Origin of the sequence: Aeromonas sp. sif0611 (assembly GCF_019218845.1) — a bacterium.
In the GTDB taxonomy this organism is placed as follows: domain Bacteria; phylum Pseudomonadota; class Gammaproteobacteria; order Enterobacterales; family Aeromonadaceae; genus Aeromonas; species Aeromonas media.
In genome coordinates this window covers 804451-917647 of sequence record NZ_JAHUWU010000001.1, presented here as the reverse complement: position 1 = coordinate 917647, position 113197 = coordinate 804451, and the positions used below count along the sequence as shown (strand labels likewise).

General features: G+C 62.7%; 107 protein-coding genes, 2 tRNA genes and 1 riboswitch (2 of these 110 running past the window's edge). Of the genes, 53 read left to right on the top strand and 56 right to left on the bottom strand.

All coding sequences use genetic code 11. The features are described 5' to 3' along the window. Nucleotides 1–608, top strand: the final stretch of a protein-coding gene (gene nifJ, locus KW824_RS04030) for a pyruvate:ferredoxin (flavodoxin) oxidoreductase (RefSeq protein ID WP_218409092.1). 2968 nt of this gene lie to the left of the window's left edge; only the last 608 of its 3576 coding nucleotides appear in the window; the start codon falls outside the window, past its left edge; the stop codon is at nt 606–608. A 160-nt stretch (nt 609–768) separates the two neighbouring features. On the opposite strand, the gene KW824_RS04025 is transcribed toward nifJ, so the two are convergent. The 6 genes from KW824_RS04025 to KW824_RS04000 form a co-directional block, all read right to left on the bottom strand. After that, nucleotides 769–984: a YdcH family protein gene (locus KW824_RS04025; RefSeq protein WP_043131615.1), complete on the bottom strand. Its 216-nt coding sequence runs from the start codon at nt 982–984 to the stop codon at nt 769–771. A 286-nt stretch (nt 985–1270) separates the two neighbouring features. Next, nucleotides 1271–1861 carry a hypothetical protein gene (locus KW824_RS04020; protein ID WP_218408969.1) on the bottom strand — a complete coding sequence of 197 codons (591 nt, stop codon included), beginning with the start codon at nt 1859–1861 and terminating at the stop codon, nt 1271–1273. A gap of 11 nt (nt 1862–1872) precedes the next feature. Then, entirely contained in the window at nt 1873–3219 is a 1347-nt protein-coding gene (locus tag KW824_RS04015) for an MATE family efflux transporter (protein ID WP_218408968.1), read from the bottom strand. Nucleotides 3220–3352: 133 nt separating this feature from the next. Beyond that, nucleotides 3353–5176 carry a SulP family inorganic anion transporter gene (locus KW824_RS04010; RefSeq protein WP_218408967.1) on the bottom strand — a complete coding sequence of 608 codons (1824 nt, stop codon included), beginning with the start codon at nt 5174–5176 and terminating at the stop codon, nt 3353–3355. A 70-nt stretch (nt 5177–5246) separates the two neighbouring features. Further along, nucleotides 5247–5831 carry a nucleotidyltransferase family protein gene (locus KW824_RS04005; RefSeq protein ID WP_218409091.1) on the bottom strand — a complete coding sequence of 195 codons (585 nt, stop codon included), beginning with the start codon at nt 5829–5831 and terminating at the stop codon, nt 5247–5249. After that, nucleotides 5821–6078 carry a GNAT family N-acetyltransferase gene (locus KW824_RS04000; RefSeq protein ID WP_005325719.1) on the bottom strand — a complete coding sequence of 86 codons (258 nt, stop codon included), beginning with the start codon at nt 6076–6078 and terminating at the stop codon, nt 5821–5823. Before KW824_RS04000 ends, KW824_RS04005 begins: the two co-directional genes overlap by 11 nt. A gap of 146 nt (nt 6079–6224) precedes the next feature. On the opposite strand from KW824_RS04000, the gene cysM reads away from it, so the two are divergent. Then, the gene (gene cysM / locus KW824_RS03995) at nt 6225–7127 is read left to right on the top strand and encodes a cysteine synthase CysM (protein ID WP_218408966.1); all 903 of its coding nucleotides are present in this window, start codon (nt 6225–6227) and stop codon (nt 7125–7127) included. A 39-nt stretch (nt 7128–7166) separates the two neighbouring features. Here the strand turns inward: cysM and KW824_RS03990 are convergent, their stop codons facing one another. From KW824_RS03990 to KW824_RS03975, 4 genes are read right to left on the bottom strand one after another with little or no spacing between them, the layout of a single operon-like run. Then, entirely contained in the window at nt 7167–8351 is a 1185-nt protein-coding gene (locus KW824_RS03990) for an iron-containing alcohol dehydrogenase (protein ID WP_218408965.1), read from the bottom strand. Nucleotides 8352–8368: 17 nt separating this feature from the next. Then, entirely contained in the window at nt 8369–8878 is a 510-nt protein-coding gene (locus KW824_RS03985; RefSeq protein WP_171274148.1) for an SCP2 sterol-binding domain-containing protein, read from the bottom strand. Beyond that, nucleotides 8868–9458 carry a TetR/AcrR family transcriptional regulator gene (locus tag KW824_RS03980; protein ID WP_218408964.1) on the bottom strand — a complete coding sequence of 197 codons (591 nt, stop codon included), beginning with the start codon at nt 9456–9458 and terminating at the stop codon, nt 8868–8870. The genes KW824_RS03985 and KW824_RS03980 overlap by 11 nt, the downstream gene beginning before the upstream one ends. 8 nt (nt 9459–9466) lie before the next feature. Then, entirely contained in the window at nt 9467–10894 is a 1428-nt protein-coding gene (locus KW824_RS03975) for a coniferyl aldehyde dehydrogenase (RefSeq protein WP_218408963.1), read from the bottom strand. Between the two features lie 212 nt (nt 10895–11106). On the opposite strand from KW824_RS03975, the gene KW824_RS03970 reads away from it, so the two are divergent. Then, complete coding sequence (locus tag KW824_RS03970) at nt 11107–11400, top strand: hypothetical protein (RefSeq protein WP_042650216.1); 294 nt, start codon at nt 11107–11109, stop codon at nt 11398–11400. An 83-nt stretch (nt 11401–11483) separates the two neighbouring features. On the opposite strand, the gene KW824_RS03965 is transcribed toward KW824_RS03970, so the two are convergent. The 8 genes from KW824_RS03965 to KW824_RS03930 form a co-directional block, all read right to left on the bottom strand. Then, nucleotides 11484–11930 carry a C40 family peptidase gene (locus tag KW824_RS03965; protein ID WP_041206155.1) on the bottom strand — a complete coding sequence of 149 codons (447 nt, stop codon included), beginning with the start codon at nt 11928–11930 and terminating at the stop codon, nt 11484–11486. A 117-nt stretch (nt 11931–12047) separates the two neighbouring features. After that, nucleotides 12048–12962: a hydrogen peroxide-inducible genes activator gene (locus KW824_RS03960; protein WP_043131593.1), complete on the bottom strand. Its 915-nt coding sequence runs from the start codon at nt 12960–12962 to the stop codon at nt 12048–12050. A 299-nt stretch (nt 12963–13261) separates the two neighbouring features. Further along, a complete protein-coding gene (locus KW824_RS03955) occupies nt 13262–14227 on the bottom strand; it encodes an alpha-L-glutamate ligase-like protein (protein WP_005325705.1) in 966 nt (321 codons plus the stop codon). 3 nt (nt 14228–14230) lie between these two features. Further along, nucleotides 14231–15769, bottom strand: coding sequence for an inactive transglutaminase family protein (locus KW824_RS03950; RefSeq protein ID WP_005325703.1), 1539 nt, complete (start codon nt 15767–15769; stop codon nt 14231–14233). Nucleotides 15770–15772: 3 nt separating this feature from the next. Then, nucleotides 15773–16531 (bottom strand): ATP-dependent zinc protease, encoded by a 759-nt coding sequence (locus KW824_RS03945; protein WP_171269495.1) that lies wholly within the window; start codon nt 16529–16531, stop codon nt 15773–15775. An 82-nt stretch (nt 16532–16613) separates the two neighbouring features. Then, a complete protein-coding gene (gene cmoB / locus KW824_RS03940) occupies nt 16614–17591 on the bottom strand; it encodes a tRNA 5-methoxyuridine(34)/uridine 5-oxyacetic acid(34) synthase CmoB (protein ID WP_218408962.1) in 978 nt (325 codons plus the stop codon). Next, nucleotides 17588–18328: a carboxy-S-adenosyl-L-methionine synthase CmoA gene (gene cmoA / locus KW824_RS03935; protein WP_043131589.1), complete on the bottom strand. Its 741-nt coding sequence runs from the start codon at nt 18326–18328 to the stop codon at nt 17588–17590. The genes cmoB and cmoA overlap by 4 nt, the downstream gene beginning before the upstream one ends. 383 nt (nt 18329–18711) lie before the next feature. Next, nucleotides 18712–19560: a DUF72 domain-containing protein gene (locus KW824_RS03930; RefSeq protein ID WP_218408961.1), complete on the bottom strand. Its 849-nt coding sequence runs from the start codon at nt 19558–19560 to the stop codon at nt 18712–18714. A 432-nt stretch (nt 19561–19992) separates the two neighbouring features. Between KW824_RS03930 and aspS the strand changes: the two genes are divergently transcribed. From aspS to KW824_RS03915, 3 genes are all read left to right on the top strand, one after another. Continuing rightward, the gene (gene aspS, locus KW824_RS03925) at nt 19993–21771 is read left to right on the top strand and encodes an aspartate--tRNA ligase (protein ID WP_005325692.1); all 1779 of its coding nucleotides are present in this window, start codon (nt 19993–19995) and stop codon (nt 21769–21771) included. 68 nt (nt 21772–21839) lie between these two features. Beyond that, nucleotides 21840–22580: a YebC/PmpR family DNA-binding transcriptional regulator gene (locus tag KW824_RS03920; protein WP_005325689.1), complete on the top strand. Its 741-nt coding sequence runs from the start codon at nt 21840–21842 to the stop codon at nt 22578–22580. Between the two features lie 274 nt (nt 22581–22854). Further along, nucleotides 22855–24480, top strand: coding sequence for a phosphoethanolamine transferase (locus tag KW824_RS03915; RefSeq protein WP_218408960.1), 1626 nt, complete (start codon nt 22855–22857; stop codon nt 24478–24480). Between the two features lie 68 nt (nt 24481–24548). Here the strand turns inward: KW824_RS03915 and KW824_RS03910 are convergent, their stop codons facing one another. Genes KW824_RS03910 through nagB form a run of 3 tightly spaced genes read right to left on the bottom strand, consistent with a single transcriptional unit; the run spans nt 24549 to nt 27723 of the window. Next, the gene (locus KW824_RS03910; RefSeq protein ID WP_041206154.1) at nt 24549–25763 is read right to left on the bottom strand and encodes an ROK family protein; all 1215 of its coding nucleotides are present in this window, start codon (nt 25761–25763) and stop codon (nt 24549–24551) included. A 4-nt stretch (nt 25764–25767) separates the two neighbouring features. Continuing rightward, a complete protein-coding gene (gene nagA / locus KW824_RS03905; protein WP_005325686.1) occupies nt 25768–26913 on the bottom strand; it encodes an N-acetylglucosamine-6-phosphate deacetylase in 1146 nt (381 codons plus the stop codon). A 9-nt stretch (nt 26914–26922) separates the two neighbouring features. Further along, a complete protein-coding gene (gene nagB / locus KW824_RS03900) occupies nt 26923–27723 on the bottom strand; it encodes a glucosamine-6-phosphate deaminase (protein ID WP_043131581.1) in 801 nt (266 codons plus the stop codon). A gap of 271 nt (nt 27724–27994) precedes the next feature. Here nagB and nagE point away from each other — a divergent pair, with 271 nt between their 5' ends. From nagE to glnS, 3 genes are all read left to right on the top strand, one after another. Further along, nucleotides 27995–29449, top strand: coding sequence for an N-acetylglucosamine-specific PTS transporter subunit IIBC (nagE, locus tag KW824_RS03895; protein WP_043131578.1), 1455 nt, complete (start codon nt 27995–27997; stop codon nt 29447–29449). 122 nt (nt 29450–29571) lie between these two features. Continuing rightward, entirely contained in the window at nt 29572–32235 is a 2664-nt protein-coding gene (locus tag KW824_RS03890; protein WP_218408959.1) for a beta-N-acetylhexosaminidase, read from the top strand. 339 nt (nt 32236–32574) lie between these two features. Further along, a complete protein-coding gene (gene glnS / locus KW824_RS03885; protein WP_218408958.1) occupies nt 32575–34236 on the top strand; it encodes a glutamine--tRNA ligase in 1662 nt (553 codons plus the stop codon). 117 nt (nt 34237–34353) lie between these two features. Here glnS and fur read toward each other — a convergent pair whose 3' ends face one another. Next, the gene (gene fur / locus KW824_RS03880; protein ID WP_005325677.1) at nt 34354–34782 is read right to left on the bottom strand and encodes a ferric iron uptake transcriptional regulator; all 429 of its coding nucleotides are present in this window, start codon (nt 34780–34782) and stop codon (nt 34354–34356) included. 244 nt (nt 34783–35026) lie between these two features. Here fur and KW824_RS03875 point away from each other — a divergent pair, with 244 nt between their 5' ends. Beyond that, complete coding sequence (locus KW824_RS03875) at nt 35027–35527, top strand: DUF4442 domain-containing protein (protein ID WP_005325675.1); 501 nt, start codon at nt 35027–35029, stop codon at nt 35525–35527. Nucleotides 35528–35573: 46 nt separating this feature from the next. Here KW824_RS03875 and fldA read toward each other — a convergent pair whose 3' ends face one another. The 4 genes from fldA to KW824_RS03855 are packed head-to-tail and all read right to left on the bottom strand — an operon-like array spanning nt 35574 to nt 37495. Then, on the bottom strand, nt 35574–36098 hold the full coding sequence (fldA, locus tag KW824_RS03870; RefSeq protein ID WP_005325673.1) for a flavodoxin FldA: 525 nt from the start codon (nt 36096–36098) through the stop codon (nt 35574–35576). Between the two features lie 38 nt (nt 36099–36136). Further along, the gene (gene ybfE / locus KW824_RS03865; RefSeq protein WP_005325670.1) at nt 36137–36433 is read right to left on the bottom strand and encodes a LexA regulated protein; all 297 of its coding nucleotides are present in this window, start codon (nt 36431–36433) and stop codon (nt 36137–36139) included. Between the two features lie 20 nt (nt 36434–36453). Continuing rightward, on the bottom strand, nt 36454–36675 hold the full coding sequence (locus tag KW824_RS03860) for a DUF2788 domain-containing protein (RefSeq protein WP_005325663.1): 222 nt from the start codon (nt 36673–36675) through the stop codon (nt 36454–36456). A gap of 55 nt (nt 36676–36730) precedes the next feature. Continuing rightward, nucleotides 36731–37495, bottom strand: coding sequence for an alpha/beta fold hydrolase (locus tag KW824_RS03855; RefSeq protein ID WP_218409090.1), 765 nt, complete (start codon nt 37493–37495; stop codon nt 36731–36733). Between the two features lie 289 nt (nt 37496–37784). Here KW824_RS03855 and seqA point away from each other — a divergent pair, with 289 nt between their 5' ends. Together seqA and pgm are read left to right on the top strand one after the other, a co-directional pair. Beyond that, a complete protein-coding gene (seqA, locus tag KW824_RS03850; protein ID WP_042650230.1) occupies nt 37785–38291 on the top strand; it encodes a replication initiation negative regulator SeqA in 507 nt (168 codons plus the stop codon). A 52-nt stretch (nt 38292–38343) separates the two neighbouring features. Next, nucleotides 38344–39993: a phosphoglucomutase (alpha-D-glucose-1,6-bisphosphate-dependent) gene (pgm, locus tag KW824_RS03845; protein WP_218408957.1), complete on the top strand. Its 1650-nt coding sequence runs from the start codon at nt 38344–38346 to the stop codon at nt 39991–39993. An 84-nt stretch (nt 39994–40077) separates the two neighbouring features. Here the strand turns inward: pgm and KW824_RS03840 are convergent, their stop codons facing one another. Beyond that, nucleotides 40078–40959 (bottom strand): DMT family transporter, encoded by an 882-nt coding sequence (locus KW824_RS03840; RefSeq protein WP_218408956.1) that lies wholly within the window; start codon nt 40957–40959, stop codon nt 40078–40080. A gap of 94 nt (nt 40960–41053) precedes the next feature. On the opposite strand from KW824_RS03840, the gene KW824_RS03835 reads away from it, so the two are divergent. Then, nucleotides 41054–41536, top strand: coding sequence for a MarR family winged helix-turn-helix transcriptional regulator (locus KW824_RS03835; RefSeq protein WP_218408955.1), 483 nt, complete (start codon nt 41054–41056; stop codon nt 41534–41536). A 43-nt stretch (nt 41537–41579) separates the two neighbouring features. On the opposite strand, the gene mltB is transcribed toward KW824_RS03835, so the two are convergent. The 10 genes from mltB to KW824_RS03785 form a co-directional block, all read right to left on the bottom strand. After that, nucleotides 41580–42665 carry a lytic murein transglycosylase B gene (gene mltB / locus KW824_RS03830; protein ID WP_041207037.1) on the bottom strand — a complete coding sequence of 362 codons (1086 nt, stop codon included), beginning with the start codon at nt 42663–42665 and terminating at the stop codon, nt 41580–41582. Between the two features lie 128 nt (nt 42666–42793). Beyond that, entirely contained in the window at nt 42794–43396 is a 603-nt protein-coding gene (locus KW824_RS03825; RefSeq protein WP_218408954.1) for a CDP-alcohol phosphatidyltransferase family protein, read from the bottom strand. Continuing rightward, nucleotides 43389–44048, bottom strand: coding sequence for an ATP-binding cassette domain-containing protein (locus tag KW824_RS03820; RefSeq protein ID WP_218408953.1), 660 nt, complete (start codon nt 44046–44048; stop codon nt 43389–43391). Before KW824_RS03820 ends, KW824_RS03825 begins: the two co-directional genes overlap by 8 nt. A gap of 2 nt (nt 44049–44050) precedes the next feature. Next, complete coding sequence (locus KW824_RS03815) at nt 44051–45706, bottom strand: ABC transporter permease (protein WP_218408952.1); 1656 nt, start codon at nt 45704–45706, stop codon at nt 44051–44053. 3 nt (nt 45707–45709) lie between these two features. After that, a complete protein-coding gene (locus KW824_RS03810) occupies nt 45710–46876 on the bottom strand; it encodes an ABC transporter substrate-binding protein (RefSeq protein WP_218408951.1) in 1167 nt (388 codons plus the stop codon). Between the two features lie 18 nt (nt 46877–46894). Beyond that, on the bottom strand, nt 46895–49048 hold the full coding sequence (locus KW824_RS03805) for an FAD-dependent oxidoreductase (protein WP_218408950.1): 2154 nt from the start codon (nt 49046–49048) through the stop codon (nt 46895–46897). After that, nucleotides 49045–49626, bottom strand: coding sequence for a carboxymuconolactone decarboxylase family protein (locus KW824_RS03800; RefSeq protein ID WP_139436425.1), 582 nt, complete (start codon nt 49624–49626; stop codon nt 49045–49047). The genes KW824_RS03805 and KW824_RS03800 overlap by 4 nt, the downstream gene beginning before the upstream one ends. A 1-nt stretch (nt 49627) precedes the next feature. Beyond that, complete coding sequence (locus KW824_RS03795; RefSeq protein ID WP_139436423.1) at nt 49628–50329, bottom strand: DUF1499 domain-containing protein; 702 nt, start codon at nt 50327–50329, stop codon at nt 49628–49630. A gap of 192 nt (nt 50330–50521) precedes the next feature. Beyond that, nucleotides 50522–50800, bottom strand: coding sequence for a peptidylprolyl isomerase (locus tag KW824_RS03790; RefSeq protein WP_042650241.1), 279 nt, complete (start codon nt 50798–50800; stop codon nt 50522–50524). A 79-nt stretch (nt 50801–50879) separates the two neighbouring features. Further along, nucleotides 50880–51254: a hypothetical protein gene (locus tag KW824_RS03785; protein WP_042650242.1), complete on the bottom strand. Its 375-nt coding sequence runs from the start codon at nt 51252–51254 to the stop codon at nt 50880–50882. A 528-nt stretch (nt 51255–51782) separates the two neighbouring features. Here KW824_RS03785 and KW824_RS03780 point away from each other — a divergent pair. Both KW824_RS03780 and KW824_RS03775 read left to right on the top strand, forming a co-directional pair. Beyond that, nucleotides 51783–53558 carry an autotransporter assembly complex family protein gene (locus tag KW824_RS03780; RefSeq protein ID WP_371316578.1) on the top strand — a complete coding sequence of 592 codons (1776 nt, stop codon included), beginning with the start codon at nt 51783–51785 and terminating at the stop codon, nt 53556–53558. Between the two features lie 76 nt (nt 53559–53634). Beyond that, the gene (locus KW824_RS03775) at nt 53635–57486 is read left to right on the top strand and encodes a translocation/assembly module TamB domain-containing protein (RefSeq protein ID WP_218408949.1); all 3852 of its coding nucleotides are present in this window, start codon (nt 53635–53637) and stop codon (nt 57484–57486) included. Between the two features lie 121 nt (nt 57487–57607). On the opposite strand, the gene KW824_RS03770 is transcribed toward KW824_RS03775, so the two are convergent. Both KW824_RS03770 and KW824_RS03765 read right to left on the bottom strand, forming a co-directional pair. After that, nucleotides 57608–57692: transfer RNA gene (locus KW824_RS03770), tRNA-Tyr, on the bottom strand. Between the two features lie 30 nt (nt 57693–57722). Then, a tRNA-Tyr gene (locus tag KW824_RS03765) sits at nt 57723–57807 on the bottom strand. A 126-nt stretch (nt 57808–57933) separates the two neighbouring features. Here KW824_RS03765 and KW824_RS03760 point away from each other — a divergent pair. After that, complete coding sequence (locus KW824_RS03760; protein WP_218408948.1) at nt 57934–58443, top strand: VC2046/SO_2500 family protein; 510 nt, start codon at nt 57934–57936, stop codon at nt 58441–58443. 78 nt (nt 58444–58521) lie between these two features. Here the strand turns inward: KW824_RS03760 and hpf are convergent, their stop codons facing one another. Then, a complete protein-coding gene (gene hpf, locus KW824_RS03755) occupies nt 58522–58860 on the bottom strand; it encodes a ribosome hibernation-promoting factor, HPF/YfiA family (protein WP_005325604.1) in 339 nt (112 codons plus the stop codon). A 392-nt stretch (nt 58861–59252) separates the two neighbouring features. Here hpf and KW824_RS03750 point away from each other — a divergent pair, with 392 nt between their 5' ends. From KW824_RS03750 to yciA, 5 genes are all read left to right on the top strand, one after another. Then, the gene (locus tag KW824_RS03750) at nt 59253–61772 is read left to right on the top strand and encodes a bifunctional diguanylate cyclase/phosphodiesterase (RefSeq protein ID WP_218408947.1); all 2520 of its coding nucleotides are present in this window, start codon (nt 59253–59255) and stop codon (nt 61770–61772) included. Nucleotides 61773–61857: 85 nt separating this feature from the next. Continuing rightward, entirely contained in the window at nt 61858–63771 is a 1914-nt protein-coding gene (locus KW824_RS03745) for a transglycosylase SLT domain-containing protein (RefSeq protein ID WP_218408946.1), read from the top strand. A gap of 177 nt (nt 63772–63948) precedes the next feature. Beyond that, complete coding sequence (locus tag KW824_RS03740) at nt 63949–64947, top strand: LacI family DNA-binding transcriptional regulator (protein ID WP_041206143.1); 999 nt, start codon at nt 63949–63951, stop codon at nt 64945–64947. Between the two features lie 247 nt (nt 64948–65194). After that, on the top strand, nt 65195–66010 hold the full coding sequence (locus tag KW824_RS03735; RefSeq protein ID WP_218408945.1) for an NAD-dependent epimerase/dehydratase family protein: 816 nt from the start codon (nt 65195–65197) through the stop codon (nt 66008–66010). 143 nt (nt 66011–66153) lie between these two features. Further along, complete coding sequence (gene yciA, locus KW824_RS03730; RefSeq protein WP_218408944.1) at nt 66154–66552, top strand: acyl-CoA thioester hydrolase YciA; 399 nt, start codon at nt 66154–66156, stop codon at nt 66550–66552. A gap of 6 nt (nt 66553–66558) precedes the next feature. Here the strand turns inward: yciA and KW824_RS03725 are convergent, their stop codons facing one another. Continuing rightward, nucleotides 66559–66783 (bottom strand): hypothetical protein, encoded by a 225-nt coding sequence (locus tag KW824_RS03725; protein ID WP_218408943.1) that lies wholly within the window; start codon nt 66781–66783, stop codon nt 66559–66561. Between the two features lie 111 nt (nt 66784–66894). On the opposite strand from KW824_RS03725, the gene KW824_RS03720 reads away from it, so the two are divergent. Beyond that, nucleotides 66895–67740: an endonuclease/exonuclease/phosphatase family protein gene (locus KW824_RS03720; protein ID WP_218408942.1), complete on the top strand. Its 846-nt coding sequence runs from the start codon at nt 66895–66897 to the stop codon at nt 67738–67740. Between the two features lie 69 nt (nt 67741–67809). Here the strand turns inward: KW824_RS03720 and KW824_RS03715 are convergent, their stop codons facing one another. Together KW824_RS03715 and gloB are read right to left on the bottom strand one after the other, a co-directional pair. Then, nucleotides 67810–69351, bottom strand: a complete 1542-nt coding sequence (locus KW824_RS03715; protein WP_218408941.1) for a LysM peptidoglycan-binding domain-containing protein — start codon at nt 69349–69351, stop codon at nt 67810–67812. 69 nt (nt 69352–69420) lie between these two features. Then, nucleotides 69421–70185, bottom strand: coding sequence for a hydroxyacylglutathione hydrolase (gene gloB, locus KW824_RS03710; protein WP_043132851.1), 765 nt, complete (start codon nt 70183–70185; stop codon nt 69421–69423). 81 nt (nt 70186–70266) lie between these two features. Between gloB and KW824_RS03705 the strand changes: the two genes are divergently transcribed. After that, a complete protein-coding gene (locus tag KW824_RS03705; RefSeq protein WP_218408940.1) occupies nt 70267–70989 on the top strand; it encodes a class I SAM-dependent methyltransferase in 723 nt (240 codons plus the stop codon). A gap of 68 nt (nt 70990–71057) precedes the next feature. On the opposite strand, the gene rnhA is transcribed toward KW824_RS03705, so the two are convergent. Beyond that, nucleotides 71058–71522 carry a ribonuclease HI gene (gene rnhA / locus KW824_RS03700; protein ID WP_025326391.1) on the bottom strand — a complete coding sequence of 155 codons (465 nt, stop codon included), beginning with the start codon at nt 71520–71522 and terminating at the stop codon, nt 71058–71060. Nucleotides 71523–71574: 52 nt separating this feature from the next. On the opposite strand from rnhA, the gene dnaQ reads away from it, so the two are divergent. Both dnaQ and KW824_RS03690 read left to right on the top strand, forming a co-directional pair. Continuing rightward, nucleotides 71575–72309, top strand: a complete 735-nt coding sequence (dnaQ, locus tag KW824_RS03695) for a DNA polymerase III subunit epsilon (protein ID WP_042650252.1) — start codon at nt 71575–71577, stop codon at nt 72307–72309. Continuing rightward, nucleotides 72306–73562 (top strand): TIGR03503 family protein, encoded by a 1257-nt coding sequence (locus KW824_RS03690; protein ID WP_218409088.1) that lies wholly within the window; start codon nt 72306–72308, stop codon nt 73560–73562. The genes dnaQ and KW824_RS03690 overlap by 4 nt, the downstream gene beginning before the upstream one ends. Nucleotides 73563–73641: 79 nt before the next feature. Here KW824_RS03690 and KW824_RS03685 read toward each other — a convergent pair whose 3' ends face one another. Together KW824_RS03685 and fadE are read right to left on the bottom strand one after the other, a co-directional pair. Next, entirely contained in the window at nt 73642–75159 is a 1518-nt protein-coding gene (locus KW824_RS03685; RefSeq protein WP_043132857.1) for an HD domain-containing phosphohydrolase, read from the bottom strand. Nucleotides 75160–75332: 173 nt separating this feature from the next. Continuing rightward, complete coding sequence (fadE, locus tag KW824_RS03680) at nt 75333–77789, bottom strand: acyl-CoA dehydrogenase FadE (RefSeq protein ID WP_218408939.1); 2457 nt, start codon at nt 77787–77789, stop codon at nt 75333–75335. Nucleotides 77790–78048: 259 nt separating this feature from the next. On the opposite strand from fadE, the gene lpcA reads away from it, so the two are divergent. The 3 genes from lpcA (at nt 78049) to KW824_RS03665 (ending at nt 80174) form a co-directional block, all read left to right on the top strand. Next, on the top strand, nt 78049–78627 hold the full coding sequence (gene lpcA / locus KW824_RS03675; protein ID WP_005325554.1) for a D-sedoheptulose 7-phosphate isomerase: 579 nt from the start codon (nt 78049–78051) through the stop codon (nt 78625–78627). Nucleotides 78628–78744: 117 nt separating this feature from the next. Beyond that, entirely contained in the window at nt 78745–79542 is a 798-nt protein-coding gene (locus tag KW824_RS03670) for a class II glutamine amidotransferase (RefSeq protein WP_005325551.1), read from the top strand. Nucleotides 79543–79838: 296 nt separating this feature from the next. Continuing rightward, nucleotides 79839–80174, top strand: coding sequence for an Hpt domain-containing protein (locus KW824_RS03665; protein ID WP_218408938.1), 336 nt, complete (start codon nt 79839–79841; stop codon nt 80172–80174). Nucleotides 80175–80188: 14 nt separating this feature from the next. Here KW824_RS03665 and yvcK read toward each other — a convergent pair whose 3' ends face one another. Beyond that, entirely contained in the window at nt 80189–81112 is a 924-nt protein-coding gene (gene yvcK / locus KW824_RS03660) for a uridine diphosphate-N-acetylglucosamine-binding protein YvcK (protein WP_218408937.1), read from the bottom strand. Nucleotides 81113–81223: 111 nt separating this feature from the next. On the opposite strand from yvcK, the gene KW824_RS03655 reads away from it, so the two are divergent. Both KW824_RS03655 and KW824_RS03650 read left to right on the top strand, forming a co-directional pair. Next, nucleotides 81224–82408, top strand: a complete 1185-nt coding sequence (locus tag KW824_RS03655; RefSeq protein WP_218408936.1) for an FIST signal transduction protein — start codon at nt 81224–81226, stop codon at nt 82406–82408. Between the two features lie 18 nt (nt 82409–82426). After that, the gene (locus KW824_RS03650; protein WP_218408935.1) at nt 82427–84508 is read left to right on the top strand and encodes an ATP-binding protein; all 2082 of its coding nucleotides are present in this window, start codon (nt 82427–82429) and stop codon (nt 84506–84508) included. Between the two features lie 268 nt (nt 84509–84776). Here the strand turns inward: KW824_RS03650 and KW824_RS03645 are convergent, their stop codons facing one another. From KW824_RS03645 to narQ, 4 genes are all read right to left on the bottom strand, one after another. Beyond that, nucleotides 84777–85352, bottom strand: coding sequence for an LON peptidase substrate-binding domain-containing protein (locus KW824_RS03645; protein WP_171269541.1), 576 nt, complete (start codon nt 85350–85352; stop codon nt 84777–84779). A 313-nt stretch (nt 85353–85665) separates the two neighbouring features. Then, complete coding sequence (locus tag KW824_RS03640) at nt 85666–86091, bottom strand: globin domain-containing protein (RefSeq protein ID WP_171269159.1); 426 nt, start codon at nt 86089–86091, stop codon at nt 85666–85668. Nucleotides 86092–86260: 169 nt separating this feature from the next. Beyond that, nucleotides 86261–86899 carry a two-component system response regulator NarL gene (narL, locus tag KW824_RS03635; RefSeq protein WP_005325544.1) on the bottom strand — a complete coding sequence of 213 codons (639 nt, stop codon included), beginning with the start codon at nt 86897–86899 and terminating at the stop codon, nt 86261–86263. After that, on the bottom strand, nt 86899–88611 hold the full coding sequence (narQ, locus tag KW824_RS03630) for a nitrate/nitrite two-component system sensor histidine kinase NarQ (RefSeq protein ID WP_043132876.1): 1713 nt from the start codon (nt 88609–88611) through the stop codon (nt 86899–86901). The genes narL and narQ overlap by 1 nt, the downstream gene beginning before the upstream one ends. A gap of 79 nt (nt 88612–88690) precedes the next feature. Beyond that, nucleotides 88691–88830, top strand: a riboswitch (molybdenum cofactor riboswitch). On the opposite strand from narQ, the gene moaA reads away from it, so the two are divergent. From moaA to KW824_RS03550, 16 genes are all read left to right on the top strand, one after another. Beyond that, entirely contained in the window at nt 88818–89813 is a 996-nt protein-coding gene (gene moaA / locus KW824_RS03625; protein ID WP_005325528.1) for a GTP 3',8-cyclase MoaA, read from the top strand. (Overlaps the previous riboswitch by 13 nt.) A gap of 250 nt (nt 89814–90063) precedes the next feature. After that, nucleotides 90064–90573: a ferredoxin-type protein NapF gene (gene napF / locus KW824_RS03620; RefSeq protein ID WP_218408934.1), complete on the top strand. Its 510-nt coding sequence runs from the start codon at nt 90064–90066 to the stop codon at nt 90571–90573. 8 nt (nt 90574–90581) lie between these two features. Next, nucleotides 90582–90872: a chaperone NapD gene (locus KW824_RS03615; RefSeq protein ID WP_256351239.1), complete on the top strand. Its 291-nt coding sequence runs from the start codon at nt 90582–90584 to the stop codon at nt 90870–90872. Nucleotides 90873–90998: 126 nt separating this feature from the next. After that, nucleotides 90999–93488, top strand: coding sequence for a nitrate reductase catalytic subunit NapA (gene napA / locus KW824_RS03610; RefSeq protein ID WP_218408932.1), 2490 nt, complete (start codon nt 90999–91001; stop codon nt 93486–93488). Between the two features lie 13 nt (nt 93489–93501). Then, nucleotides 93502–94236 carry a ferredoxin-type protein NapG gene (napG, locus tag KW824_RS03605; RefSeq protein ID WP_043132884.1) on the top strand — a complete coding sequence of 245 codons (735 nt, stop codon included), beginning with the start codon at nt 93502–93504 and terminating at the stop codon, nt 94234–94236. Further along, nucleotides 94233–95108, top strand: a complete 876-nt coding sequence (gene napH / locus KW824_RS03600; protein ID WP_218408931.1) for a quinol dehydrogenase ferredoxin subunit NapH — start codon at nt 94233–94235, stop codon at nt 95106–95108. Before napG ends, napH begins: the two co-directional genes overlap by 4 nt. Further along, nucleotides 95108–95563, top strand: coding sequence for a nitrate reductase cytochrome c-type subunit (locus KW824_RS03595; RefSeq protein WP_041206124.1), 456 nt, complete (start codon nt 95108–95110; stop codon nt 95561–95563). The genes napH and KW824_RS03595 overlap by 1 nt, the downstream gene beginning before the upstream one ends. 11 nt (nt 95564–95574) lie before the next feature. After that, nucleotides 95575–96165 (top strand): cytochrome c3 family protein, encoded by a 591-nt coding sequence (locus tag KW824_RS03590; RefSeq protein ID WP_171269152.1) that lies wholly within the window; start codon nt 95575–95577, stop codon nt 96163–96165. A gap of 206 nt (nt 96166–96371) precedes the next feature. After that, on the top strand, nt 96372–96914 hold the full coding sequence (gene moaB, locus KW824_RS03585) for a molybdenum cofactor biosynthesis protein B (RefSeq protein WP_371316577.1): 543 nt from the start codon (nt 96372–96374) through the stop codon (nt 96912–96914). 81 nt (nt 96915–96995) lie between these two features. Next, complete coding sequence (gene moaC, locus KW824_RS03580; protein WP_218408930.1) at nt 96996–97490, top strand: cyclic pyranopterin monophosphate synthase MoaC; 495 nt, start codon at nt 96996–96998, stop codon at nt 97488–97490. Continuing rightward, nucleotides 97487–97732, top strand: coding sequence for a molybdopterin synthase sulfur carrier subunit (gene moaD, locus KW824_RS03575; protein WP_005325507.1), 246 nt, complete (start codon nt 97487–97489; stop codon nt 97730–97732). The genes moaC and moaD overlap by 4 nt, the downstream gene beginning before the upstream one ends. Nucleotides 97733–97833: 101 nt before the next feature. Continuing rightward, nucleotides 97834–98319 carry a molybdopterin synthase catalytic subunit MoaE gene (gene moaE, locus KW824_RS03570; protein WP_005325506.1) on the top strand — a complete coding sequence of 162 codons (486 nt, stop codon included), beginning with the start codon at nt 97834–97836 and terminating at the stop codon, nt 98317–98319. A gap of 84 nt (nt 98320–98403) precedes the next feature. Beyond that, nucleotides 98404–99132 carry a molybdate ABC transporter substrate-binding protein gene (modA, locus tag KW824_RS03565; RefSeq protein ID WP_218408929.1) on the top strand — a complete coding sequence of 243 codons (729 nt, stop codon included), beginning with the start codon at nt 98404–98406 and terminating at the stop codon, nt 99130–99132. 109 nt (nt 99133–99241) lie between these two features. Continuing rightward, complete coding sequence (gene modB, locus KW824_RS03560) at nt 99242–99922, top strand: molybdate ABC transporter permease subunit (RefSeq protein ID WP_171269147.1); 681 nt, start codon at nt 99242–99244, stop codon at nt 99920–99922. Next, entirely contained in the window at nt 99919–100974 is a 1056-nt protein-coding gene (gene modC / locus KW824_RS03555) for a molybdenum ABC transporter ATP-binding protein (protein ID WP_218408928.1), read from the top strand. The genes modB and modC overlap by 4 nt, the downstream gene beginning before the upstream one ends. A gap of 70 nt (nt 100975–101044) precedes the next feature. After that, the gene (locus KW824_RS03550) at nt 101045–101824 is read left to right on the top strand and encodes an alpha/beta fold hydrolase (RefSeq protein WP_218408927.1); all 780 of its coding nucleotides are present in this window, start codon (nt 101045–101047) and stop codon (nt 101822–101824) included. Nucleotides 101825–101889: 65 nt separating this feature from the next. Here KW824_RS03550 and moeB read toward each other — a convergent pair whose 3' ends face one another. Together moeB and moeA are read right to left on the bottom strand one after the other, a co-directional pair. Then, nucleotides 101890–102645 carry a molybdopterin-synthase adenylyltransferase MoeB gene (gene moeB / locus KW824_RS03545; protein ID WP_218408926.1) on the bottom strand — a complete coding sequence of 252 codons (756 nt, stop codon included), beginning with the start codon at nt 102643–102645 and terminating at the stop codon, nt 101890–101892. Next, entirely contained in the window at nt 102642–103868 is a 1227-nt protein-coding gene (moeA, locus tag KW824_RS03540; protein WP_305730012.1) for a molybdopterin molybdotransferase MoeA, read from the bottom strand. Before moeA ends, moeB begins: the two co-directional genes overlap by 4 nt. 358 nt (nt 103869–104226) lie before the next feature. On the opposite strand from moeA, the gene folE reads away from it, so the two are divergent. After that, a complete protein-coding gene (folE, locus tag KW824_RS03535) occupies nt 104227–104883 on the top strand; it encodes a GTP cyclohydrolase I FolE (RefSeq protein ID WP_043132898.1) in 657 nt (218 codons plus the stop codon). A gap of 270 nt (nt 104884–105153) precedes the next feature. After that, the gene (locus tag KW824_RS03530) at nt 105154–106803 is read left to right on the top strand and encodes a methyl-accepting chemotaxis protein (RefSeq protein WP_218408924.1); all 1650 of its coding nucleotides are present in this window, start codon (nt 105154–105156) and stop codon (nt 106801–106803) included. 71 nt (nt 106804–106874) lie between these two features. On the opposite strand, the gene KW824_RS03525 is transcribed toward KW824_RS03530, so the two are convergent. Next, nucleotides 106875–108605, bottom strand: a complete 1731-nt coding sequence (locus tag KW824_RS03525) for a formate--tetrahydrofolate ligase (protein WP_218408923.1) — start codon at nt 108603–108605, stop codon at nt 106875–106877. Between the two features lie 66 nt (nt 108606–108671). Here KW824_RS03525 and KW824_RS03520 point away from each other — a divergent pair, with 66 nt between their 5' ends. Further along, entirely contained in the window at nt 108672–109079 is a 408-nt protein-coding gene (locus KW824_RS03520) for a hypothetical protein (RefSeq protein WP_218408922.1), read from the top strand. Nucleotides 109080–109097: 18 nt separating this feature from the next. Here KW824_RS03520 and KW824_RS03515 read toward each other — a convergent pair whose 3' ends face one another. Then, nucleotides 109098–110000, bottom strand: a complete 903-nt coding sequence (locus tag KW824_RS03515; protein ID WP_171269557.1) for a LysR family transcriptional regulator — start codon at nt 109998–110000, stop codon at nt 109098–109100. Between the two features lie 110 nt (nt 110001–110110). Between KW824_RS03515 and KW824_RS03510 the strand changes: the two genes are divergently transcribed. From KW824_RS03510 to KW824_RS03495, 4 genes are all read left to right on the top strand, one after another. After that, on the top strand, nt 110111–110671 hold the full coding sequence (locus KW824_RS03510) for a YceI family protein (protein WP_025326429.1): 561 nt from the start codon (nt 110111–110113) through the stop codon (nt 110669–110671). Continuing rightward, complete coding sequence (locus KW824_RS03505; protein WP_218408921.1) at nt 110671–111408, top strand: hypothetical protein; 738 nt, start codon at nt 110671–110673, stop codon at nt 111406–111408. Before KW824_RS03510 ends, KW824_RS03505 begins: the two co-directional genes overlap by 1 nt. A gap of 185 nt (nt 111409–111593) precedes the next feature. Beyond that, entirely contained in the window at nt 111594–112715 is a 1122-nt protein-coding gene (locus KW824_RS03500; protein ID WP_171269137.1) for an adenosylhomocysteinase, read from the top strand. Then, nucleotides 112712–113023 carry a SelT/SelW/SelH family protein gene (locus tag KW824_RS03495; RefSeq protein ID WP_218408920.1) on the top strand — a complete coding sequence of 104 codons (312 nt, stop codon included), beginning with the start codon at nt 112712–112714 and terminating at the stop codon, nt 113021–113023. Before KW824_RS03500 ends, KW824_RS03495 begins: the two co-directional genes overlap by 4 nt. A 65-nt stretch (nt 113024–113088) precedes the next feature. On the opposite strand, the gene KW824_RS03490 is transcribed toward KW824_RS03495, so the two are convergent. Then, a protein-coding gene (locus tag KW824_RS03490) for a lysophospholipid acyltransferase family protein (protein ID WP_218408919.1) crosses the window boundary here: on the bottom strand, nt 113089–113197 show its 3' end. It continues 1601 nt past the right edge of the window; 109 of the gene's 1710 nt are visible here — the last part of the coding sequence; the start codon falls outside the window, past its right edge; it ends in the stop codon at nt 113089–113091.

Here is a 113197-nt window from a genome sequence, read left to right as displayed (position 1 = left end):
ATCATGTGCTCGCCTCCGGGCGCGATGTGAACGTGCTGGTGATGGATACCGAGGTCTACTCCAACACCGGCGGCCAGATGTCGAAATCGACCCCGCTTGGTGCCGTCGCCAAGTTCGCGGCGGGGGGCAAGACGCTGGCCAAGAAGGATGTGGCGTTGCAGGCCATCTCCTACGGCAACGTCTATGTGGCCCGCATCGCCTTTGGTGCCAACCCGCAGCAGGCGCTGCAAGCCTTGCGTGAGGCCGAGGCCTATCCGGGCCCGTCGCTCATCATCGCCTACAGCCACTGCATCGCTCACGGCATCGATATGGAGTTTGGCCTGACCCAGCAAAAACGCGCCGTGGCCTCCGGTCACTGGCCGCTGATGCGCTACAACCCGGTACTGCGCAGCGCGGGGCAGAACCCCTTCAGCCTCGACAGCCTGCGCCCCTCCATTCCCCTTGCCGAATACCGGCAGGAGGAGACCCGTTATCGGGTGTTGGCACAGAGCCATCCCGAAGAGGCGGAGCGGCTGATGCAGGTGGCGCAGCAGGTGGTATGGCAGAGGTGGACCACCTACGAGGAGATGGCCACCCGCGAGGCCAGCCATTTCCATCCGCTGGTGTGAGGGTGAGGGTTAATCAAAATAACCAAGCGGGCCAGCGGCCCGCTTCTTTTTCCGGTGTCAAAGGAGGGGCTGGGCAGTGCCATCGTGAGCGACCAATAAAAAGCCCGGCTTTGAGCCGGGCTGGGGGATAAGTTGCTTATCCGGGTATTCGTCGAGGCTTCTAATGTGGATGTTGTTTGAGGATGTCGTATATCTCCTCTTTCAGTTTAAGTTTCTGTTTTTTCAGATCCTTCACCTCGGAGCTGTAATCGCTGGCGTGATGTTTTTCCAGCTTCCTGATCTCCGCATCCAGGTCGTTGTGCAAGTCAAACTTCTCTTGGAAATGGACATCACTGCTCTTCAGTTTCGAGATGAGATCTCTGTACTCCGGGAACATGTAATGAAGCCTCCTTGTTGTCGTTTGATTGTGCCTTGACCTTCAAACTACCCCTTACCCCGGGAGATAAATGTGATCCCGATCCAATTTGAGGCAATGGATTTGCTGCATCTGGCAGATGATTTTTAACTGATTGAATCACAAGCAGATAAGCGATTTATGGGGAGGGTAAAGAGGAAGGAACTGGGATCCTGTTCACAGTTGTGACGCTTTGATGACGGCAAGGGGGCGGCAGGCGGGCAGCAAAAAGGGGCGCGGGGCCCCTTCTTGCTAACAGGTGTGGCGTTTACTCTTTTTTCTTTTTCTTCTCGGGCAGGGGCTTGCCGTCACGTGCTATCACCTTGCCCACCTCGAAGCCTATCTGCGCCGCCAGCTCTTCCAGATCAGGCGCCTTGGCTTCGTTGCCGATGGCGTACTGGTAGTTGGCGATGGTGATCTTCTCGGCCACCGGGGTACCGGGGACTATGGGCTCACGCCAGCCCTGGCCCACATGGGCCACCAGGGTGCCGTTCATGATGAGTTCGCCGACTATCTCCTGGGTGGGGATGCCCTTGCCGTAGGTGAGGCCCTGGGGGTGCTTCTTGCCGACCAGGGGTTCGTTGCTGGCGGGCACCAGCTTGGTGCGGATCAGCCACTTGGGATCCTTGTGCTTGCCCACCGCCTTGCCGGTCTGGTACTCGTTGATCTTGATGGTCTTGATCATCTGGGCCATGAAGTCCTTGGTCAGGGCCTTCTGCGCCTCGCTGGTCTGGTCGATGACGATGGGGGCCACGTACCAGGTCTGGGGGGCTTGCGCCTTGGGGGCCGCCGGAGCGGTTTGTGCCATGGCGAGCGGGCTGAGCAGGATGGCCGCCAACAAGAGTCCGATTTTCTTCATTGTGATTCCGCTTATGTTTCGACAAGAATTTTGTTTTGCCAGCGACGACTGCGCCAGCGCCAGAACATGGCCAGACCGCGAACCCACTCGTCGCAGGCCAGCGCCAACCAGATGCCTACCAGGCCATAGCCCTGCATGATACCAAGGAAATAGGCGAGGGGAACGGCAATGCCCCACATGGAGACGAGCGCCATGTAGAGCGGGAAACGGGCATCCCCGGTGGCGCGCAGGGCGTTGATCACCACCAGATTGAAGGTGCGGCCGGGTTCGAGGATGAGGCTGATGAGGAACAGCTGCGCCACCTGGGTGATGATGTCGGCGTCGTCGGTGAACAGGCTGATGATGGCGCGTCCGTTCAGGGCCGCGGCGATGGCAATCAGGCTGGTGACGATAAGGCCAAGTTTCAGGCTCTTCATCAGTTGGCGATAGGCCTGCTCGAAGCGACGGGCCCCCGCCAGATGGCCGATGATGATCTCGTTGCCAAGACCGATGGAGAGGCCGAACAGCAGGATGAACAGGCAGATCTGGAAGAAGTAGGATTGAGTCGCCAGCGCCTTGTCGCCGAGCAGGCCGACGAAGGCGGTCACCACCATGAACTGCAGCATCCAGGAGAGGTTCTCCCCCGCCGCCGGCAGACCTATGTGCAGCACCTTGTCCAGCATGACCTTGCTGGGGCGAAGGATCTCCGGCAGCCGCAGCCGAATACCGGTCTTGCGCGCCACCAGCCACACCAGCAGCACCACACCGACGATGCGCCCGGCAACAGTGCTGATGGCGACCCCGGCGACCCCGAGCTGGGGCAGGCCGAACCAGCCATAGAGCAGCAGCAGGTTGCCGACGAAGGTGATGAGGTTGACGATGAGGGTCACGTACATGGCCTGACGGGTGTGGCCATGGGCGCGCAGGGTGGCGGCCAGACAGAGCGCCGCGGCCTCCGGCAGCAGGCAGAGCCCGATGATCTGCAGATAAAGGGTGGCATCCCCCATCAGGTGAGCGGGCAGGTTCATCAGCGCCAGCATGGTGCTGGCGCCGGCCATGACCCCGACGGCGGCCACCAGCCCCACCAGCAGGTTGAAGCCGATGGCGGTGTGGATGACCACGCGCGCCTTCTCCCTATCCCCCGCCCCCAGATACTGGGTGATCACCACACTGGTGCCTATGCTGACGAAGCTGAACAGGGTGATGGCGAGATCGAACACCTGGTTGCCGACTGCCAGTGCCGCCACTCCTTGATAGGAGACATGGCCCACCATGAAGGTGTTGAGGGCCCCGGTCAGGAAGTGCAGGGCGAGATCGATGAACAGTGGCCAGGTCAGGGCGAAGAGGGTGCCCGGGCCCGCGTGGGATTGAGTCTGCATGGGATGTCCAAATACTGGGGATGGGCTCGTCAGCGCCATCTGGACGGGCATTTAACACCAAGCGGGTGCGGGGTGCAATCCTGCCCTGAGCAAAGAGGGGGCCGGGCCGGCACCCTCTCGCCGGGTGGCACCGTCAGACCGGGGTGGCGCCCGCTTCCTGCTCGCAGGGCCGGGTGAGGTGCGCCGAGTCCGGCAGCTCGTCGTCCTGGGGCCAGCGGGAGAGCAGGGTATCCGTGGTGCTCTCCACCACCTCGTCATCCTTGAACACAGGCTCCCGATAGCAGCGGGTCATGCGCAGGGCCTGATACATGTCGGGACTGAGGATGACCCCCTCGTCGCCTACCCGGATCCCCGCCTGCTTGAGCCACTGGGTCATCTGGCCGTGGCGACCGGCCATCACCATGTGGATGCCACGGCGTCTGAGCTCCTTGTGCAGCTCCCCCACCATGCTCATCACGCTGATGTCCTGATGGGTGAAGCAGGCCACCGCGTCCACCACCAGGCACTTGGGATTGTGGGGATCCTGCACCAGCAGCGCCAGCACCCGCCGCTTGAAGTAGGGGGCGTTGAAGTAGGTCAGCGGCGAGTTGAAGCGATAGACCAGGATGCCGGGAATCGCCTTGGCCTGCTCGTTGTCCCCCAGGGTGCGCACCACCCCTTCGTCGTCCATGCCGAGCAGCTGATCGGTGGGGCGCATCACGTTGCGCAGGAACTGGAACAGGCCCAGCAAGACCGCCAGGGTGATCCCCGGAATGACCCCCATGGTCAGCACGCTGACGAAGGTGATGAGGGCCAGCCAGAAGGCGGCGCGATCCGAGTCGCGCAGGGCCCAGAGGCCGCGAAAATCGGTGAGCGACAGGGAGGCCATCACCAGCACCACCCCGAGGGCGGCGGTGGGGATGAATTTAAGCGGCGCCGTCAAATAGAAGGTGATGAGGGCGATCACAGCGGCGGCTATGATGGAGACCAGCTGGCTCTTGCCGCCGTTGGCGTCGTTGACCGCGGTGCGTGAATCCGCCCCGCTGATGGCAAAACCCTGGGAGACAGCAGAGGCGAGGTTCGCCATGCCCAGCGCCCTGAACTCCTTGTCCGCATCGATCTCGTAGCCGTTCTTGGCGGCGAAACTGCGGGCGGTGAGCATCATGGAGACGAAGCTCACCATGGCGAGGTTGAGCGCCGGCAGTACCAGCTCGCGCATCAGGCCGGGGGGGAATTCCGGCATCTGGAAGGCGGGCAGACCCGAACCCACGGCCCCCAGGGTGGCGATGTCGAACTGGCCGAGATTGAGGGCCCACACCAGGGCCGCCGTCACCACCATGGCCACCATGGAGGAGGGCCAGGATGGCTTGTAACGCTTGGCCAGCAGCAGGGTGAGCAGGGCGGTCAGGCTCATGGCCAGGGTGGGCAGATGGGTTTGGGTAATGTAGTCGGTGCCGTTCAGGATCCGCTCTATCAGGTAGCGCTCGCTGAAGGTGAAGCCGAAGATCTTGGAGAGCTGACCCACCATGATGGTGATGGCCACCCCGTTGAGCAGCCCCATCAGGATCGGGCGGGAGAGAAAGTCCGCCAGCACCCCCAGCTTGAAGCGGCTGGCGATGAGGCACCAGAAGCCGGTCATGGCGGTCATGGTCATCACCAGTTGCCACTGACGGGTGGGGTCCCCGGCGGCGAGCGGCGTCACCACGGCGGCGATGACGGCGCAGGTGGCGGCGTCCGGGCCGACGATGAGCTGGCGGGAGGTGCCAAAGAGGGCGTAGACCACCATGGGCAGTATGCAGGAGTAGAGGCCGACGATGGCGCCCACCCCGGCAAGCTCCGCATAGGCGATGGCCACGGGCAAGGCCACGGCCGCCACCGAGAGGCCAGCGCGAAGATCCGGCATCAGCCAGGCCCGCTGATATTGCAGCAGGGCGGCGAGGCCCGGCAGCCAGCGTTCGAGAGAGAAGAAGTCGCGCATTATTTAACCCATTGAGTTATAAACAGCTTTTCCTTAGTGTGCCCAAGGTTGTCGGCCCATTGCAATCCGGTCATGGCCAGTTCACCACAAGGTCAGGCCAGATGCGCTGCCACTGTTTGTCCCTGATCCTGTCGATGAAGATCCGGCTCTCCTGCCGGCAGCGCGGATTGGGGCTCACCTGCAGGGACCAGTTGGGGGCAAAGCCGTAGGGGGCCAGCCACTCGAACGAATCGTCTGCCAGCAGGCGGACCCCGATGCAGGTGGGCACCTCTACCCAGTGACTGAGCGCCGCCAGCGAGCTGGTAAAGGGGGCCACTTGCTGGCGTACATGCATGCGCGCCTGATTGCGCGCCTCCCAGCGCTGGCCGGGCAGACGCTCCGCCAGCCAGTCTTGGTGCCCCCGCTCGGCCAGCCCTTGTGGATCCCCTGCATCCAGATAGATGAGATCTATGTCGTTGAGGGGAGTGGGCTCGGCCTTGTGGTGCAGGTGATCCCAGATGAGGTTGCGCACAAAGCCCGCCCCCAGCGCCCAGTCCAGCAGGGCCAGCTCCCGTGCCGTTCGCAGGCAGGCCATGCGCAGGGGATCGGCCCGCAGCAGGGCCTCGGTGTGGGCTTGCAACTGCGCTTCCCTAGGTGCTTGTGCCTCAACCGGCATGACGGCGCAGCCAGACATCTATGTAGCTGCAGCTCGGCACTATGGTGAGCCCCTCTGCCCGGGTCCAGTCGTAGAAGTTGCGGGCCAGCTTGTCGGCAATGCCTTGTCCGCGCAGCTCGGCGGGCACCTGGGTGCTGTAGGCGTCTACAGTGGTTGCGTCCAGCCTGCGGTAGGCAAGGCGGGAGAGCTTGCCGTCCACCTCGCAGATGAACTGCTGCTGGTCGGCCTGATGAAGAATGTCGCTCATGGAGGCTCCTCAAAGGGTGGGGAAGGGGTATCAGAGCATGCTGGCCGGACTTTGCCAACCGTGCTCTTTGCGGGCCGAGGATGCTCGCTTACACTGACCGGCCTGCGAGCGGCTCGCTAGGCAAGGTATAGAACAGTTAGCAGAGGATGGATCCCGTTATGGCCTTCGCCACCCTGGAAGATCTGATTGGCAATACCCCGTTGCTGCGCCTGCGCCGCATCAACCCCTGTCCCGACGTGACCCTGCTGGTGAAGCTGGAGGGCAACAACCCCGCCGGCTCCGTCAAGGACAGACCGGCCCTGAACCTCGTTCGGGCGGCTGAGGCGAGTGGTCACTTAGGGCCAGGAGCACGACTCATCGAGGCCACCTCGGGCAATACCGGCATCGCGCTGGCCATGGTGGCGGCGGCCCGGGGGTACCGGATGCGCCTCGTCATGCCGAGCACCATGAGCCAGGAGCGGCGCGACGCCATGCAGGCCTATGGCGCCGAGCTGGTGCTGGTGGAAAACGGCATGGAAGAAGCGCGGGATCTGGCGCTGGCCATGCAGACCCGCGGCGAGGGGCTGGTGCTCGATCAGTTCAACAACCCGGCCAACCCGGATGCCCACTACCTCTCCACCGGCCCCGAGATCTGGCGCCAGAGCGAGGGGGCAATCACTCACTTCGTCTCCGCCATGGGCACCACGGGCACCATCATGGGGGTCTCCCGCTACCTCAAGGAACAGAATCCGGCGGTGCAGGTGATAGGCCTGCAACCGGCCGAGGGGAGCCAGATCCCCGGCATTCGCCGCTGGCCAGAAGCCTATATGCCCGCCATCTTCGAGCCTGAGCGGGTCGATCGGGTGCTGGATGTGACGCTCGATGAGTCGCTGGCCATGATGCGCCGGCTGGCGCGGGAAGAGGGGATCTGCTGCGGGGTCAGCTCGGGGGGCGCCGTGGCCGGCGCCCTGCGGGTAGCGGCCGAGCTCAGACAGGGGGTGGTGGTGGCCATCATCTGCGATCGAGGGGATCGCTATCTCTCCACCGGGGTCTTCACGCCGCCCATCTGATCCTGCGCCAAGCCGGCCCTCTGCGGGTCGGCTTGGAGGTCATTCCCACACCTGTTCCAGCAGCGCCAGCAGCTCTTCCCTGTCCGCATCTTTGCGGTTGTAGAGCAGGGCGCCGTCGTTGATGGCGAGATCACGAATGTCGGTGAGCACCGATCTGTCCGTCACGCCGGCTTCCGCCAGGGTGCGCGGCAACCCTACCGCCTGCCAGAGACTGTCGCGCAGGGCGCAGAGTGCATCCAGGGCTGCCTGGGGACGCAGCGCCTGTGGGGTGGCCGCGAAGCACTCCGGCCCCGCCAGCGGCAGCAGCAGGCGGGCCAGCTCAGGGTCTATCTGCGGCCTGTTGTAGTCGAGCACCGCGGGCAGGAAGAGGTTCATGCACAGGCCGTGGGGCAGGTGGCAGCGGGCCCCCAGGCTGTGGCCGAGGGCGTGCACCAGCCCCACCATGGAGTTGGAAAACGCCATGCCCGCCAGGGTGGATCCCTCCGCCAGTTGTAGCCGCAGGTGCTTGTCTTCGGGGGCCTGCAACACCTTGGGCAGGGCATCGGCTATCTTCTCCACCGCCATCAGGGCCAGGGCGTCGCTGACCGGGTTCTTGGCATTGCCGATGAAGGCCTCGATGGCGTGGGTCATGGCGTCCATGGCGGTGGCGGCCGTGATGGGCAGCGGCAGCCCCCGGGTGAGGCGCGGGTCCAGCACCGCCAGCTGGGGCAGCAGGAAGGGGGAGGTGAAGGGCACCTTGCGCCCGCTTCCCTCGTCTCGGATCACCGCCACCAGGGTCACTTCCGATCCGGTGCCCGCCGTGGTGGGCACCGCCGCCAGCGGTTTGAGGGGGCGGGTCAGGCAACCGGCCCCCGCATGATCCAGCAGCCGCTCCCCGCCCAGGGTGACCAGGATGTTGACCGCCTTGGCGGTATCGATGACGGAGCCGCCCCCCAGGGCCACCAGGCTGTCACAACCGAGTTCCCGCCAGCGGGTGGCGATGCGCTCCACCACGGCGGTGGAGGAGTCGGCTGGGATCTCGTCCCAGATGGCGGCGACCGGCAGGCCCCCCTCCGCCAGCACATTGGCCAGCAGGGTGGCGAGCCCGCTGCCGCCGACCCCCTTGTCGGTCAGCAGCAGCGGACGGCGTGCCCCCAGTGCCATCAGCTCGTCCGGAAGCTGTTCCAGCGCCTGCTCCCCTGCCATCAATCTGACCGGACAGAAGAAATCGTAATAACGGCTCATGGTGTTCATCCTTCTTTTCAACCGGTCAGCAGACCCAGGTAGATGTGGCAGGCTCGCGTCAGCTTGTGGCGCGGGCTCGGGTAGTGGCGCAGCAGGGGCCGTGCGATGAAGGCAGGCAGGATCAGGGCTTGCAGCTGCTCCAGCGCCCGCACCAGCTGCATGGCCGCCCCGAGATCCCCCTCCACCAGCAGCCGGTTCTCGCAGAAGGCCTGATTAATGCCGAGGCGAAAGCTGAGGGCGCGAAAGGCGATGGCGGGGTGCTTGAAGCAGACCCGCAGAACATGGGGACTTGTTGCCCCAAGGGACGCGGGGCCGCATCGCCAGCGCCCGGTCCTCTTGTGCAGGGTCAGTCCATAAGGCAGCCCATGCACCTCCAGCCGGATGCGAAGCTCCTCCGGCAGCGGGGCGAGCTCACGGCGCACCGCCTCGTCGACCCGGGCGGCGCGGCACAGGGTGCGGCCGATGACCCAGAGCAGACTCCCTATCCAGAGGCGCCTGCCGGTGGCAAGCCAAGGATCAAGCGTCATGAAGGCCTCCTGCAATGGCGGACCAGAAGAGGGCGAAGGCGCTGGCCTGCCAGTGGGGATCGTCCCCGAGCTCGGGCTGGTCGACAAAGAGGGAGGCACAGGCCAGAAACAGGCTCTGGCACACTTCCAGCATCAGGACGGGGGGCGCCTGCATCAGCTCGCCGCTGGCTTGACCCCGGGCAAGCAGGCGCGGCAGGAAGCGTAGTGTCTCCCCCAGGATCTGGCTGCGCAGCGGCCGTGCCAGCAGGGGGGAGTGGAAGAAGCCCAGCACGAACTTGAGCTCGTGGGGATGGGCCTGCATCCAGCTCATCGCCTGACACCAGTAGTGGCGCGCCTGCTCCCTGAGGGGCAGGGCCGGATCCGCTTCGCTGATGGCGGCGCCAAGGCGCAGCTTGACGTCCTGGTAGAGCTGCTGGATCAGCAGCTCCTTGCTGGGAAAGTGGTGGAACAGGGTGCCGTTGGCCACCCCTGCCGCCCGGGCGATGCGGGCGGTAGCGGCCCCCTGCAGGCCATCCTCGGCGCACAGGGCAAGGGCGGCATCCAGGATCTGGCGGCGTTTGTCTGTCATGGGATCGCTCATGTTGCCTCCTAGCGCAGGAACAGGGCCATCATCAGCCGCTGGTACCAGCGCCGATAAGGGGGGTGGATCAGGCTCCCCGTGCTGAAACGGCCGCGGCGCAGCACGGTTTTCGCCTTGGAGAAGGTGAGAAAGCCTTCGTGGCCGTGGTAGTGCCCCATGCCGGAGGGGCCTATGCCGCCGAAGGGGGCGTCGTCCGCCGCCACCTGGAACAGGCACTCGTTGATGGCCATGCCACCGGCGTGGGTCTCCCGGGTGAGGCGGTGCTGCAGTGCCGGATCCAGGCTCATTAGATAGAGTGCCAGCGGGCGTGGCCGGGCCGCCACATAGGCAATGGCCTCCTCGATGCTGTCATAGGGCACCAGGGGCAGCAGGGGGCCGAAGATCTCCTGCTGCATCAGCTGGCAGTGGCCGGGCACCTCAGTCAGCAGGTGGGGTACCAGGCGGCGGGCGCCGTCATCCCGGGCCGGCGAGGCGCAAGGGTGCACCTGGGCACCCGCCTGCTTCGCCTCCGCCAGCCAGGCGGTGAGCCTCTCATACTGGGCCGCGTTGATGATGGAGCCGTAATCCGGACTATCCAGCCCCTTGGGATATAGGCGGCGAAAGTGCGTCTGATAGGCTTCGATAAAGCCCTGCTCCTGCCCTCGTGGCAGCAATACATAGTCCGGAGCCACGCAGATCTGACCGGCGTTGAGGCTCTTGGCGAAGATCATCCGCTCCACCGCCAGGGCCAGGGGCATGTCGGGGGCGATGAGGCAGGGACTCTTGCCACCGAGCTCCAGGGTCAGCGGCGTGAGCTGGGGCGCGGCGGCAGCCATTACCTGCCTGCCCACCGCCGTGGAGCCGGTGAACAGCAGATGATCGAAGGGCAGGGTGCTGAAGGCGGCCGCGAGTCCCGCATCTCCCTCGATGAGCACCACCTCGTCGTCGTCAAACACCGCCTCCAGCAGGGTGCGCAGCGCGGCATTGGTATGGGGGGTGAACTCGGAGAGTTTGATCATGGCGCGGTTGCCGGCGGCGATGGCGCCGATGAGGGGGCCCAGACTCAGCATCACAGGGAAGTTCCAGGGCACCATGATGCCGACCACGCCAAGCGGTTGATAGTGCACCTCGACCCTGGCGGGGGCCAGCAGCAGGCCGGGGTGGCGCCGCACTGGCTTCATCCACCCCTTGAGCCGTTTCAGGCTGTAGTTGATCTGCATGACGCAGGGCAGGATGTCGGCGACCAGGGAGTCGTAGTCGCTGCGCTGGCCATAATCCAGAGCCAGGGCGTCGCAGAGCGCCTGCTTGTGGGCGAGCAGGGCGCTCTTGAGCGCGGTCAACCGGCTGCGGCGCTGTGCCAGGCTCGGCATGGGCTGGGCCTGACAGGCCTGCTTGAGGCGGACCAACTGCTCGGGCAGGGAGAACTTGTCTGGGGACTGGGTTTGTATGGCTTCCATGGTTTGCTCCGCACAAAAACTGACCGACTGATTAGTCGGTCTGAATCTACCGGCTTGTTGCCAGCTTGTAAACTGGAACGTGCCAGGCCAGGGATGGATGAAGGGGTTCTCCGATGGAACTGTGCTCGGCACCACAGTTTTGGGCTATCACGATTGGTGAATTATCCAATAAGGGGTAGTTTTTGCCCATCAACTCAGATGGAGTGCTGCACATGACCAGGGAATTGCACAGCCTGCTGGCCAGGCTGGACGATGTGATCGAGCGTATGCCGGACAGTTTCAACACCTATGAATTTACCCAGAAGCTGGCACTGCAACACCAGCGCGAGTATTTCGCCGCAGGCCACTCCCTGGCGGAGCAAGACAAGAACCTGCTGCGCCTGCTCCACGAGAAGATAGCCCTGGCGCTGGCGAGCCATGATGGTGTCATCGAAGGGGCCCTGCTGCCCTGTGTGACCCCCTGGGGGGAACGGGCCACTTCGCCCCGCTGGCACCGCAAGCATTGAGCCTCTGCGCAGCCTATTTTCGGCGCAGCACATAAAGAAGAAGGCCCCTCGGGGCCTTCTTCTTTGCGGTTCGTTGATGGCGGCTACTGGGTCAGGCGGCGTGCCTGCCAGTAGCGGCTGTTCCAGTAGACGTTGTCGAGGCGCGAGCGGATCACCCCCTTGCTGGTGGAGGCGTGGATAAACTCCCCTGACCCGGTGTAGACCCCGACGTGGTACTGCTGCCAGCCAGTCTTGAAGAACACCAGATCCCCGTGCTGCAGCCGGTATCTGTCAACCGGGCGACCCAGGCTGGCCTGGGATTCCGTGGTGCGGGGCAGGGTGAAGCCCAGCACCTGCTGGTAGGCAAGCTGGGTGAAGGCGGAGCAGTCGAGGCCGGCTCGGTTGGTGCCACCCATGCGGTAGGGGACGCCGCGCCACTGCTGATAGAAGCCGTCGAAGGCACTGGCCTGGCGGGCAGGCGGCGGCTCCGGGGTGCTGGAGCAGGCGATGACAAACAGGGCCAGCAGGGGCGGCAGCAAGGTGCGAAACATCTCAACTCCTTGATAGGGCACAGGATTCATCATAGATGATGTTCCTGCCTGGAACCTGAACAGCGATAGCATAAATGCTTGCCGAGGGCAGAAAATGCACTCCCGGCAAGCCAGTCGTCAGTCGGCCGCCTTGGGAGTTATCAGCGGCGTGAGCAGCTCGGCGATCTTGTAGAAGGTCTGCACCCGAGTGGTGCTGGGGCGCCACACCAGGCCGATCTCGCGATAGGGCTTCTCCCCTGGCAGGGGAATGGCCACCAGATCCGAGTTCTCGAGGATGCCGGCATCTATGGCCATCTGGGGCAGGAAGGTGGTGCCAAGGCCGGCGCCCACCATCTGTACCAGGGTGTGCAGGCTGGTGGCGGCGAACGGGTTGATCTTGCTCTTGTCCCGCAGCCGGCAGGCACTCACCGCGTGTTCGGTCAGGCAGTGCTCCCGCTCCAGCAGGAAGATGCTCTGATTGGGCAACTCCTTGTAATCGAACGGCATGTGCAGCCCCGCCGCCATGTGGGAGGGCATCACCATGTGGAAGGGATCCTGACCGACCGTCTTGCAGTGAAAGCCGCCGATCTCCACCGGCAGCGCCAGGATCAGCAGGTCGAGCTGACCCTGCTCCAGCTGCTTGAGCAGATTGGTGGTGGTGTCTTCCCGCAGCAGCAGCTCCAGCTCCGGATAGGCCTTGCCGCACACCTGCAGCAGCTTGCTCAGCAGGAAGGGGGCAATGGTGGGAATGCAGCCCAGGCGGACTGTGCCATGCATGACGCCCCCCTGCTGCTGGCCGAGTTCCATCAGATCCCGGGCATCGGAGAGCAGGTTGCGCGCTCGCGCGACGATTTCCATGCCGACCGGCGTCATGATGAAGCTCTTGTGATCCCGCTCCACCAGTTGCAGGTTCATCATGTCCTCCAGGGTCTGGATCCCGGTACTCAGGGTGGACTGGCTGACATGACAGGCCTTGGCGGCACGGTTGAAATTCTTGTGCTCGTCCAGAGCGACCAGATACTGGAGCTGTTTCAGGCTGGGCCAACGTTGCATAGGGGAAACCCGATCGATGCTATCTATTTGATTAATCTACCATCGAGAGACTGCTTTGTCGCCGAGATTAGGCGCCCTCCTGGCAGGATGTGTGCGTCACGGGGCAGGCGGAAGGGAGAGGCCCGGCATCCTCCCTCCCGTGATGGCAGCTACTGCCTTGGGAGCTTATCCCCTTGTACCAGCCCGTTGAAGGGGGGTTGCTACGGGATGTGATGGGGATCGGCCTTCCCGGGGGGCACCCGACGCCGGCCATAAAAAAACGCGCCGGGTGGCGCGTTTTTGCAGTGATGGAGCGTCACTCATTCGTCGAAGATACCGAAGTGATCCTTGGCGAAGTTGACGCGTTGCTCCACATTCATCTTGACCTGACCCAGCTTCTCGATGGTCTTGAGGTTGGGCACCAGGCCGCGGCCATTGGCGATCTGGATGGCGAGACCGGGACGGGCGTTGAGCTCCAGCAGCATGGGGCCGCGGAACTTGTCCAGCACCATGTCGGTCCCGATGTAGCCAAGCCCCGACATCTCGTAGCAGGAGGCGGCCAGGGTCAGCAGGGTATCCCAGTGGGGCACCTTGAGATCGTAGAGATCCAGGCCGGTGTCCGGGTGGTGGCGCAGGGGGTTGCCAAACTGCACCGCCCGCAGGGCGCGACCGGTACGCAGGCACAGACCCACCCCCACGGCGCCCTGGTGCAGGTTCGCCTTGCCGTCCGAGGCGGCGGTGGAGAGACGCATCATGGCCATCACCGGGAAGCCCTTGAAGATGATCACCCGGGCATCGGGCACCCCTTCGAAGGAGTAGCCGTCGAATACGTCATCGAAGTTGATGAGTCCTTCCACCAGCGCCACGTCGGGCTTGCCGCCCAGCGAATAGAGGCCCGCCAGTATGTTGGAGACATGGCGCTCCAGATCCTGACCGGTGGAGGCGCTGCCGTTGGGCTTGTAGAAGCTGCCCTCTTCCTGACGCAGGATCACCAGGATCCCCTTGCCGCCGGAGCCGCGGGCCGGCTTGATGCAGAAGCCCGGCCAATCCTTCACCAGCTCGGTGATGCGGGTCACATCGTGCTGCTCGCGGATGGTGCCGATGAGTTCAGGCACCGTCACCCCCGCATCCAGCGCGATGCGCTTGGTCTTGAGCTTGTCATCCACCAACGGGTAGAGACGACGCGGGTTGTAGCGGCTGATGTAGGAGTGGTTGCGTTTGTTCATGCCGAGGATGCCTGCCTGAGACAGGCTCCACGGGCTGGTGTATTTCTGCCAGAACCACATCTGTTACTTGTCCTTACCCGGGGTGGCACCGGACTTCATCTCGTCCACCAGCGGCTTGAAGCGCTTGAGCTCGCTCAGCTTGTAGCCGGTGTAGTTACCCATCACCAGCACGGTGGCCATCAGCACCAGTTGCAGGCCGAGGAAGTTGAAGGTGAGGTGACGAATGAGCTCGTTGTCCATGGCCAGGTAGGCGATGACCGCCACCAGCAGGGAGCCGCCACCCTGACGGAACACCTCTTTCGGGCCCTCTTCTTCCCACAGGATGGACATCCGCTCTATGGTCCAGGAGAGGATGATCATCGGGAAGAAGGTGATCTTCATGCCGTCGGTCAGCCCCAGCTTGAAGGCAAAGGCCGAGAAGATGCCGATCATCGAGATCACCATGATGATGATCGCCGATATTCGGGCCACCAGCAGCAGGTTGAGCCGCGACAGGTAGGAGCGGATGACCAGGCCGGTACCGACGATCAGCAGGAAGCCTATCAAGCCCGTAACGAGCGAGGTCTGGATGAAGGCGACCGCGATCAGCACCGGCATGAAGGTGCCGGAGGTCTTGATCCCCACCAGCACCCGCAGGAACACCACCATCAGCACACCGATGGGGATCAGCAGCAGACCCTTGAACAGCGCCTGCTCTTCCAGCGGCAGGCTGTGGATGGAGAAGTTCATCATCTCGGACTTCTCGAACTTCTGCGCCAGGGCCACGTTGACCGGCTGTTCCTGCTCGATCATCGAGAAGGTGACGCGGGAGTTGTGGCCACCGGTGACGTCCAAGAGGGCGCCGGAGTTGTATTCCCACAGCAGCAGGTTCCCCGGTTGTCCCTGTTCACCGGTTTGCGGGTTGAACAGCTTGTAGTCGGTCGGGCTGTTGAACACCTGCAGGTAGTCCACCAGCTCCTGACGACGGCGACCGTCTTCCAGGCTCAGGGCGTGGACCACGCGCGCCGGCACCTCGGCGTTGTTGAGCAGCTCGGCGATCAGGCTGGCACGGCTCTTATGAGACTTCAGCAGCTCGGCGTTCTGTTCCTGCTTCTCGATCTCCTTGATGATCTCGCGGGTCAGTGTGTAGCCGTCTGCGGAACGCTCCTGGGCGCGCTCGAGGATCTGCTTCATCGCGGTGGCGTAGGGCTCACTTTCGATCTGCTTCTCGATGGCGGGCGGCAGCGGGTTGGCGGCGGGCTTGGCATGGGCATCCGCCATCATGTCGACCCGATAGTAGAGCTCCTGGCGGCCAGAGGCGGTGCGAATGGACCACTCGGCACGGGCGTCACCGTCCTTCTCGACGAACGATAGGCCGTAGCCCGGGCTGGCGGCATTCTCGTTCATCAGGGTGAAGCCGGGCTGGGTGCCCGGAATGGCCAGGGAGGCGATGACTGGCTCACCGGTCGCCTCGAACTCGAGCTTGGCTTCGATAGACCAGATCTGACGTTTTTCACCGGGCGTGAGCGGCACGTCCAGGGCGACATGGTGATAAAACGTCATTCCCAGGCCGACAATGAACAGCAGGGCGACCAGCAGATAGAACGGCTTACGGGAAACCATGGATTATTTTACATCCTTGAGCTTGGGTTTTGGTTGGATATACTCGCGGGCCACGTCGACCACGGCGATGTCTTTCAAGAATTCACGGCCCAGCAGCACGGGGAAGGTCATGTCGCTGCGGTCTTTGAGGGTAAACTCGGCCTTCTCGGTCATGTCACCGATGCGCACGGTGAGGCGCACCACGGGACGACGGTCGAGGTCGTCGGCAGAAGCCTGACGCACCCGCACGTGACGCACCAGGGGCGCCTCGATCTGGATCTTGTCGTCCATCTCCTGGTGGCTCAGGAAGAAGCGCACCCAGTTCTTGCCGTTGCGCTCGAAGATGGTGATCTCCTGGGCGCTGATGGAGGAGGTGGTGGCGCCGGTATCGACCCGTGCCTGGAAGGCATCGTTGGCGGCATCGACCCAGATCCACTCCGCCTCACCCACCAGCAGCTTGCCGTCGACCGTGTGGCCCTGGCTCGGGGCCGGGCACTTCTCGGTGGGAATGGCCATGGGTTTGGGGGGCTCGGGTGGCAGGGTAGCCAGCTTGCTGTCGACTTTCTTCACGGACTCTTTCATGTTGGTGACATCGGTGTTGAGCTGAACCAGCAGGTGCTGTTGCTGCACATACTGCTTCTGTTGCTGTTCCATGGATGTTTGCAGGCGTTGCTCGCTCAACGTGATCTCGTTGCGAAGCTCGGCCAGCGTCAGGGTCGGGGCCGGGGGGGCTTTTTCCATACTGACACACCCGCCGAGACTGAGCAGGGAGAGCAGGGTCATTCCTTTTAATTTGCTTTTCATGTCATTCATTTAACTGTGCTTCCTGGAATTAGGTCAGTGTAACTTCCACAGCCGCCATCGGCTAGTCTTTGGCCTTTCTGGCGATCAGTACGGCACGCTTGGGTGCCGGGTATCCTTCGACCGTGAGTGCCGGATCGTCTGGGTCCAGGTAGTCACTCAGGGACTCGTTAATCATCCAGTCGGTACGACGCTGTTCGTCGGTACTGGTCATATTCTCGTCCACGACTCGCACGTCGCTGAACCCGCAGCGTTCGACCCAGAGTTTGAGAGCCGCGCTTGAGGGGATAAACCAGACGTTGCGCATCTTGCCGTAGCGATCGGTGGGCACCAGCACGTCGTTGACGCCGCCGTCGATCACCAGCGTCTCCAGCACCAGCTCCCCGTCGTCTTTGAGCTGGTTGCGCAGCTGTTCGATGTGCTCGATGGGAGACTTGCGATGATAGAGCACCCCCATGGAGAAGACGGTGTCAAAGGCGCGTAGTTCCGGCAGCTCCTGAATGCCCAGCGGCAGCAGGTGAGCGCGCTGATCCCCTCCGGCGAAGTGACGGATGGCCTCGAACTGGCACAGGAACAGCGGGCTCGGATCGATACCGACCGCGAGTTTTGCCCCTTCGCCGACCATGCGCCAGAGGTGGTAGCCGCTGCCGCAACCCACATCCAGCACGTAACGCCCGGCGAGCGGGCTGATGTGGGGCAGCACCCGCTCCCACTTCCAGTCGGAGCGCCACTCGGTGTCGATGTGGATGCCGTGCACATGGAAGGGGCCCTTGCGCCAGGGCATGAACTGGCGCAGCAGGCTCTCGGTCTTCTTGCGCTCCCCCTCGTTCAGGCTGTCCATGCCGCCTACCTCGACCCGGCTTTTCAGCTCGACGTTGCCAGGGGCCACCTGCGGCAGCTTGTTGAGGGCGCGGTTCCAGCGCGGCAGGTCCCCGTGCAGGTTGTCGTGCTGCCAAGCGTGCAGCTGGGCGGGCAGGGTGTGCAGCCAGTGGCTCAGCCGGTTCTTGGCGATCAGTTGATAAAAGTTGGCGAAGTCGATCATGGCTGGGCGTCGCTGGATTTGATGGCAATCATGGAGCCGAAGTTGAAGCACTGGAACCAGAGATCCTGATGGGTGAAACCGGCGTCCCGCAGGCGGGCACGGTGAGTCTCCAGGCTGTCGGTACGCATCACGTTTTCAAGGGCGGTGCGCTTCTGGCTTATCTCCAGCTCGCTGTAGCCGTTGGCCCGCTTGAAATCGAGGTGCAAGTCGATGAGCAGCGCGTTGACCTGTTCGTCCTCGAAACGGAACTTCTCGCTCAGGATCAGGATACCACCGGGGCGCAGGCCGTCATGGATGCGCTGGATCAGGGCGGCCCGTTTCTCGGGCTCGACGAACTGCAGGGTGAAGTTGAGCACCACCACGGAGGCGTTCTCGATGGCGATGTCGCAGATATCAGCCTCCACCAGCTCCACCGGCACCTCGGACTTGAAGCCAGAGAGGTGGGCGCGGGCACGCTCGATCATGGGGTGGGAGAGATCCACCGCCGTGATCTGGCAGCCGGGCTGATTGACATGGCGGCGCATCGCCTGGGTGGCGGCGCCCAGCGAACAGCCGAGATCGTACAGGCGGCTCTGGGGCTGGGCGTAACGGGCGGCCATCATGCCGATGGCGGAGATGATGTTGCTGTAACCCGGCACGGATCGCTGGATCATGTCGGGGAAGACATCGACGACCTGTTCGTCAAAGCAAAAATCCCCCAATTGGGCAATGGGGGCGGCAAAAATCTGATCGTGCATGCTGGCGCAACCTGACAGCCGGTGCGCGAACCGACTGTGTGTTCAATGGAGTCGTTGGGTGACGCCCGTCCGGGTCGTCACCGGTTTACGAACGGGGTGGCTGGCCTTGAGATCCTTCGGGCCCGCCCTGTTCGCAATGGACCATCATCCTGGTCCTTTATGGGGATGAGCCGTCTGCGGCAGGTGTTGCCATGGACAGCGGTCAGAGCCCTTTCCCGGGAGCCGGACGGTCGCCTGCAACACTGTGCCATGGCGGGCGTTCGGGTCCTTGCTTGGGGCGGTAGTGTAGAGGAAAGGCGGGCGTTTGTCTTGACGCCGAGGCCCGTCCAGCCACAAAAAAACGGCTTTTTTTAGCGGTGAAACAGGGGCGGGGAAGGGAGTGGCTAAAAGGGCAGCACGCCCTGGCGCGCGCGATCGTTTTCCCCCGGCCAGGGGGCCATCTCCTGACCGAGCAGCCGACTGGCCTGACGGGCCAGTTCGGGGGCACGGGCGTTGTCGGCGGTATGGATAAAGAGGTAGAGATCCTTCCCCTCTGCCAGCCATTGTTTCCAACGGGGCAACCAGGATGGCAAAAATGGGTAATTGTCCTCGATTTGAGGAAGGCCGATGAGGCGCACCACAGGGCTGTTTGCGGTGGCGAGCAGGTGCACCGGGAGCCTGGGCTTCTTGCCCTGGGCATCGATCATGGCCGCCGTGGTGGCGGGCACCGAGAAGAGCGGCCGGCTGTCGAGCATGATGCGGTTGATGCCCCTGTCCATCAGCAGGCGGTTCAGGGCCCGCTCCGCCTCCCCCTTGGCGAAGAAGTCGGGGTGGCGCACCTCGAGGGCATAGGTGAAATCCGGCGGCAGGCTCTCGAAGAAGGCGGCGAGGCGCGGCAGGCCGGCGGGGCCGAAGCGGGCGGGCAGTTGCAGCTTGAGCAGCCCCAGTTGCCCGTGCAGGGGCGCCAGCAGGGCGATGAAGGCCGCCACCTGCTTGCCGGCGCTCACCAGATCGCTCTGGTGGCTGATCTCTTTCGGAAACTTGAAGCTGAAACGAAACTGGGGCGGCACCGCATCGGCCCAGCGGCGCACCGTGTCCGGGGTGGGGGAGGCGTAGAAGGTGGTGTTGCCCTCCACGGTATTGAACACCCGGGCATAGTGGGCGAGGTGCTCGGCGGGCCTGGCGCCCACCCCCAGCAACTGGCCGGGCCAGGCCGGGTGTGACCACTGGGGCAGACCCAAATAGAGGCTCATGTCGGTTCCTGTCTGCGGATTTATGCTGTTTTGCTCCCCTTTTTGCGCCAGGACAACAAAAAACAGGGCAAAGGGGGCTGCGGGCCATTTTACCCAAATGGGGGTTTTCCTCTATAATGCCAGCCCTTTTGTTTGCCAAATCGTTGTGACTCACGGGGTTGTGCGCCTAAGGTGGCGATGACCTGGGTCACAAGGTTGCCAGACAACGACGCTTGCCGATGTTCTCGCCTCGCGCGTCGACCCCTCGACGGGGCACTCGGCGCGAGCCGGCATTGGCGGCAAGTATCCGGCTCGGGGAGCCGGATGATATGAGACTGATTTCAAACCGGGTAAGAATCCGAATCTGGCCAGCTGTGAGACAGACGGTGCTTGCCAGTCGTGCCCGGCGACCCAAGGTGAACCGTCTCTCTACCATTTCGAAGGAAGAAGTCCATGCGCTCTATCTATTGCGGACAGGTCAATGAGGCCCATGCCGGGCAGACCATAACATTGTGCGGTTGGGTCCATCGTCGTCGCGATCTCGGCGGCCTCATCTTTATCGACATGCGCGACCGGGAAGGGATCGTGCAAGTCTTCTTCGACCCGGACAAGCCGGACGCCTTCGCCCTGGCCTCCGAGCTGCGCGGCGAGTTCTGCATCCAGGTGACCGGCGTGGTGCGTACCCGTCCGGACTCCCAGCGCAACAGCGACATGGCTACCGGCGCCATCGAAGTGTTCGCCCACGAGCTCACCATCATCAACCGTGCCGAGCCGCTGCCGCTGGACTTCAACCAGGTCAACAGCGAAGAGATCAGCCTCAAGTATCGCTACCTGGACCTGCGTCGCCCCGAGATGGCCAAGTACCTGAAGACCCGTGCCAAGGCCAGCGCCTTCGTGCGCCGCTTCATGGACGAGCAGGGCTTCCTCGACATCGAGACCCCCATGCTGACCAAGGCGACTCCGGAAGGGGCCCGTGACTATCTGGTGCCGAGCCGGGTGCACAAGGGCAAGTTCTACGCCCTGCCGCAGTCCCCGCAACTGTTCAAGCAGTTGCTGATGATGTCCGGCTTCGATCGCTACTACCAGATCGTCAAGTGCTTCCGCGACGAAGACCTGCGTGCCGACCGCCAGCCGGAATTCACCCAGATCGACGTGGAGACCTCCTTCATGACGGCGCCGCAGGTGCGCGAAATCATGGAAGAGATGATCCGCAAGCTCTGGCTGCACATCCTGAACGTGGATCTCGGCGACTTCCCCATCATGACCTTCGACGAGGCCATGCGCCGCTTCGGCTCCGACAAGCCGGATCTGCGCCTGCCGATGGAGCTGGTCGATGTGGCCGACCTGCTGACTGCGGTCGAGTTCGCCGTGTTCGCGGGTCCTGCCAACGATCCGAAAGGCCGCGTGGCAGCCCTGAAAGTCCCGGGCGGCGCCGAGCTCTCTCGCAAGCAGATCGACGAGTACACCAAGTTCGTCGGCATCTATGGCGCCAAGGGCCTGGCCTGGATGAAGGTCAACGAAGCCGCTAACGGCATCGAGGGCGTGCAGTCTCCGGTGGCCAAGTTCCTCACCGACGAGATAGTGCGCGAGATCCTGGCCCGCACCGGCGCGGCCGACGGCGACATCCTCTTCTTCGGTGCTGACAGCAAGAAGGTGGTGTGCGACGCCATGGGCGCCCTGCGCCTGAAGGTGGGCCGCGATCTGGGTCTGGTGGAGAACGTCTGGAAGCCGCTCTGGGTCATCGACTTCCCCATGTTCGAGGAAGATGGCGAAGGTGGCCTGGCTGCCATGCACCACCCCTTCACTGCCCCGAGCAACCTGGGTCCGAGCGAGCTCAAGGCCAACCCCCTGGGGGCCTATGCCAACGCCTACGACATGGTGATCAACGGCTACGAAGTGGGTGGCGGCTCTGTGCGTATCCACAACAGCGAGATGCAGTCCACCGTGTTCGACATCCTGGGGATCACCCCGGACGAGCAGCGCCTGAAGTTCGGCTTCCTGCTGGATGCCCTGAAGTACGGCACCCCACCCCATGCCGGTCTGGCCTTCGGTCTGGACCGCCTCAGCATGCTGCTGACCGGTACCGACAACATCCGGGACGTGATCGCCTTCCCGAAAACCACGGCAGCGGCCTGCCTGATGACGGATGCCCCCAGCTTCGCCAACCAGGCCCAGCTGACCGAGCTGGCCATCGCCACCGTTGCCAAGGCCGATGCCAAGGCTGACGCCTGAGAAGATTGAAGAACGGGTCGCCATGCGACCCGTATCCCCTTGATTTCACATTATAACGGAGAGTTTTTATGGCAGGTCACAGCAAATGGGCCAACATCAAACACCGCAAGGCGGCGCAAGACGCCAAGCGTGGCAAGATCTTCACCAAGCTGATCCGCGAAATCACCACCTCGGCTCGCCTCGGTGACGCGGATCCCGCCAACAACCCGCGCCTGCGCGCGGCGGTAGCGGCTGCCCTGACCGGCAACATGACCCGCGATACCATCAACCGTGCCATCCAGCGTGGCGCCGGTGGTGGTGATGGCGAGCAGCTCGAGACCATCGTCTACGAAGGTTACGGCCCGGCGGGCTCCGCCGTCATGGTGGAGTGCCTGACCGACAACCGCAATCGCACCGTGGCCGAAGTGCGTCACGCCTTCAGCAAGTGCGGTGGCAACCTGGGCACCGACGGCTCAGTGGCCTACCTGTTCAGCAAGAAGGGTCTGCTGACCTTCGTGGGCGTGGACGAAGATGCCCTGATGGACGCGGCCCTGGAAGCGGGCGCCGATGACGTGGTTACCGAAGAGGATGGCTCCATCGAGGTCTACACCACCCCGAACGATTTCGGCACAGTGCTGGACGGCCTGGAAGCCGCCGGCTTCAAGCCCCAGAGCGCCGAAGTGACCATGATAGCTTCCACCGAAGCCGAGCTGGACGCCGACACCGCACCCAAGCTGATGCGTCTCATCGACATGCTGGAAGACCTGGACGACGTGCAAGAGGTCTACCACAACGGCTCCATCTCCGACGAAGTGGCCGCGCTGCTCTGATCGCCAGATAGAAGACCAGGGGCAACACCAGGGTGTCACCTCCGACCAAACGGCAGCCTAAGGCTGCCGTTTTTTTATCACCTGCCCCCCTCTTGCCCCATTTCCTTTGCTGCCCTTAATGCCGGCTTAAGTTTGACTTTCTAGTATCACCTGGTATCCGGGCCGCTCTGGCCATGATCCTCCGTCTGCTCGGGAAGAGGGGCGGGGGAGCGGGATGCCCACAACGGAGCCCCCATGCAGGGTCTCCAGATCACTGGTTTGTCGGAGTCTTCTTATGCGCCTCACTCTGGGAGTGATGAAGGTCAACCTGTTGCTGGTGTTGCTGTTTGCACTGGTGTTCAACTGGCCCATTTTCCTGCACTTTTACCGTATTCTCACTGCGCTCGAGCATGTGAAGGCGGGATTTGCCCTCTCCATCCCCCTGGTGCTGATCGCCGCGCTCAATGCGGTCTTCCTGCCGTTTACCTTCCGCTATCTGCTCAAGCCCTTCTTCATCCTGCTGATCATGACGGCCTCTCTGGTCAGCTACGCCATGCTGAAATACGGGATCATCTTCGATGTGGGCATGGTGCAGAACATTCTGGAGACCAACAGCGGGGAGGCGACCTCCTATCTCAATGCTTCAGTGGTGCTCTGGTTCCTGCTGACCGCGGTGTTGCCGGTACTTGGTCTGCTGTGGATCAAGGTGGAGTACCCAACCCCCTGGTACAAGGGGCTGGGTCTGCGGCTCGGTTCCATCGCTCTGTCGCTGCTGTTTCTGGTGGGTGTTGCCGTCCTCTATTACCAGGACTATGCCTCGGTCGGGCGCAACAACCACTCCATCGTCAAGGAGATAGTCCCCTCCAACTATGTGCGCGGCCTCTATCGCTACGCCCGGGATATTCTCTTCGCTACCCCTGTCCCTTATGAGCCGATAGGCACAGATGCCAGGGTGGTCGCCAAGAGCGACAAGCCGACTCTGATGTTTCTGGTGGTGGGGGAGACAGCCCGCAGCCAGAATTACTCCCTCAACGGCTACCAGAAGGAGACCAACGGCTTCACCATGAAGGAGCCGGATCTCGTCTCCTTCAGGGACGTACGCTCCTGTGGTACCGCCACCGCGGTCTCGGTGCCCTGCATGTTCTCCAACCTGACGCGCCGTGAATACGACGAGACCCTGGCCAAGTCCAGAGACGGCCTGCTGGACGTGCTGCAGCACGCCGGAGTCTCCGTGCTGTGGAAGGAGAACGACGGCGGCTGCAAGGGGGTGTGCAATCACGTGCCCACCCTGGAGATCGAGCCCAAGACCTTCCCCGAATACTGTGAAGGGGATTCCTGCTATGACGAGGTCTTGCTGCAGGGACTGGATCGGCAGATCGCCGGGATGAAGGGCAAGCAGGGCAGCAAGCTGGTCGCCTTCCACCTGATGGGCAGCCACGGCCCGACCTACTATCGCCGCTACCCGGCCGCCGACCGCGTCTTCTTGCCGGACTGCCCGCGCAGCGACATCGAGAACTGCAGCAACGAGGAGCTGGTCAACACCTATGACAACACCATAAGGTACACCGACAAGGTGTTGTCCCAACTCATCGACAAGCTCAAGACCCTGGAGAGCCAGTACAACGTGGGGCTGGTTTACCTGTCTGATCACGGGGAATCCCTGGGCGCCATGGGACTCTATCTGCACGGCACTCCCTACAAGTTTGCCCCGGACGATCAGACCCGGGTGCCCTTGCTGACCTGGTTCTCTCCCCAGTTGCAGCGTGACCGCCAGCTGGACCAGGACTGCCTGCGTCAGGAGGCGGGCAGCAAGCGCTTCTCCCACGACAATCTGTTCCACTCGATGCTCGGCATCATGGATGTGCAGACCCAGGCTTATGACGGCAAGCTTGACCTGTTCAAGCCGTGTAGGGCGGGGTAAACCGGCGAAAACAGATCAATAAAAACGGCAGCCACTGGCTGCCGTTTTTATTGATGCAAGGAGCTGGGTTACTTCTGCTCCATGATGATCTGCAGCAGATCTCCCTCCAGCAGGGAGCGCTTCACCAGCGCGAAACCGCCGATGGTGGGCTGGTTCTGGAAGCGGGCCTTCACGATGGGCAGACCACGGTGAAAGCTCGGCAGGGACTGGTGCTCGACGCAGCGGCGGATGGCCGGGATCAGGATCTCCTCGGCGGCGGTGATTTCGCCGGCGATCAGCACCTTCTGGGGATTGAACAGGTTGACCGTGATGGCGATGGCCCGGCCCAGGTGTTCTCCCACGTTCTCGATCACGCTGCGGGCCAGCTCGTCACCGGCCATGGCCGCCTTGCACACCTCCTGGATGGTGATGTGCTTCTCCTGCAGCGAACTCAGGTGGCCGCGGCTGATGAGCTCCTTCACCTTGTCGACGATGGCCTCGTTGGAGGCGATGGTCTCGAGGCAGCCGAAGTTGCCGCAGTGGCAGCGCTTGCCGAGCGGCTCGACCTGGATGTGACCTATCTCGCCGACGTTGCGGTTATGACCGAGGAACACCTGCCCCTTGGTGATGATGCCGGAGCCGGTGCCCTGGTGCACGCTGACCAGGATGGAGTCCATGCAGTCGCGAGATTCGCCGAAGAAGTGCTCCGCGAGCGCCAGGGAACGGGTGTCGTTGCCCACGTAGCAGGGGAGGTTGAAATGGTGCTCCAACAGCTTGGCTAGGCCGAGATTGCGGATCTGGTAGGTGGGGGTATAGATGACCATGCCGGATTCCGGGTTGACCAGACCCGGCATGGTCAGCGCGATGCTGATGAGGTTGCGGCTACGCTCGGTATTGGCATCGATGAAGGCGCCAATTTCCCGCAGCAGCATGTCGACCACGGGTTGCTGCTCGATCTCGGTCACCTGGGTGATGTGCTGATCGAGCTCCTTGCCGTCGAGATCGTACAGGCTAAGTTGCAGGTAGCCGCGACCGAGCTTGGCGGAGACAAACTGAAAGCGATGCTTGATGGTGGTCAGGGAGATGGCGCGTCGTCCGCCGGTTGACGCCTGGGGCGAGGTCTCCCTGATGAGGCCATGCTCGATCAGTTGCCGGGTTATCTTGGTCACGCTGGCCGGTGCCAGCTGACTCAACTCGGCAATTTTGACCCGCGAGATGGGCCCCTGCAGGTCAATGAGTCGATACACGACGGCACTGTTCACCTGCTTGATAAGATCTACGTTTGCTATTTGTCCGCCAGTCATAGTGTCACTGTGTTGTGTAGTGTCCGTTAACCACGGTCCCGCAGACCGTGAAGGCCTGATCAAAGACGGTGAGGTTGGCAATTTTTCCGACCTGGATACTACCGAGACGTGAGTCCCATCCAATGGCGCGAGCGGGGTAAAGGGTGGCCATTCTCAGTGCTTCATCGAGCGGTAATCCGACCTGTTTGACCAGATTCTCCACCCCTTCAATCATGGTGAGGGCGGAGCCGCCGAGTGTACCATTCTCATCGACGCACTGACCATCGCGGAAATAGACGGTTGCGCCACAAAAATCAAACTGTTCAAAGCCTTCCGGTGCCCCGGCCGCAGCGGTGGCATCGGTGACCAGCACCAGTTTCTCGCCGAGGATCCTGTGTGCCAGGCGCACGTTGGCCCAGTGCACGTGGTGGCCGTCGACGATGACGCCCGCATAGACATCCTTGCGATCGTAGATGGCGCCTACCACGCCCGGCTCGCGACCGTTGAGGGTCGGGGTCATGGCGTTGTAGAGGTGGGTGGCAAAGCGCATGCCGTTGTCAAACCCGGCCATGGCCTGGTCATAGCTGGCGGCGGTGTGACCGGCGGAGACCAGGATGCCGGCCTCCACCAGGCGGCGGATGTGCTCCGGCTTGTTGCGCTCCGGCGCCAGGGTGATCTTGGCGATGGCGTCGCTGTTGGCGCAGAAGAAATCGATCATCTCGTCGACGGGCTGACGGATCTGCTCCGCCGGGTGTATGCCCTTGCGCTTGAGGTTGGTGTAGGGCCCTTCCAGGTGGACGCCCAGCACCTCGTTCGGATGGGCGGCCATGTAGTCGCGGGTCACCGCTACGGCCAGCTTCATGTCTGCATCCGGACTGGTGATCAGGGTCGGCAGGAAGCTGGTGGTCCCGGATTTGAGGTTGGCCGCCTGCATGGTGGCCAGCGTCTGGGTGGTGATGTGGCCGTTGAACATGACGCCGCCGCAGCCGTTGAGCTGCACGTCGATAAAGCCGGCGCTGAGGTTGGCGCCCTTGAGATCAATGCGCTCGATGCCGGCGGGCAGCTCGGCCAGGTGGGAGATGGCGACAATCTTGTCGCCCTCGATCAGTACGCCGTGGCCGGTCAGCACGCAGCTGCCGGTATAGAGGGTGCAATTAGTCAGTGCGTACATGACGGCTCCTTACAAACGGTCGATGTTGGCGGCTTCCAGCTGCTGGAAGTAACGGACCGTCTTGACTTTCAGCTCCATGGTGGAGGGCTCGTCGCACACCATCATGCCCTTGGGATGCAGTTGCAGGGTGGAGATGGTCCACATGTGGTTGACGCAGCCTTCCACCGCGGCCTGCAGGGCCAGCGCCTTGGCGTGACCGGTCACCAGGATCATGATCTCCTCGGCATCCATCAGGGTGCCGACACCCACAGTCAGCGCCAGCTTGGGCACCTGCTCCATGTCGCCACCGAAGAAGCGGGAGTTGGCGATGCGGGTATCTTCGGTCAGGGTCTTGACCCGGGTACGGGAGGCAAGGGAGGAGGCCGGCTCGTTGAAGGCGATGTGGCCGTCGTTGCCGACGCCGCCCATGAACAGGTTGATCTTGCCATAGGACTTGATCTTGTCCTCATAGCGCTTGCACTCGGCCACCAGATCCTCGGCATTGCCGTTGAGGATGTTGATGTTTTCCGGGCGAATGTCAACCTGGTTGAAGAAGTTGTTGTGCATGAAGCTGTGGTAGCTCTCCGGGTGCTCCTTCGGCAGGCCCACGTACTCGTCCATGTTGAAGGTCACCACGTGCTCGAAGCTCACTTCACCGGCCTGGTGCAACTCGATCAGGCGCTTGTAGGTCGTCAGCGGCGTGCCGCCGGTGGGCAGGCCCAGCACGAAGGGGCGATCGCTGGTCGGTTTGAACGCATTGATGCGGTCAACGATGTAACGGGCAGACCAGAGACCCACCTGGCTGGCAGACTTCAACGGGATCAGGCGCATTCTATATACCTCAGAACGGTTGCCGCACAGGATTGACGGCAAGGGACCAAACACGGATTCAAGTTGTTTTATAGCGTAAATAAAGATTGCGAACTAAGCCACATCTATCCGCTACCTTTATCTCTGTTGAGTGATAATGATCACGAAAGTTGGTTTATTAATTTGCGAAGCGAAATAAAACAAATAGACTGCCAATCAAGCCTTGATGGCTTATGCGTCGAACGTGATAAGCACTTAATTTCTAGAAAAACATCAACTAAGGAGAGGAACCGTGAACATTCTCGGTTATTTGCAAAAGATCGGCCGTGCCCTGATGGTGCCGGTAGCGGTATTGCCTGCCGCAGCGATCCTGATGGGGATTGGCTACTGGATTGACCCTAACGGTTGGGGTGGCGAAAGCGCGCTGGCGGCTTTCTTGATCAAGGCGGGTGCCGCCATCATCGACAAGATGGCCATCCTGTTTGCCGTGGGTGTCGCCTATGGCATGTCCAAGGATAAAGACGGTTCCGCCGCGCTGGCCGGTCTGGTCGGCTATCTGGTAGTGACCACCCTGCTGAGCCCGGGCGCGGTCTCGCAGATCCAGCAGATCCCGCTGGACCAGGTCCCTGCTGCCTTCGGTAAAATCGAGAACCAGTTCATCGGTATCTTGACCGGTGTCATCGCTGCCGAGCTGTATAACCGCTTCAGCGGTGTCGAGCTGCACAAGGCGCTGGCCTTCTTCTCCGGCCGTCGTTTGGTGCCGATCGTGACCTCCGTTGTCATGATCGTCGTCTCCTTCATCCTGATGGCTGTCTGGCCGATTATCTATGGTGGCCTGGTCTCCTTCGGTGAGTCCATCGTCAGCATGGGCTCTACCGGTGCCGGCATCTACGCATTCTTCAACCGTCTGCTGATCCCGGTGGGCCTGCACCACGCCCTGAACTCCGTGTTCTGGTTCGACGTGGCCGGCATCAACGACATCCCGAACTTCCTGGGTGGCCAATCCTCCATCGACGCCGGCAAGGCTGTCGTGGGCGTGACCGGCATGTACCAGGCTGGCTTCTTCCCCATCATGATGTTCGGTCTGCCGGGTGCGGCACTGGCCATCTACCACAGCGCGAAGAAAGAGAACAAAGAGAAAGTTGCCTCCATCATGATCGCGGCCGCCTTCGCCGCCTTCTTCACCGGGGTGACCGAGCCGCTCGAGTTCTCCTTCATGTTCGTGGCGCCTGTGCTCTATGTCATCCACGCCCTGCTGACCGGTCTGTCCGTGTTCATCGCCTCCAGCATGCACTGGATCTCAGGCTTCGGCTTCAGCGCCGGCTTTGTTGACATGTTCATTCAATCGCGCAACCCGCTGGCGACCCAGTGGTACATGCTGTTGGTACAGGGTCTGGTGTTCTTCGGCCTCTACTACGCCATCTTCCGTGCCGTGATCGTCAAGTTCAACCTGAAAACCCCGGGTCGTGAAGATGACGAAGCCGTGCCGGTACAGGCCCAGACCACCGACCGCACCGAGCTGGCTCGCCAGTATCTGGAAGTGCTGGGTGGCCAGGACAACCTGGTGACCATCGATGCCTGCATTACCCGTCTGCGTCTGACCCTGAAAGATCGCAGCATCGTCGACGAGCGCAAGCTCAAAGCCCTGGGTGCGGCCGGTGTGGTCAAGCTCGGTGAGCAGAACCTGCAGGTGATTCTGGGCCCCTTGGCCGAGATCATCGCCGGTGAGATGAAAGCCCTGCGTTAATCGAGCGACTCGCTCACCTCAAGTCTAAGTCCATTGTTGACATAACTAAGGGCCTCGCTCAGGGGCCCCATATAAAAAAAGCCAAGAAAATCCAACCTTTACTTCAAATGAGAGCAGCAGTTATGAACTTGAAACATTCTCTGTTAGCCATTGCCATGTCTACCGTTTTCGTCAGCCAGGTACAGGCAGCCGATGCCGCCAGGCAAGCCGTGGTCGATTCCCTCGCCAGCAATCTGGTCGTCAAGTACGAAGTCGTCACCAATGACGGTGCCGGCGCCGGTCTCGACTGCCAGGCACTGGGTTCCGAGTGGGCGAGCTGCGGTGTCGCCAAGCTGCACCTGACCAATACGGGTGCCGACGTTACCTCCAAGGACTGGAGCATCTATGTCTCCTCCATCCGCCGCATCCAGCGGGTGGACAACGACCAGTTCACCATCACTCACCTGACCGGCGATCTTTATCGTTTGACGCCAACCGAAAAGTTCCAGGGCTTTGCCAAGGACGCCACGGTCGAAGTGCCCCTGGTGGTGGAGTACTGGGTATTGTTCGAATCTGACATCATGCCGAACTGGTATGTCGCCAGCGAAGGGGCCGAGCCGAAAGTGCTGGCCAGCATGAGCAACATCGACGATGCCACCACCTACGAGAAGCCGATGCCGGCCGACGGCTGGAAGCGCACCAAGGATGACAACAACATCCTGATGAACAGCGAGACCCGTTTTGCCGCCAACCAGACCAGCACCTTGCTGCCTGCCGGCAAGATTGACGACCAGATCCTGCCGAGCCCGATGAAGCAGGTGGTCAAGGCCGGTCCCCAGGTCGACTTCTCCACCATCAAGCTCAATGCCCTGGATCTGCCAAGCGATCGCGCCGAGGCCCTGAAGGCTCAACTGACCAAGCTGGGTGTTACCCTCTCCGACACCGGCTACCCGGTCACCATCAAGCTCGGCAGCAAGCTCAAGCAGGCCGAAGGCTACGACATGACCATAGGCGCCAAAGGCACAGTGGTGCAGGGTCATGACATCGATGGGGCCTTCTGGGGTGCCCAGTCCCTGATCTCCCTCTTGGGGGTTGACGACAAGCTGGTGAGCCAGATGAGCGTCGAAGATGCGCCGCGCTTTGAATACCGCGGCATGCAGACCGACGTGGCCCGCCACTTCAGAAGCCCGGAGACCATGAAGAAGCTGGTTGACCAGATGTCTGCCATGAAGCTCAACGTGCTGCACCTGGGGCTGACCAACGATGAAGGCTGGCGCATCGAGATCCCGGGCCTGCCGGAGCTGACCGACGTCGGCAGCCAGCGTTGCCACGACGAGTCCGAAACCAAGTGCTTGATGCCGCAGCTCGGCTCAGGTCCCACCAGCGACAACCAGGGCTCCGGCTTCTACAGCAAGGCCGACTACATCGACCTGGTGCGCTATGCCAAGGCCCGCGGTGTGACCGTGATCCCCGAGATCAACATGCCGGCGCACGCCCGTGCCGCCGTGGTCTCCATGGAGGCGCGCTACAAGCGTCTGCTGGCGGAAGGGAAGGAAGCGGAAGCGAACCAGTTCCGTCTGACTGACCCGGATGACACCTCCAACGTCACCTCGGTGCAGTTCTACGACAAGATGTCCTTCATCAACCCCTGCCAGCCGGGTGCCGCCACCTTCGTGGCCAAGGTGATGGATGAAGTGGCCCAGATGCACCAGGCCGCCGGCCAGCCCCTGACCGCCTGGCACTACGGTGGTGACGAGGCGAAGAACATCATGCAGGGCGGTGGCTATCAGGATCCGGCCGTTACCCAGAAAGCCGATCTGGTGGCCTGGAAGGGCAACGTCGACTCCAGCAAGCAGGACAAGCCGTTCGGCAAGTCCCCCCTGTGCCAGAAGATGATCGACGATGGCAAGATCAAGGATGTGGCCGAGCTGCCTGTCCACTTCGCCAAGGAAGTGAGCGAGATGGTCAAGGGCCACGGCTTCTCCACCCTGCAGGCGTGGGAAGATGGTCTGAAGTACGCCACGGACGCCAGCGTGTTCGCCACCGACAAGACCCGGGTCAACTTCTGGGAAACCCTCTACTGGGGTGGCTTCAACGAGGCGATGAAGTGGGCGCACAAGGGCTATGACGTGGTGCTGTCCAACCCGGATTACCTCTACTTCGACTTCCCGAACGAGGTACACCCGGCCGAGCGCGGCTACTACTGGGCAACCCGCTTCAACGACACCCGCAAGGTGTTCGCCTTCGCCCCGGAAAACCTGCCGCAGAACGCCGAGACCTCGGTTGACCGCGACGGCAACGCCTTCGTGGCCAAGGGTGACCAGGATCCGGTCAAGTTCAAGGGGATCTCCGGTCAGCAGTGGAGCGAGACAGTGCGCACCGATGCCCAGTACGAGTACATGGTCTATCCGCGCATCTTCTCCGTGGCTGAGCGTGCCTGGCACAAGGGTGGCTTCGAGCTGGACTACGTGAAGGGTCGCGAGTTCTCCGGTACCACCAAGCACGTCAACAAGGCCACCCTGAACAAGGAGTGGAACCAGTTCGCCAACCTGCTGGGTCAGCGCGTGTTGCCCAAACTCGACCAGGCCGGTGTTGAATACCGCCTCTCGGTGCCTGGCGCCAAGGTGGTGAACGGCAAGCTGGAAGCGAACGTGGATCTGCCGGGTCTGCCCATCCAGTACAGCCTGGACGGCACCAACTGGACCGCCTATGACGCCGCGGCCAAGCCGAGCGTGACAGGCAAGGTCTGGCTGCGTACCACCAGCTTCGATGGCAAGCGCACCAGCCGCGTCACCGAGCTGAACTGATAGTCCTCAATCCATAACGCAAGGTGGGTCGCAAGACCCGCCTTTCCCAAGACCGATAGGTCATCGGCTTTGGGAAAGGTTGACTGTGCGTGTGAACCTTTGTTGTGTGTGTATTGTCTGTTTTTCATCACTTGTGACCCCGCCTCGTGCGGGGCTTTTTTTAGCCAGGGTTCAGAGGGGCTCCCGCTGTTTCCCGTTTTTAGCACGCCAATGGCCCGGATTGGCCAAATTCAGGTTGAGGCAGGGCGCGTAATGAGGGATCATATCCGGCTTGACGGCGGGGTGATGAGGGTGCCAACCGGCACAACTTCCGCCAGTGACGCATTTTTGAGGTGAGCCATGAGCGAGGCGAGCAGCCCAACCAACTTTATCCGTCAGATCATCGATGAAGATCTGGCCAGCGGTAAGCACAAGAGCGTGCATACCCGTTTTCCGCCGGAGCCGAACGGTTATCTCCATATCGGCCACGCCAAGTCCATCTGCCTGAACTTCGGCATCGCCCGTGACTATCAGGGCCAGTGCAACCTGCGCTTCGATGACACCAACCCTGCGAAGGAAGACATCGAGTTCGTGGAGTCCATCAAGCAGGACGTACAGTGGCTCGGCTTCCAGTGGAGCGGCGAGATCTGCTACTCCTCCGACTATTTCGACAAGCTGCACGGCTATGCCATCGAGCTCATCGAGAAGGGTCTGGCCTATGTGGACGAGCTTTCCCCCGAGCAGATGCGCGAATACCGCGGCACCCTGACCGCCCCTGGCAAGAACAGCCCGTTCCGCGATCGCAGCGTGGAAGAGAACCTGGCGCTGTTTGCCAAGATGAAGAGCGGCGAGATGGCCGAAGGCAGCGCCTGCCTGCGCGCCAAGATCGACATGGCATCCCCCTTCATGGTGATGCGCGATCCCGTCATCTATCGCATCAAGTTTGCCCACCACCACCAGACCGGTGACAAGTGGTGCATCTATCCCATGTATGACTTCACCCACTGCATCTCGGACGCCCTGGAGGGGATCACCCACTCCCTGTGCACTTTGGAGTTCCAGGACAACCGTCGCCTCTATGACTGGGTGCTGGACAACATCAGCATCGACTGTCACCCGCGTCAGTACGAGTTCTCTCGTCTGAACCTCGAATACACCGTCATGTCCAAGCGCAAGCTGAACCTGCTGGTGACCGAGGGGCACGTCAGCGGTTGGGACGATCCGCGCATGCTGACCGTCTCCGGGCTGCGTCGCCGTGGTTACACCCCGGCCTCCATCCGCGAGTTCTGCCAGCGCATCGGCGTGACCAAGCAGGACAACATCGTCGAGATGAGCATGCTGGAAGCCTGCATCCGCGACGATCTCAACGAGAACGCCCCCCGTGCCATGGCGGTGCTGCATCCGGTGAAAGTGGTCATCGAGAACCTGGCCGCTGACGAGGTGCTGACCGCACCGGCGCACCCGAGCAATGCCGAGATGGGTACCCGCGAGCTGAACTTCACCCGCGAGATTTTCATCGACGAGGCGGACTTCAAGGAAGAAGCGAACAAGCAGTTCAAGCGGCTGGTGCTGGGCAAGGAAGTGCGCCTGCGCAACGCCTACGTCATCAAGGCCGAGCGGGTCGAGAAGGATGCGGACGGCAAGGTCACCTGTATCTACTGCTCCTACGATCCCGAGACCCTGGGCAAGGATCCGGCCGATGGCCGCAAGGTGAAGGGGGTGATCCACTGGGTCAGCGCCACTCACTCCCTGCCGGCCGAGATCCGTCTCTACGACCGTCTGTTCAAGATGCCGAACCCCGGTGCCGAGGACGACTTCGAGGCGGCGCTCAACCCGGATTCCCTGGTGATCATCGCCGGTGCCCGGGTCGAGGCGTCTCTCAAGGACGCCAAGCCTGAGTTTGCCTACCAGTTCGAGCGTGAAGGGTATTTTTGCGCCGACAACAAGCTCTCCAGTCCGGAGCAGCTGGTGTTCAACCGCACCGTGGCTCTGCGCGACGTCTGGGGCAAGGCCGAGGCCTGATGGCTGCAGCTTGACAGGAAGAGGGCAGGGGAGATCCTGCCACTCTGGTCCGGATTGCGGACACAAAAAAAGCCAGCGTGATGCTGGCTTTTTCATGGCTGCTCGCAGCCGACGGCGTTATTCGTCGTGCTTGCAGTCACCGTTCACGCAGTGACCATAGAGATAGAGGCTGTGGTTGGTCAGGCGGATATTGTGGTGTTTGGCGATGTCGCGCTGACGCTGCTCGATCACCTCGTCAGAGAACTCGATCACCTTGCCACAATCGAGGCAGACCAGGTGGTCGTGATGTTCCTGGGTCGCCAGCTCGAACACCGACTTGCCCCCTTCGAAGTGGTGACGGGTGACGATACCGGCATCATCAAACTGGTTGAGAACGCGATAGACGGTAGCGAGACCAATCTCCTCACCCTGATCGATCAGCCGTTTGTACAGATCTTCCGCACTGGTGTGCTGGCAGTCCGGCTGTTGCAGGATTTCCAGGATCTTGACGCGGGGCAAGGTGATCTTGAGCCCGGCCTTTTTTAACGCTTGGTTGTTGTCTGCCATATTCTATTTATTCGCATTCTCGAAGGTGTGGTTATTCTGATTGACTGCCGAAGGAATGGCAACCACGAACTCGCTTGGCCTGTCATTATAGGTCGTAGCCAAGTCAAAAATAAACCCAGTAATTCAAGGGGTTTAGCACATTTCCCCCCTCTGGAAGATTAATCTGGCCAGCCCGGTTCAGGCTTGCTCGGCGAGGGAATGTTGATACTATGTCACTTCTCTATAGTCTGGTCGGATGAGATCCATGGATTGGCTTTTTGACAACGCGGCCTGGGTGCGCCATGCCCTCAACGCCTGGCCCCCGTTCTGGGGTGCGGGCATCAAGATAGAAACATTGAGCCCTGATTTTCGCTTCTGTCGGGTCACCCTCAAGTCCCGCTGGTGGAACAAGAATGCCAACCGGACCCAGTTCGGCGGCAGCATGTTCGCCATGACGGATCCCATCTATCCGCTGATGCTGATGGGCCATTTCAAGAACCGCTATTACGTCTGGGACAAGGCGGGCAGCATCAATTTCATCAAGCCTGGCAAGGGGATGCTGGTGGCGGAGTTCAATCTGACCGACGCCAAGCTGGCATCGATCGTGGCGGCGACCGAGGGGGGCAACAAGCATTTCCCCGAGTTCGAGGTGCAGGTACAGGACAAGCGGGGCGAACTGGTGGCCCAGGTCAGGCGCACCCTGTATGTGAAACCCAAGCCGGAGCACAGGACGCCGGGTCAGGCTGCATCGACCATGAAGGAGTAAAAACAACAAGGGCCCCAGCGGGGCCCTTGTTGTCAGAGGAGGGAGATCACTCCAGCTCGCTCAGACACATCTCTTCGTGCAACTGCTTGCACCAGCCCTTGACGCGCTCGGCAGTCAGCTCCGGCTGGCGATCCTCATCGATGCCCAGACCGACGAAGTGCTTGTCATCTACCAGTGCCTTGGAGGCCTCGAACTCGTAGCTCGCGGTTGGCCAGTGGCCGATGATGATGGCACCTTTGGCTTCGACGATGTCACGCAGGGTGCCCATGGCGTCGAGGAAATATTCGGAATAGTCTTCCTGATCGCCGCAGCCGAAGATGGCAACCAGCTTGTTGTTGAAGTCGATCTCTTCGAGCTCGGGGAAGAAGTCATCCCAATCGGCCTGGGCTTCGCCGTAGTACCAAGTCGGGATACCGAACATCAGCAGATCGAAGCTGTCGATGTCGGCCTTGCTGCTCTTGGCAATGTCACGGACTTCAATCAGTTGTTTGCCCAGTTCTTTCTGGATCATCTTGGCGACAGCTTCGGTATTACCGGTATCGCTGCCGAAAAACAGACCTACACTAGCCATAGTGTTTAGTTACCCGTATCTGGTTAATGCTTAACGGTTCAGATTGCGATGCCTGCTGCATGCGCAGACTCAATCTGTTGCTTCAGGATAGATTGGATCAGCTCGGCTCGGCTGACGTTCTGTTGTAGCGCAAGTTGGTTCAGGCGCTCCAGCAATTCGGCCTCCACCTTTAACTCGACCCGTTTCAGGCCGTTCTCCCGATCGCGCTTGAGCTGGTTGCGCTTGTTGATCTTGAGTTGGGTCTCACGGGGGAGTGGATTGGTCTTTGGCCTGCCGGGGCGCTTCTCAGTTGCGAACAGATCCAGTGTTGTTCGATCAGTTTGCTGTTTGGCCATACATCACAGATGAAAAGTAGTTAGCCGATCCCTGAGCCTTCCCAGCCCATTTCGATCAGCCCCTTGGCGACAAAACCCGCGCAACCCAGAAACAGAACCAGCCAGACGATGAGACGACCAAAACGGGGCACGTTGCCGCGTTTGAGAACGTCGTGAATGGCCAGACCAATCAGCAGGAAGATGGCCACGAAGAACAGCTTCAGGCCCAGACTCTCGATCAGATCGATGTGTTCACTCAGCATGGATTGCGCGCACTCCTTATGAAGGGCGCACTATATCACAAAGGATTTGAAACTGTTAACCGCCTGTCGACAGGAAATCCACAACCAGTTTGTTGAACAACGCCGGCTTTTCTGCGTGCAGCCAGTGACCGGTTCCGGCGATGATGCGGGCCTTTGCGGCCGGGAATTGTGCCATCACAGTCTCGGTGTATTGGGGCTGCATATAGTCGGAATCCCCCCCCTTGATGAACAGGGTCTGCCCCTCGAAGCGGGTCTGGCCGTCGGGCCAGCCCATGATGTTGGCGTAGTTGTGCTCCAGCGCCGGCACATTGAACCGCCAGCCCCAGCCCGCCTCGGTTTTGGTGAAGGACTTGAGCAGGAACTGGCGAACGCCGGGGATTTCGATATGTTCAGCCAGGATGGCTTCCGCCTCGCTGCGGCTTTGAGGAAGGCGTTCGAGCGTGGCGTTGAGTCCGGCGAACACATTCTGGTGGCGGGCATGGGGATAGGCCACCGGGGCGATGTCGGCCACCACCAGCCGGTCGACCCGGGCAGGGGCCTGCTTGGCGACCTGCATGGCTACCTTGCCCCCCATGGAGTGACCGACGAGGGCCACCTGCTCAAGCCCGAGCTGATCCAGCAGGGCGATCACATCCGCCCCCTGCTGTGGATAGCTCATCTCGCCGCTGTGAAAGGAGGCACCGTGGTTGCGCAGATCGACACTGATGACCCTGTACTGCTCGCTGAGGGGGCGGGCCAGCAGGCCGAGGTTGTCCAGGCTGCCGAACAGGCCGTGGATCAGCACGACGACCGGGCCTTGTCCTTGATCCTTGAAATTCAATAATGAGTTTTGTTGCAAAATAACACCTTATCGGTCGTGGGCTGTTTCGCCATATTTTTAACACACTGAAAGAAAAGGATTTCATTCCTCAGGGGGGATTTTTTTGTGGTTTTTTTTCCAAAAAAACGACCCGGGATCGGCTATCAGTGCGGAGGATCACACACCTGGCCCCGTATTATGCCGTATTCTCAAGGAGATTCATGCACATCTGCCAGCCCCTCCCTTGGGCTGCCGGGTTTGCCTATGTATAATCGCCGCATCCGAATTTCGACGAGTCCAGCGCATCCCTATGAAAACCATCGAGCTTGATGACGATCTCTACTTCTTTATCGCGAGCCAGACCCGGCACATCGGCGAGAGTGCCTCCGATATCCTGCGCCGTCTGCTGGAACAACCCGTCAAGGCGGGGACGACAGTGCCGGCCGCGCCTGTGGTCCAGCCTCAACCCCTGGCCGATGCCATGGGACTGGAAGCCCTGCTCGATTCCGACGAGCTGCAAAAAGAAGAGAAGTCCATCAACCGCTTCATGCTGGTGCTCAGCACCCTGTACCGGGACAACCCGGATAGCTTTACTCAGGCGACCGAGATAAAGGGGCGCAAGCGCGTCTATTTCTCCCGGGATCCCGAGGCACTGCGTGCCAGCGGCAGCACCACCAAGCCCAAGCAGGTGCCGGATACCCCGTTCTGGGTCATTACCAACACCAACACCAGCCGCAAGCAGAACATGGTGGCCCAGCTGATGGCCAGCATGGGTTATGACGAGGCTCTGACGGCTCGGGTGTGCGGCGCAGTTTAACGCATCACAGACTCAAGGCCTTGCCAGGCAAGGTCTCACCAAGGAAAACGCCATGGCACAGCATTCCCACGCCGGCAAGCCGGCCCGCATAAGCGATCTGACCAACATTCCCCGTCTGGTCAGCGCCTACTACCTCAACAAGCCGGACATGAGCCGCCCCGAGCAGCGGGTGGCCTTCGGCACCTCTGGCCACCGCGGCAGCGCCCTGCACAACGCCTTCACCGAATCCCATATCCTGGCGGTGACCCAGGCGCTGGTGGAGTATCGCCAGCAGGCCGGCATCACGGGCCCGCTGTTTGTGGGCATGGACACCCACGCCCTCTCTGAGTCGGCGTTCTCCAGCGCGGTGGAAGTGCTGGCGGCCAATGGCGTCGAGACTCGTATCCAGGCTGGTCTGGGCTTTACACCGACTCCGGTCATTTCCCATGCCATCCTGCGCCACAACGCCGGCAAACCTGCGGCCCTGGCGGACGGTGTGGTGATCACCCCGTCCCACAACCCGCCGGAAGATGGTGGCTTCAAGTACAACCCCCCCCACGGCGGTCCTGCCGAAGGGGAGATCACCAAGTGGGTGGAAGACCGCGCCAACGCCATTCTGGAAGCCGGTCTGGCCGGCGTGAAGCGGATGCCGTTCGCCGAGGCCCTGGCGAGTGAGTTCGTGGTCGAACACGACTATGTCACCCCCTATGTGGACGATCTCGAGAACGTGCTGGACCTGGCGGCCATCAAGCGTGCCGGCATCAAGATCGGGGTGGATCCGCTCGGCGGTTCCGGCGTGGCCTACTGGGATGTGATCGCCAAGCGCTACGATCTCGACATCGAGGTGGTGAACTACAAGGTCGATCCGACCTTCTCCTTCATGACCCTGGATAAAGACGGCAAGATCCGGATGGACTGCTCCAGCCCGTTCGCCATGGCGGGCCTGATTGCCCTGAAAGACAAGTTCGACATCGCCCTTGGCAACGATCCTGACTACGACCGTCACGGTATCGTCACCAAGGCGGGGCTGATGAACCCGAACCACTACCTGGCAGTGGCCATCCAGTACCTGTTCACCCACAGAACCGGTTGGTCTGCGAACGCTGCCGTCGGCAAGACGCTGGTCTCCTCGTCCATGATCGACCGGGTTGCCGGCGAGATTGGCCGCACCCTGAAAGAGGTGCCGGTCGGCTTCAAGTGGTTCGTGGATGGTCTTTTCAGCGGCGAGTTCGGCTTCGGCGGCGAGGAGAGCGCGGGCGCCTCCTTCCTGCGCAAGGACGGCAGTGTCTGGACCACCGACAAGGATGGCTTCATCCTGGCCCTGCTGGCCGCCGAGATCCTGGCCGTCACCGGCAAGGATCCCCAGGCCCACTACGATGCCCTGGAAGCGAAGTTCGGCCGCTCCAGCTACCGCCGCATTGACGCTCCCGCCAACAGCGCCCAGAAGGCGGTGCTCTCCAGGCTGGATCCGGCGCTGGTGGAAGCCTCGACCCTGGCCGGTGAGCCCATCCTTGCCAAGCTGACCAAGGCCCCCGGCAACGATGCCGCCATCGGCGGCCTGAAGGTGGTGACCGAGAATGGCTGGTTTGCGGCGCGCCCCTCGGGCACCGAGTCCATCTACAAGATCTACATGGAGAGCTTCAAGGGCGAGGCGCACCTGGACCTCATTCAGCAGGAGGCTCAGCAGATCGTCTCCGCGGCCCTGGCCAAGGCCGGCGTCTGAGCCTGAAGCCAGTCACTGAAGCGCATAAAAAGGAGCCATATCGGCTCCTTTTTGCTGTGTGCCTGGCGGGGATCTGGTGCCCGATCAGCCATTTCCCGGCTGGTCTGGGCAAGCCTTGGCAACCTGCCCACCCTTGAAGAGGGGTCGGGTCGGCAGCTTCATCAGGAACAGGGATAGCAGGATCACCGCGATGCCGAGCCACTGGCGGCCGTCCAGGGTCTCTCCCACCAGCAGCACGCCGAAGGAGACAGCCACCATGGGGTTGGTGAGGGCCAGCATGCCCATCACCTCGGGACCGTGGCGCTTGAGCCCCCACAGCCAGGCCCAGTAGGCCAGCGCCGTGTTGAGCAGGATTAGCCAGATGAGCCCGGGGGCACTCGCCGGCTGTGGCAGCGGCATGGGGCCCGCCAGCCACCAGGCGAGCGGGATCAGCATCAGGCCCCCGAGCAGCAGTTGCCAGGCGGTCAGCGCCAGCAGATCGCTCACCGGCCAGCGTTGCATCCAGCGGCTGGACTGGCCGATGAGCAGGGTGGCCAGCAGGGCGCACGCCACGCCGACGGGATCCAGGTTGGCGGAGGGATTGAGTAGCAGGAGCACACCCGCGAGCCCCATCAGGCCCAGCAGCAGCCACTTCAGGCTGGGTCGCTTGCCATCCTGCCACCAGGCGAGCCCCATCAGAATGAGGGGCAGGGTGGAGCCCAGAGTGCCCGCCACCGCCCCCGGCAGGCGATAGGCCGCCACGAACAGCAGGGCAAAGAAGGCGGTGATGTTGCAAAACGCCAGCAGAAACTGCCGGTTCCAGGTGAGGGGTGGCCGGCGGGGATGGAGCAGCAACAGCAGTATACCGGCCGGCAGCGCCCGCCACACGGCCACCCAGTAGGAGGAGTAGTCGGTCAGGTAGAGACTGACGACGGCATAGGTACTGCCCCAGAGCAGGGGGGCGAGCAGGGCAATCAGCAGTGGCATGGTTGTCTCGCAATAAAGTATCTTTAAGTAAAGATAAATTAGCCGTGAGTTAGTTTATTATCAAGTATCTTTTCGAAAAGATAATGGAGCCAGAATGGATAGTGATCATGTAGACCTGCTGCTGGCCCAGTGGGCACAGCAGCGACCGGATCTCGACTGCTCTCCCATGGGGGTACTGGGGAGGGTGGCGCGCATGGCGGCCATCGCCGGGCGCGAGGTGAGTGAAGAGCTCAAGGGGTGCGGCCTGCTGGGCTCGGACTTCGACATACTGGCAACCCTGCGCCGGGCCGGTGAGCCGCTGACCCCGACCGCCCTCTACCAGTCCGCCATGTTGAGCTCGGGGGCCATGACGGCCAGGCTCGACAAGCTGGAGCAGCGTGGCCTGATAAGACGTGAAGCCTCCCCCGATGACAGGCGAAGCCTCTTGGTCTGCCTGACGGAGCCGGGGCGGGAGCTGGTCGACCAGGCGGTGGAGCGCCACGTGGCGAACGAGCGGCGCCTGCTGGCCCCGCTGACGAACGAGGAGCAGGGGCAACTGGCTGCTCTGCTCAAGCGCTGGCTGCTGGAAAACGAATAGCAAAACGGGCCCGATGGGCCCGTTTTCGTAGGGTGGGGCTGGCTCAGTAGCCGCCTCTGGCATCCCTGACCGCCAGACCCAGCTGCCACACCGCCATGGCGTAGTGGGTGCTGTGGTTGTAGCGGGTGATGGCGTAGAAGTTCGGCAGGCCGTACCAGTACTGATAACCGGTGCCCACGTCCAGGCGCAGCAGGCTCGCCTCCTTGTGGTTGCCGAGCGACGCTGTGGGGGCCAGCCCTGCCCCGCGCAGGGTGGTGACCGGGTAGCGGGTCTGGAAGCCGTGCTCATAGCCGGGCAGCTGGCCCTGACCGCGTACCGCCACCGGTTGCCCCTTCTCCCAGCCATGGGCCTTGAAGTAGTTGGCCACGCTGCCGATGGCATCCACCGGATCCCACAGATTGGTGTGGCCATTGCCGTTGAAGTCCACCGCATAGCTCTGGAAGCTCGACGGCATGAACTGGCCATAGCCCATGGCGCCGGCGTAGGAGCCCTTGGGTTCGGTGGGATCCATGCCCTCATCCCGGGTCATCACCAGGAAGGCCTCCAGCTCGCCGGTGAAGAAGGTCGCCCGGCGCGGATAGTCGAACGCCAGGGTCGCCAGGGCATCCAGGATGCGGGTCTTGCCCATCACCCGGCCCCAGCGGGTCTCCACCCCTATGATGCCGACGATGATCTCGGGGGGCACCCCGTAGATCTGCTGCGCCCGATTGAGCTCGCTCTCGTACTCACGCCAGAAGCTGACGCCGTTTTGCACATTGTCCGGGGTGATGAACTTGGCGCGGTAGCGATTCCAGGCGCCGGTCGGCCCTGTGGGGGGCGTGGTGGTGGGCGCCTGGGCGTCCATCAGCCGGATGATCCAGTCGTAGCGCTCGGCCTGGGCCAGCACCCTATGCAGCTCGGCGCCGTTGAAGCCGTGCTTGTCGACCATGCGCTGCACGAACTGATCCACGTTGCTGCGGTTGGCGAAGTCTCCCTTGCTGACCCCCTGCTGATAGAACGGTTTGCTCGGCGGCGTCTGATTGATGAAGGCGCTCTGGGGCTGCGGCTTGACCACGGGCTTGGGGGCCGGTGTGCTGCTGCAGCCATACAGCAGAGGGAACAGGGAGAGGGTGAGGAGAAGGCGACGCATATGGTTCTCGTGAGCCTGAAAAAGAGTGTCGTCATGGTAAAACATTGGCGTCCATGCGCAAGTGCTCAGTGCAGGGCCTGGGGCCCATATTCATCCGCCGCTGAATTCGCCGGCAGGCCCCTCTCCTCTCAACGCAGGGTGTGGTAGCCGCTCCAGAGCCGGGTCAGGGTGGTGATGGCGCAGAGCAGGGCAAAGCCATAGGCGAGCGGGGCGAAGGCGGCGGGCCACAGGCACATCAGCACGAACAGGGCGATGGTCTCGCTCCCCTCGGTGAGGCCGCCCAGGTAGTAGAGGGACTTGTGGTGGTAGACGGGGTTCTCGATGCCGCGCTTGCCCGCCATGATGGCAAAGGCCAGGAAGCTCGAGCCCGTGCCCATGAAGGCGAACAGCAGGGTGGCGGCGGGCAGGGCGTTGGCGTGGGCAGCGAGGGCAAAGCCCAGCACCACGGCGGCATAGAAGATGAAGTCGAGGCTGATGTCGAGGAAGCCGCCGCAGTCGGTGATCCCCGTCTGGCGCGCCACGGCCCCATCCAGGCCGTCCAGCAGCCGGTTGAACAGGATGGCGGCGAGCGCCCAGCCGTGCCAGCCCAGTGCCAGCAGCGGCAAGGCCAGCATGCCGACGGCAAAGCCGGTGAGGCTTATCTGGTTGGCGCTGATCCCGGCCCGGCACAGGGGGGAGGCCAGCAGCTGGAGGGGGCGGCGAATGAGGGGGATCAGGTGGCGATCAAACAAGGTCGGTGTCCTCTTTGGTCAAGCAGGGAGTGGTGAGTGTCAGGATAGCCCCCGGGGCATCCTCCTCGTCGTGGGTGACCAGCAGGGCGGGCATACCGAGCGTCTTGAGCCGCTCGAACACCAGGGTTCTGAAGGCCGCGCGCAGCGGCTTGTCCAGCCGGGAGAAAGGCTCGTCCAGCAGCAGGGCCTCTGGCTCTGCCAGCAGGGCCCGCAGCAGGCCGACGCGCGCCTTCTGACCGCCGGAGAGCTGGCCCGGCAGCTTGTCCGCCTGCCCTGCCAGACCCACCTCTGCCAGCGCCTCGAGGGCGCGGGCCCGTCTCGCTGCCATCCCCCTGAGATGCGCCGGCATGCCGAACATCAGGTTCTCTGCCACCGTCAGATGGGCAAACAGCAGATCGTCCTGAAACAGCATGCCGATGCGCCGTGCCTGAGGCGCCAGGGGGGTGAGCCGCCGCTCGCCGAGCCGTACCTCCCCCGCCAGCCGGATGGGCCCGGGGGGCAGCACCCCCGCCAGAGCCGCCAGCAGGGAGCTCTTGCCGCAGCCGCTCGGGCCCATCAGGGTCAGCACCTCGCCGGGGGCCACCGTCAGGGGGGGCAGTGTCAGCATGGGGTGATCATCCAGGTAGAGGGTGAGCGCGGTGGTATGCAGCATGATCAATGCCTCAGTGCGGGGTTGATACGGCGAGGCAGCCAGAGCACCAGGCCGTAGATGAAGAGTGGCAACAGCAGTTGCAACAGGCCATAGAGGCCAGCCAGTCGCCGGTTGAGGCCGCTGCCTATGGCCACCGCCTCGGTGGTGATGGTGACCACGCGGCCTGCGCCAAACAGCATGGTGGGCAGGTATTGGGCCAGGCTCACCGCCGCCCCGACCCCGAAGGCGAACAACAGCGGCCGCGCCAGCAGCGGCCCCTTCACCTGCCACCAGGCGCGCCAGGGGCTGGCCCCGAGGGAGAGTGCCGCCCGGGTGAGGCGATCGTCGAATTGGCGATAGGGGCCGTGCAGGCAGAGATAGACATAAGGGAAGACAAACAGCAGTTGGCTCCAGAGCACCCAGCCCGGTCCTATGCCGTCGACGCCGCCGAGCCAGTCGATCTGCAGGCGCAACCCGAACAGCAGGCTGGCCTGGGGCAGCAGCAGCGGCAGGCAGATGAGCCAGAGCGGCCACTGGCTGTGGTGAGGGTGGCGGCCCTGCTGCGCCTCCAGGGCGAGCACCGCCAGCAGCAGCGAGAGGCCGGCGCAGAGCAGGGCCAGCCACAGGCTCTGCCACAGCAGGGGCCCCAGAGTGGGCAGCAGCGCCAGCCAGTGGTAGCCGCTCCATTCGCTGGGCCAGAGCGCGGGGAAGGACCAGCGCCGGGCCAGGGACCAGAGCAGCAGGGAGGCCAGCACCAGCAGGTTGATGGCGAGCAGGACCCAGACCCCTGCCCGGGTGAGGCGCTCGGGCCAGGGCGAGGGGAGGCTGCGCCTGCCGTCCAGCCAGCGGGCCTTGCCAAGCGCCCCGTGGCTCCATTCCAACAGCCGCAAGGCGGCGAGCAGCAAGAGGTTGAGCGCCAACAGCAGCAGGGCGCCGCTGGCGCAGGCCCCGCGCCACTGGAGGTCCGGGTCCTGATACCAGAGCCAGAGCCGCACCGCCAGGGGAGCAGGGGCATCTGGCCCCAGCAGCAGGGCGAGATCCACCACCCCCAAGCCATAGGCCGCCACCGCATAGAGGGGCAGGCGCAGGGCAGGCCAGAGCGCGGGCAGCAGCAGGCGCCACCAGATCTGCGGCCCGCTGAAGCCCATGGTTTGCCCAAGCCACTGCTGGCGACTGACTCGGGCAGGGTCGAGGGCCGAGAGCGCCATCAGTAGCAGAAAGGGGGTCTCTTTCAAGATGAGCGCCAGGATGAGGCCGAGCCCCCAGGGATCTCTCAGAGTCTGCCAGTCGGGGGGCAAGTCAAAGCCGGTGAGGGCGGGGGAGATCAGGCGCAGCAACCAGCCGGAGGGGGCGAGCAGGAAGGCCACGCCGATGGCGAAGGCGACGTGGGGCAGGGCCAGCAGGGGGGAGAGCAGGCGGCGCAGCCAGCGCATCCAGGGCTGCCCCTCCCCCTGGGCGAGCAGCAGGGCGGTGAAGAACAGGGCCCCCAGGGTGGAGGCCCCCGCCACCCAGAGGCTCAGGCCCAGCGAGTGCCAGAGCCCGGGCTGGGCGAGCAGCAGGCTGACATGGCCTTTGGCCAGGCCTTCAAGCAGCAGGAGCAGCAGACCGCCGGCGACAGGCGCGGCCAGCGACAGGGCGCACAGCAGGAGAAAGAGGAGGCGCCAGGGCCGGATACTCATGGATCAGTGGCCGTAGCGTTCGACCCAGGCCGCTTCCAGCCGGGTCTGCCAGCTGGGATGGGGTTCGGCCACCGCCTTGAAGCGCAGGGCCGGCTGGCTGTTCCCTGGCAGGGCATCCTGGCGCAGCACGCTGGGGTCGCCCCAGAACGCGGGATCCGCCTTGCGGGCCTGGGCGGCAGGGCTCAACAGGAAGTTGGCTACCACTTTGGCGCCGGCCCGGGCGCTGGCGTTGAAGGGGATGGCGAGGAAGTGGCTGTTGGTCAGGGCCCCCTTGGCCATGGCAACGGCCTTCACCGCAGGGGGCAGGGTGCCGTTTTGCACCGAACTCTGGGCCTCACCCGGGTTGAAGCTGATGGCCATGGCCAGCTCGCCGTCATCGAGCAACTGTTTGGTCTCGGCGGCGCTGGTGGGGAACAGCTTGCCCTTGCGCCAGAGCACGGGGTGCAGCTGATCGAGCCAGCCCCAGAGCGGGGCCGTGAGGCGGGCAAAGTCGGCGTCGCTCGCCTCCCGATAGAGGGGCGCAGGATCGGCGGTCAGCTCCAGCAAGATCTGCTTGAGGAAGCTCGAGCCATGAAACTGGGGCGGCTTGGGGTAGGTGAAGCGGCCAGGGTTGGCCCTGGCCCAGGCGAGCAGCTCGGCCGCCGAGGTGGGCACTGGGGTGACTTCCTCCGTGTCGACCATCAGATTGAGTTGCCCTATGCCCCAGGGGGCCTCGAGCCCGGCGACCGGCAGGGTGAAGTCCTCGTGCACCGGCAGCTTGGTGTCTACCAGTGCCATGTTCGGCAGATCCTGAGTGAAGGGGGCCCCCAGCAGCCCCTGCTCCTTGAGGGCCTTGAAGTTCTCCCCGTTGACCCAGAGCAGGTCGATGGGGCCGCCCGACATCTTGCCCGCCTGCTTGCTGGCCAGCAGCTGGCTGACGCTCTGGGCGATGTCATCCACCTTCACCTGCACCAGGGTGACCCCGTATTGGCGCTCAATCTCCTGACCCGCCCATACCAGGTAGGCGTTGATCTCCGGGCTGCCGCCCCAGGCGTTGAAGTAGACGTGCTGGCCCTTCGCCTCGGCGAGGGTCTGTTGCCAGGTCGCCTCGGCGGCGTGGAGCTGGGGCGCCAGCAGCAGGGCGGCGGCGAGCAGGGGACGGAGCAGGGCGCGAACTCGGGTCTTGAACATGGTGAGGGTCTCGTGGGCTCAGGCGCCGCGGCGCCAACTGTGATAACGGGCCAGCAGGGTCAACAGGCGGGTGGGCTGGTGGGCCCGCTTCCACTCGCCCGCCACGTATTTGTTCCCCTCCATCAGGGTGGGATAGGCGTGGATGGTGCCCAGGATCTTGCCAAGCCCCAGGCTGTGGCGCATGGCGAGCACAAATTCGGCGATCCGCTCGCCGGCGTGAGCGCCCACTATGGTGGCGCCAAGGATTTTATCCTTGCCCGGCACCGTCAGCACCTCGACAAAGCCGTGGCGCTCGCCATCGGCGATGGCGCGATCCAGCTCGGCCAGATTGAAGCGGGTCGCCTCGAAGGGAATGCCTTGGGCCTCGGCCTCCTTGCGGTTGAGGCCGACCCGGGCAATCTCGGGGCTGGTGTAGGTGGCCGCCGGGATCACCCTGTAGTCAGCCTTGAAGCGCCTGAACTGGCCAAAGAGGGCGTTGACGGTGGCATACCAGGCCTGATGGGCGGCGAAGTGAGTGAACTGATAGGGGCCAGCGACGTCTCCCACCGCCAGTATGCTGGGGTAGTTGGTGGCGAGGAAGCCATCGACTGCTATGGTGCCACGGGGGGCCAGCTCCACCCCCAGCTCTTCGAGCCCGAAGCCGCTCACGTTGGCGACCCGGCCCAGGGCCAGCAGCAGTTGATCCCCCTCAACCAGGTGCGTTTCCTCCCCCCGGCGCAGTTGCAGCCGGATAGGCAGCGTGCCCTCAGCCGCGGGTTCGTAGTCGGCGCGCTCAGCCCGCCAGCCGGTGAGTAGCCGCACGCCGTCGCGGGTCATCTGTTCGGCCAGCGCCTCGGCGACCTCCCGCTCTTCCCGGGGCAGCAGCTGATCGGCGAGCTCCACTAGGGTGACGGGGATGCCGAGCAGGGCAAGGCTCTGAGCCAGCTCGCAGCCGATGGGGCCGCCGCCGAGCACCAGCAGGTGGCGGGGCGGTTCGCGTAGCTGCCAGAGGCTGTCCGAGGTGAGGTAGGGCACCTGCTCGAGACCCGGCAGCTTGGGCACCAGAGGCCTGGCCCCCGTGGCGATGACGATGTGGCGGCTGTTCAGGCGTCTGCCGCCCACCTCCAGCTCCCAGGGGGAGACGAGGCGGGCCCGGCCCTGGATGCACTCCACCCCCAGCCCCTGATAGCGTTCAACCGAGTCGTGGGGCTCGACCTCCTTGATCACCTCGGCCACCCGTGCCATCACGGCGGCAAAATCGGCCTGTGATTGACTGGGGCTGAAGCCAAGCTCGTCTGCCTTGCGCTGTTCAACGGCGAAGCGGGCGCTTCGGATCAGCGCCTTGGAGGGAACGCAGCCGGTGTTGAGGCAATCCCCCCCCATCTTGTGCTGCTCTATCAGCGCCACCCTGGCCTTGACCGCGGCGGCGATGTAGCTGGTGACCAGGCCCCCGGCACCGGCGCCTATCACCAGCAGGTTGTAGTCGAAACGCGCCGGTTTGCGATAGGGGGCGTGCAGGCGGCGCAGGGCGAGCCTGCGTTGCAGCCAGCGCATCAGCCAGGGCATCAGGCCGAGCAGGGTCAGGGCCGCCACCAGACCGGGGGAGAGGATCTTGCCCGTGCTGGTGAGGGTGGCGAGTTCGCTGCCCGCCAGCACATAGACGAAGGTGCCCGGCAGCATGCCGAGCTGGCTGACCCAGTAGTAGGTACTGACTCTGATGGGGGTGAGCCCCATCAGCAGGTTGACCAGAAAGAAGGGGAAGAGGGGGATGAGGCGCAGGCTCAGCAGGTAGAAGGCCCCATCCTTCGCCATGCCGGCCTCAAAGGTGGCCAGCTTGTCGCCGAAGCGGCGGCTCACCCAGTCGCGCAGCAGGAAGCGGGCGCTGAGAAAGGCCAGCGTAGCCCCCAGGGTGCTGGCAAAGGAGACCAGCAGCAGCCCCCAGCCGACGCCGAACAGGGCGCTGCCCCCCAGGGTCAGCAGGGCGGCGCCGGGCAGGGAGAGGGCAGTGGTTGCCACGTAGAGGAGCGTGAACAGCAGGGCCGCCTGGCCGAAGTGCGCCTGCACCCAGGCCGAGGCTTGCACCTGGTGGGCCTGCAACCGGGAGAGGCTGAGGTAGGCATCGAAATCGAAGGCGAAGAAGGCGCTGACCAGACTCCCCATCACCAGCAACAGCAGCAGGCGGCCCCGGCTCATTGGCCGTCCCTGTCGGAGGGCGCCGGGCGTTCGGGCTGCACCGGCAACTGGCAGAAGCCCTGGGGGGCGATGTCGAGGGCGGCATTGAACTTGGCCGACATGTTCTGGAAGGCGATGAGGCCGGTGAGCTCCACCAGGGCATCGTCATCGAACCAGGGCTTGAGCCGCGCGGCCTGCTGGTCGCTCACCCCATCCAGCCCCGTCATGGCCTCGGTGTAGTCGAGCACCGCCCGTTCGCGTTCATCGAACAGGGGGCTTTGGCGCCACTGGGCCAGCGCCTCCACCTTGTCGCTGGAGCCGGCGCGCTTGATGAGGGTCATGGCGTTGATGTCGACGCAGAAGCGGCACCAGTTGAGCTGGGAGACCCGCACCGTCACCAGGGAGCGCAGCACGGGGTCTATGGGGGAGCGCTTGCGGTTGATGACGCCGTAGAGGGTGGCGACGGCGGCAAACAGGCGCGGCGAGCGACCCCAGCACTTGCCCGGGATCAGTACCTGACCGTAGTTGCGTTGCTGCAGCCAGAAAAAGGGGCGGATAAACCAGGCATATTCCCGATCAGGCTTGACCTCAACGCGCATGTTATTCCTCTTGTTCCATTTTCTGCATCTTGGGTTTGTAGGCGCCCCCCAGCCGCTCGTTGAGCCGGGTCAGGAAGTTCTGGATCCGTGCCCGGTTGACCCCCAGATCGCTGCGCCCCTGACGGGAGGCGGAGCGCATGTCGACCCGGGTCTCTTTCGGCCCGGCGAAGACCCGTAGCGCCACGTCATCCTCAAAGCCGAACCAGCCGGTGGTGACCACGGCATCGAGGCCGTCCGGGCTCGGGCGCACCCGCCAGCCGAGCTCCGTCATCAGCTCGTCCGCTTCGGCGATCACCTCGGCCGGGGAGGCTCGGGTATAGAGAGGACCGGGGTTGCCGGGGAAAACTTGCAAGGGAGGGGCATTGACGGGGAGATCCTCAGCCGTTCTCAGCTGCTCGGCCCACAGCAGACGGGGCGGATGATGGGGATCCGTGCTGACGTCGTTGGTGAGCGGCGAGCGCAGCGCCTGAACGACAAACAGCAGGGGCAGCAGCAGGGGGGCTATGCCCCAGGCATCCGCCCACAGACAGGGGGAGCTGCGGTAGCGCCAGGGCAGGCGCAGCAGGAGCCAGAGGCTGATCAGGGCGCTCGCGAGGCAGAGGGCGAAACCGAGCCACCAGGGCCAGAGATGGGCCCGGCTGCCGAGGGCGCCCCCCAGGGGCAGCAACCAGGCCAGCAGGGGCCACCACAAATAGCTGTGCATATGCAGGATCCACTGGTTATGATGGAGCAATGCCCAGAAGGATAAACTTAATTATCTGATAACGTTAGTAAATTATCTTTATCTTGGCGCTTTTAACCGCCCCGGGCGCAGGGCGGCAGGGCGGTGGCCAGGAGTCGGCCGGGCAGGAAGCCGGGCGAGCCCTTGTCAGGGCTGGGGGCGCGGGGAGGGCCCTCAGTTGCGGTAGAGCACCTTGATGAGATGGAAGCCGAACTTGGTGCGCACCGGCCCCAGCACGGTCAGGAGTTCCCCCTTGAAGACGGCATCGTCAAACGCCTTGACCATGTCCCCCTTGGAGAACTCCCCCAGATCGCCGCTGCGCTTGGCGGAGGCGCAGGTGGAGAAGCGCTTGGCCATCTGGCCGAAGTCGGCCCCTTTGGCGAGTTTTTCCTTGATCTCGAGACACTCTTTTTCGGTCTTGACCAGGATGTGCTGGGCACAGGCTTTTTTCATCGGAACGCTCCTCGGCGAGGGTAAAGGGGGCGCAAGGGTACTCCAATTCGGTGCGCGCGTCAGCCCCGCCGGCGGCACATCAGCCGCGGGGATGGGTCGCCAGACGTGACCTGGGGCGAGACTGCCAGAGGATCTCCAGCCCCAGCAGGGCGTAGAGGCTCCAGATGGCCAGGGGATTGAGCCAGTCGCCGCCGAGCTGCAGGGTGAGCAGGGCGCCACCGACCAGCAGCAGGACTATCCCGGGCAGGCGCCAGTGGGCCGGCAGCGGTGCCAGCATGGCCAGCCCCAGCAGCAGGGCGAGCCCGAAGGGCAGGTTGAGGGCGGTGAAGGCCAGGGCCTGCTGGCCGTTCATGCCGGTCAACAGGGCCAGCAGGGCACTGCAACAGGCCAGGAAGGTGACGAATTCGAGTCGGTCGGCTATGTAGTCAGCAAGTTGTTCGCTACGTAAGTGCATGGGATCTCTCCTGCGATTGATGACATCAGTGTGGGGCAGGGAAGGTGGCAGTGGCAGCGGGATAAATCGATTGGATTGAACGAAGCTTTAGTGCCACCTATTCAAGTTGTTGATTTAAACTTATTTTCCTGTTCAATAGCAGAATATGGCAATGGGGGCGCCAGACGGTGATGTCAAGCCTGCCAGGGGATCCTGGGTCTCAAGGTCCGGGGGCGTCCGACAGGGGCTGTCGCGTGGCGAGCGCAGCAGCGCCGAGGGCGGCGACGGGAAGGCGCTGCCGGTATCGGACCTGGGTGCCGCTTTTTTGTACGACCCTTGCCGGGAGAGTGCACACTTTCCCTCATTGGCGGACTGTTTTCCTGTCAGGCCCAGGTGAAAGCAGGCTCCGGAAGAGGACGCCAGCCCCGGGGGAGAGGGGGATTTCGGGACAGCGGTTATGCTAGGATGAGCCGCGCTCGCCTGGGGTGAGCCCCATTATCATTCTAAATCGAACAGTTTTTTACTTATGTTATTCGGGGAAATTGACGTTTGACAGGATGCCATCCTATTTTGCCTGCCGGGTTCACCTCACCCGGGCGAACCCGTCGCCCCGGGCTCGGCACCTTGCTGCTCGCCCTCTCTCTGTGGCTGCTGGTGACCCCCGCCATGGCGGCCAAGCTGACCTATCAGATCAAGGGCATCAAGGGGGAGCAGAAGGATAACGTCGAGGCCTATCTCAATGCCCTGCCGGTCTACCAGGAGCGCCAGTATCGTCCCGCCCGCGCCAAGATCACCGAGAGTGTGCAAAAAGCCCTGCAGGTCTATGGCTACTACCAGCCGAAGATCACCCTCGCTCGCGACAAGAAATCCCCCGCCAGGGTAGTGATCGAGATAGCGCGGGGGGAGCCCGTGCTCATCTCGCGCCTCGACATTCTGCTGGAAGGGGAGGCGGGCAGCGACGAGGTCTACAGCGAGCTGCTGGACAAGTTGCCCCTCAAGGAGGGGGATCCCCTCAACCATGGCAAGTACGAGTCCATCAAGGCGGATCTCGGCAGCCTGGGGCTGGCGCGGGGCTATTTTGACGCCAAGATCAGCAAGAGTCAGGTGAAAGTCTTCCCGGATCAGGGCAAGGCCGAGATCTATATCCTGTTCCGCTCAGGTCCTCGCTATCACTTCGGCGAGATCCACTACGATGCGACGCCGGAGGCCCTGCGCCTGATCCGGCCGCTCATCAACATCAAGAGTGGCGATCCCTATCTGGCGATCCGGCTGGCCGAGATGTCCCAGGACGTCTCCTCCACCAAGCTGTTCAAGCAGGTGGACATCAAGCCCATGATCAGCCAGGCCGAGGGCAACTTGGTGCCGGTGCAGGTGACCCTCTCGAACCGGGTCGACCACGAGATCGAAACCGGTATCGGCTATGCCACGGACGTGGGGCCGCGCCTGAGTGCCACCTGGGAGAAGCCCTGGGTCAACCGCTATGGCCACAGCCTCTCCAGCACCGCCAAGATCTCGGCCCCGGAGGCGGAGCTCAGTTTCGACTACCAGATCCCGGTCGGCAACCCGCTGCGAGACTATTACTCCCTGCAGGCCGGCTACCAGTACACAGACAACAACGATACCCGATCCGATCTGGCCACCTTCGGCGTACACCGCTGGAAGCGGCGGCCGGAGAGCTGGGACAGGGACGTCTTCATCCGGCTGGAGAACGAGCGCTACGTGCAGGGCAACGACGAGGGGAACAGTCTGCTGCTGATCCCCGGGGTCTCCTGGTCGCGGCTGCGGGTGCGCGGTGGCCTGGTGCCGGACTGGGGGGATCGTCAGCAGCTGACGACGGAATTCTCCAGCCCTTACTGGGGCTCGGACATCAACTTCATGCGGGTGTGGGGACGCAGCAAGTGGTTGCGCACCCTGGGAGAGGATCACCGCTTCCTGATGCGGGTCGAGCAGGGGGCCATCATAGGGGATGACTTCTCCCTAGTGCCGCCCTCCCTGCGTTTCTTCACTGGTGGCGATCAGACCATACGTGGCTACGGCTATGAGACCGTCTCGCCGAAGGACGAGGATGGCAAGCTCACCGGCGGGCGCTACACCAGTGTGGGCAGCCTGGAGTACAACTACCGCTTCAGCGACAAGTGGCTCGGGGCCCTGTTCGTGGATGGCGGCACGGCCACCGTCGACTACAGCGAGGCCTGGAAGATAGGCACTGGGGTGGGGGTGCGCTGGGTGACGCCCATCGGCCAGGTCAGGCTGGATCTGGCGGTGGCCATCTCCGAGGAGGACAAGCCGTTGCGGCTGCATTTCGCGCTGGGGCCCGAATTATGATCCGGTTTGAATCCACTCATCCTCGTTTTTCTTTCTCCTGGCCGCTGCGGCTGCCTCTTTCGCGGGGGTCTGCGCTGTGATCTGGGTAAAGCGTATTTTCTTGTGGCTCATGGGGATCGTCTTCCTGCTGCTCATCGGTGTCAGCCTGCTGGGCTTCACCCATCAGGGCAACAAGTGGCTGTGGCAGCAGGCCAAAGGGGCGCTGCCTTCCCTCAAGGGGGAGCTGGTGGCGGGGCAACTCGGCTATGGCTGGACCCTGGAAGGGGTCGGCTGGCAGGACGAGCTGGTGGACGTCACGGTGGAGCGGGCCGTGCTGGACTGGGATCTCGGCAAGCTGCTGCAGGGAAAGCTCTGGATCAAGTCCCTGACGGTCACCCGCCCGGTGGTGAAGGTCGCCGAGTCTGAGCCTGTGCCGGAAGAGCCCACCGAGCCCTTCGTCTGGCGCCCGTTGCCACTGCGCATCCAGGTGGACAGCCTCAAGGTGACGGATTTGGACCTGGCCGTGCCTGGTGTTGGGGTGACCCTCAAGGATCTGGAGATAGGCGCCACCCTGGATCGCAAGGGGCTCATCGTGCGCGGGCCCGTGCTCGATGATCTCGACATAGTGCTGGCAGAGGCCCCCAAGGAGGCTGCCGCCAGCAAAACGCCTGCCGACAAAGGGAAGAAACCCGCCAAGCCGGTGCAGAACAAGGCTGCCGCTGACAAGCAGGACAAACCGAACAAGCAGGAGAAGGACACCTCCCTGACGGCGGGCAAGCCGTCCGAGGAGAGCCTGGCTGACAAGAGCGGCAAGGAGAAGGCCGCGAGCAAGCCCGAGCCCATCCTGCTGCCCGAGATCCGCTTGCCATTCCCCATCCAGCTGGAAGGGCTAGCGGCGACCCGGGTTCGCTACCAGCAAGGGGAGCTGGTCGAGGGACTCGACACCCTGCAACTGTCGGCCCGTGCTCAGGATGCGCGTATCGACGTGCGCGAGCTCTCCTTGCGCCACGCCATGGCGGATCTGGCGCTCAAGGGCCATGTCACCCTGACCTCGGATTATCCCCTCGCCCTGACCCTGGATGCCAAAGCCCGCAAGGGATTGCTGGAGAACCAGCTCAAGGGGGAGCAGGCGAATCTGATCCTGGAGGGGTCCGTGGGCAAGCTGGGGTTGGCGCTCAAGGCCAAGGGACCGGTCACCGCCAATCTCAAGGGGACGCTGGTGACGCTGGATCCCGACTTGCCCTTCGATCTGGCACTGGACTGGAAGAGCCTTGCATGGCCCCTTCACAAGCCCGTCAAGGATGAGCCCAGCTACCGGCTGGACAAGGGCACCCTGAGCGCCAAGGGCACGCTCTCGGGCTATCAGTTTGCGCTCAAGACAGCCGGCAAGGGGACGGACGTGCCCCCCTTCAAGGTGGCGCTCTCGGGCAAGGGGGATCTCGGCCAGCTGAGCCGGGTCGAACTGCTGCTAAATGCCCTGAAGGGGGAGCTCAAGCTCGATGGCAAGCTCGCATGGCGCAAGGGCGTCCAGTGGCAGGGCACCACCGAGTTCAAGGGGATCAACCCAGCCGAGCTGGTGCCCGAGATCAAGGGGACGCTGGCGGGCAAGATAGCCAGCCGCTTCGAGCTGGACGAGGCGGGCCACTGGCAGCTGGCGCTGCCGGAGCTCAAGGTCGACGGCAAGCTCAACCAGTATCCCCTGGCGCTCAAGGGATCTCTCAGCGGCAACGACAAGATGGAGTGGATCATCCCGGCCCTGGCGCTGCAAAGCGGCCCCAACCAGTTGCAGGCCAAGGGGTCGCTCACCGCCCAGGCCTGGAAGCTGGATGCCCAGGTAGATGCCCCCAAGCTCGGCGGCATCTACCCCGGTCTCGGCGGTGATCTCAAGGGACAGGTGCGTGTCACCGGCAACCAGCAGGCACCGAGGGTGAATGTGGATCTGGCCTCGAGCCGCCTCGCCTATGCGGGAACCGTGTTCAAGAAGACGGCCATCAAGGGCAATGCTCTGGTGGGGGACAAACCGGCCGGCGAGCTGGCCCTGACGGTGGCCAGCCTGGTGCAGGGGACGACCACGCTCTCCCAGATAGCCCTGAACCTGAGTGGCGATCTCGACCGTCACGGACTCACCTTGACCATGAAGGGGGATCCGGTGGCGGCGGATCTGAGCCTGAATGGCAGCCTGCGCGGGGATCGCTGGCGTGGCGCCCTCTCCGAGCTCAAGCTGAAGACCCCACTCAAGCGCTGGACCCTGTCCGCCCCCTGGTCCCTGGATCTGGACTTGGCCAGGCAGCAGCTGACCATGGGGGATCTCTGCCTGGGCTCCCAGAAGGCCAGCCTCTGTGTCAAGGGCAGCCAAATCTCGGCCGCCCAGGGGAGCCTGGAGTTTGCCCTGAACGAGTTCGACCTCAAGCGGCTGCGTCCCTGGTTGCCGGACAACTTCCGCTGGCTGGCGGTACTGTCGGCGGACGGGCGCGCCAGCTGGCGCGGCAATCAGCCGACCCTGCACGCCACAGTGCGCACCACGCCGGGCACTTTCGTGGCCGACGAGCTCAAGACCGAGTATCAACGTCTGGAGCTGGGGTTGGACTTCGAGCGCCAGCAGGCCGCCATCCGGGTCGATTTCGCCTCCAGACAGATCGGCAATATCGACACCGACCTGCTGATCCGCGAACCTGCTGGCCGTGGCCAATTGTCGGGTCAGCTCAAGTTTGACGATCTCAAGCTGACGACCTTTGCTCCCCTCATCCCCGAGGTGCGCTCCCTGCAGGGGTTCATCTCGGCCGATGCCCGCTTCGATGGCACCCTGGCCGCCCCCCTGCTGTACGGTGAACTGAACCTGCTGGAGGGGGAGGTGCAGACCCACTCCGACATGGTGACCCTCTCCAGGCTGGTGACCCGCCTCAAGATAGACGGCAACCGGGCCGAACTCGACGGCTCCATGCTGGTGGGCAAGGGGCCGCTCACGCTGGGGGGCTGGCTGAGCTGGGCCAGGCTGCCGGTCACCGGCAGTCTCACCATCAAAGGCAAGGATCTGGAAGCCCAATACCCGGGAATGGGCCGGGTCAGGGTGACGCCGGACATCGCCATCTCCCTGGGAGAGGAGACCAGGGTCAGCGGTCAGGTGGACATCCCCTGGTCGCGCATCCTGGTCAAGACACTGCCGGAGAGTGCGGTAGCGGTCTCAGATGATGTGACCGTCATCTATGACGATCTGCCGCCGGTGCCCAAGACGGCGCCCCTGCCGATGGAGATCAAGCTCGCCATCCGCCTCGGTGACGATGTCCGGCTAGAGGCCATGGGGCTCAAAACCAAGGTGACGGGAGCGCTCGGCATTCGCCAGGATCCCTCCAAGCCGCTGGCGGGCAATGGTCAGCTGGAGCTCAAGGATGGGCGCTTCAAGGCCTATGGTCAGAACCTCATCATCAAGGAGGGGCGGATCCTCTTCTCCGGCCCCATCGATCAGCCCTATCTCAACATCGAGGCCTACCGGGATCCCGATACCATAGAGGATAATGTGACCGTCGGGGTCCGGGTGACGGGGCCGGCGGCCAAGCCGAAGATCACCGTCTATTCCGAGCCGCAGATGGCGCAGTCCGAGCAGCTCTCCTACCTGCTGCGCGGCAAGGGGTTGCAGACCAGTGGCGAGGATGGCGGCTTCAATGGCCTGCTGGTGGCAGGGGCGGTGAGCCAGGCGAGTGGCGTGGTCTCCAGTATCGGGGAGTCCCTTGGCATGAGCGATGTGGCACTCGACACCGCAGGGAGCGGTGACGATACCCAGGTGACCCTGTCTGCCTACCTGTTGCCCGGCTTGCAGTTCCAGTACGGCGTCGGGGTGTTCAGCCCCATCGCCGAGTTCAAGCTGCGCTACGAGCTGATGCCCAGGCTCTATCTGCAGGCCATGAGCGGGGTGGCCCAGGCGGTAGACATCTTCTATCGCTTCACCCTGTGAAGGCATGAGCACGACAACGGGAGGCCAAGGCCTCCCGTTTTTCATGGTGCTGTCTGGCAGGGCGGGATTGAGATGGCCCGGAAAAGCAAAAACCCGGCGCGAGGCCGGGTCTTCAGAAGAATGGTGGAGGGAGAAGGATTCGAACCTTCGAAGGCAGAGCCGTCAGATTTACAGTCTGATCCCTTTGGCCGCTCGGGAACCCCTCCACGGGGCATGACCTGATTGTGGCACTTGAATGGTGGAGGGAGAAGGATTCGAACCTTCGAAGGCAGAGCCGTCAGATTTACAGTCTGATCCCTTTGGCCGCTCGGGAACCCCTCCCCAAGTGCGAGGCGCATACTAACAGATCTGTCGCGCTTGTGAACCCCTTGGCTGGGATTTTTAATGCTTAAAGGATTGGGTTGACGGCCGATAAGCAATGAAACCCTCATTTCCAAGATTTATCCCATGCTGCCCAGTGCCATTCGTGATCGCCTGCTCGTCGATGAAGCCCAGTTGGGCCAGCGGCTCAACCAGGATCTCCGTCAGGGAGACAGGGCCGACTTCAGACTGCACCTGGCGCTGCTGACCGATGCGGTCGAGGAGCAACCCTGGTTTGGGGCCGCCCCGACGGCGGCGCCGCCAGCGCAGACATGGCGCACCCGTTTCGGTTTGATGCCCGAGGCCGCCTTGGCGGGCGAGCCGGGGGAATCAGGTGCTTGGGCACTCAACGAGCGCCTGCAGCAGGGGGGCTGCATGGCCGATGTGCGGCTCTGGCTGGCGCTGCGATCTCCCCCGCTGGTCAACCGGACACCGGCGCTGGATCCCGCCGTGTATGACAATCTGTCTGCTCTCGGGCGGGAACGCTGGCAAGGCAAGCTGGCTTCCCAGCCAAGAGACGAGGATCCCTTGCTCATGCTGCCGTTGCTGGATGACCTGACGCGCGGAGTGGATGCGCGCTTGCGCTGGCTGGCTTGATGCCAGAGGCACAGGAACAAGATGCAAAAAGGCGGGATGACCCGCCTTTTTGCATTAATGAAGAGATAACAGTCTGGATCAGGCGTCGGCTTCGTCCACCTCGGGAACGTCCTTGCCTACGACCGCCGCGCGGCGAGCGAGGGGTTTTTCGATGTGGCGATTGAGCTGGCGCTCCAGCTTCTGGCCCAGATCCGTGATGGCGGCATACAGATCCTCGTGCTCTGCCTGCGCAAACAACTTGCCGTTGGGAATGCCGGCGGTGGCCTCGACGATATACATCAAACGCTCTTTGGAGATGATCACATGGGGTGTGATAAGAGGCACCTGAAGACGCTCGAGCTTTTCAAAACGGGATTCAATGCGCTCGCGGATGGCTGGGGTAATGTCGATGATTTTACTGGTCATTTCGATTTTCATACTTGGCCCCCTTCGGGTCGTCTTGCTTGTGTCTTCACCCTCAGATTACCCATGTGGTTGGATGGAAATGTGACCTATATCACAAAACATTCCCTTGGTGATGCGGCAATCCCTAAATTGTGAGCTTTTCCCGTTTCATGCCAAAAACCGCTTGAGCTCAACGAAACGGGCAGGCAGTATGCGCGAATAGGATCGTTTCTGTCCCCCCCTTGGCAGCGCCTTGTGTCGACCCGATGTCTGGTTTTCACCGCTCAGTCTCGCATTTTCTCTACCCACATCGTTTATCGCATCGCAAAAGGATTGCCATGCGCCTGTGGTGATATGCGCACAAACGGATATGCTTTTCTGCATGTGTCGGGGTGGATAACGTGGTTGTAGTGTTGGAGTCGTAAATGAAGCAACAAGCCACCCAGATGATGTGGTTTTATGATCGACAGCATGAGCAGTGGAGCCTGTCTGATCATCTCTCTTGCCAGCCCTGGCAGGAGGAAGGGGCTCATCCCTGGGCCCGCCAACTGGCAAAAGAAGATGAAGCCGGTTTCGCCGATTTTCTCGCAAGACTCCACCATTCTGGCCAACCCGGTCAGTTCATCGGCCACCTCTGCGATGAGGCTGGCACTGTGCATCACGTGCTCTGGTACGGCCAGTATGTGCCGGCCCAGCAGCTCTGCTGCGGCTGGCTGGCACCGCTGGAGATGTCCCACAACGCCGTGAGCCGCGCCGAGCCGTCAGCCGGTATCACTCCGCCACTTCCTCTGCTGCAGGCGCCCTTGCTGGCTCAGCTGGCGCAGGCACTCTCCGCGAGGACTGGCCTCGATTTCTGCCATACCCTGGTCAACGAGCTCGCCCATATTCTGGGGGCCAATGCGGTCTGGCTGACGGAACGAGTGGGCCTTGACCGGCTCAGGGTGCTGGCGAGCCACGGCATCGACTTCAAGGAGTATGCCCTGGCTGACATGCCCTGCCAGCAGCTCTACCGGCAGGGCGTCACCAGTTCGACCCCCGTGAGTGAACCTCTTATCGGCTGCACCTGCCTGCCCCCGGGCCAGCACTACTACGCCCAGCCACTGCTGGATCGCAGTGGCCAGATCCTGGGCCATCTCGCCCTGCTGTTCCCGAACCAGACCCAGACTGCCGATCTGGGGTCCGTGCTGACCATCTTCTCGGTGCGCATGGTGGCCGAGCTGGAGCGCCTGCAGAGCGACGCCCTGATGCGGCTATCTGCGGTGGCGTTCGAAACCCATGAAGGCATCATCATCACGGATCCAGACTTCAAGATCCTGCGGGTCAATTACGCCTTCAGCCAGATCACCGGCTTCGACAGCCAGGGAGTGATAGGCCTGCACCTTGGCAACGACCTCTGGTCCGGTCTCGGGGGGCTAGGCTATGAGCTCAATGCTCTGGATCGCTGGCAGGGGGAGACCCTGCGTCTGCATGCCGACGGCCATGTCTATCCCCAGTGGGAAATCGTCACGCCGGTCCAGGATGACAAGGGGGGCATCAGCCACTATGTCATCTTCTTCGAAGACATCTCCGAGCGTAAGGCGGCGGAGCGCCGCATCCAGGATCTCGCCTATTACGACGAGCTGACCGGTTTGCCCAATCGCCGTCAGCTCCACGAGACCCTGGCCCAGGCGTTTGCGGAGGCGAGCCGCGAGCACCTGATCGGTGCCCTGCTGTTCATCGATCTCGATCACTTCAAGACCATCAACGACTCCCTGGGTCATGCCACCGGCGACTGGTTGCTCAAGGAGGTGGCGAGCCGCCTCAAGCGGTTGGTGCGACAGGGGGATTGTCTGGCCCGACTCGGTGGTGACGAGTTCGTGTTGCTGCTGCCCGGCCTCTCCATCAGCCCGCCCCAGGCCGAGATGCAGGCCGACCTCATCGCGGAGCGGCTCATCGGGGAGATTGCTGCCCCTTACAGTCATGGCGGCCAGGTGCTGCACATCGGAGCCAGCGTCGGTATCACCCTGTTCCCTGGCCGGGAGCAGGAAGCCGGGGACCTGCTCAAGCAGGCCGACACCGCCATGTATCAGGCCAAGTCGGCGGGCCGCAAGACGCGGCGTTTCTTCGATGCCTCCATGCAGTTGCAGGCTGATCGGCGCCTGCTCATTCACAACGAGCTGCGCAGTGCCCTCAACAATCAGGAGCTGACCCTCCACTATCAACCCCAGCACATGGTCGAAGGGGGTGACATCATCGGGGTGGAGGCGCTGATCCGCTGGCAGCCGCCTGGCCGTGCCTTGGTCTCTCCCGCCGAGTTCATCCCCATCGCCGAGGAGACGGATCTCATCGTCGACATCGGCAACTGGGTGTTGCATGAGGCCTGTACCCAGTATGTCTCCTGGGAGGAGAACGGGATCCACGTGCCCCAGCTGTCGGTCAACGTCAGTGCCAAGCAGTTCCATGCCCACGATTTCGTCGATCGGATCCACGATGTGCTGGCCGCCACCGGCATGGATCCCTCCTGCCTGAACCTGGAGATCACCGAGTCCGTGGTGCTCGGCCATGCGGAGGACACCATCAGCAAGATGGCCGAGCTCAAGACCCTTGGCATCAGCTTCGCCATCGACGATTTCGGTGCGGGCTACTCCTCCCTGAGCTACCTCAAACGGCTGCCCGCCGATGAGCTCAAGATCGACCGATCCTTCATCCAGGACATCCCCAAGGATGGCGACAACATGGCCATCGTCGAGGCGGTGATCGCCATGGCCCGCCACATGGGATTCAACGTGACGGCCGAGGGGGTCGAATCCCGCCAGCAGCTGGAATTCCTGCAGGCGCAGGGTTGCCATTTCTTCCAGGGCTATCTTGCCTCCAAGCCGCTGCCCGTGCCCTATCTGGAGCGCTACATCAGCCGCCTGACCCGCCATGATCGTGCCGCTCCTGCCGACAAAAATAGTGTGGCGTAGCGCCCATATTTAACGGGTAGAATGAAGGTATCTCACCACCGCCAACGGGCGGTGGTCATGCCTCTTCTAAGGGAGAATGCCTTTCGTGAAAGCCGTGCAGGGAATCATCTTTTCGGCGCTGTGCGTGCCAGGGCTTGTGGCACCCGTCTTTGCGCAAACCATGGAGCAGTCCCTCTATCGTGAGGGCTATGACGCCGTGCGTGCCAACGATCAGGAGCGCTTCCAGCAGATCCGCGCCCGCCTCAACCACTATCCGCTGCGGCCCTATCTGGATTACTACCAGCTGGCGTTCCGGCCCGGAGCGGCAGACTACAACGACGTGACCCGTTTCATCCGCCAGCACGGGGATACCCCCCAGTCCAACCGGCTGGAGCGCGCTTACCTCACCTACCTGGCCCAGAGTCAGCAGTGGTCCCAGTTCCTGCGCTTCTACCCGGCCAAGCCGAACTCTACCGATCTGCTCTGCATGCACTACCAGGCCCGTTATTACACCGGCCACAAGAGCGAGGCCCTGCAGGAAGCGGGCAAGCTCTGGCTGAGCGGCCAGTCCAGGCCCGATGCCTGCGATCCCCTGTTCCAGCTCTGGCAGCAGGCGGGCCTGCGCACCCAGGAGAAGATCTGGCAGCGGATGAGCCTGGCTTTCGAGGCGCAGAACCCCAATCTCATCCGCCATCTCGGCCCCCAGCTGGGGAGTCTGAAACCCTATGGGGATCAGATGATAGCCCTGTTTGATCAACCGGCCAGGGCGATGAACCCGGCCTCCTTCTCGACGGCGCCGCAGTCGAGGCAGCTGCTCTCCCTCGGGCTGGCCCGCTATGCCAACGAGCAACCCGAGCCCGCCCTGCGTCAGCTGGGGGAGATGAAGCGCCGTTTCGGTCTGAATCAGGCCGAGGTTGCCCGGGTGGAGCGGGCGGCCGCCCGCCGCCTGCTGCTGGACAGATCCACCGCCCAGCGCAACTGGCTGGATGCTACCCTGGTACGGATGAAGGACGCCGAGCTGGTGGAGCTGCGGGCACGGCTCGCCATCTGGGAGCAGGATTGGCGCGACCTCGAAGGCTGGGTCAAGCGGATGCCCATGGCACTGCAGAAGGAGGATCGCTGGCGCTACTGGCTGGCGCGCTCCCTGGAGGTGCAGGGTCGGCAAAAACCGGCGCGGGAGCTCTATCTCGAAACCGCCAATCTGCGCGGCTTCTATGGCTTCATGGCGGCGCAGCGCACCGGTGTGCCTTATCGCATCAAGAACCAGAGCGTGGGGCACAAGGTGCCGGACTGGCGCACCGCCAGCAGCCGCTGGCCTTTCCTGGTGCGGGTGCGCGAGTTGCTGGCGATGAACGAGATCACGGCGGCGCGCTCTGAGTGGATCCACAACATGGATCGCAACCCAGTGGCCCAGCGCCTGGAGTTCGGTCATATCGCCCTCAACCAGGGCTGGCACGAGCTGGCGATCCTCTCCAGCATTCGGGCCGAGGCCTGGGATGCGATCGACTTGCGCTTCCCCTTGCCCCTCAAGCGCACCTTCTCCCAGATGGCGCAGGAGCGCACCATGAACACCAGCCTGCTCTATGCCATCTCTCGTCAGGAGAGCGCCCTCTATCCGCTGGCGCAGTCGCCGGTCGGGGCGCGTGGCCTGATGCAGCTGATGCCAGCCACCGCGAGAGAGACCGCCAGCAAGCTGGGAGTACCCTATCGCAACGAGCAGCAGCTGTTCGACCCCACCATGAACATCCGCCTCGGCAGCGCCTACCTCAAGCGGCTGCTGGACGTGTATGACGGCAACCGGATCCTGGCGGCGGCGGCCTACAATGCGGGCCCCGGCAGGGTCAAGCGCTGGCGGGATCAGAGCACCAACAAGCCGATGGATGTCTGGGTGGAGAGCATCCCCTATAGAGAGACGCGCAACTACGTCCAGAACGTGCTCTCCTTCGATCTCATCTACCAGCACAAGCTGCAGCAGCCCCTGCGTTTCATGTCGGAACGCGAGCTCAATCACGCCTATTGAGTGCGGGGGCAGTCGCGTCAGCGACTGCCTCCCATTCTTGCCTCAGAATGGTTATTATCCCTTAAGCTTTGTTACAAAAGGAAACCTGTCAGGTGATCGGGCGCCGCGTCTTGGTCTGACTGGTTCGATATAATGCCCGATCAACACAGACAGGCTTCCCCAACAAAGGAATTGAGAGTGGCAACGATCAAAGACGTATCTCAGCTGGCGAATGTGTCCATTTCGACGGTGTCGCGAGTCATCAACAACACGGCGCAGGTTGCACCCGAGAAGCGCGAGGCCGTGCTCGCGGCCATGAAGGAGCTGAGTTTTCGTCCAAACAGCTTCGCCCAGGCCCTGGTAAGCAAGCGTTCCAACTGCATCGGTGTCCTGGTTGGGGATCTCTGTGGTGGCCCCTTCTTCGCCCAGATGATGCGTGGCATCGAGAGCATGGTCGACAAGGCGAACAAGTTCACCATAGTGGTCTCCGGCAACCACGACGCGGCCCGGGAGCGTCACGCCATCCAGGCGCTGCTGCAACGCCAGTGTGACGCCCTGATCCTGCACAGCAAGGCGCTGCCGGACGAAGAGCTGAGCGAGCTGGCGTCGGGGTCCACCCCCATCGTCTTCATCAATCGCCAGGTGCCGGGCTGCGAGGAGCGCTGCGTCTGGCTGGACAACCAGGCGGGCATCACCACCGCCTGTCAGCACCTGCTGGATGCGGGACATAGCCGGATTGCCTTCATCACCTCGGATGACGAGGAGTTCGTCGATGGCCAGCAACGGATGGCTGGCTATCGCGTCGCCCTGCAACGGGCCGGCATCGAGCTGGATCCCGCCCTCATCGGTCGCGCCTTTGCCGACGAGAAGGGGGGCTATGTGGCCATGAGCGAGCTGCTGGAGCGCGGCGTTCCCTTCACGGCCGTGCTGGGCTTCAATGATGCCATGGTGGCGGGTGCCATCTCCTGCCTGCTGGAGCGGGGCTACAAGATACCGCAACAGGTCTCCGTGGTCGGTTTCGATGACATCCCCTATGCCCGTTACATCTATCCCAAGCTCACCACGGTGCGCTACCCCATCGAGGAGATGGGAGAGCGGGCCGCGGAGCTGGCCTTGCGCCTGCTGGATCACAAGCCGGTGGAGGGCTTGGCGCTCAAGTTTGAAGCGGAACTGGTACGCCGGGAGTCTGTGGCCTGAGCGATGGATTGGCCCCAAGTGGGCCAATTTTCTCACCAAACATTGAAAGCGCTTTCAGAAATCCTTTTCAACTGTGATCCGCTTCAAAGCTTTTTAACCGCGCAGTCACTAGCATAGGCCCCACGAATTAGGAGCGTGCGCTCCCGATTTTCCCGCTGTGGGAGGTAACCGGTTCATCCGGCTATTTCCTTCGTTACTTTCGACGGTCATCATAGGATGGCCGTTTTTTTTTGCCGAGATTTTGCCGATGACAACCGAACATGAGTATCAAACGGGAATAGTGGGTGCAGGCTGGCTGGGGTTGCCGTTGGCCCGGGCATTGCAGGCGCAGGGTCAGTCCGTCGCCGTGACAGTCAGCTCCCTCGAGAAGGCGACCCGGTTGCGTGACGGGGGCATCGCGGCCTGGCCGCTGCTGCTGGCTCCGGACATGGTGGGCCCGCTGCCGTTTCGCTGCCGCGATCTGGTGATCTGCGTGCCCCCCAGCAAGACCGAGGATTACCCGGCGTCGGTGGCACGGCTGTGCCAGCTGGCCAGGGCGGCAGGTGCTGGCAAGGTGCTCTTTATCAGCGCGACCTCGGTGTGGGCGCCAGGGCAGGGAGAGGATGGGACCCCGAGCCCGGCCAGCGCCAGGGGAGAGCGGATGCGGGCGGCAGAACTGGCTGTCCAGGAGGGCGGCTTTGCCTGCGCCATGGTGCTGCGTCCGGCCGGCCTCTACGGCCCGGACAGGCACCCCGGGCGCTTCCTCGCGGGCAAGACGCTGGCAGGAGGAGGGCAGGCGGTGAACCTAGTGCATCTGGACGATGTGGTGGCGGCCTGCCAGCTGATGCTGGCGGTGGGGCAGGAGGGGGACACCTACAACCTGAGCGCCCCGGTCCACCCGCGCCGGGAGCAGCTCTATCCCTTCGCGAGCCGTCTGCTCGGGCTGGCGCCCCCGCAGTTCATCGAGCCGGCGGGGGATTTTTCCCCCATCGAGGGACAGCGCATCTGCCAGCGACTGGGTTTTGTCTATCGCTGGCCGGATCCGGCCCACTGGTTTGCCGCGCAGGCGTCCTTGCAAGGGTGAGTCAGGATGGGCTTCAACCTGGTCTTCTTTGCCGATGGCTGGGCCCGCGAGCCTTGTGCGGTGCGGGCCCGCCGGGCAATTGAGGTTTGCCAAGGGCGGGATCGCCCCCTATCATGCCGCCATCCATGATAGAGAGAGCAGTAATGATGGAAGAGACAAAGCGTCATCCCGATGGGGAGCTGTTGCTGAGAACCCTGGCGATGCCAGCCGATACCAACCCCAATGGCGATATCTTCGGGGGCTGGATCATGTCCCAGATGGATATAGGTGGGGGCATCATGGCCAAGGAGCTGGCAAAAGGACGCATCTGTACCGTCTCGGTGGAGGGCATGACCTTCCACAGCCCGGTCAAGGTGGGCGACGTGGTGTGCTGCTACGGTCGCTGCCTGAAGGTGGGGCGCAGCTCCATGTGCCTCAAGCTGGAGGTCTGGGTCAAGCCGGTGCTGCGGGAGAACGAGGCCCAGCGTTACTGTGTGACTGAGGGGGTCTTTACCTACGTGGCCATCGACGATCAGGGTAAATCACGCCCCGTTCCAGTCTGAATCTGCTCAGATGAGCCGGGCGTTGATGATGGATATTTCCTGCTCAAGCCCGGTTTTTTGCCGTATCATGCGTTCCAGCATCTCTTCCGAGCCGACGCACTGAGCCGTGTCGAACAGACAGAGATCGCACTGGGGATCCCGTCTGATCTGATAGATGGTGGAAAGCTCCACTTGATGACAAGTTCCTTGTTGATCATAAAATGTCACGCGGTACTGGTGCTGTCTCGCCATTGCGGGATCCCTCATGGATGAGTCGGGCCGGACACGAATAATGAGACTAGTCGGCGTCCATGACCTCTGTGAGGATCATGGTGCGTTGCAGAGGCAGGTGATTGTTAGCCAATGAAAAATAGTTATCGGATTCTGGGGACGTCCCTGCTGACGCTGGGGCTGGTTGGTTGTTTCGAGGTGCCGGATCAGGATCACCTGGTCACGGCGGCGGGCATAGTGCCCGGCGTCGATTGTCAGAAGCCGCCTCTGGTGGCGCTGGCTTCCACCGCCTTGCCCCGCGAGTTCGGCATCACCGTCTGGAATCTCTACAAGGGTCAGCGCAAGAACTGGCGTGAAGGGCTGAACGAGTACGCCAAGTCGCAGGATCTGGTGCTGCTGCAGGAGTCGGCTACCCGGCCCGAGATGCTGCACTGGCTGCGTGCGGGTGATTTTCAGTGGCAACAGCTGCAGGCGTTCACCCAGGGAGGTGTCTCTTTCGGTGTCATGACGGTGGCCAAGACACCGCAGGCCTTCGTCTGTGGTGTGCGCTCCCCCGAGCCGCTGCTGCGTATCCCCAAGTCCGGTCTGGTGAGTCTCTACCCCTTGCAGGGGGATCCTGACGGTGTGCTGGTGGTCAACCTACATGCGGTCAATTTCGAGTTAGGGATGGCCACCTTCCGCGAGCAGCTCAACGATCTGACCGCACTGATCCATCGCCATCAGGGTCCTGTCATCCTGGGGGGAGACTTCAATACCTGGAGCGACAAGCGCGAGTTCTGGCTGAACAAGCTGGTTGGGGAGCTTGGCCTGCAGGAAGCCATTCCTGTGCCCGACTTGCGCCGTACTGCTTTCGGTCGCCCGCTGGATCACCTCTACTACCGCAACCTGGACCTGGTGGAGGTGAGCTCACCGGCCACCGATGCTTCGGATCACAATCCCATCCTGGCGCGGTTCGCGGCCCAGGCCATCACCCCCTGAGGGGTGATAGATGGTAGATAAAAAAATACCCCGCACTCGCGGGGTATTTTTTTGTACGGTGATAAGCAATCAGCTGTTGTTCTTCACGAACAGGGTCAGCTCCTGCCCCGGCTTGAGGTAGTCGGTCTTGCCGAGCTGGTTCCAGCGCATCACGTCGTTGACGGCGACCTGGAAGCGGGCGGCGATGGAGGAGAGAGAATCCCCGCGGCGCACCTGATAGACCATGGACTTGTTGCTGCCCTTGCCCTGCTTGGGCCAGACCACCAGCTTCATGCCTGGTTTCAGGGCCGACTTGGTGCTCAAGCCGTTCCACTTGGCCAGATCGGCGTGGGTCACCCCGTGGGCCTGACTGATGCTCCACAGATTGTCACCGGAGCGCACCTGATACTGGATCTTGCTGCCACTGCCACTCGCCAGCTGTTGTGGCTTGCTCTGAACGGCCTGGCTCGCATGTCCCCCGTTGGGAATGATCAGGCTCTGGCCACGGCGCAGATTGGTGCCGCGCAGGTTGTTCGCCAGCTTGAGTTGCTGCACGCTCACCCCGTGGTTCTGGGCGATGCGGGAGAGGGTATCGCCGCTGGTGACCTGATAGGAGCGTACGCCACGAGTACGTTCACGCTGGGGCAGATCGGCCAGGGCCAGTTCCAGGGTGTCGGCGTACTCGACGGGTACCAACAGGTTGTAGGGGCCTCGCGGCGAGGTCATGCCACGCTTGAGTGCCGGATTGAGGGCCTTGAGCTGGGAAGCGGAGACACCGGCCAGCTGCGCCGCCACGTTCAGGTCGATCTGGCCACCTGTGTTGATGGTCCGCAGTTGCGGCTTGTTGGCCAGCACCGGCAGGGTGACATTGTACTTGTCCGCATTGCGGATCATGTCAGCCATGGCCAGGATCTTGGGCACATACATCCGGGTTTCACGGGGCAGGTCCAGCGACCAGTAATCGGTCGGCCGACCGGCCTTCTGATTGCGGATGATGGCATTGCGTACCCGACCTTCACCGGCATTGTAAGCGGCCAGCGTCTGCAACCAGTCGCCGTCGAAGAAACGGTTCAGGTACTCCAGATAGTCCAGTGCGGCATTGGTGGAGGCCAATACATCGCGGCGGCCGTCATACCAGTTGTCGTGGCGCAGGCCGAAGTTCTTGCCGGTAGCCGGAACGAACTGCCAAAGACCGACCGCATTGCTGCGGGAGCGGGCATTGGGATCGAACATGCTCTCGATCATGGGGATGGTAATAAGCTCCATTGGCAGCTCACGCCGTTCGATTTCCTCTACCATCAGATACAGGTAGGGCTCAGCCCGGCTGGCAATGGTCGCCATATGCTTATCATTACGAAGTAACCAATCACGCTGCTGGCGGACTCGGGCATTTTCGTGCGAGTCCAGCTGCATATCATCGCTGATACGCACCCACAGGTTATCGGTGTCATCCATCTCTTCTAACTGTTCGTCGCCGAACAGCATTCTGGAAGAGTGTTTCTTGTACGTTTTCTTGCTGACTTGGGGGGATTTGATCGGCTCGATTGCCGTTATCGCCCGGTCATCCTGATGGCTCAGGTTTTGACAGCCGCTGAGAAACAGCGCCGCCAATAAGGCCGTTCGTAGCTTCATCTCGCTCAGGTCATCTATGGAAAAACAGCTCGCATCATAAGGGGCAATGGCCCCCTGATCAAGGTTTGTTCAAAAAACGTCCTTCCAGCCCCTCAGCACGGTGAAGGTATCCTCTGGATTTTCCAAGCATTTAAGGGCGTATTTCTCAGCAGAAAATTTCACTGAGTCCTCATTGCAGCGCAGAAAAACATTGAAATGCCGCTCATCTCCCAGGCGTGAGGGGAGACTCGGCAGGCCCTGCTGACGCAGCTTGCTGATCACCCCGATCCGGCGCTGGATCGCCAGGTTGTCCGGCTCGACCGCATGGGCGAAACGCAGGTTGGAGAGGGTGTATTCATGGGCGCAATAGAGGAGGGTGTCATCGGGCAGGGCCGCGAGCCGTTGTAGCGATGCGTACATCTGGGCGGGGCTGCCTTCGAACAGGCGGCCACAGCCGGCACTGAAGAGGGTGTCGCCACAAAACAGCATGCCATGGCCGTGATAGGCGATGTGGCCCAGGGTATGGCCGGGGATGTGGAGGACATCCAGGCTCAGGCCGTGCCAGTTGATCTGATCCCCGTCATCGAGCCACTGGCCGTGATGATCCGGCATGGGGTCATGTTTGGGGCCATAGAGGCGGGCGTGAGGAAAATGATGCAGCAGATCCGTGACGCCGCCCACATGGTCGCGATGATGGTGGGTCAGCAGGATGGCATCGAGCTCAAGCCCGAGCGTCTCGAGCCGCTCCAGCACGGGGGCCGCCTCGCCCGGATCCACGACGAGGCAGTGATTTTCGTGTCGGATCAACCAGATGTAGTTGTCGCTGAAGGCGGGAACTGTGATGACGGTATACATGGGTCGGCTTCTCTTTGTGTTCTCTTTGTGGAAGGGATCTTATATAACAAGATGGCATTCGCACCCCGGATTGGTCCCATTATGCAGCTGGCACGTACCGAACAACAGATCGCGATCCCGACCAGCTGGTCGGCATTGCCCATGGGGGACTGGGTGGCGGCCGAGCTCCAGGAGCGGCTCGACAACTGGTGTCCTCATCTGTTTGGCTACCATCTGCTGAAAATTGGCGCCCTGAGCGCCGAGCTCTCCTGCGGCAGCTCCACCATTCGCCACCAGCTAGGTGTCGCCCCCGGCGGGCGTCTGCTGGATATCAAGGGGGATCCCCTTGCCTTGCCGATCCGCACCGGCAGCGTGGATGCCTGCCTGCTCGCCCACTGCCTCGACTTTTCACCGGATCCCCACCAGGTGCTGCGCGAGTCTGAGCGGGTGCTGACCGATGACGGCTGGCTCATCGTCAGCGGCTACAACCCCACCAGCCTGGTCGGCCTGGGTCATTACCTGCCCTTCATGCGACAACACCTGCCCTGGTCGGCGCGCATGTTCACCCCGGCCCGGGTGACCGACTGGTTGCAACTGCTGGGGTGCGAGGTGATGTTTGACGAGCGCTTCGGTTTCTCCTTCATGGGGAAGCAGAGCAAGATTGGCTGGTGGCGGGAGAGCCTGGGGCGGGATTACTGCAGACCCTTTGCCTCTGTCTATGTGATAGCCGCCCGCAAGCGGCGTTTCCCCGTCACCCCGGTGCGCCGTCGCTGGCGCCTGCCGGAGTCGATGGCGGCGCCTGGCATGGCGCGCCAGGGCTGGTGACGAGGGTGCCACGACAGACCGCTGGCTGTTTCCTTCATTAATAGAGAAGTCTCTGCCAGCAGGGCATCTCAGGGCTGGTAGCCCGTGTCTTCGGCGAGCTGCTTGCCGCTGGCGGCATCCCGGGCCAGCACGTCGCAGCGTTCGTTTTCCGGATGACCGGAGTGACCCTTGACCCAGAGCCATTCGATCTGGTGGCGCGCCACTTCCGCGTCCAGCGCCTGCCAGAGATCGACGTTCTTGACCGGTTGGCGGTTGGATGTCATCCAGCCTTTCTTCTTCCAGCCGATGATCCACTGGGTGATTCCCTGGCGCACATACTGGCTGTCTGTGGTCAGGCGTACCTGGCAGGGTTCGTTCAGGGTGCGCAGTCCCATGATGGCGGCCATCAGCTCCATCCGGTTGTTGGTGGTCAGCCGATAGCCCCCAGCCAACTCCTTGCGGTGCTTGCCATAAACCATGACGGCGCCATAACCGCCGGGGCCAGGATTGCCGAGGCAGGAACCATCCGTATACAAATCAATCTTTTTTAGCATGGGTCTTGGGGTAAACTAGCGAATAAAACCGAAGTTTGACATGGATTCGATCATGAGCACACCCCAACTGAATCGCCAGATCATTCTGGATACTGAAACCACAGGCATGAACACGGCAGGCGGCCCCGTCTACCTCGGGCACCGCATCATCGAGATCGGCTGTGTGGAGGTGATCAACCGCAAACTGACCGGCAACCATTTTCATGTCTACATCAAGCCGGATCGGCTGGTGGACCCCGAGGCTATCGCCGTGCACGGCATCACCGATGCCTTCCTGGCGGACAAGCCCTCCTTCAGCCAGATAGCCGACGACTTCATCGCCTTCATCCGCGGTGCCGAGATCATCGCCCACAACGCTCCCTTTGACGTGAGCTTCATGGACTATGAGTTCGGCAAGCTCGGCCTCGATTTCAAGACGGCGGACATCTGCGGCATCACTGATACCCTGGCGATGGCGCGGGATCTCTTCCCCGGCAAGCGCAACAACCTGGATGTGCTGTGCGATCGCTACGGCATCGACAACTCCCACCGTACCCTGCACGGGGCCTTGCTCGATGCGGAGATCCTGGCGGACGTCTACCTGCTGATGACGGGTGGCCAGACCAAGCTCAATCTGGCCAGCGAGAGCAGCGAGAATGACAGCAACCAGGACACCGGGATCCGCCGGTTGGAGAGCAACCGGGCACCCCTCAAGGTGGTGCGCGCCAGCGACGAGGTGGTTGCCGTCCATGAGGCCAGGCTGGATCTGGTGCAGAAGAAAGGGGGAGCCTGCCTGTGGCGGCAATGAGTTCGCTCTGGGGGGGGTTGCTGCTGCTGACCTCCCTTTCCGGCATGGCCAACGAGGTGTTTGCCCCCTCCGACATCCCACTGCTCGACAACCGCTTTCGCATCGATTACGGCGTGAAGGAGATCACCTTCATCATCAAGCGCAAGCCGGGCACGCCGTCGGTGATCCTGGTGCGGCCCGATGGCAGCAAGCTCTATGTGGGCAAGGTCACACCGCCGGAGGTGGGTTGGCTGGCCCTCAAGGATCAGGATCTCATCACGGTACGCAACCCCATGCCGGGCCCCTGGCAGGCCATCGGCGAGGTGGACCCCGACAACAGGGTGCGCCTGCTCACCGATATTCGGCTCGAGAGCGAGCCGTTGCCGACCCGTCTCTATCAGGGGGAGCGGATCAAGCTGCAATCCCGGCTGCTGATCGACGGGGCGGCGCCGGGGGCGGGCTACTACCTCTCCGATCTCGGCATGACGGTGAAGCTGCAACAGTTCAACGATGCGGCCCAGAGCGGGGAGCCCATAGCTGAGGAGACCCTCGGACACTACCTCGATGATGGCAAGGGGCTCGATGAGGTGCCCGGGGATGGCGTCCTGACCGCCGAGGCGGTGCTGGACGTGCCAGCAGGCAAGTATCGCGCCCTCTACAGCAGCGGCAATCAGGTGTTCTCCCGTGCCCAGTCCCAGCAGGTGCTGCTCTTCCCCTGGCCGCTGAGCTACACCCTGGATGCCCCTTCCGGTGACGTCGGGGCCAGGCTCTCTTTGCTCATCGATGCCGACGAGCTGGAGCCGGCCTCAGTGGTGATCCAGGGCAAGGCCATCGACAGCGCAGGGGGCAGCATGGCCTTCAATGCAGTGGCAACCGAGCCCCGCCTGGGCGTCGATCTCTCCGCCCTCAAGGCGGCAGGCCAGTACAAGGTAGAGGCGACCCTGTTTGGCACCACCCGACTCGGCCGCGAGGTGCAACTGCAACTGCCGGTCAAGTCGTTCACCATCATGCCGCCACCGGCGCCCACCCCTTCAGCGGCATCTCCCATCTCGGCAGCGGCACCGACTCAGGCCAGGTTTGAGGAACGGGAGAGCCCGGTCTGGTTGCCCTGGGCCCTGGGTGGTGGTGGCCTGCTGCTGCTCCTGCTGGGGGCGGGTGGCTTCATCCTGCTGCAAAAGCGTCGCACCCTGCACAAGGTGATGGCGGCGCAGAAGGCGCAGAGCGAGGTCGTCCCCCCGGCTCCCAAACTGGATCTCAATCTGCCGGAGCAGTAGCCAGCGCTCCATGCAAAGAAGCCGCCCGATGGGCGGCTTCTTCATGATGGCGGGGTGGCAGCTCGTTGTACCCCCTGTCTCAGTGGGCGCCGATATAGACGTCCTTGTACTGCTCGCGGATCTCGAGGAACTTCTCGAGGTTGGCCAGCATCAGATCCACCAGCAGGGGATCGAAGTGCTCTCCCTTCTCTGCTCTGATCAGCGCCAGCACCTGGTCCAGCGGCCAGGCCTGCTTGTAGCAGCGATCCGAGCCCAGGGCATCGAACACGTCCGCCAGCGCGACGATCCGTCCTTCCAGCGGTATGTCCTCCCCCTTTAGCCCGCGGGGGTAGCCGCTGCCGTTCCACTTCTCGTGGTGGTTCCCAGCGATGGTGGCGCCTATCTGGAACAGCGCGAGATCGCTGCCGGAGAGCATGTCCTGTCCCAGCTGGGCGTGGGTCTTCATGATCTCCCACTCCTCTGGGGTGAGCTTACCCGGCTTGTGCAGGATGGCATCCGGGATCCCCACCTTGCCGATGTCGTGCAGGGGAGAGGCGCGCTTGATGAGCTCGCACCTGTCTTCGTTCATGCCCAGCAACTGGCAGAACAGCTCGGTGTAGAGTGCCACCCGCTTGACGTGCAGGCCGGACTCCTTGGAACGGCTCTCCACCAGCTCGCCGATGCGGTAGATGATCTCGCGCTGATTGTCGCCGATGACCTCGTTGAGCCGGATGTTCTCCAGCGCCACTATGATGTTCTCGGTGAACAGACTCAGCAGGCCGGTATCCATCTGGCTGAGGGGGCGAGTGGTCTCGATGTGGAACAGCAGGTGGTGACGGGGGTTCTGGCAATAGAGCACCATCTGGTTGCCGTCGTAGACGTTGGCACCCTTGTCCATGGCGCAGCGCAGTATGGCTGGCGCCTCACTGAGGCGCAGGGCCGGGCCCTCGCTGAGCAGCGGTTCCAGCACCTGATCCCGTACCTCGTAGGCCAGATGCTTCACGTCGTAGATCTGGGACTCTTCCAGATTGAGCAGGGCGCTGAGCTGGGTCTGCGCCCCTTCGACGAATTGGCGCAGGGCGCGTTGCTCGAAGATCCCCTTGGAGGCTTCGATGACCTTCTCCAGCCCCTGGCGATTGCTCTCCAGGGTGCGAATGTCCCGGTAGGATCGCAGGCTGGCGCGCAGCAGGGTGCGTAGCTTCTGGGAGGTCAGCTCCGTCTTGTCCTTGTAGTCGTTGATGTCGTAGTTGGTGACGACGTCATCTTCCGGCGCCTGACCGGGCTGGCCGGTACGCAGCACGATGCGCACCATCTTGTTTTGCAGTTCATCGCGCACGAACTTGACCACTTCCAGACCGGCGTGATCGGCTTCCATGACGACATCGAGCAGCAGCAGGGCAACATCCGGGGTGGTGGCGAGCAGCGCCTTGGCTTCGGTGGCGGAATAGGCGTGCAGAAAATCGATGGGCTTGCCGTCGAACTCGAACTTGTTCAGGGTGATCTTGGTGATGCGGTGCACTTCGGGTTCGTCGTCCACTATCATCACCTTCCAGCCGGCGGGTCGCTCTGCTGTTTGGGGAAGATCGTCATCGTCAATAATCAGGATTTGATCATCCATTACGCAATCCTGTGTGTGATCCTGTGCCTACCTTAACCGCTTCATTCAAGATAGGAAACGGATAGATATCCAAAATATGATCCCATCGGTTTATCTTCTTTCTCCAGTCTCTATCGGGCTGATCGCACCATGAAAAACGCCTCCGGGAGGGAGGCGTTTTGGCATTCATGGCATCAGGCTGCCCTGTGATAGGCCGACGCTTCAAACAGCGCCTTGTTGGCCACCAGATCGATGGGGTCGAAGTCATCGACGTTGATGGTGCGCAGACGGCTCTCTTCGGCACGGTGCAGCAGGTCGGCCTCGGTCTGGTTGATGACGCCAAGGGCCAGGCCGGCGTCTGCCACCTTGTCGAGCTGAGTGAAGGGACGCTTGCGGCCCTCTGCCTTGCACACCTTGTCAAACAGCGGCTCGGCGGTCAGCACGTCATCGAGGGCCTGTTCCAGCAACCCGAAGGGGTTGCCCTCCTCGCGGGTGAGGTACTGCCCTTCGGCCAGGCGGTCGCGGGTGGCGCTCGGGGTCTGCAGCAGACGGGCAACCTGGCTGTCCAGCTTGTCGGAGGGACGCTTCATGTCGCGACCCAGCGGCAATACGATGACGCGCAGGACCAGGCCAATCCAGCGGTTCGGGAAGTTGCGCAGCAACTCGTCGATGGCTTCCTGTGCCTTGAACATGGCGTCTTGCAGTGCCCAGTGCAGCAGCGGCAGGTCGGCCTGCTGGCGCCCCTCGTCCTGATAACGCTTGAGGGCGCTGGAGGCGAGATAGAGCTGGCTCAGCACGTCGCCGAGGCGGGCGGAGACCCGCTCCTTGCGCTTGAGTTCACCACCCAGGGTGCCCATCGCCATATCGGACAGGAAGGCCAGGTTGGCACTGAGGCGCGAGAGCTGCTGGTAGTAGCCCTTGGTCTGATCCTTGTACGGTGCCGCGGCAAAGCGGGCGCCGGTGATGCCCAGCCAGAAGCTGCGCACCAGGTTGCTGATGGCAAAGCCGACGTGGCTGAACACCGCCTTGTCGAAATCCTTCAGCGCCTGCTCCTTGTCGGGATGGCTGGCGGCCAGCATCTCCGGCAGCACATAGGGGTGACAGCGGATGGCGCCCTGACCGTAGATGATCATGCTGCGGGTCAGGATGTTGGCCCCTTCAACCGTGACCGCAATGGGCGCACCCTGATAGCCGCGGGCCAGGTAGTTGTTCGGGCCCATGCAGATGGCCTTGCCGCCGTGGATGTCCATGGCATCTATGATGCACTTCTGGGCACGGTCGGTGAGGTGGTACTTGACGATGGCGGAGATGACGGACGGCTTCTCGCCCAGATCGATGCCGGTCACCGTCAGCTTGGCGGCGGCGCCCATGATGTAGGCGTTGCCACCGAGACGTGCCAGCGGCTCTTCGATGCCTTCCATCTTGCCGATGGGCAGCTTGAACTGGCGGCGGATGCGGCTGTAGGCACCGCTCGCCAGGGCCAGCATCTTGACGCCCCCTGTGCTGTTGGAGGGCAGGGTGATGCCGCGACCGACCGACAGACACTCCACCAGCATGCGCCAGCCCTGGCCGGCCATGGCCGGGCCGCCGATGATGAAGTCGAGCGGCACGAACACATCCTTGCCCTGGGTCGGTCCGTTCTGGAACGGTACGTTGAGGGGGAAGTGACGGCGGCCTATCTCGACGCCCTTGATGTCAGTGGGGATCAGGGCACAGGTGATGCCAAGCTCCTCTTCCTCACCCAGCAGGTGATCCGGGTCGCGCAGCTTGAAGGCGAGACCCAGCACAGTCGCGATAGGGGCCAAGGTGATGTAACGCTTGTTCCAGGTCAGGCGCATGCCGAGCACCTCTTCCCCTTCCCATTCACCCTTGCAGACGACGCCGAAGTCGGGAATGGAGCCGGCATCCGAGCCCGCTTCCGGGCTGGTCAGGGCGAAGCAGGGGATCTCCTTGCCGACTGCCAGACGGGGCAGGTAGTGGTCTTTCTGCTCGTCAGTGCCGTAGTGCTGCAGCAGTTCGCCCGGCCCTAAGGAGTTGGGCACGCCGACGGTGGAGGCGAGCACGGCGCTGGCGCCGCACAGCTTTTGCAGCACGCAGGACTGGGCGTAGGCGGAGAACTCCAGGCCGCCGTACTTCTTCTTGATGATCATGGCGAAGAACTTGTGGTCCTTCAGGTACTGCCACACCTCGGGAGAAAGATCGGCCCGCTCGTGGGTCACTTCCCAGTCGTTGACCATGCGGCACACGTCTTCAACCGGGCCATCCATGAAGGCTTGCTCTTCGGCGGAGAGGGTGCTCACCGGAATGGCGTGCAGTTTCTTCCAGTTCGGATTGCCGGCAAACAGATCCGCTTCCCACCAGGTGGTGCCCGCCTCGATGGCTTCCTTCTCGGTGCGAGACATCTCCGGCATGATGGACTTGTAGATCTTGAACAGGGGTTTGGTCAGCTGGTTGCGACGAAACTCCACCAGGTTGAGCGGGATGGCGATCACCGCGAACAGCACCCACACCAGCAGGGGCACATGGCCATAGAGGGCGCCGGCGACCAGGGCGGCGGCCGTGGCAAGCGTGGCGGTGAACAGTGACGCCCGGCGGTAAGCCATGGCGCCGATCACCAGGATCACCCCGAACAGAGTGAGGGTCGTCGTCATTTTTCGCTCCTTGCATGAGTTGCCGAAGTTGGGGAAAACGTGGGTTAACTGATCCAGAGGTCTGACCTGTTGGATGTGGTCCCTGTTGTAATTCATACGCACAAAATTATCAAGATGTTTACAAGCTTGTTACCTTAACACCGTGATCGCCCTAACGTACTGCAGGCCGCATCTTGGCGGGCAGGGGGGCGACGACTGGATTGGCTTGTGCGACAATGCAGAACCCTATGTTGGACGATACAAAGAGACATCAGACGCCATGTACCAAGAACTTATCCGCAATGAACTGACCGAAGCTGCCGGCGTGCTCCAGGCCTTTCTGGCCGATGAGCAAAATCTGAAGAACATAGAGGCGGCCGCCAAACTGCTGGCTGACTCTTTCAAGGAAGAGGGCAAGGTGCTCTCCTGCGGTAACGGCGGTTCCCACTGCGACGCCATGCACTTTGCCGAAGAGCTGACCGGCCGCTATCGCGAGAACCGCCCTGGCTATGCCGGCATCGCCATCTCCGATCCCAGCCACCTCTCCTGCGTCTCCAACGACTTTGGCTATGACTATGTCTTCTCCCGCTACGTGGAAGCGGTCGGCCGTCGTGGCGACGTGCTGCTCGGCATCTCCACCAGCGGCAATTCCGGCAATATCCTCAAAGCCATCGAGGCTGCCCGCGCCAAAGGCATGAAGGTCATCGCCCTGACCGGCAAGGACGGTGGCAAGATGGCAGGCCTGGCCGATGTCGAGATCCGGGTGCCGCACTTCGGCTATGCCGACCGCATCCAGGAAGTGCACATCAAGGTCATTCACATCCTGATCCAGCTGGTCGAAAAAGAGATGGCCAAGTAATCAGAGAGGGCGGGTGGGGCAGCCGGGGGGCCAATGACCGATCCTGGCGCCTCGCATCCAGCTTGAGTTCACTGATTGACGCAAAGATGATCAATTAATTCAGGGAGTGGACTGGACATGTGCGAACTGCTCGGCATGAGCGCCAATGTGCCGACCGACATCTGCTTCAGCTTTACCGGGCTGATGCTGCGGGGCGGCAAGACGGGCCCTCACAAGGATGGCTGGGGAATCACCTTCTACGAGGGGCGAGGCTTTCGCACCTTCAAGGATCCCGAACCCAGTGCCCAGTCACCCATCGCCAAGCTGGTGCAGGCGTTGCCCATCAAGAGCCGCGCCGTGGTCAGCCATATCCGGCAGGCCAACCGGGGATGCGTGTCGCTGGAAAACACCCATCCCTTCACCCGCGAGCTGTGGGGACGCTACTGGACCTTTGCCCACAACGGCCAGCTGACCGGCTACAAGAGGCTGCCGACCGGGCGTCATCGTCCTGTGGGGGACACTGACAGCGAGCACGCGTTCTGCTGGCTGCTCGACAGGCTGGAGCAGAAATACCCCAAGCGTCCGGCGAACTTCCCCGCCATGTTCCGCTATCTCGCGACCCTGTGCGACGAGCTGCGTGGACTCGGGGTGTTCAACATGTTGCTGTCGGATGGGGAGTTCGTGATGACCTATTGCAGCAACAACCTCTACTGGCTGACCCGCAGGGCGCCCTTTGGCGAGGCCCGTCTGCTGGATGAAGACGTGGCCATCGACTTCCAGAGCGAGACCACTCCGAATGACGTGGTGACGCTGATAGCCACCCGCCCGCTCACCGGCAACGAGAGCTGGGTAAAGATGGTGCCAGGGGAGTTCTGCCTGTTCAGGCTGGGTGAGCTGGAATACGGCAATGCAGCCAAGCTGCTGACCCGTAAATAAAAAATACCAGGGTAGAATCCTACCCTGGTTCTTCGCAGCAGCCATACAGGCAAAAAGGGATGAGAGAGGTGTTGCTGAGCCGCATCATTCTCATGGCTTGCATTGTTACGTTATTGTTAATTTTGTGGCAACATTTATCTCTTTCCTGCCTGTGACTGGGTGTTGATAACTTGAACTGGCTCACACTCTGATGGCGGCAAGGCACTTCGCTCGAGTCTCACCGGAGAGTGGATGACAGCCGGTGTGCGGGTCGGCTATATTGTGGCCTGTTTGAATACCATCATAGGGAAGAGAAGATGGAGTGGCTGGATCAGAAAGTGCTGCGGCAACTGGCAGATGACATAGGTCACGACATGATGCCGGTCGTCATTTCGGTGTTCGTCGAGGAGGTGGGCGGGCAACTTGCCCAGCTCAGGCCGCTCTTTGATCAGCGGGACTGGACCGCCCTGGCCCGCCTCGCTCACAGCATGAAGTCCTCTTGTGGCAGTTACGGTGCCGAGCCCAGCTATCGTCAGGTCATGGCGCTGGAGCTCGCCTGTCGCGGGGAAGATGCGGAGGAGGCGGCTCGCCTGCTCGAACAGCTCGAACACTCCCTGCCGCAGGTATTCTCCCATTTGGCCCAGTATCACTAGGCCGCATTGGCGGCTTAGCCCGCCTTGTCACGCTCTGCGTACCAGCTCAGGATCACCGCATCCAGCGCCTGTCGAAGTTTGAGGCGATCGTGGCGATGGGGCAGGGCCGCCTCACCCAGACTGGCCAGAACCAGGCAATGCTGCAGCTCGGGGGCCCCATGGCCTTCGGGGGCTAGGATGGCATCGATCCGACCCTGGCCGATCCGCTCTTCCAGCCAGCGATGCTGGTGGGACAGTGTCAGCTTGCCAGCTGGCCCGTTTTCGGCCACCAGATTGCTGATGAAGACGACGATGGCACCGCTGCCGCGGATCGCCTCGGCTACCTCGTTTAGCAACAGGGGCGGCATGATGGAGGTGAGGAAGCTGCCGGGCCCCAGAATGATCATGTCGGCCTGGTTCAGGGCATCGATCGCCTCACGAGTGGCCGGCACGACCGGGTTCAGGCTCAGGGCCCGTGGCGGTGTGGTGAGCTGATCGATGGAAACCTCCCCCAGGATCTGATCGCCACAGACGGTGTGGGCACACAGATCGGTGGGATGTTCGGACATGGGCAGCAGGCTGGGCTCGATGTTCAGCATGTCACTGATGAGCCGGATGGCATCCAGGGGACGGACGCAGAGATTGTCGAGTGCCAGTAGCATCAGGTTGCCGAGGTTGTGACCCGCCAGCTCGCCGCGCCCCGTGAAGCGATATTCGAACAGTCGGCTGCCGATGCTGGGTTCGGTCACCAGCTGATTGAGGCAGTTGCGCAGATCGCCCCAGGCGATGCACTCCTGGCTCTTGCGCAGGCGTCCGGTGGAGCCGCCATTATCGGTCGTGGTGACAATGCCCGTCAGCCGAGTGCCTAAAAACGAGAGAGAAGAGAGCACCCGACCCATGCCGTGTCCACCGCCGATGGCGACGACCCGCTCAAAGTCATTGATATTTTTCTGCCACATGCCGTCATCCTGTGTGGGCCAGTGAGTATCATGCTAGTCCGCATGACCAGGTAATTATTTGATAAAGGTATGATTTTTGCTTGATGCCAGAGCATCGCATACCACTAGGAGATGGTGTTGAACTTCCTGACGGCTCACTCCCTTGCCGAGACGACCCCGCTGGCCGCCCAACAGATAGTTGAACGGCTGCTCGCTCAATCACCCCATTCCCCGTCGCTGTTGCTGGTTTATTTTACCCAAGCTCACGATGCCGCGGTACTGCGCCGTGCACTCAAGTCCCGCTTTCCCGATGTCCGGCTCATCGGGTGCAGCTCCTGTGGCGGTATCCTGACCCAGACTGGCCATCATGGTCTGTTGGGCTGGAGTCTCGCGGTGGCGGCCCTCTATGACGACAAGGGGGCCTACGGCGTAGCCGGCCAGGCAGGGGATAAGCTGGATGTGCGCCAGTTGCTGCGCCGCGCCATTGCGGATGGTGGGCGTCCCGGCGAGTTGCCGCAACTCATCTTGCTGCACACCAGCCCGGGCCAGGAAGAGGCTGTGCTAGCCGGCATAGATGCCGAGTTCGGGGCGACGGTTCCCGTCGTCGGCGGGTCGGCGGCTGACGACGGGGTCACCGGCGAGTGGCAACTGTGCTGGGATGAGGGGGAAGGGACGCAGGGCTGCGTGGTGGCGGTGCTCTATCCCGATTGCCAGTTGGCCTTCCAGTTCCACTCCGGTTATGTGCCCACCGAGCGCCATGGCATCATTACCGCGCTGGAGGGGCGCGAGGTACTGACCATAGACAATGAGCCGGCGGCCCGGGTCTACGCCCGCTGGACAGAGCGCCAGGTCCCCTGGCCGGTGGGCCCCATTTTGCGGGAGACGACCCTCTCCCCGCTGGCCCGGCAGGTCGGGACGCTCGATGAGATACCTTACTACAAGCTTTCCCACCCCGATGCTGTCACGGCGCGGGAAGGGTTGCGTCTGTTTACCGAAACCCGGCTGGGGGAGCGCCTGCAACTGATGTACAGCAGTCAGGAAGGCTTGCTTCAGCGCAGCCTGAATGCGGTGCGCATCGAACCCGAATACGGGATGGCGGGGAACCTGCAACCCATCGGTGCCCTGGTGGTGTTCTGCGCGGGCTGCCGTCTGGCGCTGGGGGACTCACTCAGCGATGTCGTCGGTCACTTCAGTCAACGGCTGGGGGAGATCCCCTTTATCACACCATTTACCTTCGGCGAGCAGGGGCGATTGCCCCACGGTGAGCTGGCCCATGGCAACCTCATGGTGTCGAGCGTAATCTTCCTCGAGAGCTGACACGGTGCTGGACACAAGATGATAGGCAATAGTGAACTCGAAACCCTGGGTGACAAGCTGCAAACCACGCTGGTGGAGCTGATGCGTTGCCGGGAGCGGGAGGCCAGATACCGTCAGGAGTCGCAGGCCCTGCTGTGCGGGGTGGCAACACTGGCACAGGCTCAGAGCCTCGAGCAGGTACTGGACAGCCTCATCCTGGCGCTCAAGCCCTTCATCGGCTTCGAACAGGCTGACGTGGTCGCCTGGGAAAGCACGCGCGGCACCACGCATCTGAGCACCCAACTCGGGGAGGTCGGCCGCATCTGGCCGCTGACGCCGCTCTTCTCCCGCGCCATCGCCGGGGAAACCCTGGTCATCTATGATCCGGCCCAGTTGCCCGAGCTGGCTGCTCTGGCGGGGGCTGCGGGCTGGGCCAGCGTCATGATGACGGGGCTGCAGGCGCCGGGCTTTTCCGGGGTGCTCATCTGCCGGCACAGTACCGCGGGCACCTTCGATCTTCAGAGCAAGGCGGCGATGCAGCGTTGTCGCCCGCTCATCTCCCAGGCGCTGGTCAACATTGCCTATCGGGCGCGCCTGCAGGAGCAGGTCGACCTCAAGACCCTGGCGCTTCAAGCGAGCGAGCAGCGCTTTCGCAGCTTTGCCGCCATGGCGTCCGACTGGTTCTGGGAGACGGATCCCGAGCACAGGCTGAGCTATGTCTCTGCCCCCGGTTATCAGGGGGAGGCGCTTGTCCGCCAGGCGGGGCGCAGCCTCTATGACTTTGCCCACGACAAGCAGGATCCCGCCTGGTGCAAGTATCAGCACCAGATCGCTCACCATCTGCCGGTGCGGGCGATGCGCGCCCAGGTGACGCTGGCCAGCGGACCCTGCTGGATGGAGATAAATGCCGAGCCCTGCCATGACGCTAGCGGCGCCTTCATCGGCTATCGTGGCACGGCGCGGGAGATTGGCAGCCAGATCCGCCGCGAGCAGGAGCTGGCGCGGGCGCGGGATGAGGCCGAGAGTGCCAACCGTGCCAAGTCCCAGTTCCTGGCCATGATGACCCACGAGATCCGTTCCCCCATGAATGCGGTGCTGGGGATGCTGGATCTGCTGCAGCACGGTCGGCTCGAGACTCCTCAACAGACCCTGCTTGGCCACGCCACCCACTCTGCCCATCTGCTGCAGACCATCATCGACGATGTGCTCGACTTCTCGAAGATTGAATCCCATACCCTGGCCCTGCACTGCGAGCCTTTTCAACCCGCCGAGCTGTGCCGAGCGCTGGTGGAGCCGCTGCAGGCGCAGGCCCGAGCCAAGGGCATAGCGCTGCATTGGCAGCTGGATGAGCAAGTGCCGTCTCACCTGCAGGGGGACGCGGTCCGCCTGTCCCAGGTGATTGGCAATCTGCTCGGCAATGCGGTGAAATTTACCGCCGCCGGCAGCGTGCGGCTCGCGCTGGAATGGCAGGATGAGCGGCTGAGGGTGTCGGTCAGCGACACCGGGATTGGCATATCCCCCGAGGATCAGGCGTTGCTGTTCGAGCCGTTCTATCAGGTCGACAGCTCGGCCAGCCGTCGTTTTTCCGGCTCCGGGCTTGGGCTGGCCATCTGCCGGCGGCTGGTGCAACTCATGGGGGGGGACATCCGCCTGCAGAGCACCCCGGGGCAGGGCAGCTGTTTCTGGTTCGAGTTGCCCGGGATGGCCTCACCTTGCATCGAGGCAGTCAGCCCCGCCACCCAGGGGCTCTCCATGCTGGATCTGGATGTGCTGGTGGTGGAGGACAGCCCGGTCAATCAGCTGGTGGTGTCGCTCATGCTGCAAAAGCTGGTGTGTCGGGTGAGGCTTGCAAGCAATGGCCTGGAGGCACTGGCACAGGTCGGTGAGCGGCGACCGGACCTCATCCTGATGGATATGCGAATGCCGCAGATGGACGGGCTGGAAGCAACCCGCCGCTTGCGATCCATGGGGTGCGAGGTTCCCATAGTAGCGCTGACGGCCAATGCCATGACGGAGGACAGGGCGCGTTGTCTGGCCCAGGGGATGAACGATTTTCTGGCCAAACCCATCAGCCTGGCCCGGCTGCGCAGTTGTTTGCTGCGCCATTGCCGGCTTCCATAGCCAGATTTTGGGTAAAAAAAATGGTCAACCTGGTGGTTGACCAATTCTTCAGCAAATACTGAAGAGAGCACGGGATAAATCGGGTTGTACGGTCTTGTATGAAAAAGTCGTGCCAACTTTTCATGACCTGTTATTTGCGGCTGGTAGCGGAGTTATCTGTTGTTATCGCCACCGGTGATTGCGAATTGCGAATTCCATCTTTTCATTGTAAGAATTTCCGGTCAGGATATTCGCGTTTTGCAAATCACGTATTGACTCACTCTCTGACTCACTGTGCGATCAGTCGGCGCAGAAACTGGCGCGCCGCTTCACTGTTCTGTTTGGCAATCAACATCTGTTTCTCATAGATCGGCATGGGCAGGATCTCGAGCCAGCGCTGACAGAGCCAGGCCGCGTCGTCGAACTGCTTGTCCGGGTAGAGCTCATCCAGTTCTGGATATTGTTCAAATACTTCCTGCAATCTGCTGACCAGCTGCTTGTCGCTGAAGTCCGAGTGCGCGCTCGGCCAGTTGGGCAGGGTTTCCACCTGAGCGTGGCGCAATCCGGATTCATCCGTTTCCATTTCGTGGATGCAGAAACGTTCCAGACCGAGCACGGTGACCCCGAGCAGACCATCGTTGAGGGTATAGAAATCTGTCACCTTGACGCGAGTGCCGACTGGCAGGATACGCCCGCAGGTGCCCGTGCTGGTGCTCTCTTCCATCACGATGCCAAAGCCCCGATCATCGATGAAGGACTCCTTGAGCATCTGCAGGTGGCGAGGCTCAAACAGACGCAAGGGGAGTTTCCCGCCCGGCAGTATGTGTGAGGGCAAGGGGAACAGTGCCAAGTGTTGAAGTTTCATGTTCCATCCTCCGATAAGTTGCATCTGAATATGACAATGCAGTGACTGTGCCAGAGCACGAGGAAAATGGAGGCTCGGTAGAAAAATGATGAAGGAAATTTAAATATTCATTAATAATCAATATATTAGATTATGCTCTAAGGACAGGAATGGGACTCGCCAGAGAGGGATTCAGGCGAGTTTATAGGGGCTCGTACATGCCCCATCTGCAGAATGGGGTTGCGTTCGCATATTGCAAATGACTCTCCTGCAAAATGCGCATCTGCCATCCATCTTCAGCGGCAGGATCTGTCAGACGAGATGGCAGAAACGGCTAGACGGCGGATGGGGTGTGCTGACCGAGCCCTTCCAGCATCAGGGCGGCGATCTCGTCGTACATTTGTGACCAGGCCTCAGACAGCGCCGGTGTGAAGTGCTCTCCCAGCCGTCTTGCCAGCACCAGGGTCAATGCCTGTTTCAACAGGCCGAACTGGTGTGACTGCACGTTGAACTGTCGATGCCGTCTGCCGAGATCCCGGATGATGAAACCCAGGGCATCCAGCTGCTCCAGGCTGGTGATCACCGTGTTCAGGGTCTCAGACACCTTGGTGACCGGCATTCCCGCAGGATCGGGAAAGAGGTTGATCAAGTCAGGTGACAGCCGGAACAGCTCTGTATACACCTCCTGAACATAGGTGTTGTTCAATGCGGTGACCCTGCCCCATGCCCTTTGTACCAGTTCGATCTGTTCCGGTGTCATGCCGTGCGCCCTCCATGCGTCGTCTCCCAAACATAATAATGCATTTTCTCAATAAGTTGCGAGAGTGGAGCCGGTGACATTCTGTTAGGCTGGGGCTGTGCTGTATCCAGCAAAAAGCCCCGAAATGACGGGGCCTTGGCTGGTATGAGTGAGAGGACAACATGGGAGTCTAGTTGCGCTGCTCCAGGTACATGACGGCGGCTTCCACCCGGCTCTGGGCTTCGAGCTTCTTCAGTAGGCTCTTGACGTGCACCTTGACGGTGCCTTCCGAGATGTGGAGCACGGAGGCGACCTGCTTGTTGGAAAGACCCTTGGCAATCTCGCGCATGATCTGCATCTCGCGGCGGGTCAGGCTTTCCAGCTTCTGTTGCAGATGGTCCAGCTCATAGATGTTTTCCAGATAGGGACGCAGGGGCTCGCTCAGGATCTGTTTGCCGGTCATGACATCGGCCAGCTGACCGAGCAGCATGTCGGGCTCGGTGTCCTTGAGCAGGTAACCATCGGCGCCTGCCTTGAGCAGGGCAACCACGTCCTGACGGGCGTCGGAAACGGTCAGGATCACGACCCGGGAGGTAACCTCTTCGGCGCGCAGGGCCTTGAGGGTATCGAGGCCGGACAAGCCCTTCATGTTGAGATCGAGCAGGATAAGGTCCGGTTCGGACTCCTTGGCCATGGCTACGGCGTCAGTGCCGTTAGAAGCCTCACCTATCACTTCGATGTTATCTTCCAGCTCCAGCAGTTGCACAATGCCTTTGCGCATCAGGGGATGGTCATCTACGACCAGAACACTATATTTCATCTCGTCCATCAGGCGTCTCTTGTTAGGCTGGTGGGAAAAGTCAGGTGTACACGGGTGCCCCCGGAAGACGGTTCACTGATGGTCAACTGACCGTGCAACTTGCTGGCACGCTCGTTCATGATGCTGAGACCGTAGTGATTCACCGCCGAGCTTGCGCCCCCTATTCCGACACCATCATCTGCAATCTGAACCTGGATGTTACCATCAGCCAGGGTCTCACAGCTAACGTCAATGCGCTGGGCGCAGGCATGTTTGATGGCATTGAGCACTGCCTCACGGATCAGTTGCAGGATGTGTATGTGCTGCCCCGCCTCGAGATCCGTATCAGTCAGTCCGTATTGGAGCCGTATCTCGGCCCGGGTCTGGGGCTTGAGCTGCTCCAGCATGACGCCGATGGCTTCGCCGAGATTGGCGTCGCCGATGCTGAGGCGGAAGGTGCCGAGCAGCTCGCGCAACTGGGTATAGGCATTGCTGAGCCCTTCGTCTATCTGCTCCATGGCGGCTTTGGCCTTGCCATTATCCCCCTTGGCGACGGAGCGCTTGAGCAGGGTGGACTGGATCTTGAGGTAGGAGAGCGCCTGGGCTAGCGAGTCGTGCAGCTCGCGGGCGATGACGGCACGCTCCTCCATCAGCAGCAGGCGCTGGTGTTGCAGCAAGGTCTGATCCTTGTGCAGCACCTGGGCCAGCAGCATGGAGAAGTTCTTCATCAGCCGCTCGTCGATGGGGTGAGCGCTTATCATGTCGAGCCGGCCGTACTCCTCATCATCCATCTGCAGATAGAAGCTCACCACGGCATCCAGGTCTCCGGGCCAGCCCTTGCGCCCGGTGATGTAGACCGGCATGGCATTGTGCTCGAAGCGGGTCAGCCTGATGTAGTCGATGTGCTGATGGGCGGCGGCCCGCTCCAGCAATTTCTGCAGGGTGCGCCGACTCAGTGGCGCCGCGTGCAGCTTCTGGGCGGTGGAATAGAGGAAGGAGAGGGTGTCGTTCGCCTGCTGCAGCTTTGCGGTTTTCTCTTCCACCTTGCTCTCCAGCTCCCGATAGAGCTTGCCGAGTTCGTCCGCCATGGTGGCGAAGGCGCCAGACAGTTCCCCCAACTCGTTTTCGCAGTGGGGGGGCAGGGTCAGGTCGAACTCCTGGCGCTGGATCTGGCGTGCGCAATGGACCAGCTGATTGAGGGGGGCAACCACCTGCTGGCGGGTGAAACGCACCGTGAACCAGGCGATGGTGATGATGGAGAGCAAGCCCAGCCCCTCCGCCAGCGCCAGCATGCGCACCTTGAACTCCACGTGATACTGCATCTGGTTGACGAAGTCATCGATGGCGGCGACGAACTGCTCGGTGTTGTCGGTGTAGCGGCTGGGGGTAGCGTTCTCGATGTGCTCGCGCATCATCTGCCATTGCAGCAGCACCTCGCCATAGGTACGGCGCAAGGAGGCGGGGGTGATCCAGCGCTGGGTCTCCTGCAACTCGGAGGCGTGCAGTGTCTGCTCGAACTGGTCGAGCCGGCCGAGGACGGCCTGATCCTTCTCGATTTCGTAGGCCATGCGATAGGCCTGCATCCGCAATGATCCCGACAGGTTGATCGCCTTGGCGTCGGGTACCGAGTAGAAGAGGGTGACCATGGCCACCACGGCGATCAGGCTGGCCATGAACAGGATCAGCACCATGGAGCGGCCGATGGCGCTGCTGACCGAGTGTACTTTGAACCACTTTCCCATGCCGATTGGCTTCCTTCAGATCAGACAAAGACCCCACAAAGTAGCATGGGAGTGTACTCCAACTTGTGCTAGCATCGAAAAACTAGATGAACTCCGAGCGTTTTTGCCTAAGTCATTGAGATAGGGGGAAAACGCCGTCAGCCGTCGTTCGAGCTGAAAGGGTCAGGAAAGAAATGCCCTGGCCTCCCGTATTTGGAAAGGTGTTTATGTTGCCACTTGAAGATGGTTTTTCCCGTCGTTTTTACTATTTGCGCCTGTCTATTACCGACGTGTGCAATTTCCGTTGTACCTACTGTTTGCCGGACGGTTATCGCCCCCCGGATGGGAACAAGGAGGGGCGCAAGTCGTTTCTCTCCCTGGAGGAGATCCGTCGCATCGTCTCTGGCTTCGCCGCCATGGGCACCCGCAAGGTGCGCCTGACCGGGGGGGAACCCTCACTGCGCCGTGACTTTACCGCCATCATAGAGACGGTGGCCAATACCCCCGGCATCGAGAAGGTGGCCATGACCACCAATGGCTATCGCTTGAAGGAGCGCGCCCAGGAGTGGTTCGATGCCGGACTCAATGCCCTCAATGTCAGTGTCGACAGCCTGGACCCACGCCAGTTTCACCAGATCACCGGTGAGAACAAGCTGGCGGAGGTGATGGAGGGAATAGAGGCGGCACTGGCCGCCGGCTTCAAGTCGGTGAAGATCAATGCGGTGCTGCTCAAGGGGCTCAACGATCAGCAGCTGGATCAGTTTCTGGCCTGGATCAGGCACAAGCCCATCGAGCTGCGCTTCATCGAGTTGATGCAGACCGGGGAGATGGACAACCTGTTTCGCGACCACCACACCAGTGGCGAGCTCATCAAGGAGCAACTGCTTGGCAATGGCTGGATCCAGCAATTGCGCGCGGTGGACGACGGCCCGGCCCAGGTGTTCATGCATCCCGAGTCACAGGGGGGCGTCGGGCTCATCATGCCCTACAGCAAGGACTTCTGCGCCGGTTGCAATCGGCTGCGGGTCTCCTCCGTGGGCAAGTTGCACCTCTGTTTGTTCGGTGACAACGGGGTGGAGCTGCGGGATCTGCTCAGTGACGACAGTCAGCAGGAAGCCCTGCAACTGCGGATCCGCCAGGCGCTCACCGGCAAGGCCGCCACCCATCGCCTGCACGAGGGCAATGCCGGCATGACCCCCCATCTCGCCTCCATCGGCGGCTGAGTGCTCGCCGTCAGAGCAAAATAGCCATCGATTAATAAGCAATCCTCATATAGGGGTAATTTACCTTGCCCCTTTCCTGCCTTGTTGCGCCAAGGGTTTGATCCAGCGCAATAATCCCCCCTGTTTATCTCCCTGGTGGTATATCACTGGACTTGTGAGAGTCGCAATATACACCCACGCTTATAATTGGTATTGAAAATGCCAGTCACTGGTTCCGCGCTCGAATTCTGTCCTGTGAAGAGGAATTGATATGCCTGATGGGGTCAATCTGTCACGCCGCAGTCTGTTTCGAGGACGACTGAGCGCTCCCAGATCCGAGGTGCAACTGCCCTGGTCTGTCTCCTGGGCCGACTTCGTGGCCGATTGCACCCGGTGTGGCGACTGCCTGACGGCCTGCCCGGAACAGATCCTGATCAAGGGGGACGGCGGCTTCCCGACGGTGGATTTTCAGCGTGGCGAGTGCACCTTCTGTGGTGAATGCGTCAGCGCCTGCCAGGTGCCTGTGTTCAGGCCGACGACCCAGACGCCCTGGGACTCTGTGGCTCACATCGAAGCCGGTTGCCTGGCCAGTGCCCAGGTCTTCTGCCAGCGCTGTCAGGACAGCTGCGAGCAGCAGGCCATCCGTTTTTCTCCTCAGCTGGGGCGAGTACCCACCCCCAGCATCCATACCGAGTCGTGCAATGGCTGTGGTGCCTGTGTAGCGGATTGTCCGGTCGGCAGTATCAGGGTGGGCGCCCTCCATGAGGGTTCGGCCAGATGAAGCAAGGGATGAGCAAGTTGGAAAACAACCATATGACCCGAGAAGAGTTCCACGTATCCAGCCTGGTGGTACTGACCCAGCCCCCCTTGCGCCACCGGCTCGCAGAGCAGATTGCGGCCCTGGACGGGGCAGAGATCCATGCCGTCAGTGACGAAGGCAAGCTGGTGGTGACCCTGGAAGGGCCCAGCCAGCGCCCCATCATGGCGGCCATCGATGCGATCAATGCCATGCCGGGCGTGCTCTCCGCCGCCCTGATTTACCACCAGTTTGATGAAGTCGAAGCCGAGGGCAAGGAATAGCGCCACGAGGCTGGGGCCGCGCGGTTCGCGATGCCCGATGAAAGCAATAAAGCGCCATGACGCTGAGCCAGCGCGGCTCGTGACAATGGCTGTCATTGATGTGATTAAGCAATGCGAGGATATGTCATGAAGCTGAGTCGACGCGACTTTATGAAGGCCAATGCGGTGGCGGCAGCCGCTGCCGTGGCCGGAGTCAGTGCCCCCACCCTGGCGGCGAACCTTATTACCAGCACCGACAAGACTGCCATCACCTGGGACAAGGCGCCCTGCCGCTTCTGCGGCACCGGCTGCTCCGTGCTGGTGGGCTCTCAGGCCGGACGTGTCGTGGCGACCCAGGGCGATCCCGATGCGCCGGTCAACCGTGGCCTCAACTGCATCAAGGGCTACTTCCTCTCCAAGATCATGTATGGCGAGGATCGCCTGACCCAGCCCATGCTGCGCATGACCAATGGCAAGTTCGACAAGAATGGCGATTTCGCCCCCATCAGCTGGGATCAGGCGTTCGACATCATGGCCGAGAAGTTCAAGGCCACCCTCAAGGAGAAGGGGCCGACCGCCGTCGGCATGTTCGGCTCCGGTCAGTGGACCGTGTGGGAAGGTTATGCCGCCACCAAGCTGATGAAGGCAGGCCTGCGCACCAACAACCTGGATCCCAACGCCCGTCACTGCATGGCCTCCGCCGTGGTCGGTTTCATGCGTACCTTCGGCATGGATGAGCCCATGGGCTGCTATGACGACATCGAGCAGGCCGACGCCTTCGTGCTCTGGGGCTCCAACATGGCCGAGATGCACCCCATCCTCTGGTCACGGATGTCCGATCGCCGCCTATCCAACCCGGATGTGCAGGTGCACGTGCTCTCCACCTTCGAGCACCGCAGCTTCGAGTTGGCGGACAACGGCATGGTGTTCACGCCCCAGACCGACTTGGCGATCCTCAACTACATCGCCAACTACATCATCCAGAACGACAAGGTGAACTGGGACTTCGTCAACAAGCACACCCAGTTCCGCAAGGGCGTCACCGACATCGGCTATGGCCTGCGTCCGACTCACCCGACGCAGCAGAAGGCCAAGAACCCCGACAGCGGCGACTCGACCCCCATGAGCTTCGAGGAGTTCGCGAAGTTCGTGGCGGATTATGACGTCGAGTCGGTGGCCAAGCTCTCCGGCGTCTCCAAAGACAAGCTGGAAAAGCTGGCCCAGATCTATGCCGATCCCGACAAGAAGGTGGTCTCCTACTGGACCATGGGCTTCAACCAGCACACCCGTGGCGTCTGGGCGAACAACCTCTGCTACAACATCCATCTGCTGACCGGCAAGATCTCCACTCCGGGCTCGGGTCCCTTCTCCCTGACCGGCCAGCCGTCTGCGTGCGGCACGGCGCGGGAAGTGGGCACCTTCGCCCACCGTCTGCCCGCCGACATGGTGGTGACCGATCCCAAGCACCGCGCCATCGCCGAGAAGATCTGGAAGCTGCCGGAAGGCACCATTCCCGAGCAGGTGGGTTATCACGCCGTGCTGCAAAACCGCATGCTTAAAGACGGCAAGCTCAACGCCTACTGGGTGATGTGCAACAACAACATGCAGGCCGGCCCCAACATGAACGAGGAGGGATTGCCCGGTTATCGCAACCCTGCCAACTTCATCGTGGTCTCCGACCCTTACCCGACAGTGACCGCGCAAGCGGCTGACCTCATCCTGCCCACCGCCATGTGGGTGGAAAAAGAGGGTGCCTATGGCAACGCCGAGCGCCGCACCCAGTTCTGGCACCAGCAGGTGAAGGCGCCGGAAGGGGCCAAGTCCGACTTGTGGCAGCTGATGGAGTTTTCCAAGCGCTTCACCGTGGAAGAGGTGTGGCCGGCTGAGCTGATTGCCAAGATGCCGGAAGTGAAGGGCAAGACCCTGTTCGAGGTGCTCTACGCCAACGGTCAGGTCAATCAGTTCCCGAAAGAGCAGAGCAAGGGGGCGCTGAACGACGAGGCGGAACACTTCGGCTTCTACGTGCAGAAGGGGTTGTTCGAGGAGTACGCCTCCTTCGGTCGCGGTCACGGCCACGATCTGGCGCCCTTCGATCAGTACCACGAAGCCCGTGGCCTGCGCTGGCCCGTGGTGGACGGCAAGGAGACCCTGTGGCGCTACCGCGAAGGGTTCGACCCTTATGTGAAGGCGGGGGAGGGGGTGAAATTCTACGGCAAGCCCGATGGCCGTGCGGTGATCTTCGCGCTGCCCTATGAGCCGGCCGCCGAGGCACCGGATAAAGAGTACGACATGTGGCTCTCCACCGGCCGCGTGCTGGAGCACTGGCACACCGGCACCATGACACGTCGGGTGCCCGAGCTCTATCGCGCCTTCCCGGATGCGGTGCTCTTCATGCACCCGGAAGATGCCAAGGCCCGCGGTGTGCGGCGTGGCGAAGAGGTGATCGTCTCCTCCCGCCGTGGCGAGGTGAAGACCCGGGTCGAGACCCGCGGCCGCAACCGTCCGCCCAAAGGCCTGGTGTTCATGCCCTTCTTCGATGCGAGCCAGTTGGTCAACAAGCTGACCCTGGACGCCACGGATCCGCTCTCCAAAGAGACGGATTACAAGAAGTGCGCCGTCAAGGTCATGAAGGCGTAAGGCGGGCCGGGGGATGAGTCGCAGCCGTCGCCAGTTCCTGGCCGACCTTGCCAAGGGGGCCTGCTCCGTGGGCCTCCTGGGTGTAGGTCTGGGCTCGGTGGCGCGCCAGCAGGCGCAGGCGGTGCCCGCCCAGGCTCTGCGGCCGCCGGCGGCACTGGGGGAGGCCGACTTTCTCGGTGCCTGCGTGCGCTGCGGGCTCTGCGTCGAAGCCTGCCCCTACGACACCCTGAAACTTGCCCGGCTGCTGGATCCCGTGACCACGGGCACCCCCTATTTCGAGGCGCGCAGCGTTCCTTGCGAGATGTGTGACGACATCCCCTGTGTGGTGGCCTGTCCGAGCGGGGCGCTGGATCAGGGGATGACCGACATCGATCAGGCGCGGATGGGGGTGGCGGTGCTCATCGATCACGAGACCTGCCTCAACTACCTGGGCCTGCGCTGCGATGTCTGCTATCGGGTCTGCCCGCTGATAGACAAGGCGATCACCCTCGAACTGCAACGCAATCCGCGCACCGGCAAGCACGCCATGTTCCTGCCCACGGTACACAGCGACATCTGTACCGGCTGCGGCAAGTGCGAGCACGCCTGCGTGCTGGAGACGGCGGCCATCAAGGTGGTGCCCCGTCAGCTCGCCAAGGGTGAGCTGGGTCATCACTACCGGCTTGGCTGGGAAGAGAAGGCCAAGGCGGGCAAGTCCCTCATCGGTGAGCGACTCACCCTGCCCACCCGCAAACCGGAGGGGCTATGAGTCGTTATCCGGGGGCCGAGGCCAGCGCCAGGTTGGGCTGGTGGCGTGCCCACCGTTTCTTGCTGCTGCGTCGTCTGACCCAGTTCGGCGTGCTGGGACTCTTTCTGCTGGGGCCGCTCGCGGGGGTCTGGATCCTCAAGGGCAACCTCTCCAGCTCGCTGTTGCTGGAGACGGTACCGCTCTCGGATCCCCTGACCCTGCTGCAGTCGGTGGCGGCGGGCCATTGGCCCATCACCACACTGTGGCTCGGGGCAGGCTTGGTGCTGCTGGGGTACTGGCTGGTCGGGGGGCGGGTGTTCTGCTCCTGGGTCTGCCCGGTCAACCTGGTCACGGACGCCGCCGCCTGGCTCAGGGCCCGGCTTGGCCTCAAGGGCAACGGCCAGTTCAACCGCAACACCCGCTACTGGCTGCTGGCCATGGTGCTGGTGGTGCCCGCCATTACGGGCGTGCTGGTGTGGGAGCTGGTCAATCCGGTGTCCTTGGCCATGCGCGGCCTGCTGTTTGGCATGGGGGCGGGCTGGGGTCTGCTGGTGGCTCTGTTCCTGTTCGATCTGTTCGTGGTGGAGCGGGGCTGGTGTGGTCATCTCTGCCCGGTGGGGGCCTTCTATGCCCTGGTCAACCGGGTCGGGTTTATCAAGATTTCTGCCAAGGGGCGCGAGCGGTGCAGCAACTGCATGGATTGTTATGCGGTCTGCCCGGAGCGTCCCATCCTGCGCGGCCCGGTTCACGGGGCCAGGCGCGGTCACGGGCCCTTGATTGTGGCTCAGGAGTGTACCAACTGCGGCCGTTGCATCGATGTCTGCGCGGAGCAAGTTTTCGAAATCACTACAGGTTTTGCCGTCAAGGCAGAGAAAACGTCGGAGAACAAATAATGAAAAAGCTGATTGGAGCAATGCTGGCCTGCCTGATGGCGGGCTCCTTGATGGCAGCCACCCCCGAGATCACCAACAGCACGGGGGGGATAAAATCGGAGCGGGGGAGTACGGATCTGGTCACGGATGCAGATGCGGCGCCCATGAAGAACTATCGCAAGGATGGCGATCTCTACGATCGTCAGTACATGCATCAACCGCCGCTGATCCCCCACGATACCCGCAACTACGAGGTGGACAACAAGGTCAACAAGTGCCTGGCCTGCCACAGCTTCAAGAACGCCAGCAAGATGAAGGCGCCCAAGATAAGCCCCACTCACTTCGAGACCCGTGACGGCATGACCCTTGGCGAAGTGTCCCCCCGCCGCTACTTCTGCCTGCAGTGCCACGTGCCGCAGGCGGATGCGAAGCCGCTGGTGGAAAATACGTTTAAACCAGTTGAAGCGCTGAACTGAGGAACCCATAGATGAAATTACCCGGCTTTATCCAGCGTCTGTGGACCACCTTCAAGTCCCCCTCGAAGGCGGCCCTCTGGGTGCTGCTGCTGATGGGCTTCTTCGGCGGCGTCATCTTCTGGGGCGGTTTCAACACCGCCATGGAAGCCTCGAACACCGAGAAATTCTGTACCGGTTGCCACGAGATGAAGGACAACGTCTTCGTGGAATACCGCGACACCATCCACTATGCGAACCGTTCCGGGGTGCGCGCCAGCTGCCCGGATTGCCACGTGCCCCACGAATGGACCTACAAGATCATTCGCAAGGTGCAGGCATCCAAGGAACTGTGGGGCATGCTGACCGGCAAGGTGGATACCCGCGAGAAGTTTGAATCCCACCGTCGCGAGATGGCCGAGCGGGAGTGGCAGCGCATGAAGGACACGGATTCGAGGGAGTGTCGCAACTGCCACAACTTCGAGTACATGGACTTCTCCCTGCAAGGCAAGCGGGGCGCCCAGATGCACTCCACCAGTCTGGCCAGTGGCGAGAGCACCTGTATCGACTGTCACAAGGGTATCGCTCACCAGTTGCCTGACATGAAGGGCGTGGAAGGGTTCTAAGGACACCAGGCCATCGGCGTGGCTTGCACCGCGCCGATGGCCTTTGATTTTTATAGACCTTTTAACCCCTCAGCCAGACATCTTTTGATAGAATCCCTCCCCGGCAACGCGGCGCCCGTGTCGGCGTGCATTCACCGACCGGCATGGCCGGGCGACGCGTATCCCTCTTCTTCCTCTCGTGGTCAATGATTGACAGGACTTGTCCCATGGCAGCCAAAAACATGGCACCCAAACACAACGAATTCATCCCTCTCAAGATCGCCGTACTGACGGTCTCCGACAGCCGTACCACCGCCGACGACAGCTCGGGGGATTATCTGGTCTCTGCCCTGACCGAAGCCGGTCACCAGCTCACGGACAGGGCGCTCTGCCCGGACAACCTGTTCCGGATCCGGGCTCAGGTGAGCGACTGGATCGTCGATGACGGGGTGCAGGTGGTGCTGATCAACGGTGGCACCGGCTTCAATGAACAGAACCGGGTGCCGGAGGCGGTGGGGGTGCTGTTCGAGCGCACCGTGCAGGGCTTTGGCGAGATGTTCCGCCAGCTCTCCTTTGCCGAGATAAAAGGGTCGGCCATGCAGAGCCGCGCGCTGGCAGGCCTGGCCAACCGTACCCTCATCTGCTGCCTGCCGGGCTCCACCGGCGCCTGCCAGCTCGGCTGGGAGCAGCTCATTCGGGATCAGCTGGACGCCCGTACCAGGCCGTGCAACTTCGTGGCCCATCTGAGCACCAGCGCCATACCGGCGTGAGTGACAGGGCATGGATGAACCCGGGCGACAGCGTACCGGCTGCCGGGTTCTTGTGGAACTATTCGTGACCAAGGGGCATAGATGAACCTGACCCATCTCAATCAGAGCGGCGAAGCGCATATGGTGGACGTGACCGACAAACAGGTCACCCAGCGGGAAGCCCGCGCCGAAGCCTTCGTGACCATGGCCCCCGCGACCCTGGCCCTGATCCTCGGTGGTCAGCATCACAAGGGGGACGTATTCGCCACCGCCCGCATCGCCGGCATCATGGCGGCCAAGAAGACCGCCGATCTCATTCCCCTTTGCCACCCCCTGGCACTGACCCGGGTGGAGGTAGAGATTGACGCCCAGCCCGAGCACAATAGGGTCCATATCCGCACCCTTTGCAAGCTGTCCGGCAAGACAGGGGTCGAGATGGAGGCGCTCACCGCGGCGTCCGTGGCGGCGCTGACCATCTACGACATGTGCAAGGCGGTGCAAAAGGACATGGTGATCGAGCAAGTCAGGCTGGTGGAGAAGAAGGGCGGCAAGTCCGGCCACTTCCAGCTGGGCTCCCAGGCAGGAGAGAAGGCATGATCAAGGTACTGTTTTTTGCGCAAGTGAGGGAGCTGGTGGGCTGCGACGAACTGAGCCTGCCCAGCGACTATCCCACAGCTGAACAGCTGCGCGCGGCCTTGTGCGAGCGCGGCGACAAGTGGGCGCTGGCGCTCGAGTCCGGCAAGCTGCTGGTGGCGGTCAACCAGACCCTGGTGCCGCTCGAGACGGCGCTCAATGATGGCGATGAAGTCGCCTTCTTCCCCCCGGTGACCGGAGGTTGAGAATGAGCGAGATAACGACCGTGGATCGCACAACGGTGCTGTGGGACTGGCATGAGGCCGCCTTCTTCCCTCTCCTTCCAGTAACGACCGGAGGCTGAATCATGTCCCAGGCAACCACGACCCCCACCGATCGTATCCTGGTGCAGCGGGCCGACTTCTCGCTTGGCGAGGAGTATGAGCGCCTCGCCACCCGTCATGACAGCGGCGCCATCGTCACTTTCGTCGGCAAGGTGCGTGACTTCAATCAGGGGGATGCGGTGAAAGGACTCTCCCTCGAGCACTACCCCGGCATGACCGAGAAGGCCCTTGTCGATATCGTCAACCAGGCACGGGCCCGCTGGCCGCTGCAGGAGTGCACCCTGATCCACCGCATCGGCGATCTGTTGCTCGGCGATCAGATCGTGCTGGTGGCGGTGAGCAGTGCCCATCGCGAGGCTGCCTTCGAGGCCTGCCACTTCATCATGGATTTTTTGAAGACCCGGGCGCCGTTCTGGAAAAAAGAGCTGACCGCCGAAGGGATTCAACGCTGGGTCGAGGCCAAGCAGAGCGATGATGCTGCCGCCGCTCGCTGGCGGCAAGACCCCTAGCCAGCCCGGTTCGATGATTGGTAAGTGCCCACGGGTGCCTGCCACCCCCTGCTCGGACTACGCCGAGCCTCAAGGAGACAGGGAATGAAGAAACAGTTGTCCGTGGTGTTGCTTGGCCTCGTCGCCGGCGCTTTGTACAGCGGGGCCGCGCAGGCCGATGAGGTCAAGGTGGCCGTGGCCGCCAACTTCAAGGGGACCATGGAACGCATTGGCAAGACGTTCACCGCCAAGACAGGTCACCGCGTCGTCATCAGCTCGGCGGCCACCGGGGTGCTCTACACCCAGATCACCCACGGCGCCCCCTTCGATCTCTTCCTCTCCGCCGACGTGGCCACCCCTCAAAAACTGGAGGCGGAGGGCAAGGGGAGCGATCGCTTCACCTATGCCATCGGCCAGCTCGGTCTGTGGAAGAAGGGCGGTCCGGCTCCCGACGAGGCGACCTTGCGCAGTTGGAAGGGCAACCTCGCCATCGCCAACCCGAAAACCGCCCCCTATGGCACCGCCGCCATGGCAACCCTGGCCCATCTCAAGATAGATCCCAAACAATACAGGGTGCTGACCGGTACCAACATCAGCCAGACCTGGCAGTTCGTGGACACCGGTAACGCCGAGCTGGGCTTCGTCGCCTGGGCCAACCTGGTGGAAGCGGGCAAGACCGGCGAAGCCTGGGCGGTGCCGGCCAGCTTCTACCCCCCCATCGAGCAGCAGGGGCTGATCCTGAAGAAAGGGGCTGCGGTCGATGCCCTGGTCGCCTGGCTCAAGGGCCCGGGCCAGGAACAGATCAAGGCCGCGGGCTATGCCCTGCCGCAGTGATGGCATGAATGCCAATCTCCCATGACCACTGGCCGGCCTCAGGGCCGGCCACGCTTTGCAATGAGGATGCATAACATGTTGCTGCTCGCACCAGGGAGGGATATGCCCCATGAGTGAAGGGGATCTGCTGGCGGTCTGGCTTACCCTGAAGCTGGCGGCCAGCACCACCGCCATCCTGCTGCTGCTGTCGCCGCCGCTCGCCTGGTGGCTGTCCCGCAGCCAGCACCGGCTGCGGCCGCTGGTGGAGGCACTGGTGGCGCTGCCCCTGGTGCTGCCACCGACCGTGCTCGGCTTCTATCTGCTGCTCGCCTTCTCGCCGGAATATGGCCTCGGCGCCTGGTGGCGGGAGACCTTCGGGACCCCGCTCGCCTTCAGCTTCCTCGGCCTGCTGTTTGCCTCCATCCTCTATTCGCTCCCCTTCGTGGTGCAGCCGCTCACCTCCGCCTTCGTCAACATGGGCAACAAGGAGATCGAAGCCGCCGCCACCCTGGGGCTGGGGCCCCTCGAGCGCTTCTTTCAGATCATCTTGCCGATGACGCTGCCGAGCTTCGTGATGGCGGCGGCGCTCGGGTTTGCCCACACCCTGGGGGAGTTTGGCGTGGTGCTGATGATAGGGGGCAACATCCCGGGAGAGACCCAGGTGCTCTCCATCGCCCTGTTTGATCACGTGGAAGCCATGGATTATCAGCACGCCCACTACCTGGCGGGCGGCCTGATGGGCTTCTCCCTGGTGATGCTGGTGCTGGTCTATGGCGTCTTGCAGCGCCGGCAGCGGAGGTTATTCGGATGAGCCTGCACCTCAAGGCCTGGCGCCGGTTTGGCGGCTTCGAACTCGACTGCGATCTGACACTCCCCCTTGGTGGCATTCTCGGCCTCTTTGGCCCTTCCGGCTGTGGCAAGAGCACCCTGCTGCGCATCATCGCCGGGCTGGATCGTGCCCCCTCGGACGTTCTGCGCTGGCAGGGGCGGGATCTGGCGGCCCTGCTGCCGGAGGCGCGCCGCATCGGGCTGGTGTTCCAGGACTCCCGCCTCTTTCCCCATATGACGGTGCTCGGCAACCTGCAACTGGCGGCAGGCAAGGGGCGAGGGCGCTGGCAGCCCGAGGCGCTGGCGATACGGCTCGGCTTTGCGGATCTGCTGGGGCAGCCCGCCCACGGCCTCTCCGGCGGCCAGCGCCAGCGGGTGGCCCTGGGGCGGGCCCTGCTGGCAGAGCCGGATCTGCTGCTGCTCGATGAGCCCTTCTCGGCGCTGGACAGCCGCAGCCGCATCCATCAGGCCCATGTGCTCAAGGGGTTGCAGCGCGAAAGCGGCATCCCCATGATCTTCGTGAGCCACGCCATGGAGGAGGTGAGTCTGCTCTGCGATCAGCTGGTGCTGCTGGCAGATGGCAGGCTGGAGGCGCAGGGCAGGCCGAGTGAGATCTTCGCCCGCACCGACCTCTCCTTGGCCAGTCGCGACGATGCCGGTGTCATGCTGACGGCGACTCTGGCTCACTATGACGACGCTGAGCAGATGGCGACCCTGCAACTTGGGGATCAGACCCTGATGGTCACCATGGAGCATGCCCCCGACGAGACAGGGGAGTTGCAGATCAAGGTGGCGGGGCGGGATCTGGTGATCGCCACCGCCCCCATAGCGCACTCCAGCCTCTCCAACTGCCTCGAGACCCGACTGCTGGAGGCGCGGGAGGTGAGGCCGGGGCAAACCCTGTTGCAGTTGGCGCTGGGGCAGCAGATACTGCTGGCCCGGATCACCAGCCGCTCCGCGCAGCGGCTGGCGCTGGTGCCGGGGCAGCGCCTCTACGCCTACATCAAGGCGGTGAGCCTGGTGGGAGAGGGCTGAGGGGCGTGTCGCCACAGCATGGGCAGCAAGGCCGTCGATGGCCGCTATCGAGTCGAGAGGGAGAGCACGGGTGCGTCGCAACCAGGTAATGAAATCCCATGGATTGGCCTTGCGCAGCGCGGGGGAGGGCCCCTTGCTGCTCTTGCTGCATGGCCTTGGCTCCTCCAGCCTCGACTGGCAGGCCCAGATCGAGCACTTCTCCCAGCACTACCGGGTGGTGGCGCTGGACCTGCGCGGCCATGGCCAGAGCATGCAGGAGGGGCCCTTCGATGTGCCCACCCTGGCGGCGGACGTGGCCCGCTGGCTAGAAGAGCAGCCGGAACCCGCCTGGGTGGTGGGGCTGTCACTCGGGGCCATGGTGGCGCTCGAGCTGGCGCTGCGACTGCCTCACAAGGTGCGGGGGCTGGTGCTGGTCAACGGCTTCAGCGAGTTTCTGCTGGAGACGCCAAAGGAGCAGGAGCGCCATGCCATGCGCCTCAAGTGGCTGCGCTGGTTTGGCATGCGACCGCTCGCCTGGTGGCTGGGGCGCGAACTATTCCCCGGCCCCGAGCTCGCCCCGGTGCGCCACACCTTCCGGCTGCGCTTCGTGCGCAGCAACAAGAAAAAGACCTACAAGGCACTGCTGGAGGCGCTGCCCGGCTGGTCGGTGCGCGCCCGGCTCGGCAGCCTCCGGCAGCCGGTGGCCATCATCTCCACCAGTCACGACTACCTGCCCCTTGCCAAACGGGTGGAGCAGTTCGCCTCCCTGCCCAACGCCAGCATCCATACCCCCGAGGGCCATCACGCCTGGCCCGCGGAAGATCCCGCCGGGTTCAACCATCTGCTGCAACGGATCCTGGCGACTCACTGAGTCTGTGCGGACATAAAAATGCCGAACCCCTGGGTTCGGCATTTTTGTTGATGGTTTTTTGCCACTCAGGGCTGGGAGCAGACCGGGCAGTCCGGGCGCTTGGGCAACTTCAGCTCGCGAAAGCGGCCACTGAGGCCGTCGATCATCAGCAGGCGGCCGTGATGGCTCTTGCCCATGCCGGCCAGCAGCTTGATGGCTTCGAGGGCCTGCAGGCTGCCCACCAGGCCCACCACAGGGGCCAGCACTCCGGCCTCGACGCAGGTCAGCGCCTGCTCGCCAAACAGGGCGCTGAGGCAGGCGTAGCAGGGCTCGTCCTCCTGCCAGGTGAAGCTGCACAGCTGCCCCTCCAGCCGGATGGCGGCGCCGCTGACCAGGGGCACCCTGTGCTGGCGGGCACGCTGGTTGAGCAGGTTGCGGATGGTGACGTTGTCGGTGCAGTCGAGCACCAGCTGGTGCGTCGGTAACAGGGCATCGAGCAGCGCCTCGTCGGCGAGGAGGGCGTGGGTTTCCACCTCTAGCCAGGGATTGAGGGCGCGCAGGGACTGGGCGGCGGAGTCCACCTTGTACATGCCGATGCGTTCGTCGCTGTGCAGCACCTGGCGCTGAAGGTTGGAGAGCTCCACCCGGTCAAAATCCACCAGGGTGAGCCGGCCGACCCCGGCCACGGCGAGGTACTGGGCGGCGGCGCAGCCCAGTCCCCCGGCGCCTATCACCAGTACGCGGGCCTGCTTGAGCGCCTCCTGCCCCTCGAAATCGAAAGATTTAAGAATGATCTGACGGTTGTAGCGCAGCAGCTCGGCGTCGCTCAGGATCTCGCTCACAGCAGCAGTCCCGAGAAGGGCTCGACGGTCACCGTCTCACCGGCGGCCACCTTGCCGCGTTCCTGTTCAAGCACTATGTAGCAGTTGGCCCGGGACAGGGAGCTGAACACCCCGGAGTCCTGGGAGCCGGTGCTGCGTACCTCGAGGCCGTTCGGGCCCTGGCTCAGCATGCCGCGTTGGAAGTCCAGTCGCCCCGGCGCCTTCTTGAGGGGCTCGGTCGCGATGGCCTGCAGCGGCAGGGGGCGCGCGAAGTGGTGGCCAGCCAGCCTGGCCAGCGCCGGCTGCACCAACTGATCGAAGGTAACCATGGCGGAGACGGGGTTGCCCGGCAGGCCGAAGAACCAGGCGTTTGGCAGGCGACCGAAGGCAAAGGGTTTGCCCGGCTTGATGGCGAGCTTCCAGAAGCCGATTTCGCCAAGCTCCTCCAGCAACTGCTTGGTGAAGTCCGCCTCGCCGACCGAGACGCCCCCCGTGGTGATGAGGGCATCGGCCTCGCGGTCGGCCTGAATAAAGGCGGCGCGCAGGGCGGCAGGATCGTCGGGGATGATGCCCAGATCCAGGCACGCTATGCCCATGCGGGTCAGCATGGCCTTGACCCCGTAACGGTTGGAGTCATAGATGTCGCCATGGGCGAGCGGGGTGCCCAGGGGTTTGAGCTCGTCACCTGTGCTGAAGATGGCGACCTTGAGCGGGCGGCGCACCGTCACGGTGGCGATGCCCAAGGAAGCCAGCAGCGGCAACTCCCGGGGGCTGAGGCGCAGGCCGCTCGCCAGCACCCGGGATCCTTGCGCCATGTCCTCGCCGCGGCGACGGATGTTCTGGCCAAGGAAGGGCGTCGTCAGAAAAGTGATCCCGTTGCCGCCCTCCTGCGTTTCTTCCTGCATGACGACCGCCTCCGTGCCCGCCGGCACCGGGGCGCCGGTCATGATGCGGATGCAGTGACCGGCCGGCCATTCGCCCTCATAGGGCTGGCCGGCGAAGGCCTTGCCCGCCACGGGGAGTGGGGCGCCGGCGGCAAGATCGGCCAGACGCACGGCGTAACCGTCCATGGCGGCGTTGTCGAAGGGGGGCACCGACAGGGGGGAGCTTATCTCCTCGGCCAGTATCCGATCCAGCGCCTGGGGCAGCGGCAACTGCTCCGTGTCGCAGCAGCAGGTGAGTTGTTCCAGCATCCCTTGCAGGGCCTTGTCCAAGGGGAGGAGTGCACCGGTATCGAATCCCATCATCATGACCTCTGTGGTGTATAGGGGGCGGATTATCCCAAAAATCCGCCCGGATGGGCAGGCGCATCGTGCAGGAATGCGGTGGAATACGGCTTTTGCTGTGATGACAGCGGCGGCCCTTTCCTTGAGTTACCACCTTGTGGGTGGCATGGAAGGGACGCCTGCATGCCAAGTGCCGGACTGTCTGCCAGGCGCCCCCGAACGGGGAGGGGGCCGCAGGGTAAAACCGGGTGGTTTGGCATAAAGTCAGGTGTTGGGCTTGAGTTAGTCTGAATTATGACAATAATCGCCCTGTAAGATTGCGCCACGACACCATGTCGATGGCCAGCACAGTCCCTGAGCGTGGGAGAGAAACAAGATGACGAGCTTAAGCCAGGAAGCCCTGTTGGTCAGGGCTGCGCTCGAGGCCCAGGGCCTCGAGACACCTCTGGTGGCCAATGAATTGAACGGCCAGCAGAAGAAGGAAAAAATCGAAGGCCACATGCGCGCCATCATGGAGACGCTGGGGCTGGATCTGACCGACGACAGTCTGGCCGAAACGCCTCACCGCATCGCCAAGATGTACGTGAACGAGATCTTCTCCGGCCTCGATTACGCCACCTTCCCCAAGGTGACGGTGATCGAGAACAAGATGAAGGTGGACGAGATGATCATGGTGCGGGACATCAGTCTCACCAGCACCTGCGAGCACCACTTCGTCACCATCGACGGGCTGGCCCACGTGGCCTATATCCCCCGTGGCAAGGTGATCGGGCTGTCGAAGATCAACCGTATCGTGCAGTTCTTCGCCCGCCGTCCCCAGGTGCAGGAGCGGCTCACCCAGCAGATCCTGCTGGCGCTGCAGACCCTGCTCGGCACCAAGGACGTGGCCATCAGCATCAAGGCGACCCACTTCTGCGTGAAGGCCCGCGGCGTGATGGATTCTACCTCCTACACCACCACCACCTCCCTCGGTGGGGTCTTCAAGACCCAGCCAGACACCCGTGCCGAGTTTCTCGGTGGCTTGAAAGGCTAGTCACCCAGGGGTATGTCGCGCCGACATGCCCCGACTTCTTCCCTCCGTCTGCCCCGGTTTTTTTTCTGAAAAAATCCTAAAGTGATGCCCGCGCTGGCCGATACAGCTCTCCGTGCCGCGGGATGGCCTGTTTGACACCCGTTTGGCCCTCTCTTTCGTGCCGATACGGATGAGATTTGAATGACTGCTATGGATGGCAGCTAGCGTGCTCGTGCCTCGAGGGGCCGGCGCCGACGAATGCCACTTGATGACCCATATGCAGGACATGCCATGAACACCATGACGATAGGCAAGAAACTCTCCGCCGGCTTTGCCGTACTCGGCCTGATGATGGCCTTTATAGGCGGCTTTTCTCTGTTTGAATTCAGCACCATGAACCGGGCTGCCATCGGTTTTACCGACAGTATCCTGCCCGCCGTGGTGCGTACCAGCACCCTGGGCGAGACCATCAATGCGGTGCGCCGTTATGAGCTGGATGTTTTTCTGGTGGCGGACGATCCCCAGCAGCAGGCCCATTACCGCAATGAGAGCGAGAAGAGCCTGCAGGAGGCCGCGCGCCAGATAACGGCCCACGATGGCACCATCTGGGCGGAGGATCTGGAGGAGCGCCGCACCTTCGACATCGTGAAGGCAGACTGGGAGAAATACCTCGGCCTGCACCAGCGCATCCGGCAGATGCAGGACTCAGGGCAGATGACCGAGGCCCAGCACCTCTTCATGGGGGAGGGGGTCACCCTCTACACCAACCTGGCCAAGTCGGTTGGCGACCTGGTGCGCATCAACCATGGCTATGCCGATGCCTCCCGCAAGGTGGTGGTGGCGGCCTATGATTCCGCCAAACTGAGCGTCACCCTGTCCCTGTTGGTCGGTCTGGTGCTGGTGGTCTGCCTCTCCGTGGTGCTGACCCGCCAGATCCGCGACCCGCTCATCATGCTGGCCCGTCAGGCCCAGCGCATCGCGAGCGGCGATCTCGGCAAGGGTGAGCTGCAGGAGTGGATCCGCACCAGCCGCTTCAACCGCGACGAGCTGGGTCAGCTTGGCTCTGCCATCGACCGGATGCAGGGGGCGTTGGCGAGCCTGGTGAGCGAGATCGCGGGCTCGGTGAGCCAGCTCAGCAGCGCGGTGGAGGAGGTGAGCGCCATCTCCGAACAGTCCGCCAAGGGCATGGCCAGCCAGCAGAGCGAGGTCTCCCAGGTGGCTACCGCCATGAACGAGATGCAGTCCACCGTGAATGAGGTGGCCCGCAACACCACGGATGCCATGAGCGCGGCCAAGGAGGCCTCCCGTACTTCGACTCAGGGCAATCAGGTGGTGCGCAGCGCCATCGGCAGCATAGAGCAGGTGTCGCAGCAGATAGAGCAGGCGGGTACTGTGGTGTCGCAGCTGGAAGCGGACAGCGCCAGCATCAGCATGGTGCTGGATGTCATTCGCGGCATCGCGGAGCAGACCAACCTGCTGGCACTCAACGCGGCCATCGAGGCGGCCCGGGCCGGCGAGCAGGGGCGTGGTTTTGCGGTCGTCGCGGACGAAGTGCGCTCCCTGGCCCAGCGTACCCAGGCCTCCACCGCCGAGATAAGCAAGATGATAGCGCTGTTGCAGGAGCGTACCGCCGAAGCGGGCAACGCCATGCAACTGAGCCGTCAGCAGATGCAGGAGAGCGTCGGGCTGGCACGGGAAGCGGGGGGCAGCATCGACAGCATCAATGGCGCCGTCACCCAGATCAGCGACATGAACACCCTGATCGCCACCGCCACCGAAGAGCAGAACGCGGTGACCGAGGAGCTCAACCGCAGCATAGTGAACATCCACAATGCCGCCGACGAGAACGCCCAGGGGGCGCAGCAGACCGCCCAGGCCTGTGTCGAGCTGAGCAAGCTGGCCAACAGCCTGCACCAGATGACCCAGCGCTTCACCCTCTGAGCCCTGGTCCATGGCAACACAAGGCCCCGCCAATTGGCGGGGCCTTGTTGTTTCTGGCGTTGTGGAAGGGCTCAGCTCAGGCCGACTATCTCGCCGTTCTCATTGATGTCGATATGGCGATAAGCTGGCAGGCTGCCCAGGCCCGGCATGGTCATGATGGGGCCCGCGAGGGCATAGACGAAACCGGCGCCGGCGCACAGGCGCACCTCGTCGATGGGCACCTCGAAGTCCGTCGGTACTCCCTTGAGGGTGGGATCATGGCTGATGGAGAGCGGCGTCTTGGCCATGCAGATGGGCAGGTGATCCCAGCCCTCGGCCGAGAGCCGGACCAGCTGCTGGCGTGCCTTGTCCGAGAGCCGCACCCCGCGCCCGCCATAGCCGCACTCCACCAGGGTGGCCAGCTTGGCCGCGAGGCTCATCTCGTCCGGGTAGAGCAGTTTGACCTGGCTCGGCTGCTCGCAGGCCGCCACCACGGCCCGGGCCAGCTCGCTGGCGCCCTTGCCCCCGTCGGTGAAGGCGTGGGAGATGGCGGCGTCACAGGCACCGGCCGCCAGCGCCTCGCGGGCCAGCAGATCCAGCTCGGCCTGGCTGTCGGTGGGGAAGCGGTTGATGGCGACCACCACGGGCACACCGTAACGGCGGGCGTTCTGGATATGCCAGGCGAGGTTGGCGCAGCCCTGCTTGAGGGTGGGCAGATCTTCCCCTTGCAGGCTCGCCGGCAGCGGCTGGCCCGGGCGAATGTCCAGCAGGCCGCTGTTGGCCTTGAGACCGCGCACCGTGGCCACCAGCACCACGCAGGCGGGGGTGATGCCGGACTGGCGGTGCTTGATGTTGAAGAACTTCTCCAGCCCCATGTCGGAGCCAAAGCCCGCCTCGGTCACCACATAGTCGGTGAGGCCCAGGGCGATGCGATCGGCGATGACGGAGGAGTTGCCGTGGGCGATGTTGGCGAAGGGGCCGGCGTGCACCAGTACCGGGGTCTGCTCCGTGGTCTGCATCAGGGTCGGTTGCAGGGCGTCTTTGAGCAGCACCGTCATGGCCCCCGCCACTTCCAGCTGTTCGGCGGTGATGGGGTTGCCGCGGCTGTCCAGCGCCAGCTGGATGCGGCCGATGCGCGCGCGCAAGTCTTTCAGATCGCTGGCCAGCGCCAGAATGGCCATCAGCTCGGAGGCGGCTGTGATGACGAAGCGATCGGAGCGCTCCACCCCATCGGCGGCGCCACCCTGGCCTAGGGTGAGGTGGCGCAGGGCGCGGTCATTCATGTCCAGGGTGCGCGGCCAGAGGATGTTGGCCGGGTCTATGTCGAGGCGCGGCAAACCGGTTCTGACGCTGAACTGGTCGCCGAGTTTCTGCTCGTGGAACAGGCGGGCATCCAGGGCCGCCGCCGCCAGGTTGTGGGCGGCGCTGAGGGCGTGGAAGTCCCCGGTGAGGTGCAGGTTCATCTCCTCCATGGGCACCACCTGGGCATGTCCGCCCCCGGCGGCGCCCCCCTTGACCCCGAACACGGGCCCGAGGCTCGGCTGGCGTATGGTGGCGATGCTGGGCTGGCCGATGTGGTTGAGCCCCATGGAGAGGCCGAGGGTGGTGACCGTCTTGCCCTCGCCGAGGGGGGTCGGGGTGATGGCGCTCACCAGCACCAGCTTGCCTCTCTGTTTGGGCTGAGACTTGAGCAGGTCGAGACTGAGTTTGCCCTTGTGGTGACCCTGGGGGCTGAGCTGCTGGGGCGGGATGGCGAGGTGTTCGGCCAGCACCTGGATGGAGAGACGGGGGGACTGGCGGGAGATCTCGATATCGCTTAGCATCAGCACCTCGTTGGCATGTCAGGTCAAAGATGCGGCGAAGTCTAGAGGAATCAATAAGGTTATCCAATGAGTAATACTATTTTATCCGGCAGTCGTGAGCCTCATCAAAGCCCCATACTGCTGGACCTCAATGCCCTCTACCACCCTCCCAAGCAGCCGCTCACCGCCCTTGGCATCGTCAGCGCCTTGATCCCGCTGTTCGGCTACGGCTGGCAGGCGATGACCCAGGATCCCGAGACCCACTTTCGCCAGGAACTCGGCAAGCGCATCAACAAGCGCAAGACGGACGAGGCCAACCTCGCGCTGATCCTGCAACTGGCGGCCATGCTCGATTGCCACTGCCTGCACATCACTCTGCCCTATGAGCTTGGCGAGGCGCAGCTCGCCACCCTGGCGCGGCGTCTGCCGCGCTGGCAGTTGACTCAGCGCAGTCTGCTGCTGGTGGCCGAGCTGCCGGTCGTCCCCACCCCCTGATCACCCTCCGGCCCGGGCTCAGGTCTCCCTGTCCCAGTAGTGGGGCGCCAGGTAGCGCTCCTGCACGAACTCGATGAAGCAGCGCACCTTGGCCGAGACGAAACGGCGGTGCGGATAGAGGGCATAGAGCCCCACCTGTCCCTTCTCCCATTCCGGCAGCAGGGGCACCAAGGCGCCTGAGCGCAGCGCATCCCCGACGATGAAGGTGGGCTGCAATATGATGCCCTGGTGGTCGCAGGCGGCCCGAGTCAGGGCCACCCCGTTGTTGGCGCGAAGGGGCCCCAGGGGGCGCACGCTTTGCTGCTCCCCATTTCGCTTGAAGACCCAGTCTGGTTGGGTCAGGGTGTAGATGAGGCAGTCGTGCTGCTTGAGATCCTCCGGGGTCTTGGGGGTGCCCCTGCGGGCCAGGTATTCCGGGCTGGCGCACACCACCAGCTTCATGGTGGCGAGCGGCTTGGCCACCAGGGAGGAGTCCGGCAGGTTGCCGATCCGCAGCGCCAGATCGAATCCTTCTTCCACCAGGGCCACCCGCCGGTCGCTGTACTCTATCTCCAGCTTGAGCTCGGGAAACCGCTCACGAAACAGCGGCAGGGCAGGGGAGAGGTGCAGGTAGCCAAAGTCCATGGGCACAGAGAGCTTGAGGGTGCCCTGAGGCTGCTGGTTGTTGTGGGTGAGCTGGCTGTGGGTCTCTTCCAGCTCCGCCAGCAGGGCCAGGGAGCGCTGGTAGTAGAACTGGCCCGCCTCTGTGGGGTTGACCTGGCGGGTCGTGCGTGACAGCAGCCGGGTCGACAATGACTCCTCGAGCTGTTGCATCAGCTTGGAGGTCATGGCGACCGAGATGCCGAGCTGATGGGCGGCCTTGGTAAAGCTCTGGCACTCCACCACCTTGATGAAGGTGCGCATGGCGGCTATCTGATCCATATTCCACTCTCGGTTGATAATTATTTTAATAAATCGATGATTATCCATTCCTGCTCGGAGGTTAGCATGTCGGGTATCGATGTGAACCCCCTAATGAAGGAACGATCGGAATGAAAATGACCAAGGCCCTGCTGGCTTCCTGCCTGTTTATGGCGGCTCCCCTGATGGCGGCCGACTACGATGTCGATGCGGCTCACACCACAGTCCAGTTCAAGGTGGGCCACCTCGGCTTCTCCGAGCTGGTCGGCCGGTTCAACACCTTCAGCGGCACCTTCAGCATGGATGATGCCAATCCGACCGCCGCCAAGGCGAGCTTCGAAATCGACGCCGCCAGCGTGGACTCCAACCACGAGGCCCGCGACAAGCACCTGCGCAGCCCCGACTTCCTGGACGTCAAGCAGTACCCCAAGATGACCTTCGTCAGCTCCGGCTATGAAGGTACCAAGGACAAGGGCGTGCTCAAGGGCACCCTGACCCTGCACGGCGTCTCCAAGGACGTGGCCTTCGACATGGTCCACATCGGCGAAGGCAAGGATCCCTGGGGCGGCTACCGCAGCGGCTTCAACGCCACCACCACCATCAAGCGCAGCGACTTTGGCGTGAACTACATGCTGCCGGGCATTCCGGACGAGATGAGCATCAACCTGTTCGTCGAAGGTGTGCGCAAGTAATGGGTGCAGCACTCTTGCTACAGACCCTGGCGGCCCCTTTGGGGGCCGCTTTGCTGTCATGGCGCTGGCCACGACTGGGCTACCTGTGGGGGGCGCTCGCGCTCTGGCTGGTGGGCTGCCTGCTGGGCGGCGCCTATGGCCTGCCGGTCAAGGCGTGGCAGTGGCTGCCGCTGGCCCTGCTGGTGCCCGCCATCGCGGCCCAGGTTGAGGACAAGCGCGCCGCCCTGGCGCTGTTTGCGGTGCTTGGCGCCCTCGTGTGGTGGCAGGGGCTGGCCTCGGTCCTTGCCAGCGAGCCGCGCATCTGGCTGGCGCTGTTGCCCGCCATCGCCTGGTTCGGCTGGACGGGCTGGCGTGGTGACAGTGACGAGGGGCTGGGTTTTGCCCTCGGCTTCATCTGGCTGGCGCTGGTCATCGGCATCGATGGCAGCCTGCTGATCGCCCAACTGGCAGGCGCGCTGGCGGCATTCGCCGGTTTCCGTGCCCTGCTCGGTGCCTTTGCGGGCATCAAGGTGGCCCCGGCCGCCCTGGCGCTGGCGCTCGCCTTCGTGCAGATGCTGGCCTGGCAGTACGTGGAAGTGCCGCTGGTGGTGTTGCTGCCGGTCTGGTTGCTGCCGCTGCTGGAGTGGGTCCTGCGCAAACGGCCGGGGTTGTCTCGTTGGGGTCTGCTGATCCTGGTGGGGGCAATTGGTGCTTGTTTGAGTCTGTGGTGGGTGTGGCCAGAGGCGTCACTTTATTGATTTCTGCATGAAAAACAGGCTATTACCTTAGAAATTGATGGGTTAGTCAAAGTCTGTGTAGATAAAGATTGAGCCCTATGGCGCTTTCAGATAAAAAGGATTTTCAATTATCTGGACACACACAGAACCCGGCTATGCCGGGTTCTGTTTGCCTGCTTTCTCGCGGCACGCTAAGGAGGCCACAGTTGCACAGTCAGGGATCTGAGCATCTGTTTTTTCGCCATTTCACCGAGCAGGGACGCCTCGGGGATCTCTGCATCCTGCTGGTGACTCACCTGCTTCCCGACAGGCCCCAGTTCATCCAGGTGCTCGATGGGGTGGGGCGCGTCGGCGCCATCCTGCCCAAACCCAAGTCCGTGCACGGGCCGACCCTGGCCTGGGCCCAGCAGCACTACCCAGTGCTGCCGCTCAATCGCCACTGGACCTCGGATCCCGAGGGCGTCATTGCCCAGATAGCCCCCCTGGTGGAACCCCATGAGCGTCTCATCATCCTGGACATAGGCGGTTACTTCGCCAAGACCCAGGCGATTCTCGCCGAACATTTCGGCGCGCGCTTTCTCGGGGTGGTGGAGATGACCGAAAATGGCCATCAGCGCTACGAGCAGGAGGTGCTGGCCGCTCCCGTCATCTCGGTGGCGCGCAGCCCCCTCAAGCAGGCGGAAGACATCCAGATCGGCCTGAGTGTGGTCTACTCCGCCGAGTCTCTGGCGCGCACCCTCAGGCGCACCTTCAATGTCTGCCAGGCCGCCCTGTTCGGCTATGGCAAGGTGGGGCGCAGCATCGCCCGCGAGCTGCGCTGCCGCAACCTGCATCTGGAGCTGGTGGAGACGGATGCCCTGCGCCAGGTGGAGGCGCTCTCCCACGGCTTCAAGCTGGTGAACAAGGCCGAGGCCCTCGGCCGCGCCGAGCTGGTGATCTGCTGCACCGGCAATGGCTCCCTCGACATCGCCGATTTGCAGGCACTGCGCCCGGGGGCCATGCTGGCGTCTGTCACCTCGGCGGATGACGAGTTCGCGTTCTGCCTCTCCCAGCTGCCCTGGCCGAGCGAGGAGGTGTGCCCCCATGTGCTGGCGCTCACGCGCCCGGATGGCAGCACCATCTTCCTGCTCAATCGCGGCGAGGCGGTGAACTTCGTCCACGGCGCCGTCATCGGCGAGTACGTCTATCTGGTGCTGGCGGAGATCATCGAAGGGGTGCACCAGCTTGCCGGGCAGGCGCCGGCCGCCGGCCTGCTTGAGCTGCCCCAGGCCACCATGCAGCGCATAGCCCGCCACTGGTTAACCGATTTTCATGGAGTCATCGCATGACAGAACCACAGACCCCCGTCAGCAAACCGCGCATCGAGATCCGCTACTGCACCCTCTGCCGCTGGATGCTGCGCGCCGCCTGGCTCGCCCAGGAGCTGCTCTCCACCTTCGACAGCGATCTCGGCGAGGTGGCACTGGTGCCCGCCAGCAAGGGGGAGTTCAAGATACTGGTGAACGGCATCCAGGTGTGGGACAGGGTGGCCGACGAGGGCTTCCCCGAGGCGAAAGAGATCAAGCAGCGGGTGCGGGACGTCATCGCCCCGGAGCGCGATCTCGGCCATGCCGATCGCAAGCCTGCCACCGAGTAGGCCGGGGGCACGGGTTGAACGACAGAGGGAGGCGCAGGCCTCCCTCTCTTTTTTTGTCCGGGCGGCTAGGCGTCGGCACCGCTCGCGGGAGACCCTATGTAGCGGGCCCGCTTGTGGGGTTTGATGCGGCTCACGTCCACCCACACCAGGCCGTCGATGCAGTGGTTGAAGTCG

Bases quoted from the DNA above. Each gene is read 5' to 3' on its own strand.
- KW824_RS04025 (WP_043131615.1), bottom strand. From the start codon at position 984: ATGTTCCCGGAGTACAGAGATCTCATCTCGAAACTGAAGAGCAGTGAT.
- KW824_RS04020 (WP_218408969.1), bottom strand. From the start codon at position 1,861: ATGAAGAAAATCGGACTCTTGTTGGCGGCCATCCTGCTCAGCCCGCTC.
- KW824_RS04015 (WP_218408968.1), bottom strand. From the start codon at position 3,219: ATGCAGACTCAATCCCACGCGGGCCCGGGCACCCTCTTCGCCCTGACC.
- KW824_RS04010 (WP_218408967.1), bottom strand. From the start codon at position 5,176: ATGCGCGACTTCTTCTCTCTCGAACGCTGGCTGCCGGGCCTCGCCGCC.
- KW824_RS04005 (WP_218409091.1), bottom strand. From the start codon at position 5,831: ATGCCGGTTGAGGCACAAGCACCTAGGGAAGCGCAGTTGCAAGCCCAC.
- KW824_RS04000 (WP_005325719.1), bottom strand. From the start codon at position 6,078: ATGAGCGACATTCTTCATCAGGCCGACCAGCAGCAGTTCATCTGCGAG.
- cysM (WP_218408966.1), top strand. From the start codon at position 6,225: ATGGATCCCGTTATGGCCTTCGCCACCCTGGAAGATCTGATTGGCAAT.
- KW824_RS03990 (WP_218408965.1), bottom strand. From the start codon at position 8,351: ATGAGCCGTTATTACGATTTCTTCTGTCCGGTCAGATTGATGGCAGGG.
- KW824_RS03985 (WP_171274148.1), bottom strand. From the start codon at position 8,878: ATGACGCTTGATCCTTGGCTTGCCACCGGCAGGCGCCTCTGGATAGGG.
- KW824_RS03980 (WP_218408964.1), bottom strand. From the start codon at position 9,458: ATGAGCGATCCCATGACAGACAAACGCCGCCAGATCCTGGATGCCGCC.
- KW824_RS03975 (WP_218408963.1), bottom strand. From the start codon at position 10,894: ATGGAAGCCATACAAACCCAGTCCCCAGACAAGTTCTCCCTGCCCGAG.
- KW824_RS03970 (WP_042650216.1), top strand. From the start codon at position 11,107: ATGACCAGGGAATTGCACAGCCTGCTGGCCAGGCTGGACGATGTGATC.
- KW824_RS03965 (WP_041206155.1), bottom strand. From the start codon at position 11,930: ATGTTTCGCACCTTGCTGCCGCCCCTGCTGGCCCTGTTTGTCATCGCC.
- KW824_RS03960 (WP_043131593.1), bottom strand. From the start codon at position 12,962: ATGCAACGTTGGCCCAGCCTGAAACAGCTCCAGTATCTGGTCGCTCTG.
- KW824_RS03955 (WP_005325705.1), bottom strand. From the start codon at position 14,227: ATGTGGTTCTGGCAGAAATACACCAGCCCGTGGAGCCTGTCTCAGGCA.
- KW824_RS03950 (WP_005325703.1), bottom strand. From the start codon at position 15,769: ATGGTTTCCCGTAAGCCGTTCTATCTGCTGGTCGCCCTGCTGTTCATT.
- KW824_RS03945 (WP_171269495.1), bottom strand. From the start codon at position 16,531: ATGACCCTGCTCTCCCTGCTCAGTCTCGGCGGGTGTGTCAGTATGGAA.
- cmoB (WP_218408962.1), bottom strand. From the start codon at position 17,591: ATGATCGACTTCGCCAACTTTTATCAACTGATCGCCAAGAACCGGCTG.
- cmoA (WP_043131589.1), bottom strand. From the start codon at position 18,328: ATGCACGATCAGATTTTTGCCGCCCCCATTGCCCAATTGGGGGATTTT.
- KW824_RS03930 (WP_218408961.1), bottom strand. From the start codon at position 19,560: ATGAGCCTCTATTTGGGTCTGCCCCAGTGGTCACACCCGGCCTGGCCC.
- aspS (WP_005325692.1), top strand. From the start codon at position 19,993: ATGCGCTCTATCTATTGCGGACAGGTCAATGAGGCCCATGCCGGGCAG.
- KW824_RS03920 (WP_005325689.1), top strand. From the start codon at position 21,840: ATGGCAGGTCACAGCAAATGGGCCAACATCAAACACCGCAAGGCGGCG.
- KW824_RS03915 (WP_218408960.1), top strand. From the start codon at position 22,855: ATGCGCCTCACTCTGGGAGTGATGAAGGTCAACCTGTTGCTGGTGTTG.
- KW824_RS03910 (WP_041206154.1), bottom strand. From the start codon at position 25,763: ATGACTGGCGGACAAATAGCAAACGTAGATCTTATCAAGCAGGTGAAC.
- nagA (WP_005325686.1), bottom strand. From the start codon at position 26,913: ATGTACGCACTGACTAATTGCACCCTCTATACCGGCAGCTGCGTGCTG.
- nagB (WP_043131581.1), bottom strand. From the start codon at position 27,723: ATGCGCCTGATCCCGTTGAAGTCTGCCAGCCAGGTGGGTCTCTGGTCT.
- KW824_RS03890 (WP_218408959.1), top strand. From the start codon at position 29,572: ATGAACTTGAAACATTCTCTGTTAGCCATTGCCATGTCTACCGTTTTC.
- glnS (WP_218408958.1), top strand. From the start codon at position 32,575: ATGAGCGAGGCGAGCAGCCCAACCAACTTTATCCGTCAGATCATCGAT.
- fur (WP_005325677.1), bottom strand. From the start codon at position 34,782: ATGGCAGACAACAACCAAGCGTTAAAAAAGGCCGGGCTCAAGATCACC.
- KW824_RS03875 (WP_005325675.1), top strand. From the start codon at position 35,027: ATGGATTGGCTTTTTGACAACGCGGCCTGGGTGCGCCATGCCCTCAAC.
- fldA (WP_005325673.1), bottom strand. From the start codon at position 36,098: ATGGCTAGTGTAGGTCTGTTTTTCGGCAGCGATACCGGTAATACCGAA.
- ybfE (WP_005325670.1), bottom strand. From the start codon at position 36,433: ATGGCCAAACAGCAAACTGATCGAACAACACTGGATCTGTTCGCAACT.
- KW824_RS03860 (WP_005325663.1), bottom strand. From the start codon at position 36,675: ATGCTGAGTGAACACATCGATCTGATCGAGAGTCTGGGCCTGAAGCTG.
- seqA (WP_042650230.1), top strand. From the start codon at position 37,785: ATGAAAACCATCGAGCTTGATGACGATCTCTACTTCTTTATCGCGAGC.
- pgm (WP_218408957.1), top strand. From the start codon at position 38,344: ATGGCACAGCATTCCCACGCCGGCAAGCCGGCCCGCATAAGCGATCTG.
- KW824_RS03840 (WP_218408956.1), bottom strand. From the start codon at position 40,959: ATGCCACTGCTGATTGCCCTGCTCGCCCCCCTGCTCTGGGGCAGTACC.
- KW824_RS03835 (WP_218408955.1), top strand. From the start codon at position 41,054: ATGGATAGTGATCATGTAGACCTGCTGCTGGCCCAGTGGGCACAGCAG.
- mltB (WP_041207037.1), bottom strand. From the start codon at position 42,665: ATGCGTCGCCTTCTCCTCACCCTCTCCCTGTTCCCTCTGCTGTATGGC.
- KW824_RS03820 (WP_218408953.1), bottom strand. From the start codon at position 44,048: ATGCTGCATACCACCGCGCTCACCCTCTACCTGGATGATCACCCCATG.
- KW824_RS03815 (WP_218408952.1), bottom strand. From the start codon at position 45,706: ATGAGTATCCGGCCCTGGCGCCTCCTCTTTCTCCTGCTGTGCGCCCTG.
- KW824_RS03810 (WP_218408951.1), bottom strand. From the start codon at position 46,876: ATGTTCAAGACCCGAGTTCGCGCCCTGCTCCGTCCCCTGCTCGCCGCC.
- KW824_RS03805 (WP_218408950.1), bottom strand. From the start codon at position 49,048: ATGAGCCGGGGCCGCCTGCTGCTGTTGCTGGTGATGGGGAGTCTGGTC.
- KW824_RS03800 (WP_139436425.1), bottom strand. From the start codon at position 49,626: ATGCGCGTTGAGGTCAAGCCTGATCGGGAATATGCCTGGTTTATCCGC.
- KW824_RS03795 (WP_139436423.1), bottom strand. From the start codon at position 50,329: ATGCACAGCTATTTGTGGTGGCCCCTGCTGGCCTGGTTGCTGCCCCTG.
- KW824_RS03790 (WP_042650241.1), bottom strand. From the start codon at position 50,800: ATGAAAAAAGCCTGTGCCCAGCACATCCTGGTCAAGACCGAAAAAGAG.
- KW824_RS03785 (WP_042650242.1), bottom strand. From the start codon at position 51,254: ATGCACTTACGTAGCGAACAACTTGCTGACTACATAGCCGACCGACTC.
- KW824_RS03760 (WP_218408948.1), top strand. From the start codon at position 57,934: ATGCTGCCCAGTGCCATTCGTGATCGCCTGCTCGTCGATGAAGCCCAG.
- hpf (WP_005325604.1), bottom strand. From the start codon at position 58,860: ATGAAAATCGAAATGACCAGTAAAATCATCGACATTACCCCAGCCATC.
- KW824_RS03750 (WP_218408947.1), top strand. From the start codon at position 59,253: ATGAAGCAACAAGCCACCCAGATGATGTGGTTTTATGATCGACAGCAT.
- KW824_RS03735 (WP_218408945.1), top strand. From the start codon at position 65,195: ATGACAACCGAACATGAGTATCAAACGGGAATAGTGGGTGCAGGCTGG.
- yciA (WP_218408944.1), top strand. From the start codon at position 66,154: ATGATGGAAGAGACAAAGCGTCATCCCGATGGGGAGCTGTTGCTGAGA.
- KW824_RS03725 (WP_218408943.1), bottom strand. From the start codon at position 66,783: ATGGCGAGACAGCACCAGTACCGCGTGACATTTTATGATCAACAAGGA.
- KW824_RS03720 (WP_218408942.1), top strand. From the start codon at position 66,895: ATGAAAAATAGTTATCGGATTCTGGGGACGTCCCTGCTGACGCTGGGG.
- KW824_RS03715 (WP_218408941.1), bottom strand. From the start codon at position 69,351: ATGAAGCTACGAACGGCCTTATTGGCGGCGCTGTTTCTCAGCGGCTGT.
- gloB (WP_043132851.1), bottom strand. From the start codon at position 70,185: ATGTATACCGTCATCACAGTTCCCGCCTTCAGCGACAACTACATCTGG.
- KW824_RS03705 (WP_218408940.1), top strand. From the start codon at position 70,267: ATGCAGCTGGCACGTACCGAACAACAGATCGCGATCCCGACCAGCTGG.
- rnhA (WP_025326391.1), bottom strand. From the start codon at position 71,522: ATGCTAAAAAAGATTGATTTGTATACGGATGGTTCCTGCCTCGGCAAT.
- dnaQ (WP_042650252.1), top strand. From the start codon at position 71,575: ATGAGCACACCCCAACTGAATCGCCAGATCATTCTGGATACTGAAACC.
- KW824_RS03690 (WP_218409088.1), top strand. From the start codon at position 72,306: ATGAGTTCGCTCTGGGGGGGGTTGCTGCTGCTGACCTCCCTTTCCGGC.
- KW824_RS03685 (WP_043132857.1), bottom strand. From the start codon at position 75,159: ATGGATGATCAAATCCTGATTATTGACGATGACGATCTTCCCCAAACA.
- fadE (WP_218408939.1), bottom strand. From the start codon at position 77,789: ATGACGACGACCCTCACTCTGTTCGGGGTGATCCTGGTGATCGGCGCC.
- lpcA (WP_005325554.1), top strand. From the start codon at position 78,049: ATGTACCAAGAACTTATCCGCAATGAACTGACCGAAGCTGCCGGCGTG.
- KW824_RS03670 (WP_005325551.1), top strand. From the start codon at position 78,745: ATGTGCGAACTGCTCGGCATGAGCGCCAATGTGCCGACCGACATCTGC.
- KW824_RS03665 (WP_218408938.1), top strand. From the start codon at position 79,839: ATGGAGTGGCTGGATCAGAAAGTGCTGCGGCAACTGGCAGATGACATA.
- yvcK (WP_218408937.1), bottom strand. From the start codon at position 81,112: ATGTGGCAGAAAAATATCAATGACTTTGAGCGGGTCGTCGCCATCGGC.
- KW824_RS03655 (WP_218408936.1), top strand. From the start codon at position 81,224: ATGGTGTTGAACTTCCTGACGGCTCACTCCCTTGCCGAGACGACCCCG.
- KW824_RS03650 (WP_218408935.1), top strand. From the start codon at position 82,427: ATGATAGGCAATAGTGAACTCGAAACCCTGGGTGACAAGCTGCAAACC.
- KW824_RS03645 (WP_171269541.1), bottom strand. From the start codon at position 85,352: ATGAAACTTCAACACTTGGCACTGTTCCCCTTGCCCTCACACATACTG.
- KW824_RS03640 (WP_171269159.1), bottom strand. From the start codon at position 86,091: ATGACACCGGAACAGATCGAACTGGTACAAAGGGCATGGGGCAGGGTC.
- narL (WP_005325544.1), bottom strand. From the start codon at position 86,899: ATGGACGAGATGAAATATAGTGTTCTGGTCGTAGATGACCATCCCCTG.
- narQ (WP_043132876.1), bottom strand. From the start codon at position 88,611: ATGGGAAAGTGGTTCAAAGTACACTCGGTCAGCAGCGCCATCGGCCGC.
- moaA (WP_005325528.1), top strand. From the start codon at position 88,818: ATGTTGCCACTTGAAGATGGTTTTTCCCGTCGTTTTTACTATTTGCGC.
- napF (WP_218408934.1), top strand. From the start codon at position 90,064: ATGCCTGATGGGGTCAATCTGTCACGCCGCAGTCTGTTTCGAGGACGA.
- KW824_RS03615 (WP_256351239.1), top strand. From the start codon at position 90,582: ATGAGCAAGTTGGAAAACAACCATATGACCCGAGAAGAGTTCCACGTA.
- napA (WP_218408932.1), top strand. From the start codon at position 90,999: ATGAAGCTGAGTCGACGCGACTTTATGAAGGCCAATGCGGTGGCGGCA.
- napG (WP_043132884.1), top strand. From the start codon at position 93,502: ATGAGTCGCAGCCGTCGCCAGTTCCTGGCCGACCTTGCCAAGGGGGCC.
- napH (WP_218408931.1), top strand. From the start codon at position 94,233: ATGAGTCGTTATCCGGGGGCCGAGGCCAGCGCCAGGTTGGGCTGGTGG.
- KW824_RS03595 (WP_041206124.1), top strand. From the start codon at position 95,108: ATGAAAAAGCTGATTGGAGCAATGCTGGCCTGCCTGATGGCGGGCTCC.
- KW824_RS03590 (WP_171269152.1), top strand. From the start codon at position 95,575: ATGAAATTACCCGGCTTTATCCAGCGTCTGTGGACCACCTTCAAGTCC.
- moaB (WP_371316577.1), top strand. From the start codon at position 96,372: ATGGCAGCCAAAAACATGGCACCCAAACACAACGAATTCATCCCTCTC.
- moaC (WP_218408930.1), top strand. From the start codon at position 96,996: ATGAACCTGACCCATCTCAATCAGAGCGGCGAAGCGCATATGGTGGAC.
- moaD (WP_005325507.1), top strand. From the start codon at position 97,487: ATGATCAAGGTACTGTTTTTTGCGCAAGTGAGGGAGCTGGTGGGCTGC.
- moaE (WP_005325506.1), top strand. From the start codon at position 97,834: ATGTCCCAGGCAACCACGACCCCCACCGATCGTATCCTGGTGCAGCGG.
- modA (WP_218408929.1), top strand. From the start codon at position 98,404: ATGAAGAAACAGTTGTCCGTGGTGTTGCTTGGCCTCGTCGCCGGCGCT.
- modB (WP_171269147.1), top strand. From the start codon at position 99,242: ATGAGTGAAGGGGATCTGCTGGCGGTCTGGCTTACCCTGAAGCTGGCG.
- modC (WP_218408928.1), top strand. From the start codon at position 99,919: ATGAGCCTGCACCTCAAGGCCTGGCGCCGGTTTGGCGGCTTCGAACTC.
- moeA (WP_305730012.1), bottom strand. From the start codon at position 103,868: ATGGGATTCGATACCGGTGCACTCCTCCCCTTGGACAAGGCCCTGCAA.
- folE (WP_043132898.1), top strand. From the start codon at position 104,227: ATGACGAGCTTAAGCCAGGAAGCCCTGTTGGTCAGGGCTGCGCTCGAG.
- KW824_RS03530 (WP_218408924.1), top strand. From the start codon at position 105,154: ATGAACACCATGACGATAGGCAAGAAACTCTCCGCCGGCTTTGCCGTA.
- KW824_RS03525 (WP_218408923.1), bottom strand. From the start codon at position 108,605: ATGCTAAGCGATATCGAGATCTCCCGCCAGTCCCCCCGTCTCTCCATC.
- KW824_RS03520 (WP_218408922.1), top strand. From the start codon at position 108,672: ATGAGTAATACTATTTTATCCGGCAGTCGTGAGCCTCATCAAAGCCCC.
- KW824_RS03515 (WP_171269557.1), bottom strand. From the start codon at position 110,000: ATGGATCAGATAGCCGCCATGCGCACCTTCATCAAGGTGGTGGAGTGC.
- KW824_RS03510 (WP_025326429.1), top strand. From the start codon at position 110,111: ATGAAAATGACCAAGGCCCTGCTGGCTTCCTGCCTGTTTATGGCGGCT.
- KW824_RS03505 (WP_218408921.1), top strand. From the start codon at position 110,671: ATGGGTGCAGCACTCTTGCTACAGACCCTGGCGGCCCCTTTGGGGGCC.
- KW824_RS03495 (WP_218408920.1), top strand. From the start codon at position 112,712: ATGACAGAACCACAGACCCCCGTCAGCAAACCGCGCATCGAGATCCGC.